Source organism: Pseudodonghicola sp. (assembly GCF_048268305.1).
GTDB lineage: Bacteria > Pseudomonadota > Alphaproteobacteria > Rhodobacterales > Rhodobacteraceae > Pseudodonghicola.
In genome coordinates, this window is record NZ_JBLWVT010000001.1 from 110,751 (window position 1) to 220,450 (window position 109,700).

The window sequence follows — 109,700 nt, forward strand, 5'->3', positions numbered from 1 at the left end:
CAGCAGGTGGGTGCGCCCGCCGCGGCCCTGACGGCCTTCGAAGTTGCGGTTCGAGGTGGCCGCGCAGCGTTCGCCGGGCGACAGCTGGTCGGGGTTCATCGCCAGGCACATCGAGCAGCCGGCGAGCCGCCATTCGAAGCCGGCTTCGAGGAAGATATCAGCCAGGCCTTCTTCCTCGGCCTGGGCCCGAACCAGGCCCGAGCCCGGAACGATCATGGCGCGGATGCCGTCCTTGACCTTCTTGCCCTTCACGATCTCGGCCACGGCGCGCAGATCCTCGATCCGGCCGTTGGTGCAGGAGCCGATGAAGACCGTGTCGATCTTGATGTCGGTCAGCTTCTGGCCGGGTTCCAGCCCCATGTATTCCAGCGAGCGGCGGGCCGCATCGACCTTGCCGCCGGTGAAGTCCTCGGGCGCCGGCACGGTCGCGGTGATCGGCAGCACATCCTCGGGCGAGGTGCCCCAGGTGACGACCGGGACGATTTCCGATGCGTCGATGGTGATCACCTTGTCCCAATGCGCGTCGTCATCGGAATAGAGCGTCTTCCACCAGTTCAGCGCGGCTTCCCATTGCGCGCCCTTCGGCGCATGCGGACGGCCCTTGATATATTCGAAGGTGGTTTCGTCCGGCGCGATCAGACCGGCGCGGGCGCCGCCCTCGATCGCCATGTTGCAGACGGTCATCCGGCCTTCCATCGACAGATTGCGGATCGCCTCGCCGCAATATTCGATGACATAACCGGTGCCGCCGGCGGTGCCGGTCTTGCCGATCACCGTCAGGGTGATGTCCTTGGCGGTGACGCCCGGGTGCAGTGTCCCGGTGATCTCCACCTTCATGTTCTTGGACTTCTGCTGGATCAGCGTCTGCGTCGCCAGCACGTGTTCGACCTCGGAGGTGCCGATGCCGTGGGCCAGCGCGCCAAAGGCGCCATGGGTGGCGGTGTGGCTGTCACCGCAGACCACGGTCATGCCCGGCAGGGTCCAGCCCTGTTCCGGGCCGACGATATGGACGATGCCCTGACGGATATCGTTCACCGGATAATAGTTGATGCCGAAGTCCTTGGCGTTCTTGTCGAGCGCCTCGACCTGGATGCGGCTTTCCTCGTTCTCGATCCCCTTTTCGCGGTCGAGCGTGGTGGGCACGTTGTGGTCCGGAACCGCGATGGTCTTGTCCGGCGCATGCACCTTGCGGTGTGCCATGCGCAGCCCCTCGAAGGCCTGCGGGCTGGTCACCTCGTGCACCAGATGGCGGTCGATATAGAGCAGGCTGGTGCCGTCCTCGTCCTCATGCACGAGGTGGGCATCCCAGATCTTGTCATAGAGTGTTTTGGGGGACATCTGTCCTCTCCCGTTCTTGCTGTCTTGCTACTGGATTGGCGTGCGCGGGCTGGCGGCCGCTTATAGGCGGGCCAGAACGGTGCGGGCAGCCCCAAAGAACCGTTCGCGCAGACGCGCGCGGTCCTGAAGATCGAAATAGGGGGCGGTTTCCGGTGTCATGCCCGATGAGATACTCCCGCGCGGGTCCGCAATCAAGGAGGGAAACCGTTCGGGGCCGGGCAACGGGAGGCTTGCCAAGCGCGCGCCGCCCGGTCCACCCTGCCGGGGAGGAGGGCCGCGATGGACAAGGAAATCCTGCCGCCTGAGGTGGGCTCGATGATCTCGGGCCTGTGGGTCAGACTCGAGGGGCTGGTCCATATGGTCGTGACGCCAGGCTGGCGGCAGAACCAGATCCTGATCATCCTGGGGCTGATGGCGCTGTCCTGGCTGCTGCGACTGCTGACCGCCTCCTGGGTGCAGGACTGGACCCGGGCGCGCGATGGTTGGCCGAAATGGCGGCTGCGGATGATGGTGCAGCTAAGGCGGCGGTTGGCGCTGATCTATTTCACCTTCGGCATCTGGATCACCTATGGGGCGATGCGGCAGCTCACCTGGCCGTCGCGCAGCTATCTGATCGGCATCGTCGCGACGCTGGTGACCGCCTGGTTGGTGATCGCGATGCTGTCGCGGCTGGTGCAGAACCGGACGCTGCGGCGGATCCTGACCTGGACGCTCTGGATTTACGCCACGCTCTACGCGCTGGAGCTTGTGGATGATGTGGAGCGGTTCCTGAGCTCTCTGGCGGTGCAGGTGGGCACGCTGCGGCTGAGTGTGCTGACCGCGATCAAGGCGCTGTTGCTGGTCTCGGCGCTGCTGGTGGCGGCGCGGCTCGGCACCCAGGCGGCCAGCCGCAGCCTGACCGGCAACGACGATATCTCGCCCTCGATGCGGGTGCTGATGATCAAGGCGGTGCAGGTGGTGCTCTATGGGCTGGCGGCGCTGATCGGCATCCGTGCGCTGGGCTTCGATCTGAGCGGGCTGGCGCTTTTGTCCGGCGCTGTCGGGGTCGGTATCGGCTTCGGCCTGCAGAAGGTGGTGTCGAACCTGGTGTCTGGGATCATCATCCTGCTCGACCAGTCGATCAAGCCGGGGGATGTGATCTCGCTGGGCGATACCTTCGGCTGGATCGATTCGCTGGGGGCGCGCTATGTCAGCGTGGTGACCCGTGACGGCAGGGAATATCTGATCCCCAACGAGGATCTGATCACCGGCCAGGTGGTGAACTGGTCGCATACCAACAAGTTCGTCCGGCTCGACCTGAAGTTCGGAACCTCCTATGGCGATGACCCGCACAAGGTGCGGCACGTGGCGGTCGAGGCGGCCAAGAGCGTCGCCCGGGTGCTGACCCATCCGACGCCGCCGGTGTGCCATATCGTGGGGTTCGGCGACTGCAGTGTGGATTATGTGCTGCGGTTCTGGATCACCGACCCCTCTGACGGGCTGACCAATATCCGCGGCAATGTCTTTCTGGCGCTTTGGGATGCTTTCAAGGTAGAGGGGATTTCGATCCCCTTCCCGCAGCGGGAAGTGCGGTTGCTGAACGATCCCGAGCCCCCCAGGGCCGGGCCGGAAGTGCCGTGAAATCGTCGATTGCCGCAGCCGGGCGTGGTTTCATTGAAATCGGGCCTCTGGCTTGCTACCTTAGACCTACCCCGCGCCGGGGGGCTGCCGGCGCATCAAAAGGAGGACACTGTCCTGTCACCCAATGCTGAAGCGGCTGTTTCCGCTGATGACCGGGCCGGAGTTATGACGGCCCGTCCCCTGCTGACCAGCCAGAACTTGCTGGCAGATATCCTTTCCTCGCTCGACGATGACAAGGCAGAAGAGGTTGTGCAGGTCGATCTGCGCGGCCGGTCGTCGATCGGCGATTACATGGTGATCGCCTCCGGGCGGTCGACCCGTCAGGTTGCGGCCATGGCCGAGCATCTGGTGGAGCGGCTGAAGCAAAACTTCGGCATCATCGCCAAGACCGAGGGCAAGGAGATCGGCGACTGGGTGCTGATCGACACCGGCGACATCATCGTGCATCTGTTCCGCCCGGAAGTGCGAGAATTCTACCAGCTCGAGAAGATGTGGATGCCGCAGGCCTCCGCCAAGGGCTGACACGGGGTTGGCCCGCACAACAGCGGGCCACGGATTGGACTTAGCATGCGCATCCGGATTTGCGCCGTCGGTCGTTTGCGCGCCGGGCCAGAGAAATCGCTGATTGATGACTATCTGATGCGCTTCGACCGGACCGGGCGGGCGCTGGGCCTTGGCCCGGCCGAAGTGGTGGAGGTCGAGGATCGCAAGAATGCCGGCATGGCGGCCGAGGCGCAGCTGTTGCGCAAGGTGCTGCCGACGGGCACGGTGATCTGTACGTTGGACGAACGCGGCAAGCTGATCGATTCGCCGGGCTTTGCCGAAAGGCTTGCCGGCTGGCGCGATCAGGGGCGTGGCGATCTGGCCCTGATCATCGGCGGCGCCGACGGTATTGATCCGGCGCTGCGGGCCGAGGCGGATTTCAGCCTGTCCTTCGGCAAGATGGTCTGGCCGCATATGCTGGTGCGAGTGATGCTGGCCGAACAGCTCTATCGCGCCGCCACCATCCTGTCGGGCTCGCCCTATCACCGGGCCTGATCGCAAGCTCCGAGACGCGGGCTTCGCCCGCGTGCCTCCGGCGGGAGTATTTTCGCAGAGAAGAAAGCTCAGGGACGGTTCGCGAGATCCGGCGGCATGCGCAGCAGCACCCCGCGCGAGGCGGAGCCGAATTCGCGCCGGTAGATCATGATCAGCGTCAGCAGCGTCGCGAAGATCAGCGCCTCGGGGCCCATCAGCCAGGTGGCGGCGGCGAGGGCGAAATAGGTGGTGCGAAGGCCGCGGTTGAAGCTGCGCGCGGCGCTGATGCAGAGTTCGGCGGCCTGATCGGCGCGCGGATAGGCCATCGGATCCTGCGCGTCATTGGGCACCGCGCCCATCACCACCGAGCAATAGCCGAACAGCCGGTTGGCCCAGACGAATTTCAGGAAGGCGGCGGTCAGGAACAGAAGTGCCAGTAGCAGCTTGATTTCCCAGACCACATGCGGTGCGGCGGAGATCGTCAGGTCGGTCGCCAGCCCTTCGACCGGCTCGGGATTGCGGATCAGCGCCATGCCGCCGCCCAAGGCGATCATCGTGGCCGAGGCGAAGAAGGCGGTGCTTTGCCGCAGGTTGCCGATCAGGTTGGAATCGAAGATTCGCGGTTGCCGCGTTACCAGTTGCTGCATCCATTCGCGCCGGAAATCCGCCATCAGCTCGGCCACCGAGGGCCGCGTCGGCGACGGGTTTTCGATTCGCCAGCCGATGCCGATCCAGGCAAGCAGCAACAGGCCGAGGGCGGCATAATCCAGCGCGGAGAACAGGGCGAGCGGGGCGATCCAGGTCATGATGCAGACCCTATGGGCAAAGCCGGTGCCTTGTCATCAGCAAGAATTGGTCATATGGATTTACCAAATTGGGAGGAGCCGATCCATGGAGATGCCACAGCCCGATCCCGCGATCCTGGGCCGCAAGGCGCGGCTGGTCGCGCGCCTGTCGCAGGTGCTGCCGGAGGCGGCGCTGATCCAGGATCCGTCCCAGACCCGGGCCTATGAATGCGACGCGCTGACCGCCTATAGATGCGCGCCGCTGCTGGTGGTGCTGCCCACCTCGACCGAGGAGGTCGCGGCGGTGTTGCGCATCTGTCACGAGGAAGCTGTGCCGGTGGTGCCGCGCGGCTCGGGCACCTCGCTGGCCGGCGGCGCGCTGCCGACGGCGGATTCGGTGGTTCTGGGGGTGGCGCGGATGACGGCCGTGCTGGAGACGGATTATGACAACCGCTTCATCCGGGTGCAGACCGGTCGCACCAACCTGAGCGTGACCGGCGCGGTGGAGGAGGAGGGGTTCTTCTATGCCCCCGATCCCTCCAGCCAGCTCGCCTGTGCCATCGCCGGCAATGTCGCGATGAATTCTGGCGGGGCGCATTGCCTGAAGTACGGGGTGACGACGAACAACCTGATGGGCGTCACCATGGTGTTGATGGATGGCTCCGTGGTGGAGATCGGCGGGGCGCATCTGGATGCCGGAGGGCTTGATCTGCTTGGGGTGATCTGCGGATCGGAGGGCCAGCTTGGTGTGGTGACCGAGGCGACCCTGCGCATCCTGCACAAGCCCGAGGGCGCGCGGCCGGTTCTGATGGGCTTCGACAGTTCCGAGGTCGCCGGCGCCTGCGTGTCGGATATCATCAAGGCAGGTGTGTTGCCGGTGGCGATCGAGTTCATGGACCGCCCCTGCATCCGCGCCTGCGAGGCCTTTGCCCATGCCGGATACCCCGATTGCGAGGCGCTGCTGATCGTCGAGGTGGAGGGGTCGGAGGCGGAGATCGCCCATCAGCTCGGCCTGATCGAAGCGATCGCCCGGCGGCATGATCCGGTCGAGTTCCGCGAGGCGCGCGATGCGGAGGAGGCCGGTCGGATCTGGCTTGGCCGCAAGTCGGCCTTTGGTGCCATGGGGCAGATCAACGACTACATGTGTCTCGACGGCACCATCCCGGTATCGGCGCTGCCGATGGTGCTGCGCCGGATCGGCGAGCTGTCCGAGGTCTACGGGCTGGAGGTGGCGAATGTGTTCCATGCCGGCGATGGCAACATGCATCCGTTGATCCTGTTCGATGCCAACACGCCGGGACAACTGGAGCAATGCGAGGCCTTCGGCGCGGCGATCCTGAAGCTGTGCGTCGAGGCGGGCGGCTGTCTGACCGGCGAGCATGGCGTGGGGGTCGAGAAGCGCGATCTGATGCTGCATCAGTATAGTCGCGGCGATCTCGAGGCGCAGCTCGATGTGAAGGACGTGTTCGATCCGCTCTGGCTGCTGAACCCCGCCAAGGTGTTTCCGTTGCAGGTGACGGCGAGCCGGCGGCTCGGGCGGCTGGCGGCGGAATGAGGGGGCGCTGCCCCCGCCGCGCGAGGCGCGACTCCCCCGGGATATTTCCAGCTAGAAAAAGGCAGACAGGGTGGGATGAGGATGAGACCGGAGACTGAGGGGGAGCTGGCGGAGGCGATCCGGGGCGCGACGGGGCCCTTGGCGGTGCGTGGCGGCGGCACCCGGGGGATCGCGGTTGCCGGCGAGGCGTTGAGCCTTGCCGGCCTGTCCGGCATCACGCTTTACGAGCCCGGCGCGCTGACCCTGGTGGCGGGGGCCGGCACGCCGCTGGCCGAGGTCGAGGCGGCGCTGGCGGCGGAAGGTCAGCGGCTGGCTTTCGAGCCGATGGATCATCGCGGGCTGATGGGGACGGCGGGGGAGCCGACTCTGGGAGCGCTTTTTGCCGCCAATATCTCGGGGCCGCGGCGGATTCAGGTCGGGGCGGCGCGGGATTTCCTGCTGGGGGTGCGGTTCGTCGATGGCGCCGGCAGGGTGGTCAAGAACGGCGGTCGGGTGATGAAGAATGTCACCGGTTACGATCTGGTCAAGCTGATGGCCGGCGCCCATGGCACCCTGGGGGTGTTGAGCGAGGTGGCGCTGAAGGTGTTGCCCCGGCCCGAGACCGAGGCGAGCCTGCGGGTTGCCGTGCCGGATGCCGGCGCGGCGGTGCGGCTGATGTCCCAGGCGCTGGGCTCGCCCTTTGACGTGACCGGCGCGGCCTATGATCCCGCAGCGGGGGCTGTGCTGGTGCGGGTCGAGGGCTTCGCGGACGCGGTCGCCTATCGACTGGGGCGGTTGGAGGCGCAATTGGCGGCGGTGGGCGAGAGCGCGCGGCTGGAGGCCGAGGCCTCGGTCGCGGTGTGGCGTGCGATCCGCGATGTCGAGGCGTTTCATGGCGCGGCCGGGGATGTCTGGCGGCTCTCCTGCAAGCCGTCCGAGGCGCCGGAGGTGGCGGCGCGGATCGGGGCTGAGGCGCTGCTCTATGACTGGGGCGGTGGGTTGATCTGGGCGCTTGTCGCGCCGGGCATGGATCTGCGGGCGCGGGCGGGGCGCTATGACGGCCATGCGACGCTGGTGCGGGCGGATGCGGCGACGTTTGAACGGCTGGGGCGGTTTCAACCGCAACCGGCGCCGTTGGTGGCCTTGGCCGCCGGGCTCAGGGCGAAGTTCGATCCGAAGGGGATCCTCAATCCGGGGCTGATGGGCTGATGCAGACGACATTCACCGAAGAGCAGTTGCAGGATCCGGGCACCGCGCGGGCGAATGAGATATTGCGCGCCTGCGTGCATTGCGGCTTCTGCACCGCGACCTGTCCGACCTATCAGGTGCTGGGGGACGAGCTGGACAGCCCGCGTGGCCGCATCTATCTGATCAAGGACATGCTGGAGAACGAGCGGGTGCCCGATGCCAAGACGGTGCAGCATGTGGACCGCTGCCTGTCGTGCCTGTCCTGCATGACCACCTGCCCCTCGGGGGTGCATTACATGCATCTGGTCGATCATGCCCGCGCCTATATCGAACGGAATTACCAACGCCCCCTGGCCGATCGGGCGCTGCGCTGGATGCTGGCGCGGATCCTGCCCTATCCGGCGCGGTTCAGGCTGGCCTTGCGGGCGGCGAAGCTGGGGCGGCCGGTCCGGGCGCTGCTGCCGGATGCGCGGTTGCGGGCGATGCTGGACATGGCGCCGGAGACGATTCCGCCGGTCAGCCCCAATGATGCGCCGCAGGTTTTCGCCCCCGAGGGCGCGCGGCGGATGCGGGTGGCGTTGATGACCGGCTGCGCGCAGCGGGCGCTGAATACCGACATCAACGACGCCACCATTCGCCTGTTGCGTCGGCTGGGCTGCGAGGTGGTGGTCGCCAAAGGGGCGGGCTGTTGCGGCGCGTTGACCCATCACATGGGGCGGGAGGGCGAAAGCCATGCGGCGGCGGCCAGGAATATCCGTGCCTGGAGCGCCGAGATCGCGGGCGAGGGGCTGGACGCCATCGTCATCAATACCTCGGGCTGCGGCACCACGGTGAAGGATTACGGCCATATGTTCCGCGACGACCCGCTGGCCGAGGCGGCGGCGCAGATCTCGGCCCGGGCGATGGATATCACCGAGCTGTTGGCGCAGCTCGATCTGCCCGAAGGGGCGCCGCGCGATTTGACGGTGGCCTATCACGCCGCCTGTTCGCTGCAGCATGGGCAGAGGATTCGGACAGAGCCCAAGACCCTGTTGAAACGGGCCGGGTTTCGGGTGGTGGAGCCGGCAGACAGCCATCTGTGCTGTGGCTCTGCCGGCACCTATAATCTGATGCAGCCGGAGATCTCGGCCGAGCTGAAGGCGCGCAAGGTTCGCACGCTGGAGGCGAAGTCACCGGATGTGATCGCGGCGGGGAATATCGGTTGCATGATGCAGATCGGCTCTGGCACCGGGGTGCCGGTCGTGCATACAGTGGAACTGCTGGACTGGGCGACGGGTGGGCCGGTGCCGCCGGCACTGAAACGGGTCCCGGGATAGAATGAGGACGGGCTGCCTCATCTGCGCCAGATCTGCGCGGGGAATTGCCCGACGGGTGCCCTATTTTCGCCCCACCGCCCCCCTAGCCCTTGGGGGGAAGGTGACGACGGAGGGTAACGTGCGAGCTTGGGTGATCGGAGTGGTCTTGGCGCTGATGCCGCTGGCGGGCATCGCCGGTGATGCGCGGCCGCAGCGGCTTGACAGTCTTGAGGCGGGTCGTGCCTGGCAGGCGGTCGGGCGGCTCGACATCGACGGCAAGGGCTTTTGCACCGGGACGCTGATCGACACCGATCTGGTGCTGACCGCGGCGCATTGCCTGTTCGACCGCAAGACCAAGCAGCGCATTCGCCCCGAAACCATCGAATTCCGCGCCGGCTGGCTCAATGGCCGCGCCTCGGCCTATCGCGGGGTGCGGCGCGCGGTGGTGCATCCAGATTATGTCTATGACGGCTCGGTCACCTCGAAACGGGTGCGCAACGATCTGGCGCTGCTGCAGCTTGAACAACCCATTCGCAACACCACGGTGATGCCGTTCCAGACTGCGGACCATCCCGGGGCCGAGGCCGAGGTCGGCGTCGTCTCCTATGCTCGCGACCGGGCCGAGGCGCCGACCCTGCAGGAGGTCTGCGGCATCATTGCCCGGCAGGACGGCATCCTGGTGATGTCCTGCGATGTCGACTTCGGTTCTTCCGGGGCGCCGATCTTCTCCTTTGCGGGGGGCGTGCCGCGCATCGTGTCGGTGGTCTCGGCCAAGGCAGAGGTGCGGGGCACCCGGGTGGCGCTGGGCACCGAATTGGGCGAGCCGCTGGAGCTTTTGAAAGCGATCATCGAGGCCGGGCGCGGCCTGGCCAGATCGGCGCCGCCGCCGGGTGTCAGCCATGTGGTGGTGGGCGACGCCCGCCGCGAAACCAGTGCGAAGTTCACCCGCCCCGGGGGGTGAATTTCCCGGAAAGTCCCGGCCTCTCAGAGTCTTGAAACCCTCGGGCTGGGTTCCCACATCCGTTGCAGAGCCGGATCGCCTGACTTGGGATTCGGACATTCGACCGCCCGTCCATATTGGAGGGTGCTTTCGTGAATCGCTCGCAACATGAGGATGACGACATGCGCAGTTTTGATTTCGCCCCGCTGAACCGGGCCACCGTTGGTTTTGACCAGATCGCTGATCTGATGGATCGTATCATGGCCAATGATGTCGGCCAGTCCAGCTATCCCCCCTATAACATCGAAAAGACCGCCGCCGATGCCTATCGCATTTCGATCGCGGTGGCCGGTTTCTCCGAAGCCGATCTGTCGGTCGAAATGCGCGATCATGCGCTGATCGTCTCGGCCAAGAAGGCCGAAGAAGATCAGGGCCGCACCTATCTGCATCGAGGCATCGCCACCCGCGCGTTCGAACGCCGCTTTACGCTGGCCGATCATGTGCGCGTGACCGGGGCGACCCATGAGAACGGAATGCTTCATATCGACCTGAAGCGCGAAGTGCCCGAGGCGCTGAAGCCGCGCCGGATCGAGATCACTTCGGCCAAGCCCGCTGACGCTCGGCTTGCCTCGTCTGAAGTGGTCGAGGCGAAAGCCGTCAACTGATAGTCTTTCTGATCAGTCGCCCACTCCCCCAAGGCGGGGTGAGGGCGGAAGGTCGGGATAGGACAATGTGACGAAGGCGCAGGGAAAGCAACCTGCGCCTTTTTTGTATCGGCATGAGCGATTGACTTTTAGACTGGGGCTTGGTCGCCGAACAGATGAGGCGACAATACATTATATACGTTATGACATGTTTACTTCTTGTTACGGCATTTCTTGCAAAGGTTGAATACGAGAGAGGTTTGGCAGCATGGCATTAGAGATGAACGAGAGGGTGCGGAGAACTCTGCCTCAGGTGTTTGAACGGAAGGCTTTGATCGCGGATCAGTTTTTTGAAAAGGTTTTCCAGCGGGCTCCGGAAATGCGCCGGTTCTTCCCCCGCAACTATGGTCGGCGAAAGGAGCTTTTCGTCCGGTTCTTGACCCAGGTGGCGCTTGTTGCGGAGAATTCCAGCTCATTGGAGACCGTGGCGCAGCAGCTTGCAGGCGAACATCGCGCGCTGGGGCTCCGGCCCGAACATTACCAATTGGGCAATCAGGCGCTGGCCGAGGCGTTCGAGACGACCCTTGCGGATCGTCTCGGTGCCGAGGATTTACAGCTTTGGCTCGCTGCGCTTACCCGGTTCAATCAACGTTTGGCCGAGCTTGCAGCTTAAATGTGCATTTAAGAAGTATCTTAAACCGCCATAGGTTAGACCGCCATGCAGATGTATTTCATTTCCAGATAATCCTCGATCCCGTGATGGCTGCCTTCACGGCCGAGACCGGATTGCTTGACCCCGCCGAAGGGCGCGACCTCGGTGGAAATGATGCCTGTATTGACGCCGACGATGCCATATTCCAGCGCCTCGGCCACCTTGTAGACGCGGCTCAGATCCTTGGCGTAGAAATAGGCGGCCAGGCCGAAGATGGTGTCATTTGCCATCTCGATGACCTCATCGACATCCTCGAACTTGAACAGCGGTGCGAGCGGGCCGAACGTCTCTTCCTTGGCGACCTTCATGGCCTGGGTCACGCCGGTGACCACGGTGGGTTCGAAGAAGTTCGCCCCCAGATTCGACCGATGGCCGCCGGTCAGGATGGTGCCGCCCTTGGCGGTGACGTCGCCCAGATGCTCCAGCACCTTGTCGATCGCCTCCTGGTTGATCAGCGGGCCGGTGGTGACGCCGTTCTCCAGCCCGTCACCCAGCACCAGTTTTTCGGCGGCTTCCTTCAGCTTCTTGGCGAAGGCGTCATAGACGCCGGCCTGCACATAGATGCGGTTGGCGCAGACGCAGGTCTGGCCGTTGTTGCGGAACTTGCACATCATCGCGCCTTCGACGGCGGCATCCAGATCGGCGTCGTCGAAGACGATGAAGGGCGCGTTGCCGCCGAGTTCCATCGAGCATTTCATCACCTGATCGGCGGCCTGGCGCAGCAGGATGCGGCCCACCTCGGTCGACCCCGTGAAGGTCAGCTTGCGGACCTTGGGGTTTTCGCAGAACTCCTTGCCGATCTCGCTGGAGCGCGACGACGGCAGCACATTGAAGATGCCGGCGGGAATGCCGGCGCGGTCTGCCAGGACCCCCAGAACCAGCGCCGAAAGCGGGGTCTCGGCGGCGGGGCGGGCGACAAAGGCACAGCCGGCGGCCAGTGCCGGGGCGGCCTTGCGGGTGATCATCGCGTTGGGGAAGTTCCACGGGGTGATCGAGGCGGCAACCCCGATCGGCTGCTTGATGACGGTGATCCGCTTGTCACGCTGGTGGCCGGGGATGGTCTCTCCATAGATACGCTTGGCTTCCTCGCCGAAGAATTCGACGAAAGAGGCGCCATAGACGATCTCGCCCTTGGCCTCGGCAAAGGGTTTGCCCTGCTCTGCGGTCAGGATGGTGGCCAGATCGTCGGCGTTCTCGATCATCAGGTCGAACCATTTGCGCAGCACCGCGGCGCGTTCCTTGCCGGTCCAGGCGGCCCAGTCCTTTTGCGCGGCATAGGCGGCGTCAATGGCACCGGCCACCTGCATGCGGCTCAGGTCGGCGACCTCGGCGATCACATCGCCGCGGGCGGGGTTCAGCACTTCGAACGTGCCTTGATCGCCGGTCACCCATCTACCGCCGATATAGGCCTTGGTGGCCAGCAGGGTGGGATCCTTGAGCAGGGATTTCAGATTGGTCGGCGCGTCGAGCATGGTGTCGTCCTCGTCCTGTCGTGAATGGGGCGGGGTGTTCGGCACCCCGTCAGGGTCTGATGTCCTAGGTAGAGCCTGCAGGCCCCGGATGCAAAGCCTGTGTCGCGGGCGTGTCGCAAACAGGCTTGCGCGGCGAGGCGGGGCGCGGCAAGCTGACCCGGGGTCCGGCGATGGCGTCGCCCTCGTTCTGCGGTCTGATCCGCCGGTGGAACGCGACCTGTGATTTTCAGTCCTGTACGCCGGGGCCTTTCTGTAAGGGAGGGTCTTTGATGACCACACGTCCGGAATATTTTACCTGTCATAATGGCGACAAGGCGCGGCTGCCCTTCGCCGATACCGAATATCAGGCCCGTCTGAACGGGCTGCGCGCCGCGATGGAGGAGCTGGGCGTCTTCGCCTGTGTCCTGACCTCGATGCAGAATGTCGCCTATTACTCGGGGTTTCTCTATTGCTCTTTCGGGCGGCCCTATGCGCTGGTGGTGACCGAGGACAAGGCCGTCACCATCAGTGCCGGCATCGACGCGGGCCAGCCCTGGCGGCGCAGCTTTTGCGACAGTCTCACCTATACCGACTGGGCGCGGGACAATTTCTGGCGCGCCGTGGTCTCGGTCTGCGGTCAGGATCAGGTGGTGGGCTATGAGGGCGATCACCTGACCCTGGCGCAGCGCGACCTGCTTGAGGATTTTCTCGATCCGCTGACGATGGTGGATATCGCCTCGGCGACCATGCGCCAGCGGATGCGCAAATCTCCGGCCGAGATCGCCTTGATCCGCGCCGGGGCCGAGGTTGCCGATGTCGGTGGTTACGCCATCCGCGAGGCAGTGAAGGCGGGCGCGCGCGAGATCGACATCGCCATGGCCGGCCGCGACGCAATGGAGCTGGAGATCGCCCGCCGGTTTCCCGATGCGGAATACCGTGACACCTGGGTCTGGTTCCAGTCCGGGTTGAACACCGACGGGGCGCATAACCCGGTGACCGGTCGGCGGCTGCAGCGGGGCGATATCCTCAGCCTCAATGCCTTTCCCATGATCTCGGGCTATTACACCGCGCTGGAACGCACGATGTTCCTGGGGGAGGTCGATGCCGACAGTCTGGAGATCTGGCAGGCCAATGTCGCCGCGCATGCCTATGGCATGTCGTTGCTGAAGCCGGGGCTGAGCTGTGCCGAGATCACCCGTGCGATCAACGACTTTTTCGCCGAACGCGACCTGCTGCAATATCGCAGCTTCGGCTATGGCCATTCCTTCGGGCTGCTCAGCCACTACTATGGGCGCGAGGCGGGGTTGGAGCTGCGCGAGGATATCGACACCGTGCTGGAACCCGGGATGGTGATCAGCATGGAGCCGATGCTGACCATCCCGCAGGGGCATGCCGGCGCCGGCGGCTATCGGGAGCATGACATTCTGGTGATCACCCAAGAGGGCGCCGAGAATATCACCGGCTATCCCTATGGGCCGGAGTTCAACGTGGTGGGATGAGGGCGAAGGGCCCCGACCGGTCACCGGGCGGGGCCGCGCCGGTCAGCGCCCGAAATTCGCCAGGGCGCGCAGATCCATCGTCTTCAGCACGTCGAGCATCAGCGCCGGATCGCCGCCCGAGGCCTTCACCAGGATGCGGTTGTCGATCAACCCGGTGATCTCGCCATCCTGCACCATCACCTTGTCGCGGCCGATCCGTTCGACCTTGGCGCCCATGGCGGCGGCATTGCCCAGCATGCCGGCCATGGCGCCGACCATCGGATTGTCGGCAAAGAGCGAGACGGTGAAGCTGTCGCCGGCGTCGTTGCTATAGGTCGCCTCGGCCCCGGTGCCGCCGCCCATCAGCATCATGCCGGCGCCCATTTCGGTGTTCATCTCGCGCTTATAGCCGGCGGGCGCCTCGGGCAGGTATTGCGCCAGCGCGTCGACCTGCAGCTCGGTCAGCTTCTGCTTGGCATAGTTCAGTTCTTCCAGCGCATATTTGACGTCACCGTCCTGATAGGCGCTGAGCGCGGAATTGAGCGCATCGGTGATCTCGTCCGCCGCGGCAAAGGGGGCGGTCAGGATCAGGGCAAGGGCAGCGGGCATGATATGATGCCGAAGCATGGAAATTCCTCCGAAAGAAATAGATCAGGTCAAAAACGGGCAGAGAATGCCGCGAGATCGGGGACAAGGCAAGCCGGGTCGAAGGGCAGGGGAGCGCTTCCCCTTTCTGCCGCGTCCCGCTGATCCCTGCCTGCGGTGAAGAAGCGCCGCAGGTTGCCGAAGCCGGTGCCGGCGCGTATCAGTGAGGACAACAGGCGGCCGGCAGAGGGAGAGGGACTGACATGATCGCATTGCTGCGCCTGCTGGTGCCGCTGCTGCTGGTGCTGACGCTGATCTATGTCGGCCTGTCGCTCTATTCCCGCCACCGGCGGCGCCAGAAGCTGATCGCCCGCTGGAACAGCAACCGGTTGACCGGGGATCGAGAGATCTTCATCCGGCGGGGGCTGGCGAAATACGATCACTCGCTGCGGCGCAAGCTGATTCTCGGGGTCTATGTCATTCCCCTGGGGGTGATCGCCATTATCGTCTATTACACGAATTTCACCTGAGGGCGCCGCAATGGTCTATGTCAAATGGGCAATCATCCTGATCTTCTGGGCCGTGGTCGGGGCCTTCCTGCATTACACCCTGCCGCATCGGGATATCGTCCGGATCACCGATACCTATGAAAAGCGGGTCGATCCGGGCGAAAACAGCTGGTTCTGGGCGCAGCACGATGTCGGCAGTGATCCCAATACCACCAACCGCGATGTCTTCTTCATCCAGACGCGCGGCGCCAACGGCAAGATCATGGTCTATCGCAACGAGGATACCAGCTGGTCCTGGCCGCCCTATTTCAAGGTCAACAGTTCGAACCTGCAGGCCGAGGCGGCGGATCTGAAATCCACCGCGGAAAATCCCAAATGGGTGGCGATCCGGCACTATGGCTGGCGCAACGAATTCCTGTCGATCTTTCCCAATGCGGTGCGGATCACCCCGGTGGCGGGGCCCGACGTGCGACTCATCCCCTGGTTCAACATCATCTTCCTGACCGTGCTGGCGGCGATCCTCTATGCGATCTGGGTGCGCTGGCGTCGGTTCCGGCAGCGCCGGATCGACCCGCTGATCGAGGAGCTTGAGGATCGTGTCGATATCGCCGGCGAGGCGATCGCCGAACGCCGCAGCCGGTTTCGCCGCTGGCTTGACAATCGCCGGGGCTGAGCCCGCCCGGGTTCAGTCGGCGAAGAGGTGGTCGGTTCTTGCCAGTGTCTCGGCCTGGTCATGGGGGATGCCGAGAAATTCGGCGATCTTCTCGGCATTCTCTTCCGGCGGGGCGGTTTCGCTGATCCGCCGGTAATGGTCAAAGTCCGCGTCCCGGATGCGGTCGGTCTCATAAACCATGTCATTGCGGATGGTGGGCAGCAGCCGCTCCAGCGTGGCTGGCCCGGTCTGAGCGCCCGCCAGCCCCACCCGGCGGGCGTGGCCGATCAGATAGTCGTCGGAGAACTGGCATTCGATTTCCAGAATCCGCGTTTCCGACCGGTCCGAGGCGAAATCCTGCATCAGGTCGAGATTCGAAGGGTCGATGCAGACGATCAACCGGTCGGTTTCATAATAGTCGAACAGCATCCGCATCAGCGCCCGACGGTGGCGGGTGCGTTTTTCCAGCGTGGTCTGGATGCCACCCAGATCGGGCAGCGGCGTGTCGGCCTCGTTGAACAGGTAATCCACCGAGGGCAGGTTGGTAAGCTGGCGGATATGCGCCAGAAACCGCTTGGCCACATGCCATTTCTTGCAGACCACGATCATCAGTTCGCGTTCGCGGCCCAGGCTGCTTTCGGCCTCCCAGAACCGCATGCCGAATCGCCGACCGATTCGGCCGCGGCCGGTGAGGAACTTGTAGAGGCTGCGGCCCTCGTTCGAGATACGGAATTCCACATCATGGGCCGAATAGAGTTGCCCCAGCCGCAGCTTCAGCTCGGAGGCCTCGGGGCTGATCTTGCGGGCAAAGAGGAAATCCTGGCTCAGCAGCAGGTCGTAGTGATCGTTGTAGAAGGTGACCGGCATGCCGTAGTCCGAGAACATCAGGAAGGTCAGCGTGCGGCTGTCGATCTCGTTCTCGGGGACCAGGTGGCGCACCAGGGTCTGAAAGAAGGTCTCGTCCGGGATCCAGGTGGTGCGGAAGAACCGCATCACGTCACGGCGCTGTCGGGTGAAATCAAGGATCCATTCGATGGTGCGCCGCCGCAGGCACCACCATTGGCTGCCGATCTGGATTTGCAGATCATGGGGAATCGCGCGTTTCAACCCCAGTTTCCGCTGCAGGTTGAGCCCGGCATAGAACAACCACTTGTGTTTCCGTTCGTTCAGGAGATGGCGATAAATCAGCCGGTCTTCCTTGATCCCGGTCTTGATCCAGTCGCTGTCGAAGAAATCGAAGCTTTCGACATAGTCGATGTCATGGTCGTCCAGATAGCGATGCGCATATTCCGCCGTCTTGATCGGCATGCAGTCGCCCGAGAGCATGTAGAAATGGGTGGCGCGCGGAAACGCCTCGACCGCCGCCTCGACCGCGTTCAGCGTGGCTTGCACCAGCGACCATTCCCCCCAGCCGCAGCGGATGCGCGGGCGGGCAAAGGCGACGTTGGGATTGTCCGCCAGAGCCTCGCGAATCTGGCGATAGGCGTCCTGCGGAGCGCGGGCGTCGAAGTGGATCGAGATATAGTCGCCGGCGTCAGTGATCCGCTGCGCCTGCATGACGATGGCGCCAGGATCCTTGTGACACAGCAGGATGTACGCGATTTTCGCCATGGGAAACAGGATATACCGTTAACTGCTCTTTCTCTTACTAGATAATGAGGAACGCAGATTGAATAAACACTGATAATTTGGTTTTTTGACCGCGCCGGCGCCGGCAGGTGATCAAGACCGGAGCGGCAGGTATGGAGGCGAGAGCAGATGGGGTTTCCCGGCACCTGGATGACCGAGAGCGAGAGCATGGTGTATCGGGTGGTCCCGAAATGCGCCTGTTCGACGATCGGGCAGATCATGTTCTATTCCGATCACGGCCGGTTCTTTGACGGTGACATCCACGATGCCACCGAAGGCCTGTACAAATGGGCGCAGGAAGGCAGCCACGAACCGATCACGCGCAATGTGCAGGGGCATCAGTCCTATGCCTTTACCTGCGTGCGCAATCCCTACACGCGGCTCCTCAGTTCCTTCTTCGACAAGATCTGTGGCATCCAGCGCAATGGCAAACGCTATCGCGGCAATCTGGTGCCCAAGCTCGCCTATACCTATGGCGTCGAGGTCGGCGGCGACGACGGCAAGCAGGAGTTCGACCAGATCCAGTCGTTCCGCCGTTTCCTGCTGTTCGCCCGCGACACCATCCGCTGGCGTCGGCCGATGGATCCGGACATCCACTGGTCGGCGATGTCGGGCCATGTGTCGACCTTCATCGTCAACGGCGGGCGCTATGACCACATCTTCTGGACCGAGAAGTTCAACGACGGCATGCAGGTGGTGCTCGACGCGGTGAAGACGCCGCATTCGGTCGATCTGGCGACGATCCCGCGGTTCAACGAAAGCGAAGGCCACGGCCCCAAGCGGGCGCATCCGGTCGAGGATTACTTCGACGACCTGTCGATGCATCTGGTCTATGAGATCTACAAGCGCGATTTCGAGCTGTTCAAGTACGACGCGCAGGATCCCTCGAACAAGATGCCGGTGGGCGAAATCGACCTCGATGAGGTGCACGCCAAGCTGGGGAGCTGATCCCGAAATCGCGGCTTTGCCGCGATGCCTCCGGCGGGGATATTTTGAGCTAGAAAAAGGCAGGGGAGCAGATGTTCCGGAAACCGTCCGGTGGACGGTTTCGCCTGTGAAGGGGCGGGGTGCCGGGAGTACCGGAAGGGCGCGCCCATGCGCCTGCCATCTTGCGAAAGGCGCCGCCGATGCGTAGATCGGTGCGCATGGCCAAGCAGAAGACAGATCCGAACTACAAGATCATCGCCGAGAACCGGCGCGCGCGCTTCGATTACGCGATCGAGGAGGATCTGGAATGCGGCATCATCCTGGAGGGATCCGAGGTGAAGTCGCTGCGCGCCCATGGCGGCAATATCGCCGAAAGCTATGCGGCGGTGGAGAATGGCGAGCTTTGGTTGGTGAACTCCTATATCGCCCCCTATGCGCAGGCCAAGACCTTCGGTCACGAGGAGCGGCGGCGCCGTAAGCTCCTGGTCAGCCGCAAGCAGATGGCTGATCTGTGGAACGCCACCCAGCGCAAGGGCATGACGCTGGTGCCGCTGGTGATGTATTTCAACCATCGCGGCATGGCCAAGCTGAAGATCGGCATCGCCAAGGGCAAGAAGACCCATGACAAGCGCGAGACCAGCGCTCAACGCGACTGGTCGCGGCAGAAACAGCGGCTGTTGAAGGACAATCGCTGAGGCGGGGCTTTGTTCGGCGAGGGGGGGGGGATTTATGGCGGTTTTTCTGATCCTCCTGTTCGTCGCGGCCGGCGCCTTCGGCTATTGGCAATGGTCGCGGCGACGGCGCCGCAAGCAGTTGCTGGTTTCTGCCCTGACGGAGCATCAGCGCGCGGTTGTCGCGGGGCAGGTGCCCTTGAGCCGCAGGCTGCCGCCTGATCTGCGCGGTGCCTTCGAGGGCAAGATCAATGCCTTTCTCGATCAGGTCGATTTCGTCGGTTGCAACGGGCTGGAGGTGACCGAGGAGATGCGGCTTTCGATCGCCGCGCAGGCCTGTCTGCTGGTCGTCAACAGTGATACCTGGTACGATCATCTGACCACCGTTCTGATCTATCCCGGCGCCTTCAAGTCGCGGCAGGCCAGGCACAACGGCTATGTGGTGACCGAACGCGAGACGGTGCGCGTGGGGGAAAGCTGGTCGCGCGGGCCGGTGATCCTGTCCTGGGCGCATACCCAGCAGGGGGCGCTGGACGATCATGACGGCCATAACGTCGTCTTTCATGAATTCGCCCATCAACTCGATGATCTGTCAGGTCATACCGACGGGGTTCCCGATCTGCGCCGGGATCAGAGTTTTGCCGGTTGGGCGCATGCCTTTCTGCCGGCCTACAAGGCGCATGTCAGGGCGGTCGAGGCCGGGCATAAGACGGTGCTGGACCCCTATGGCGCCGAGGGGCCGGAGGAGTTCTTTGCGGTGGCGGTCGAGGCGTTCTTCGAGCGGCCCGAGGTGCTGAAGCAGCACGAACCAGCGATCTACCAGCAGCTGGAGATGTTCTTCCGACTGGATCCCTCGGCCTGGGGCGCCGGCCGGCAGGGCTGACAGCGCGGCGCTGATCCTTCAATGAAAATCCCGGCTGGGGAAGAGTTTCTTCGCCTGTTCGCGCGGGTGGCGGGCGCGGGCGGGCAGGGCGCGCGGGCGCGGCGCATCATCGGCCTCGGGTCGGGTGATCCCCACCACATCGTCCAGCGGATGGCCGAGATCGCTGAGCCGATGCGACAGATCCTCGATTCTCTCGGCGATCAGATGCACCACGATCCCCTCGCGCTCCAGCCGGCCGGTGACGCGCAACAGGCGCCCGCCGATCACCGCACGGCGAAAGCGTTGATACATCTTGGGCCAGACCACGATGTTCGACACGCCGGTCTCATCCTCCAGTGTCAGGAAGATCACGCCCGAGGCGGTGCCGGGTCGTTGCCGGGTGATCACCAGGCCGCAGACGGAGACCCGTTGCGGTGGCACCCGGGGCAGCTCTGCGTGCGGGGTCAGCCCGGCGATCATCGGGCGCAGCAATTCCATCGGATGGGCGCGCAGCGACAGCCGCAGGGCGAGGTAATCCTCCACCACCTCCTCGCCCAGATGCAGGGGCGGCAGGGTGACCTCGGGTTCGCGGATGCCCTCGCCCTCGAAGGGATCGTCGAACAGCGGCAGCGGTGTCGGGCTGCGGATCGCGCGCACCTGCCAGAGCGCGTCGCGGCGCCTGAGGCCGATGCCGGCGAAGGCGTCGGCCTCGGCCAGTCGCTCCAGCGTGGCGGGCATCACGCCGGCGCGCAGCCAGAGGCTTTGCGCATCGGGATAGCCGTTGCCGCGGGCGGCCGCGATCCATTCCGCCTCCTCCCGTGGAAAGCCCTTGATCTGGCGGAACCCCAACCGCAGCGCCAGCCTGCCGTCGGCGCGGCGTTCCAGTCGGTTGTCCCATGTGCTGGCGTTGATGCAGACCGGCCGCACCTCGACCCCGTGGTCGCGCAGGTCGCGGACGATCTGGGCTGGGGCATAGAAGCCCATCGGCTGGGAGTTCAGCAGGGCGCAGCCGAAGATCGCCGGGTGGTGGCATTTCAGCCAGGAGGAGACATAGGTGAGCATGGCGAAGGCCGCCGCGTGGCTTTCGGGAAAGCCGTAATCGGCGAAGCCCTCGATCTGGCCGAAGCATTGTTCGGCGATCTCGCGACTGTAGCCATTGGTCCGCATGCCGTCGATGAAGCGGTTGCGATGGTCGCCGATCGTGCCCATCCGCCGGAAGGAGGCGAGCGAGCGGCGCAGCCGGTCGGCCTCCTCCGCCGTATAGCCGGCGCCGACCACGGCGATCTGCATCGCCTGTTCCTGAAACAGTGGCACGCCGAGGGTGCGGGCGGTCACCGCCTCAAGCGCCGGGCCGAAGGGCTCAGGCGCCTCGCGCCCCTGGCGGCGGCGGATATAGGGCTGGACCATGCCGCCCTGGATCGGGCCGGGGCGGACGATGGCGACCTCGATCACCAGATCATAGAAGGTGCGCGGCCGCATCCGCGGCAGAAAGTTCATCTGCGCCCGGCTTTCGACCTGAAACACCCCCACCGCATCGGCGCGGCAGAGCATGTCATAGGTGGCCCCGTCCTCCTGCGGGACCGAGGCGATGCTGTGGCGGACCCCCTCGTGGTCGCGCAGCAGATCGAAGCTCTTGCGGATGCAGGTCAGCATCCCGAGGCTGAGCACATCGACCTTGAGGATGCCCAGCGTGTCGATGTCGTCCTTGTCCCATTCGATCACCGTGCGATCCGCCATCGCCGCGTTCTCGATCGGGCAAAGTTCGTCCAGTCGGCCCTTGGTGATGACGAAGCCGCCGACATGCTGGCTGAGGTGGCGGGGAAAGCCGATGATCTCGCCGATCAGCCGGACGGTCAGGGCCAGCCGGTGGTCGGTGGGATCGAGCCCCAGGTCGCGCAGCCGCTCCGGCTCTGCGCCGCTGTTCGACTGGCCCCAGATCTGGCCGGTGAGCGCGGCGGTGACATCCTGGGAAAGCCCCATCACCTTGCCGACCTCGCGGATCGCGGCGCGGGTGCGGAAATGGATCACCGTGGCGCAGAGCCCGGCGCGGTGGCGGCCGTATTTCTCATAGATATGTTGGATCACCTCCTCGCGCCGCTCGTGTTCGAAATCGACGTCGATATCGGGCGGCTCACCCCGGTATTTCGACACGAAGCGTTCGAAGACCATGGCGATCTGATCGGGGGCGACATCGGTGATCCCCAGAAGATAGCAGAGCACCGAATTCGCCGCCGATCCGCGCCCCTGGCAGAGGATGCCCTGCGACCGGGCGAAGGCGACGATATCGTGGACGGTGAGGAAATAGGCGGGAAAGTTCAGTTCCGCCACCAGCCGCAGTTCCTTGTCCATCAGGCCCCGCACCCGCTCGGGCGCACCATCGGGATAGCGTCGGGTCAGGCCCGCGCGCGCCAGCCGCGCCAGCCGGTCTTGCGGGCTTTCACCTGCCGCGATCTCGTCGGGGTATTCATAGCTGAGCTCACTCAGATCGAAGCCGCAGCGCGCCGCGATCTCCCGCGTGCGGCGCAGGGCGGCCGGATGGTCGCGGAACATCCGCGCCATGTCGGCGGCACCTTTCAGCCGGCGTTCGCCGTTGGGCAGGGCGCGGGTGCCGATCCGGTCGATGGTGACGCCTTCGCGCAGGCAGGTCAGCACATCGGCCAGTTGCCGGCGTCGGGCGGTATGCATCAGCACGTCGCCCACCGCCACCATCGGCGCGGCGCTGCGATGGGCGGCGCGGGCGCAGGCGGCCAGCCGGGCCTTGTCGCCGCCGTCATAGCGAGGTGCCGCGCCCAGGAAGACATGGTTGGGAAAGGCCCGCAGCGCCCGGGTGATCTGGGCGATGACCTCGGGTCTTTCGGGATCGGCGTGTGGCAGGGCGATCAGGATCATGCCGGCACAGCCCGCCAGCAGATCGGCGAATTCGAGCCGGCATTGCCCCTTTTCGGCCCGCCGCTTGCCCAGGGTCAAAAGCCGCGCCAGCCGGTGATAGGCGGCCCGGTCTGTGGGCAGGGCGATCCAGTCGGCGGCGCTGTCGCTGATCACCAGCCGGGTGCCGGTGATCAGCCGGGGCAGGCGGGCGCCGGCGCTGACGCGGCGATCCGCCCCCATCTGCTGGCGGCTGGAGGGATCGGTCCGCTGGCTGGAGCGGATCGGGACGCCGTCTGAGGGGCGGGCCTCTTCGGCTGGCGCCTCTTCGGCGGCGCGGCGCAATTCCTTCAGGGCGGCATAGGCGCGAACGACGCCGGCCAGCGAATTGCGGTCGGTGATGGCGATGGCCTCCAGCCCCAGCTCTGCGGCGCGGGCGACCAGCTCCTCCGGGTGGGAGGCGCCGGTGAGGAAGGTGAAATTGGAGGTGACGCAGAGTTCGGCATAGCCGGCAGGGATATCCAGCTCTGGCCTCTCGGTCCCGTTCGATGGGAGGGCGTCGTGCCGAGTGTCGTTGCCCCTCATGCGAATTCCCCCTGCACGTACCAGCCCGGGACTTGCGGCGTGTGAAATAGCCAGAGCCGGCGGCCCTGCCGTGTCTCCACCCGCCAGTAATCGCGCAGGCCATTGCGCCAGGCGTCATCCTCCAGCCACCATTCCGGCGCGATGCGCTCGGGGCCGGTGGCGCGGGCCGTGGTCAGCGCCATGCCGCGCCAGCGGAATTGTCGCGGCGGTTGCGCGCCATGGGCGGCGATGGGTTCGGGGGCAAACAGCCGCAAGGGGCGTGGTCGCAGGGTGACCCAGGGGCCTGCGGGATCGGAATAGGCCGCCGGGGCGATCAGGAAGCCGCGTTCGGGGATATGGCTGTCGGCGGGCAGGAAGCGCTGGATATTCTCCAGCCCGATCCGGGTGCCGAGCCGGCTGATCAGATCCTCCAGCCGGTCCCCCCGTTGGGGGCCGAGCGCCACGCTCTGCCGGGCGGGCAAGGGTTCGACCACCCTGGCCTCGAGCCGGAGCTGGTCGATGCCGAAGCCCGCCTCCACCCCGGCGACGCCACGTTCGAACAGCGGCAGGATGCGCGCCGGATCACGCAGCGGCCGGGCCAGCCGCAGCTCCACCTGCCGGCTGTCCTGATCGACCCGCCGCAGCGTCAGGCAGAGCACCCGCGCGCCGGCCTGATGGCTGTCGAGCTGGTCGCAGAGCCGCGCCAGCAGCCGCTGGGTGCCGGCCATCACATCCGTGGTCAGCCCGATCGGTTCGGGCAGGGTCAGGCGCACGGCGTAATGCGGCGGCTCCGCCTCGGGCGAGATCTGTTCCCCCGTCCGCCCCAGTGCCTGATCCAGCCGCAACAGCAGGCCGGCGCCGAAGCGGCGGGCCAGCGGCGCGCGCGGGGTGGCAGACAGATCGCCGATGCTGCGCAGCCCCAGCCGTTCCAGCGTGACGACCTCTGCCGCCTCCAGCCGCAGGGCGGCGACGGGCAGGGGGGCGAGCGTGACCAGCGGATCGCCCGGTGCCGCCACGCCCTCGCCATGATGCGCCAGCGCCCAGGCGGCGCCGCGACTGTCGCCCAGCCCCAGCCGCACCGTCAGCCCGGCCCGCGCCAGCCGCCGGCGCATGTCGGTCAGCATCCCGGCCTCGCCTCCGAACAGATGCGCCGCCCCGCTGATGTCCAGAACCAGCCCATCCAGTCCCTCGACCCCGACCCAGGGGCTATAGCGCGTGGCCCAGCGTCTGAGCGCCGCCAGAAACCGCGCGTCTCCCGCAGGGTCGGCCGGCCGGCACTGCAGCCCGGGGCAATAGGCGCGGGCATCGGCCGCCGTCATGCCAATGGCCAGCCCCAGCCGCTCCGCCTGACTGTTCAGGCAGTAGATCCGTTCCGCATTGCTTTGTGTCAGCGTCAGCGCGACGGGCCCGTCAGCCGGCCGCGTCCGGAGGCTCCGGTCGCTGGCCAGTCGGGGAAACCACATCGAGACGACGCGCCGCGTGATTCCATCGAACATCCCAGGCCTCAAGTGTTCCTGATTTGTTCTTAATAAGCGACCAGCGCATCAGAGTCGAGTCCGCCGCCTCTTCGGGATCGAACAGCGGCGCGGCCTGCCAGCGGGTCTCGGCGGCATTGCTGCCCATGCCCTCGGGGATCAGGCAGAGGCCCCGGGTCTGCCCCGCCTCTGCCGCCAGTTGCAGCCGGCGGCCGGCGGTCAGGCTCAGCGGTTTGCTCAGCTCGATCACCACCAGATCCACCGCGCCGGCGCGCAGTGCCTCTTCGGCCGAGGCGAGCGTATCGGCCTGATCCTTGGCCCGCACCATCAACAGCCGGCGCGGATCGGTGAAGGCGGTGAGGCCTAGAGGGTTCAGCGCCTCGCCCCGCCAGCTTTCGGTGATCCACAGGATCGGCCCGCTCCCCTGCGCACAACAGACCCCGGCAAAGGCCGTGGCGGCGGGGCCGCAGACCTCATGCACACGATTCGCTTTCAGCGGAAAGGCGGGGTTCGGGAAACGGGACATGGGGTGGGATGCTGCCAGAAAACGCGGTCGGACGGAAGCCGCCCGGCGGGGCGGCAGCCATGGGGGCCGATGCTCGGCGGCTTCCCGGTCCGAACACTCTCGCCAAACCATCCGACGCGCCGGGGTGGGCGACCGCTGCGGTCATCTGGCGCCAAAGCCTGCTTGCCTTGCACCCCAAGCCTCTCGATAGTAGGCAGAACATGGTCTAGGCGAACAGGGTGGAGCAATGCAGGACGACCCGAAAACACTGGTTTCAACCGACTGGCTGGCGGCGCATATGAAGGATCCCGATCTGCGGATTCTCGATGCCTCCTGGTATCTGCCGCAGTTGGGACGGGACGCCCGGGCGGAATATGAGGCGGCGCATATTCCCGGCGCCCGCTTCTTCGATATCGACGAGATTTCCGATCACCGCTCCGACCTGCCGCATATGGCGCCGCCGGTCGAGAAATTCATGTCGCGGCTGCGCGCCATGGGTGTGGGCGACGGTCATCAGGTGGTGGTCTATGACGGCGCCGGCATCGGCTCGGCGCCGCGGGTCTGGTGGCTGTTCCGGCTGATGGGGCAGACCAATGTCGCCGTGCTGGACGGGGGCTTGCCGAAATGGCAGGCCGAGGGACGCGAGATCGAGGATCTGCCGCCCATCGTGCGCGATCGCCACATGACCGTGCGGGTGCAGAACCAACTTGTTCGCGACGTCACCCAGGTGTCGGCTGCCGCCAAGCTGGGCGATCACGAGATCATCGACGCGCGCTCGGCCGCCCGCTTCCGCGGCGAGGAGCCGGAGCCGCGCCCGGGGCTGCGCAGTGGCCATATTCCGGGCGCCAAGAACGTGCCCTTCACCACGCTGCTGAACGAGAACGGCACGATGAAGTCGCCGGAAGACTGCCGCGCGATCTTCGAGGCGGCCGGCGTCGACCTGAAGAAGCCTGCAATTACATCATGTGGGTCGGGGGTGACCGCCGCCGTGCTGAGTCTGGCGCTGGAGCGTCTGGGCAAGGACGATCATTCGCTTTACGACGGCTCCTGGGCCGAATGGGGCGCCTTCCCCACATTGCCCGTCGCAACCGGAGACAAGTGATGTTCGAAACTCTTAAACAGCAGCCTGCGGACAAGATTCTGCAGTTGATGCTGATGTATGCCGCCGACCCGCGCGAGCAGAAGATCGACCTCGGTGTGGGGGTCTACAAGAACGCTGACGGCATCACCCCGGTGATGCGTGCGGTGAAGGCCGCGGAAAAGCGCATCTGGGAGGCGGAGACGACCAAGACCTATACCGGTCTCACCGGCGATTCCGCCTTTACCAATGGCATGATCAGCCTGCTGCTGGACGAGTCGGTGGCGCGTGATACCATTGCGGCGGTGGCCACCACCGGCGGCACTGGCGCGGTGCGTCTGGGATTCGAGCTGATCCGGATGATGAATCCCAAGGCTCGGATCTGGGTTTCCGATCCGACCTGGCCCAACCATATCGCGATCCTGAATTATCTGGGGATCGAGATCAAACCCTATCGCTATTTCAACGCCGAGACGCGGGGCGTCGATTTCGACGCGATGATCGCCGATCTGCAAGGCGCGGAACCGGGCGATGCAGTGCTGCTGCATGGGTGCTGCCACAACCCGACCGGGGCCAACCTGAACCTGGTGCAATGGCAGGCGGTGGCCGATCTGCTGAACGATCGCGGTCTCTTGCCGATGATCGACATCGCCTATCAGGGCTTTGGTGACGGGCTGGAGGAAGACGCCGCCGGCACCCGGCTGATCGCCGCTTCGGTGCCTGAATGCCTGATCGCGTCGAGCTGTTCGAAGAACTTCGGCATCTACCGCGAGCGGACCGGTATCCTGATGGCGATCTCTGCCGACAGCGGCCGTCAGGCGCTGGTGCAGGACACCATGGCGACGCTGAACCGCCTGGCCTATTCCTTCCCGCCGGATCACGGCGCCCGGATCGTCAGCACCATTCTGAACGACCCCGATCTGCGCGCCGACTGGATGGCCGAGCTGGAAGAGGTGCGCCTGTCGATGCTGAGCCTGCGTCAGCAGCTTGCCGATGAGCTGCGCCGGCTGACCGGGTCGGACCGTTTCGCCTTCCTGGCCGGTCACCGCGGCATGTTCTCGCGTCTCGGCGTCTCGCCCGAGATCGTCGAGCGGCTGCGCACCGACTATGGCGTCTACATGGTGGGCGACAGCCGGATGAACATCGCCGGGATGAACAGCAAGACGGTGCCGATCCTGGCCCAGGCGATCGTCGACGCCGGCGCCTGATCCCGCCGATCCGCTCTTTTCCTGACGCCCCGGTCCGTTGCGGCCGGGGCGTTTTGCTTTGCGCCGACCGTCCGGGACAGGCGCGCGCCGAGGGCGAAGCCTGCTTGCAAAGAAAAGACCCGGGCGCGAACGCCCGGGTCTGTGATCTCGGTTCCCTCAGGGGAAGACCGATCAGTTCTTCGAGAACTCGGGATAGGCTTCCATGCCCAGTTCGGCCATGTCGAGACCGTTGATCTCGGTTTCCTCGTCGACGCGCAGGCCCATGACGGTTTTCAGCACGAACCAGATCACCAGCGAGGAGACGCAGACGAACAGGCCGACCGTGATCACCGAGTAGAGCTGGGTGACGAAGGAGGCGTCGGGGTTGGTCAGCGGAACCGCCAGGGTGCCCCAGATGCCGCAGACCAGGTGCACCGGGATGGCGCCGACGACGTCGTCGATCTTCAGCTTGTCCAGGAACGGCACGGCGAAGACCACCAGCACACCGCCCACGGCGCCGATCAGCGTGGCCGCGCCCAGCGAGGGCATCAGCGGTTCGGCGGTGATCGACACCAGGCCGGCCAGGGCGCCGTTCAGCACCATGGTGATATCGGGCTTCTTGTAGAGCAGTTGGGTCAGGATCAGCGCGGCGACCGCGCCGCCGGCTGCGGCGGTGTTGGTGTTGGCGAAGATGCGGCTGATGTCGGCGACGTTGGCGGCGGTGTCCATATAGAGCTGCGAACCACCGTTGAAGCCGAACCAGCCCAGCCACAGGATGAACGTCCCCAGGGTGGCCAGCGTCAGGTTCGAACCGGGCATCGGGTGAACCTTGCCATCCTTGTACTTGCCGATCCGCGGCCCCAGCAGCAGCGCGCCCATCAGAGCGGCCCAGCCACCGACCGAGTGCACGATGGTCGAGCCGGCGAAGTCGAGGAAGCCCGCTTCGTCAAGGAAGCCGCCGCCCCATTTCCACGAGGCTTCGATCGGATAGATGAAACCGGCCAGGAGGATGCAGAAGATCAGGAAGGGCCACAGCTTGATGCGCTCGGCCAGGGAGCCCGAGACTATCGAGCAGGTGGTGGCGCAGAACATCAGCTGGAAGAAGAAGTCGGACCCGACGGAGGCATAGGTCAGATCGGTTTCAGTATCGGCCAGGCCGACCGGCTCGAGCACGGTGGGCGAGAAGGCGCCGAGAATGCCGGTGATGCTCCAGCCGTCGCCCGGGTACATCAGGTTGTAGCCGATCAGATAGTACATGATCGCGGCGAAGGCGAAGAGCGCGACGTTCTTCATCAGCTGCATGGTCACGTTCTTCTGACGCACGAGGCCCGCTTCCAGCATCGAGAAGCCGGCGCCCATGAACATCACCAGGAAGCCGGTGACCAGGAACATGAAGGTGGTGAAGATATAGCCGATCTCGCCATTCGGCGGGGTTACGTCCGCCTCTTGCGCCAGGCCCAGCGAGGGCAGCGCAATCAGCGCCGCGGCGGCGGCAAGTGCGTTGAGTCGTTTCATAGCTCCGTTTCCCTTGGTTGCGCGCTTCAGAGCGCGTCTTCGTTGGTTTCGCCGGTGCGCACGCGGATCGCTTGTTCCACGTCCAGAACGAAAATCTTGCCGTCGCCGATCTTGCCGGTCTTGGCGGTATTGGTGATGGTCTCGACCACCTGATCGGCCATGGCCGAGCTGACCACGATCTCCAATTTGATTTTCGGCACGAAGTTCACGGCGTACTCGGCGCCGCGATAAATCTCGGTATGGCCGGACTGCGATCCGAACCCTTTGATTTCAGTCACCATCATGCCGCGGACGCCAGCCTCGGTCAGTGCCTCGCGCACCTCCTCCAGCTTGAACGGCTTGATTGTCGCAATGATCAGTTTCACGATCGTCCCCTTCGTTCGGCAGGTCCCCCTGCGGTCGCCTCGCAAGCAAGGCGCCAAGGGGGATGGAATGGAATATTTTGTGCTGCATAACTGTGATTTCGCGAGGGTTATCTGATTACTTTTTGTGCGAAATTGCATATTTGCACAAAAAGTAATCTGAATTGAGTCGCGCAAAAGCGATCGCGACAGGCTCTCAACAAATCGCTCCGCAGCCTGTATCCTGCGGGCAGAACAAAAGATCGGGCAGGATCGTGCATGGCAAATTCCTCACGGGGCAAACCACCTTTGGTGGCGGACAAACGCTATTCTTCGGGCGGGCGCGCGGCGTCCAAGAGCAGTCCCAAGGCGGCGACGAAATCGACCGCCAAACCCAGGGCAAAAGCTGCGCCGAAGAAATCGGCGCCGCGGCGCAAGGTGGCGTCGGGCGGGCGTGGTGGTAATGGCGGCGGCGGGCCTCTCGGGATGATCCGGAGGCTGATCGGCGGGCTGTTCCGGCTGGTCTGGGGCTTTTCCTGGCGGATCGGCATGGTGGTCGTGCTGCTGATCGCCGCTGGCGTCGGCTATCAATACACCCAGTTGCCCGACATGACCGCCCTGTTGGACGGGCGCGCGCGGGGGTCGGTCACTTTGCTGGATCGCGACGGCAAGGTCTTTGCCTGGCGTGGCGACCAGTTCGGCGGCGTGGTGACGACCGAAACGGTCTCGCCCTATCTCAAGCACGCCATCATCGCCACCGAGGACAAGCGATTCTATCACCACTTCGGCATCAGCCCGCGCGGCGTGCTCAGCGCGGTGGCGATCAACCTGCGCGAGGGGCGCGGACCGCTTTCGGGCCATGGTGGTTCGACCCTCAGCCAGCAGACTGCCAAGCTGCTGTGCCTGGGCGTGCCCTATGATCCGTCCTCAGGCATGTCGGAAAGCGATTACGAGGCCGATTGCCGGCAAAGCACGCTGTGGCGCAAGATCAAGGAAGCGATCTATGCCATGGCGATGGAGGCCAAGTATTCCAAGGACGATATCCTCACGATCTACATGAACCGGGCTTTCCTCGGCGCCGGTGCCCGCGGTTTCGAGGCGGCGAGCCAGCGTTATTTCGGCAAGTCGGCATCCGACGTGAACCCCGCAGAGGCGGCGATGCTGGCCGGGCTTCTGGTGGCGCCGACACGGTTTGCGCCGACCAACAGTCTGACGCGGGCGCAGAACCGCGCCAAGGTGATCGTCGGGCTGATGGAGGAGCAGGGCTATCTGACCACGGCGCAGGCCGAACAGGCCCGCAGCCAGCCCGCCGAGCTGTCCGAGGCGGCAGCGGCGCGTGCGGGTGGCTATTTCGCCGACTGGGTGATGGACGAGACGCCGGAGTTCTTCGGCGACAAGACCACCGAGGACGTGATCCTGAAGACCACGCTCGACCAGCGCATCCAGGCCTCGGCCGAGGAGGCGATGAAGTTCGTCTTCCAGGAAAAGGTCAGCTCCGGCTCCAAGGCGCAGGCCGCCATCGTGGTGATGAGCCCCGACGGCGCGGTACGCGCCATGGTGGGCGGGCGCCTGACACGGGTGTCGGGGGTGTTCAACCGCGCCACCCAGGCGAAGCGGCAGACCGGTTCGGCCTTCAAACCCTTCGTCTATGCCACCGCGCTCGACCTCGGGGCCTCGCCGCTCGACATGGTGGTGGACGAACCCTTCTGCATGACGATCCCCGGTTCAGGCAAATGGTGCCCGCAGAACTATACCCACAAGTTCTATGGCCAGGTGACGCTGCTTGAGGCGCTGAAGAAGTCTCTGAACGTGCCGGCAGTGAAGATTTCCGAGAAATACGGCCGCGACAAGGTGCGGCTGGTGGCCAAGGAATTCGGCCTCGACAGCGACCTGGCGATGGGGCCGGCGCTGGCGCTGGGCGCGTCGGAAAGCACCTTGCTGGACATGACCGGCGCCTATGCGGGGATCCTGAACGGCGGCTCTTCGGTCAAACCCTACGGGCTGACCGAACTCAGGCTGCTGGGCGACGATGCGCCTGTCTTCGGCGCCTCGGGCGGGATCGGCGAGCGGGTGATCCGCCCCGAGGCGGCGGAACAGCTTGTCTGGATGCTGTCCCAGGTGGTGTCCGAGGGCACCGGCGGGCGGGCGCAATTGCCCGGCGGCTGGCAGGTGGCCGGCAAGACCGGCACCTCGCAAGAGGCGCGCGATGCCTGGTTCATCGGCTTCACCGCTGATTACGTCACCGGGGTCTGGATGGGCTATGACGACAACACGCCGCTGAAAGGGGTCACCGGCAGCGGTCTGCCGGCCGAGATCTGGCACGAGACCATGGTGCGGGTGCAGGAGGGGATGACGCCGAGGCCCCTGCCGATGCGCGAGCCGATCCCGCCAGCCCAGCCCAAGGTCGAAGCGCCCGCCAAGGGCGGCGGGGGCGGCCTGGGGCAGGCGGTGGATCAATTGCTGCGCGACATCTTCGGCGGTGGTGGTGGCGGTGCCCCGGCACAGCCTGAGCGGTAAAATGGATCGGGGCCGGGCAGAAAAAAGCCCGGCCCCAGCCATATCAGGCGGGGGCCGGGCGAGTTCACTTTTGAGTGAACGCCTGAATCTTGGTCAGCTTGCGGTCTTCAGATCGGTGATCAGCTTGTCGATACTGCCCTGGCGGGCGTCCAGCATTGAGCCGATCTCGGTCCGTTCGGTCAGCAGCATGTTCACACCCTCGATGTAGATGTTGAAGAACAACTCCTTGCCGGTGCGGTCGGAGACGTGGAAGTTGACCTCGAAGGGCGATTCTCCACGCAGATAGGCGGTGGTGCGCACTTCGAGGAAGTTCTTCACCGGTTGCACCCCCTCGACCTCGAGCCGGCCGCCGATGAATTCGCGGAACCGCTTGCCGTATTTGCGAGAGATATAGCCGGTGAAAGCGTCGGTGAAGGCGCGCTTTTGCGCTGCCGTGGCACGGCGCCCATCCGGCCCCATCGCGTAGGCGGCGATATAGGAGGTGTCGGAATAGGTCTTAAAGATCCGCTCGAACTCGCCATACATGGCGGTTTCGGTCTTGCCGCTGTCGATCACCTTGTTGATCGCGGCGACCACTAGGTCGACCATGGTGCGTGCGTTGTCCGGATTCAGCGCGAAGGCGGCGCGAGGCAAGGCGGATACCGCCATTGCGGCGCCGGCTGCGCCGATCAGGTGTCGTCTGGAAACTGAAACGGTCATCAAAATCCCTCAGTACTGATCGCGTCGGGGGATATGTAGAGATCGGGCGTGTCACCTTCCAGCTTGAAACGGCGATTTTGCAGATAGAGGGTGCGGGCCTGGGCATAACCGTCGGCGCTACCGTAAAGAATCGCGTCGACCATGTCGGAATAGCGGCCGCGTTCACCCAACCGCCGGACGCCATCGGCATAGAGACCGATGTTGTTGACCGGGTTGGTCCGGGCGAAGTCGAGCGGGTTGGTGAACATATTCACCACTACGCCAACCGCGTCGCGGGTGGTCGAGGGGCCATAGATCGGCAGCTCGACATAGGCCCCTTCACCGAATCCCCAGACATGCAAGGTTTCCCCGAAATCGGTGTCCACCTGCGGGACTTTGAACTCGGTCGCCGGGTCGGCGAGGCCGGCGAAGCCCACGGTCGAGTTGATCAGGAAGCGCGCCAGCGCATATCCGGCCTGCTTGAATTTCCCCTGCAAGACGGAGTCGACCATCTGCCCGGGCATCGAGAGGTTTTCAGCGAAATAGTTGAAGCTGTCGACCATCGGGGGCGGGACGACGGCGACGTAACCTTTTGACGCCGGACGGAAAAATACCTTGTCCACGGCAAGGTTGAAACCGTGGACCGTACGGTTGGCACCCTCATAGGGGTCGAAGATCTGTTCTCCTGCCTTTTGTTCCGGTGTTGGGGTGGCACAACCAGCGAGCAGTCCGGTCAGCGCAATCACACTGGCGGCGAGGAGGGGGCGCGGTGAAAGTTCCATGGTCTGAGTCGAATCCGTTATTTACGAGCAGCGAGGCGGTAGCTCTTGAAATGTAGAGACTGACATGGTTGGTCAAAGTCGACACTTCGTCCCTTAATGGATGTGTCACCATAATGAAACAGCCTCTGGGCAGATTGAGCTTCCGAGCGCCTGATTCTCCGGCGCGTCACAATCACTCAAAACCTATTCGGAGAGACATGGCTACTGCTTACCAGAACAGCGCCGACGGAGCCCTTGAGCTCGTCGCGGCGCGCCGACAGAGCCGATCGCTCTATTGGGCCGTTGGCCTGTTCAGCGTGTTCGCCAACATACTGATGCTGACCGGGCCACTTTACATGCTGCAGGTCTATGACCGGGTGTTGGGCAGCCGATCGGTCGAGACCCTGGTGGCCTTGTCGATTCTGGTGGCCTTCCTCTACGGCATCATGGGGCTGCTGGACTTCGCGCGCGGCCGGGTGATGGCGCGGGTCGGCGCAAGATTCCAGGCCGCGCTCGACCGTCGGGTATTCGAGGCGATGCTGCGCCGCTCGGCGGTGGCGCAGGATCCGGTGGCTCAGACCGGGCTGCAGGATCTCGAAGCGATCCAGCGACTGATCGCGGCGCCGGTGCTGATGGTGATCTTCGATCTGCCCTGGACCCCGTTCTTCCTGGTCGGCATCACTCTGTTCCACCCCTATCTGGGCATTCTGGCGGTCTGCGGCGGCACGCTGCTGGTTTTTATCACCGTGCTGAACCAGGTCTATTCGCGCAAGCCGGTGCTGCAGGCCAATGTCTCGTCGCACCGGGCCGGGCTGATGGCCGAGGAAATCCGCAGCGAGGCCGAGACGATCCAGTCGATGGGCATGCGCACCGCTGCCTTCACCCGCTGGAAGAAAACGCGGGACAATTCACTGGTGGAGACCGTGGTGGCGAGCGACGTCGGTGGTACGTTCTCCTCGCTGACCAAGACGCTCAGGATGTTCCTGCAATCGGCGATGCTGGGCCTTGGCGCCTATCTGGTGCTGCAGGGCATGGCGACCGGCGGCGTGATGATCGCCTCGTCGATCCTGCTGAGCCGGGCGCTGGCGCCGATCGAACTGCTGGTCGGCCACTGGCCGCAGGTGCAGCGGGCCCAGAAGGGCTGGCAGCAACTGGGCGAGCTTCTGACGAAAGTGCCGGAGGACAACCGGCGGACGGCCCTGCCCAAGCCCAAGGCGCGGCTTGAGGTCAACGGTCTGACCGTGGTGCCTCCGGGCGACACGCGGGCCAAGCTGAAGACGGTCAGCTTCAAGGTGGAACCGGGCCAGGCGCTGGGGGTGATCGGGCCATCCGGTGCGGGCAAGACGACGCTGGCCCGCGCGCTGACCGGCTTCTGGCGGCCAGCGGGCGGCGTGGTGCGGCTGGATGGTGCGGCGCTCGATCAATATGCGCCGGACGTCCTGGGCCAGCACATCGGCTATCTGCCGCAGCGGGTGCAGCTTTTCGACGGTACCATCGCCGAGAATATCGCGCGGCTCTCGCCGGAACCCGACAGCGCCAAGGTGGTCGAGGCCGCCAAGAAGGCCGCGGCCCATGATCTGATCGTGTCGCTGCCCGAAGGCTATGACACCCGCATCACCGCTGGCGGCGGTCGGCTGTCAGGTGGCCAGATGCAGCGGGTGGCGCTGGCGCGCGCGCTTTACGACGATCCGGTGCTGTTGATCCTGGATGAGCCGAACTCGAACCTCGACAACGAAGGCTCGCTGGCGCTGAACAATGCGATCAAGGGCATGAAGGCGGCCGGCAAGTCGGTGCTGATCATGGCGCACCGGCCGTCGGCGATTCAGGAATGCGATCTGCTGCTGGTGCTTGACGATGGCCATCGCAGCGCCTTCGGTCCGAAGGACCAGGTGCTGCGCGAGATGGTCGCGAACCATCAGCAATTGCTGAAATCCTCTGGGATGGGGGGCATGCGATGAGCATTGTTGAAGCGAACCCTTCGGGCCAGCCGCCGGCGAAACGGCCGGGCAAGAAGCTGCCCGCCAAGCTCGCCGCGAAACCCGCCGGCATCACCGCCGAGAGCGTCCGCGGCTGGTCGGCCGCCAAGCCGCTGTTCGTGGGTTTCCTGGCGCTTTTCCTGCTGGTCGGCGGCTTCGGCACCTGGGCGGTGGTCTCCTCGATCGCGGGCGCCGTGGTGGTCAGCGGCCGGATCGAAGTGGAGAGCAATCGCCAGGTGGTGCAGCACCCCGACGGCGGTGTGGTGTCGGAGGTCCTGGTCGGCGAGGGCGACAGGGTGCAGGCCGGTCAGGTGCTGATCCGGCTGGATGACACCATGCTGAGATCGCAGCTTGCGATCACCGAAGGACAGCTTTTCGAACTCATGGCCCGCCGTGGGCGGCTGGATGCGGAGCGTGACGGGCAGGATACCATCACCTTCGACCCCGAGCTTGAGGAGGTCGCCCGCGATCGCCCCGAGGTGGCCGAGCTGATCGAGGGCCAGCGCCGGTTGTTCCTGGCGCGGCGCGAGTCGGTTGCCCGCGAGACCGAGCAGTTGCAGAAACGCGAATCCCAGATCGGCAACCAGATCGAGGGGATCGAGGCGCAGCGGGCTTCGTTGCGGCTGCAGCTCGAACTGATCCAGCAAGAGTTGAACAACCAGCAGGGGCTGCTGGACCGTGGGCTTGCGCAGGCGGCCACCGTGCTGAACCTGCGCCGCACCGCTGCCGATCTCGAAGGTACGCTGGGCGAGTTGAAGGCCTCGAAGGCACAGGCCGAGGGGCGGATCACCGAGACCGATATCGAAATCCTCAAGCTGGGCACCACCCAGCGCGAGGATGCGATCACCCGGCTGCGTGATCTGGGCTATCGCGAACTGGAACTGGCCGAACAGCGCCGGTCGCTGAAAGAGCAACTTTCGCGGCTCGATATCAAGGCGCCGGTGGCGGGGGTGGTCTATGGGCTCGGGGTGCATACGCTGCGCGCGGTGATCCGGCCGGCCGATCCGCTGATGTACATCGTGCCGCAGGATCAGCCGCTGGTGATCGCGGTGCAGGTCGATCCGATCCATATCGACGAGATTCACGTCGGTCAGGCGGTGATCCTGAGCATGTCGGCACTCGATCAGCGTCATACGCCGCAACTGACCGGCAAGGTGGTGCGGGTATCGGCCGATGCCTTTGACGACAGCAACAGCGGCCGGTCGTTCTATCGCGCCGAAATCGTGCTGGATGAAGGCCAGACCGACCTGTTGCCCGAGGGCAAGGTGCTGATCCCGGGCATGCCGGTGCAGGCTTTCGTGCGCACGGCCGACCGTTCGCCGCTGGCCTATCTGGTCAAGCCCTTCACCGACTACTTCACCAAGGCCTTCCGCGAAAACTGACGTTTCCCCTTTCGGCCTTCGGGCCGAGAGGGTAGCGTCCGCGCCAAACCGATCAGAAGGAGAGCCGAGCGATGAGCATCGAAGGCAGATTGGAAAACATGGGCGTTACCCTGCCCGACGCCCCCGCTCCGGCGGCGAATTACGTGCCCTTCGTGCGGGTCGGCGACATGCTTTACGTCTCGGGCCAGATTTCGTCCGGCGCAGATGGGCTGATCTGCGGCAAGCTGGGCGCCGACATGGATGTCGAGGCCGGCGCCGCCGCGGCGCGGGCCTGCGCGATCAACCTGCTGGCGCAGGTGCGGGTCGCCTGCAACGGCGATCTCGACAAGCTGGTGCGCGTCGTCAAGCTGACCGGCTTCGTCAACTCCACCCAGGAGTTCACCAATCAGCCCGAGGTGATCAACGGTGCATCGGACTTCATGGTCGCGGCACTGGGCGATGCCGGCCGGCATTCGCGTTCCGCCGTTTCCGCCGCCGCGCTGCCGCGGGGCGTCGCGGTGGAGGTCGAGGGGATTTTCCTGCTGCGATGAGACATCTGGCGACCCTGCCCGACGATCTGCTGCGCCTGCCGGTGGCGCATCGGGCCCTGCATGATCTGGCCGACGGCCGACCCGAGAACAGCCGCGCGGCGATCCGCGCGGCGATCGCTGCGGGCTATGCGATCGAGATTGACCTGCAATTGACCGCCGATGGTCAGGCCATGGTCTTTCACGATTACGACCTGAAGCGGCTGACCCACGACGCCGGCCCGCTGCGTCAGCGGACCGCGGCGGAGCTGTCGCAAATCCCGCTTGCCGGCGGCGATGGCGAGGGCATCCCGCGCTTCTCTGAGGTGCTGGAGCTGGTCGCGGGCCGGGTGCCGCTGCTGATCGAGTTCAAGGATCAGGACGGCGCCATGGGCCCCGACGTCGGCCCGCTGGAAGCGGCGGCAGCCGAGGCGCTGAAGGGCTATGGCGGGCCGCTGGCGTTGATGTCCTTCAATCCGCATTCGATGGCGGAAATGGCGCGGCTCGCCCCCGATCTGCGCCGCGGGCTGGTGACCAGCGCCTATGATCCGGCCCATTGGCCGCTCTCGGCCGCGACCTGCGATCATCTGCGCGAGATCCCCGATTTCGACCGGGTCGAGGCCTCGTTCATCAGCCATGAGGCCGCCGATCTGGCCCGCCCCCGGGTGCGGGCGCTGCATGCCGAAGGGGTGCCGGTGCTGTGCTGGACCATCCGGTCGCCCGCAGCCGAGGCAGAGGCGCGCAAGCTTGCCGACAATATCACCTTTGAGGGCTATCTGGCCGATATCCCGGGTTGAACGGGCGGGGTCCGGGCCCAGATAGTGCCCAGGCCCCGGAGGAAATATGGATCAGGCGCAGATCGAAATTCAGGTTGTCGCCTCGCTGGCGGAGATTGATGCCGGCGATTGGGATGCCTGCGCCTGCCCCGAGGCGATGGGGGGCGGGCGCCCCGCCGATCCCTTCACCACCCACCGGTTCCTCAAGGCGCTGGAAGACAGCCGATCGGTCGGGCGTGGCACCGGCTGGCAGCCGCAATATCTGACGGCGCATCTCGACGGGCAGATGATCGCCGCCGCGCCGATGTATGCGAAATCCAACAGCCAGGGCGAATATATCTTCGATCATAGCTGGGCCCATGCCTATGAGCGCGCCGGCGGGCGCTATTATCCCAAGCTGCAGATCGCCGTGCCCTTCACCCCGGCGACCGGGCGGCGGTTTCTGGTGCGCCCAGGCTATGAGGGGATCGGGCAATCGGCGCTGGTGCAGGGGGCGGTGCAACTGGCAGACGCCAATAACCTCTCGTCGCTGCATGTCACCTTCTGCACCGAGACGGAGGCCGCGGCGGGCGAGGCGATGGGGTTGCAGGCCAGGGTCAGCCAGCAGTTTCACTGGGTCAATCGCGGCTATGCCGATTTCGAGGGTTTCCTCGCCGATCTCTCCTCGCGCAAGCGCAAGAGCATCCGCAAGGAGCGGCGTGAGGCGAATGAGTTCGGCGGCTCGATCCAGGCCTTCACCGGCGACGATTTGCGCCCCGAGCATTGGGAGGCCTTCTGGGCCTTCTATCAGGACACCGGCGCGCGCAAATGGGGTTCGCCCTATCTGACGCGGGCCTTCTTCGATCTGGCGCAAGAGCGGCTGCGCGATGACGTCTTGCTGGTGCTTGCCGAACGCAACGGCCGCTGGGTCGCCGGCGCGTTGAACTTCATCGGGCGCGAGACGCTGTTCGGCCGCTACTGGGGGGCGATCGAACATCACCCCTGCCTGCATTTCGAACTCTGCTATTACCGGGCCATCGACTATGCCATTGCCCATGGGCTGGCGCGGGTCGAGGCCGGCGCGCAGGGCGAACACAAGCTGGCGCGCGGCTATCTGCCGGCCCAGACCCATAGCCTGCATTGGATTGCCGATCCCGGTTTCGCCGATGCGGTGGCGCGTTTTCTCGAGGCCGAGCGCGCCGCGGTGGAGGAGGAGATCGACATCCTCACCGATTACGGCCCGTTCAGGAAGATCCAAGTGGAGGAGCAGGAATGAGCGAAATTCTGTCAGACGAGGCGCGTCACCTGCTGTTGGAGCCGTTGTTCAAGACCGGCTGGGCCCTGGCCGAGGGGCGCGATGCGCTGGTCAAGACCTATGAGTTCGAGAATTTCGTCGAGGCGTTCGGCTGGATGACCCGCGCGGCGATGTGGGCCGAGAAATGGGATCATCACCCCGACTGGCACAATGTCTACAAGACCGTCAAGGTCGAGCTCTGGTCGCATGATCTGGGCGGTCTCAGCGCGCGGGACGCCAAGCTGGCGCGCAAGATGGACAGTCTGCTCTGATCGCTGTCGCCGGTGGTCGGCCCCGAAGGGCCGACCTGGGGGCGGGATTTCGGCGATCTCAGATCGCGGCCAACAGGCCTTCGCCGGCCGAGACTTCGCACTGGCCGGAATTCTCTTCGGCGTTCAGCACGCTGACGACGCCGTCCTCGACCAGCATGGCATAGCGTTTCGACCGCGCCATCAGGCCGGCGGGGGGCGCGTCGAAATTCATGCCGATGGCGGTGGTGAAGGCGCTTTGCGCGTCCGACAGCATGCTGATGCCGGCCGCGGTGGCGCCGGTCGCCTCGCCCCAGGCCTTCATCACGAAGGGGTCGTTGACCGAGATGCAGATGATCTCGTCCACGCCCTTGGCATCGAATTGGGCCTTGGTGCGGATGAAGCTCGGCACATGGGCGGAATGGCAGGTGGGGGTGAAGGCGCCGGGAACGGCGAAGATCACCACTTTGCGGCCCTTGGTCAGATCCGAAATCTGCACCGCTTCGGGGCCGTTCGCGCCGAAACGGATCAATGTTGCGTCAGGCAGGCTGTCGCCGGGTTTGATGGTCATGTGTGTCCCTTTCTCAAGCGATTGTGTTTCGCCCGAAGGTGAATGTAGTGTCCCGGCGAAAAAGGAAAACGACCAAATCCAATGGAGAGAGGCATATGAGCCATATCGTTGTGATCGGAGCCGGCCAGGCCGGATCGTCCCTGGTGGCGAAGCTGCGCAAGGATGGCTTTGACGGCCAGATCACCCTGATCGGGGCCGAGACGGTGCCGCCCTATCAACGTCCGCCGCTGTCGAAGGCCTATCTGCTGGGCGACATGGCGCTGGAGCGTCTGTTTTTGCGGCCGGAGAGCTTCTATGCCGATCAGAACATCGCCTTGAAGCTGGGCCAGCCGGTCACCGCCATCGACCCGGCGGCAAAGACCGTGACAGTCGGGGGAGAGGTGATCGTCTATGACGATCTGGTGCTGACCACCGGATCGGACCCGCGGCTGTTGCCGGCCGCGATCGGTGGCGATCTGCAGGGCGTCTTTGCCGTGCGGACCCTGAAGGATGTCGACGCCATGGCGCCCGCCGTGGTCGAGGGCGCCCATGCGCTGATCGTCGGCGGCGGCTATATCGGGCTGGAGGCGGCGGCGGTCTGTGCCAAGCTGGGGGTCAAGGTCACCCTGGTCGAGATGGCCGAGCGCATCCTGCAACGGGTGGCAGCACCCGAGACCAGCGATTATTTCCGCGACCTGCACCGCTCCCATGGGGTGGATATCCGCGAAGGCGTCGGGCTGACCCGGCTGGTGGGCGCTGACGGCAAGGTCACCGGCGCGGTGCTGTCGGATGGCAGCGATCTGGCGGTGGATTTCGTCGTCGTGGGCGTCGGCATTGCGCCCGCCACCGCCCTGGCCGAGGCCGCGGGGCTTGAGATCGACAATGGCATCAAGGTCGACGGGCTCGGCCGCACCTCGGATCCGCATGTCTGGGCGGCGGGAGATTGCGCCTCCTTCCCCTACAGGGGTGGCCGGCTGCGGCTGGAAAGCGTGCCGAACGCCATTGATCAGGCCGAATGCGTCGCCGGCAACTTGCTGGGCGCCGGGGTGGATTACGTGCCGAAACCCTGGTTCTGGTCGGATCAATACGACGTCAAGCTGCAGATCGCCGGGCTGAACGCCGGCTATGACCATATCGTCGCCCGGCGCGGCGAGGGGCTGAGCGCATCGTTCTGGTACTTCAAGGGCGATCAGCTTCTGGCGGTGGACGCGATGAACGATCCGCGCGCCTATATGGTCGGCAAGCGGTTGATCGAGGCGGGCAAGACTGCCGACCCGGCGCTGGTGGGCGATCCCGCCTTCGATCTGAAAGGCTTGATGCGGGCGTGAGGATCATCGCGGGAGAGTTTCGGGGAAGGGCGCTCGCCTCGGTCGGCAAGGGGGACGCGGGGGCGCATCTGCGCCCCACCACCGACCGGGTGCGCGAAAGCCTGTTCTCGGTGCTGACCCATTACGGGGTGATCCCCGGCGCGCGGGTGCTCGATCTCTTCGCTGGCACCGGCGCGCTGGGGCTCGAGGCGCTGTCGCGCGGCGCGGCCGAGGTCACCTTTGTCGAAAACGGCCGGGTGGGGCAGGGGCTGATCGCCAAGAATGTCGAGATTACCCGCAGCAAGGGCGCGACCCGGCTGATCCGCCGCGACGCCACCAAGCTGGGCCCGCACGAGGGCGCCGCTTTCGATCTGATCTTTCTGGATCCGCCCTATGGCATGGGGCTGGGGGCCAAGGCGCTCGACGCCGCCCTGGCCGGCGGCTGGCTCGCTTCCGGCGGCCTGGTGGTCTGGGAAGAGAATGCGCCGATGGAGCCGCCTGAGGGCTTCACCCTGCTGGAACGGCGCAAATATGGTGACACCCATATGACCCTGCTTGAGGTCGCGGCGGCGGGCTAGAAACCGTCCCTGCCGTGGTTCGCCCCGGGCCTTCCGCGAAGTAACAAATTTGTGACGCTGCGGCGCAGCGGTTTTTACCTCGCTGCCTCTCGCATTTTTCGGGCATCATGCCTATTTCCCGCGCAGATGAAAAACAACAAGAACAAGACTGACGAGCGAGAATTATGACTGGATTGCGTGTGTCTCTTCTGGGCGGGATTGCCCTGTCTGCCCTGGTCGCGGGGACGGTGGCGCTTTATGCCGCCGATTGCGAACAACGAATTTCCGAGCGGTATCAATCCGCCCCCCTGCATGTGCAAAAGGCGATGACGCTGAACGCGCAGTAAGGGGCCGTGACGCCGGCGGCATCGCCGGAGGTCCGAAACGACAAAGCTGTCGGATCATTCGTAGGTGGGGTGGAAATTGCCCGCCGGCGATAGGGTGAAGATATCGACACCATTGGCGGTCACCCCCACCGAATGCTCGTATTGCGCCGACAGCGACTTGTCGCGGGTCACCGCCGTCCATTCGTCGGCCAGCGTCTTGGTCTCGGGGCGGCCGAGGTTCACCATCGGCTCGATGGTGAAGAACATGCCTTCCTCGAGCACGGCGCCGGTGCCCGGACGGCCATAATGCAGAACGTTCGGCCGGTCGTGGAACACCTGACCCAGCCCATGGCCGCAGAAGTCGCGCACCACGCTCATCCGCTGGCTTTCGACATAGGACTGGATGGCATGGCCGATGTCGCCGAAGGTATTGCCCGGCTTGACCATCTCGATGCCGATCATCAGCGAGTCATAGGTGACCTGCAGCAGCCGCTCCGCCTTGCGGGAAATCTTGCCGGCCACATACATCCGGCTGGTGTCGCCGAACCAGCCGTCGACGATCACGGTGACGTCGATGTTCAGGATGTCGCCATCCTGCAGCCGCTTGTCGCCGGGGATGCCGTGGCAGACCACATGGTTCACGCTGATGCAGCTTGCGTGTTTGTAGCCCTTGTATCCGATCGTCGCCGAGGTGGCGCCATAGGCGGTCACCTTCTCTTCGATGATACGGTCGATCGCTCCGGTGGTCTGGCCGGGGAAGATGTGTTCGGGCATTTCGTCAAGGATACGGGCGGCGACTTGTCCCGCCTTGTGCATGCCGGCGAAATCGGCCTCTTGGTAAATACGGATACCGTCCCGGTTCAGATGTCCGTTCAATTCGGTTTTCAAGGGTAGGCTCCATCTTTCTGCCTGATTATGCCTGTATCTAATAACTTCGGCAGGAAAGTGCCAGAGCCGCGCCCGGATGGTCGGCAGCCTTGCATCTGGCGCAAGGGCGGGGGGCTAGCCGACGAAGGGCAGGGCGCGGCCCAGGCTGATGTCCTCGGGCGAGATGCGGCAATCGAAACACAGGATTTCGACGCCTGCCGATCGTGCCGCCGCCACCCCGGCCGCATAGGCGGGGTCGATGTCGCCGGCGATGCCGACCCGGTCGCAATCGGTGCGCTGCACCAGATAGAGCATCACCGCCCGATGCCCCGCCGCGACCATGGCGGAGAGCTCGCCCAGATGTTTCAGCCCGCGCGCGGTTCTGGCATCGGGGAATTCGGCAAAGCCGGGCTGACGGCTCAGCGTCACCGATTTCACCTCGACATAGGTATCGGGGCCGGCGCCCGACAGCAGGAAATCCACCCGGCTGTTTTCGCCGTATTTCACTTCCGGCCGCACCACCGGAGCCTCGAGCCCCGGAACCTCGCCCGCCTCCAGCGCCGCCTTCAGGGCACGGTTGGGGACCGAGGTGTCGACGCCGGTGAAATGGCCGTTCTCGTGATCGACCAGCCGCCAGCCGAATTTCAGCTTCTTCTTCGGGTCGTCGTTGGGCTCCAGCCAGATTTTCATTTCAGGCTCCGCCAGGCCCATCATCGACCCGGGGTTGGCGCAATGGGCGGTCACCTCGCGCCCGTCCTCCAGCCGGCAATCGGCCAGAAACCGCTTGTAGCGGCGGATCAGCCGGGCGGGGACGAGAGGGGTTGGAAAGCGCATGAAAGCCGGCCTATACCTGCCGGCGCGGCCCTTCAAGACCGCGCAGCAAGGGAAGGGGAACCATGGGCAATCCAACCGCAGCCATGCTTGTGATCGGGGATGAGATCCTCTCGGGGCGGACCCGCGATTCCAACATGTATTTCCTGGCCGGCGAGCTGACCAAGCGCGGCATCGACCTGAAGGAAGTTCGCGTCGTCGGGGACGAGCGTGATGCCATCGTCGCCGGCGTTCGGGCGCTGTCCTCGGCCTATGATCACGTCTTCACCAGCGGCGGCATCGGGCCGACGCATGACGACATCACCGCCGATAGCATCGCCGCCGCCTTCGATACGCCGATTTCGGTGCGCGACGATGCCCGTGCGCTGCTGGCCGCCCATTACGCCAAGACCGGGGCCGAGCTGAACGAGGCTCGTCTGCGCATGGCGCGGATTCCCGACGGCGCCGCGCTGATCGACAACCCGGTATCGACCGCGCCGGGCTTCACCCTTGGCAATGTCCATGTGATGGCCGGCGTGCCCACGGTGTTCGAGGCGATGGTGGCGAGCGTGCTGCCGAATCTGACCGGCGGCGCGCCGCTTCTGTCGCAAAGCCTGCGCCTGATGCGTGGCGAGGGCGAGATCGCGACGCCGCTGGCGGCGCTCGCGGCCGATTTCCCCGATCTCTCCATCGGCTCCTATCCGTTCCAGAAGGATGGGGTCTATGGCACCAATATCGTCATCCGGGGCACCGAAGGTCCGCGGATCGACGCGGCGATGACCCGCCTGGCGCGCGAGGTCGGTCTGTGACGGCGGCGGCTGATGAGGCCGTGGCGCCCTGGCTGTTTGCCACAGTCGATGGCACCTGGCCGGCGGCGCGCTATATCCACCAAGGCCCCTGGCTGTTGCGGCAGGGGCTGGGCGGCGGCAGCCGGGTTTCGGCGACCTCGGCCATGGGGCCGGTGACCGAGGCCGATATCGCGCTGGCCGAAGAGGGAATGCGCGCGCTGGGTCAGCGCCTGCTGTTCATGATTCGCCCGGGCGACGAGGCGCTTGACCAGATGCTGGCGGCGCGCGGCTATCAGGTGATGGACCCGGTTCAGGCCTATGCCGCGCCGGTCGAGGTGCTGACGGATATCCCGGTGCCCCGGGTCACCGTGCTGCAGGTCTGGGAACCCTTGGAGATCATGCGCGAGATCTGGGCCGAGGGCGGCATCGGTCCGGCGCGGCTGGCGGTGATGGAGCGGGCGCAGGGGCCCAAGACCGGGCTGCTCGCGCGTTTCAACGACAAGCCGGGCGGAACCGCCTTCGTGGCGATCCACGAGGGCGTCGCCATGCTGCACGCACTTGAGATCCTGCCGCATCAGCGCAAGCAGGGGCTGGCCAAGTGGATGATGCGCGGCGCCGCCTTCTGGGCGCAGGCCAATGGCGCCCATACGCTGTCGGTGGTCTGCACCCGGGCGAATATCGGGGCGAACGCCTTGTATTCCTCTCTCGGAATGTCTGTAGTGGGGGCCTACCACTACCGCATCTTGCAAGAGGAGGAGTTTGCAAGTGACTGAAGAGAGAGCCGCCACCGCGCTTGACCTGCCGATGGTCGACCCATTGCCCGAGGCGACGCAGAAATACTTCGATATCTGCCAGGACAAGCTGGGGCTGGTGCCGAACGTGCTGAAGGCGAATGCCTTCGATATCGACAAGCTGAACGTTTTTTCGGCGATGTACAACGATCTGATGCTGGCCCCCAGCGGGCTGAGCAAGCTCGAACGCGAGATGATCGCGGTGGTGGTCTCGTCGATCAACCGGTGTTTCTATTGCCAGGTCGCCCATGGCGCCGCCGTGCGTGAGCTGTCGGGCAATCCGATGCTGGGCGAGATGCTGGTGATGAACTATCGCGTGGCGCCGCTGGATGCGCGGCAACGCGCGATGCTGGAATTCGCCGAGAAGGCGACCCAAGCCAGCTATACCATCGTCGAGGCCGACCGGCAGGCGCTGCGCGAGGCCGGGTTCTCCGATCGCGATATCTGGGATATCGCCAATGTCGCGGGTTTCTTCAACATGACCAACCGGGTGGCCAGCGCCACCGGCATGTGGCCCAACGACGAATATCACGGGATGCACAGGTAACGGATGCTCTTGGGCGGATGGCGGGATATCGGGCTTCGGGCGCTGCTGCTGGCGGCGCCGCTGCTCATGTCCGGAGCCGCCGCCGCCCTCGAGATGCCCGCCGCCGCGCGCCTGCTGTCCGAGCGGATCCTGCCGCTCGACAGCTATGATCTGCCGGTCGGGGTCTTCGACGGCTCGGCCGTGCCCTCGCGGGTGTTCGAGGGGCGGGTCGCGCGGCGCAGCTGGCGGATCGACGGCAGCGCGGCCACCACGCTGCAGCTTTTGCAGCCATTGCGCGATCAGTTGCGGGCGGCTGGCTATGTGGTGATCTTCGACTGCGCCGCGCACGATTGCGGTGGCTTCGATTTCCGCTATGGCACCGATGTCGCCGAGGCGCCGCAGATGCATGTGGATCTGGGCAATTACCGTTTCGTCTCGGCCATTCGCGGCGCCGACGAGGCGCTGAGCCTGTTGATCAGCCGCACCGGCAGCAGCGCCTATATCCAGGAAATCCACGTCAGCCCGCCCTCTCGCGAGGAAGAGGCGACGGCACCGGGCCCTTCGGAAACGCCATCTGAGACAGAGGCGCCCGCCCCCGCCGCCACAGGCGACGCCTTGATCGATCAGCTCGTGGCCGATGGGCATGTGGTGCTGCCCGATCTGGACTTCGGCACCGGCGCCGGTGCGCTTGGCTCCGGCCCTTTCGCCTCATTGGAAAAGCTTGCCGGGTTTCTCCAGGCCAATCCTGACTATCGGATCATGCTGGTCGGTCATACCGACAGCGTCGGCGCGCTCGAGGGCAACCTGACCCTGTCGCGGCAGCGCGCCGAGGCGGTGCGCGACCGGCTGCTCGGGCTCTATGGGCTCGACATGAACCGGGTCAGCGCCGAGGGGGTCGGCTATCTGGCGCCGGTTGCTTCGAATCTCACCGCCGAGGGGCGGAACAAGAACCGCCGGGTCGAGGCGGTGTTGCTGCCCTGACCCTCTCTGGCTGACATGCTCCTGTCTTCTGCCCGGTCGGGTGCGTTCGCCTAGTGCCTTCATTCCGGATTGTATCGTGATCAGTCCGAACATGACTTGGACCTCGATGCGCCGGGGGCGGTATTCACCGAAGACGGCAGCAAGGAGAAGCGGATGGGCAAGATGATTGCCATTGTCATGGCGGCGGTTCTGGGGCTCGCCGGGGCGGCGTCGGCGGACGAGCGTGTGGTCTGCACCCTGGCGCAGGAGATCGGATCGGCCACACCGCTGGTCCGGCAAGGCCAGTGCGATGACAGGATCTCGCCGGCGTCGACATTCAAGGTGGCGATCAGCCTGATGGGGTTCGATGCCGGGATCCTGAGCACTCCAGATGTGCCTGAATTGCCCTTCAGGGAAGGCTATGCGGATTGGAACCCGAAGTGGCGGCAGCCGACCACGCCGACAAGCTGGATGCGCGATTCGGTGGTGTGGTATTCGCAGCGGATAACAGAGCAACTCGGCCCCGATCGCTTCACCGACTATGTCGATGCCTTCGGCTATGGGAATATGGATGTCTCCGGCGATGCGGGAAAGGCGAACGGCCTGACCCATGCCTGGCTGAGTTCGTCGCTGCAGATCTCTCCCGCCGAGCAGGTCGCTTTCCTCACCCGCATGATCGGGGGCAAACTGCCGGTGTCCGCCTTTTCCGTCGATCAGACGAAGGCGCTGATGGACAATGGCGAACAGCCGGGCGGCTGGCATCTCTATGGCAAGACTGGCGCCGGGTTGCCCTTTGGCGACGACGGCGCCCTGCTCAGGGGGCGGCCGTTCGGCTGGTATGTCGGCTGGGCCGAGAAGAGCGATCGCAGGGTGGTCTTCGCGCGTCTTGTCCGGTTCGGTGAACGTCCGACTTCCGGCGCTCCGGGGGCGATTGCCCGCAGCGGTCTGGTCACGGTTCTGTTCGGGCCGGAGGGTGCGCTGAAGTGAGACCGTCTTGACGGGCTGTCATACCCGGATGCCTCCTTGTGCCGGTCAGGGAGTGGCCGGTCGATGAATATCGAGCAGTTGCGGGATTTCCTCTGCGTGGCGGAGACGCTGAACCTGACGCTGGCGTCCGAGCGGCGCAACACCACCCAATCGAATCTGAGCAAGCGTCTGCGATCGCTGGAAGATTATCTTGGTCGGCTTCTGGTCGATCGGCGCAGCCGGCCGATCCGTCTGACAAAGGCGGCGAAGACTTCGTGCCGAAGGCCCAGCAGATCCTGGCCGAGATCGACCTGTTCCGCGGCGCTTCGACGCCCTGGAGCCCGAGCGAGGGCGGCGTGTCCATCGTCATGCCGCACAGTGCGACGGTCACGCTGTTTCCCGAGTTCAAGGAAAGGCTGTCGCGCCACTTGCCGGGGGTCTATTTCGCGCCGCGGATTGCCAATCACGATATGGCGGCGCGGATGTTGGCGCGGTCCGAGGTCGATCTTGCTCTGGTAACCCGCCACCCTCTGGTGCCGATAGATGACGATTTCACCGTGTTCCGCGCGGCAGATATCGGCACGGACAGATTGGTGATCGTAGAGCCGCAGGGCGTGGGGGATGTCGCATTGCCGCTGCATGTGTCGCATCCGCTGACCTATATTGGCCGGATATGGCGGGCCTGCCGCACCGATCTGCCGGTCACGGAGGAGGTCCCGCATGGGATGGCTGCCGATATCCGGGCGCATTGCATCGCCGGGCGCGGCCGTGGCGTTCTGCCCGCCTCTCTGATCGAGGCCGATGTTGCGGCGGGGCGGCTGGCCGTCAGGCCGGCACCCGAGGGGCTGGGCTATACCATCACTCTCGTTTGCGCGCCGCGCGCGTCCCGCCGCGCCAAGCGGATCTGGTCACTTGCCTCCGAAGGCCTCACCCGGCTGGCAACCTAGAGGCAGGCCCGCCCGACGGGTGCGACCCGCGTCCGCGAGGCGGTTTTCGCCACGATCGGAGAAGGCGCCGCCCCGGTCGTCCCAGTACAAAAAAGCCCCCATGCAGAGCACGGGGGCAGGTTATGCCAAGGGCGCAGGCTTCGGCTCAGGCAAATTACCAGTCGGTCGGGCCTTTCTCGGCGAAGGCGTGGACCAGGAAATCAATGAAGGCGCGAACCTTGGGCTGGGTGAAGCGGCCCGGCGGGTAGACCGCATAGATGCCCTGGGTTTCCAGCGGCAGCGAGGGCATCGCATCCTCGACCAGCCCCTCCTTCATCGCATGGGCGTAGAGATAGCTGGGCAGATAGGCGATGCCGAGCCCGGAGATGGCGGCGTTCAGCAGCGATTGACCGTCGTTCACCGACAACCAGCCCGAGGTGCGCACCTGCCGCTTTTCGCCCGAAGGCGCGGTCAGCTTCCAGACGTTGCCGCTGGACTGGTTGGAATAGTGCAGCAGCTTGTGTTCGTTCAGATCATCGATCTTCTGCGGCCGGCCGTATTTCTGGATATACTCGGGGCTCGCGATCAGCCGCTTGGTGGTTTCGGTCAGCTTGCGGGCGCGCAGGGTGCTGTCCTCAAGCTCGCCGATCCGGACCGCCATGTCGAACCCTTCCGAGATCAGTTCGACATAGCGGTTGTTCAGCACCATGTTGACGGTGATGTCGGGAAAATCGGCCAGGAAGTCGGACAGGATCGGCGACAGCAGGTTGACCCCGAAATCGGTGGCGACGGAAATCCTGAGCAGACCCGAGGGCGCCGATTGCATCGAGGTGACCAGCGCGTCGGCCTCTCCGGCGTCGTTCAGCACCCGGCGGGCGCGATCGTAATAGGCCAGGCCGATTTCGGTGGGGCTGACCCGGCGGGTGGTGCGGTTCAGCAGCCGCGCCCCCAGCCGTGCCTCAAGGCTCGACACATGCTTGGACACGGCGGATTTCGAAATCCCCATCTTCTTGGCCGCATCGGTGAAGCCACCTTGATCCACCACATTGGCGAAGGCTTCCATTTCGGTCAGTCGGTCCATGCCGTCATCCTCGGTTTCTTGTCTTTCAACCGCTTATCGGGGTCAATCTGGGCAAGAACGGGGCAGGGATGGGATATTCTCGGGAATTTGGCAGGTATCGTGTATAAGTCGGAAACGACGATTGTGGCTCAGCCCCGGGGCTCGGGGCGGGGGAAGGTCTGCGTGAAGGCCTGGGCAAAGGCCATCTCGCCCTGGCGCGTGAAGATGACCGCGCGACTGTCTTTGGCGCGTCGGGCCCAGCCATTGGCGATGAATTGCGTCAGCAGCGCACGGCCGAGTTGCCCGGCCAGATGCGATTGCCGGGCGCTCCAGTCCAGACATTCACGGCAAAGCGGCGCGCGGCTGCGGGGCAGGGCGGCGAGATCGACACCCAGACCCGCGACAAAGCCTCGCCCCGAGTCGGTCAGCGCCAGTTTCTCGTCCTCTCCGGTCACAAACCCGCGGGCGCGCAGGGCGTGGTACATCTGCACCCCCATCTCGCCGGCAAGGTGGTTGTAACAGACCCGGGCGCGGCGCAGCGCGTCGTCTTTCGGGCCGGTGCGGGTACGCAGGTGGCCATGGCCGGCAGCGAGCCCCATCAGCGCCTCGAGCACCTTGGCGACCTCATCGTCCGAGAGGGTGAAATAGCGGTGGCGGCCTGATTTGCGCTGGGCGATCAGCCCACCCTCTTCAAGCTTGCGCAGGTGCGACGAGGCAGTGGGCAGGCCGACGCCCGCCTCGGCCGCCAGTTCGCTGGCGGTCAGGGCCTTGCCGCTCATCAGCGCGGTGAGGATGTTGGCGCGGGCCGGATCACCGATCAGCGCGGCGACGCGGGCGATGTCTGGACCTTCTTTCATGCTTCGATCATGGGCGAAGCATAAGCGCGGTGCAAGCGGTTAGAAGGGGGCATTCAGACCAAGGAGAAAGCCCATGCTGACCTGCGTGATCCGTTATCAGATCGACCCGACCAAACACGACCAGTTTCGCCAGTACGCCCGCACCTGGGGGCAGGCGATCCCGCGCAATGGCGCCGACCTGATCGGCTATTTCGCGCCGCATGAAGGATCGAGCACGCTGGCCTATGGCATTTACAACATCGAGAGCCTGGCGGCCTATGAGGCCTATCGCGCCCGGCTGGCCGCCGATCCGCTGGGTCGGGAGAATTATCTTTTCGCCCAGAAGGAACGCTTCATCTTGCGCGAGGACCGATGCTTCCTGAAACTCGCCTCGGGAGGACCGGCAACATGATCGCAGTGATTTTCGAGGTGGAACCGATGGAGGGCCGCGCCCCGGCCTATCTGGATATCGCGGCCGAGATGCGGCCTCTGGCCGAGGCGATCGAGGGCTTCATCTCGGTCGAGCGGTTCGAAAGCCTGACCCAGCCCGGCAAGCTTCTGTCGCTGTCCTTCTGGGAAGATGAGGCGGCGGTGGAGCGCTGGCGGGCGCTTGCGGCACATCGCGCGGCGCAGGCGAAGGGACGGGGCGGGTTGTTTCGCGACTATCGGTTGCGGGTCGCCCATGTGCTGCGCGATTACGGCATGACCGAGCGGGCAGAGGCCCCCGCGGACAGCCGCGCGGCGCATGGGGAATAGGGGGCTCTGCCCCCACGGCCTGCGGCCGTTCCCCCGGGATATTTGCAGCTAGAAAAAGGGGGGTGAGCGGCGCCCGGAAAACAGTCCAGTGGACTGTTTTCAGCCGCGAACGGGCGTAGCCCCGGGAAGGCGCAGGGACAAACAGTCCAGTGGACTGTTTTCAGCCGCGAACGGGCGTAGCCCCGGAAGGCGCAGGGACAAACGGTCCACTGGACGGTTCGGCGGGGAAACTCTCCCCCCGGGAGAGTTTCCTGATCCGCCGCACTCAGCCGCGACCGGGCGGAGTCCCGGGGAGGCTCCCAGGCCACGGCGATGGCCAGGGAGGGCCGCGCCTCGACCGGTTTTTGCCTCGCGCGGATCAGAGCGCGGCGGCGAGCCTTGTGCCTTGGTCGATCGCCCGTTTGGCGTCCAGTTCGGCCGCCACATCGGCACCGCCGATCACATGGGCGGCGATGCCCTTTTCCGCCAGCGCCTCGGCGAGGCTGCGCTCCGACACTTGGCCCGCGCAGAGCACCACGGTATCTGCGGCGATCAACGTGGGGTTCTCCCGCGCCTCGCCGAAGGAGACATGCAGACCGTCTGCGTCGATCTTCTCGTAATTCACGCCGCCGACGAAATTGACCCCCTTCATCTTCAGCGTGGCGCGGTGGATCCAGCCGGTGGTCTTGCCGAGCCCCTTGCCATGCGCCTGTTTCTTGCGCTGCAGCAGCGTCACCTGCCGCGCCGGCGCCGCCGGTTGCGGCCCCTCGGGGGCGAGGCCGGAGCGGTGTTTGGCGGGGTCGGTGACCCCCCATTCGGTCATCCAGGCCGGCAGGTCGGTGGCGGGGCTGTGGTCTTCGAACAGGAATTCCGAGACGTCGAAGCCGATGCCGCCGGCGCCGATCACCGCGACCGATCTGCCAACCGGGGCCTTGTCGCGCAGCACCTCGATATAGCTGAGCACATTGGCGCCATCCTCGCCGGGGATCCCCGGATCGCGCGGGGTGACGCCGGTGGCGATCACCACCTCGTCGAAGCCGGTCAGATCCGCCGCCGTGACCTGTCGCCCCAGTTCGACCGTGATGCCGGAGGTCGCGAGCATGGTCTTGTACCAGTCGACCAGCCCCCGGAACTCTTCCTTGCCAGGCACCTGCTTGGCCATGTTGAGCTGGCCGCCGACCTCTTCCGCCTTGTCGAAGAGCGTGACCTCATGGCCCCGCTCCGCCGCTGCCAGCGCGGTGGAGAGCCCGGCGGGGCCGGCGCCGACCACCGCGATGGTCTTGGGCGCTGCGGTCTTCTCCAGCACCAGCTCGGTCTCGTTGCAGGCGCGCGGGTTGACCAGGCAGGAGGTCAGCTTGCCGCCGAAGGTGTGGTCCAGACAGGCCTGATTGCAGGCGATGCAGGGGGCAATGGTCGCCGCGGCGCCCGCCGCCGCCTTGGCGACGAAATGCGAATCGGCCAGCATCGGGCGCGCCATCGACACCATGTCGGCGCAACCCTCGGCCAGAACCTGCTCGGCCACGGCTGGGGTATTGATCCGGTTCGAGGTGATCAGCGGCACCGACACCTTGCCCATCAGCTTCTTGGTCACCCAGGCGAAGGCCGCACGCGGCACCGAGGTGGCGATGGTGGGGATGCGCGCCTCGTGCCAGCCGATGCCGGTGTTGATGAGGGTGGCGCCGGCCTTTTCGATCTCCCGCGCCAGTTGCACCACCTCGTCATGGGTGGAGCCGTCGGGCACCAGGTCGATCATCGACAGTCGATAGATGATGATGAAGTCGGGGCCGACGGCCTCCCGCGTGCGGCGGACGATCTCGATCGGCAGGCGCATGCGGTTCTCATACGAGCCGCCCCAGCGATCCGTGCGCTTGTTGGTATGGGTGACGAGGAACTGGTTGATGAAATAGCCCTCGGATCCCATCACCTCGACCCCGTCATAGCCGGCCTTCTGCGCCAGCACGGCGGCCTGCACGAAATCGGCGATCTGTTTCTCGATCCCCTCCTCGTCCAGCTCGTTCGGCGGGAAGGGGGAGATCGGCGATTTCACCGGGCTGGGCGCCACGCATTTCGGCCCGAAGGCATAGCGACCCGCATGCAGGATCTGCATGGCGATCTTGCCGCCGGCCTGATGCACGCGATCCGTCACGATGGCATGATTGGCGACATCCTTGTCGCTGACCATCATCGCCGCGCCAGGGGCAACCGAGCCCTCGAGGTTCGGGCCGATGCCGCCGGTCACCATCAGCGCCACGCCGCCACGGGCGCGTTCGGCATAGAATTCGGCGACGCGGTTCCAATCACCGGTCTCTTCCAGCCCGGTGTGCATGGAGCCCATCAGCACGCGGTTCTTCAATGTGGTGAAGCCCAGATCCAGCGGCGCCAGAAGATGTGGGTACTCGGTCATATCAGCCCTCCCTTAGCTGGCGGCAGAATTGCCGCATTCGGGATATCTGTCACGCCTGAACCCTGCGTCAGCGGCTTGCGCCCGGCGATGCAGGCGCTAGACAGAGGGGGCCCAGCGAAAGGAACCGCGTCATGACCCCTGAAGAGATCGCCAAGCTGCCCTATCGCCACTGCGTCGGCGTCATGCTGCTGAACGCCGAGGGGAATGTTTTCGTCGGCCAGCGCAATGACCGCAATGAGGATGCCTGGCAGATGCCGCAGGGGGGCGTCGACAAGGGCGAAGCGCCGCGCGATGCTGCCCTGCGCGAGCTTTGGGAAGAGACCGGGGTGACCGCCGATCTGGTGGAGATCGTGGCGGAGACCGCCTCCTGGCTGCCCTATGATCTGCCGCATGATCTGGTGCCGCATATCTGGAAGGGCCGTTATCGCGGGCAGGAGCAGAAATGGTTCCTGATGCGCTTCCTCGGGACTGACGATCAGGTGAATATCGAAACCGAACACCCGGAATTCAGCACCTGGCGCTGGCAGGAGCCGGAGCATCTGGTCGATCGCATCGTGCCGTTCAAGCGCGCGGTCTATGAGCGGGTGGTCGCCGAGTTCGCGCCCTATCTGCGCTGATCGCCCTTTGCGCGCCCCGGGGCTGGCGTTACCTTCGGCGATGACCCAGTCCCGAAGGGAGGCCCCGATGCGTCTCTGCCTTGTCCTGATGATCCCCGCGTTTTGTCTGGCGGCCTGCACCGGCTGCGAGCCGGCGCGGCCGGACGTGACCGTTGGTGTCGGCGTGGGCACCAGCGGGACGCATTCCGATCTGTCTGTCGGTCAAAGCTGCGGCCCGATGCATGTGCGGGTCGGCACCGGTGGCATGGGGCTGGCGCTTTAGGCGGGCGTTGCACGGAGGTCGCGTGCGGGAGCCTCCGGCGGGGATATTTTGAGCTAGAAAAAGACCGGGGGCCGGCCGCCAGCCTGTCGCGGGGCGGCGGCGCCGGGATCAGCCTTCGAAGATCGGTATCCGGGGCGCGGCGTCGCGCGGCAATTCGCCGGTCAGTCGCGGGTCCGGCGTGATCTCGATCTGCTGCCGGGTGGGGGTGAAGCCGCTGCGCAGATAGAAGCTCAGCGCGGCGGGGCTGTCGAGCGTGCAGGTATGGACGTGGAACCGGGCGATCGGTCGGGCCCAGGCGCGGGCGATGGCCTGGTTCATCAGCAGCCGCCCGGCGCCCGAGCCGATCAGCGCGTCGGTCAGGCCGAAGAAGGCCAGTTCGCATTCGCCCTCGTGCCGGAAGTCGAGTTCCAAGAGCCCCTCGGCGCGGCCATCCTTTTCCAGCGCCCAGATCTCGACATCGGGGTCGGTCAGGATGGCAACCAGTTCCGCCGTCTCCATCCGCAGGCGCGAGAACCACAGCCAATCGGCCCCGACCCGGGTGTAGAGGTCGCGGTACCAGTCGACTCCCGGGATTTCGATCCGGCGCAGGATGAGACCCTCGGGCAGGGGGACCGGGCGTTCGGCGGCGGGGGCGCGCATCTCAAGATGCGTCACCACCGTGGTCAGCATGCCCGGGGGCACCTCGTGGAAACCCGCCGCCAGAGCCATCAGAGCAGGCCCGCGTCTTTCAGCAGCGCCGAAACATCGGCCTCGGGCCGCGGCCCGATATGGCTGATCACCTCGCGGGCGCAGATATTGCCGATCCTGGCGCAGGTCTCCAGATCGCGACCGGTCGCCAGGCCATAGAGGAAGCCCGCGGCGAACTGGTCGCCGGCGCCGGTGGCATCCACGGGGGTGATCTTTTCGACCGGGATATCGGTGCGGACCGTGCCCTCCATCACCGTCACCCCGTCGCCGGAGCGGGTGCAGACGACCAGCGGGCAGAGCGCCGCGGTCATCATCAGCGCGTCGTCCAGGTGATCGGTCTGGAACAGCGACTGGATCTCGGCCTCGTTGCCGATCACGAAATCCATCTGATGTTCGATCAGCGACAGGAAATCGCTGCGATGCCGGTCGACGCAGAAGGGATCGGAGATGGCGATGCCGATCTTGCCGCCGCCCTTGTGGCAGTCTTGCGCCGCTTGCAGAAAGGCCTCTTTTCCCTTGTCCTTGTCGAAGAGATAGCCTTCGAGGAACATCAGCTGCGCCTGGCCCGCGACCTCCGCGGGCACGTCGTCCGAGCTGAGTTCCGAGGAAATCCCCAGATAGGTGTTCATCGAGCGTTCGCCATCGGGCGAGACGAAGATCATCGAGCGCGAGGTCGGCAGGTCGCCTTCCGCCACTGGCGGGTTGACGAAATCGACGCCCTGATCGGTCATTGCCTCGGCATAGAACCGGCCCAGCGCATCGTCGCGCACCCGGCCGATGAAGGCGGTCTTCAGCCCCAGCGCACCGGCGCCGGCGATGGTATTGGCGACCGATCCACCGGGCGTCTGCAGCCGGTTGGTCATCGCGCCATAAAGCAGTTCGGCGCGGTCGCGCTCGACCAACTGCATGATGCTCTTCTCGATGCCCATGTGGTCGAGAAAACTGTCGTCGGCCTGGCTGATCACGTCGACGATGGCATTACCGATGCCGACGAGCTGATAGGTGGTCATAGGTTCTTGTCCTCGAATTGGCAGAGATCGCGGATCAGGCAGGTGCCGCAGAGCGGTTTACGCGCCTTGCAGTGATAGCGACCGTGCAGGATCAGCCAGTGGTGGGAATGGAGCTGGAAATCCACCGGCACGTTGTCTTCGATGGCGCGTTCGACCGCCTCGACGGTCTTGCCGGGGCAGATGCCGGTGCGGTTGCCGACGCGGAAGATATGGGTGTCGACCGCCTGCGCCGGATAGTGCCACCACATGTTCAGCACCACATTGGCGGTCTTGCGCCCGACGCCGGGCAGCGATTGCAGCGCGGCGCGGGAATTGGGGACGATGCCGTCATAGTCCTCGACGAGGATCTTCGACAGCTTCATCACGTTCTTGGCCTTGTTGCGGTAAAGCCCGATGGTCTTGATATGCTCGATCAGCCGGTCTTCGCCCAATTCGAGCATCTTCTGCGGCGTGTCGGCGATCGGGAACAGGTGCCGCGTGGCCTTGTTCACCCCGGCATCGGTCGCCTGCGCCGACAGCGCCACGGCGACCAGCAGGGTATAGGCGTTGACATGCTCCAGCTCGCCCCTGGGTTCGGGCTCGCGGTCGTGAAACCGGGTGAAGATCTCGCGGATCGTATGATAATCGAGCTGTTGTGCCATCCGGGACTTAATGCCGTGGGTCGCGGTATCGTGCAACGTGAAAGCGTGGCGGGCGGTTGTCGCTGTGGCGGCGCGATGACACAGTTGCACCTGAAACCGACGATGGAGGCGCCGATGCTGATCGAGATCGGCCAGGGGTTGTTCTATGCCGAGGGCGGAGTTCGGTTCCTCGGCGCGCATCTGATGACCCGGATGAGCGTGGTGGTACTGCCCGATGGTGGGGTGGCGGTGATCTCTCCGCTGTTGCCGTCGCCGCCGCTGATCGGGGCGCTGCGGGCGCTGGGGCCGGTGCGGCATCTGATGTCGCCCAACAAGATCCACAATCAGGGATTGCCGGGCATGGCCGCCGCCTTTCCCGAGGCGCAGATCTGGGCCTCGCCCGGCCTGATCGAGCGACGGCCGGGGTTGACCTATGCCGGCACGCTGGGGGATCGTCCGCGGCCAGACTGGGCGCCGGTGATGGACCAGCACCTGACCCGGGGCAATCTGTTCTTTTCCGAGGTGGTGTTCTTCCATCGCGCCAGCAGGACGCTGATCGTTGCCGATCTGGTGGAGAATATCACCGAGGCCACGATAGGCGGGGGCTTTGCCCGGGCTGCCGCGCGGGCAGGTCATATCCTGGGGCGGCCGCTGCCGTCGCCCGAATTCCGCATGTATACCGATGACGCCGAGGCGGCCGCGGCGAGCCTTGATGCCATCGCCGCCTGGCGGTTCGAGCGGATCCTGATGGCACATGGGGAGATCATCACCGAGACCGCGCAAGAGACCTTTGCCGGGCTCAGGGATTTCCTGGTCGAAGAGGTGCGCCGCCGCCCCGCCTGGCGCCGGTCGCTCTATCGTCATCTCGCCGCGCGGCAATAGCGCAGCGGGTCATCGGGGCGGGGCTGCCAGCTCTCTGGCCAGGGCGATGGCGGCCTCTTCGGCCGGGGCGCTGTCGGGGCCGGCACCGAAGGCCGCCACCGTCACCCCCGGCGCGCCTTCGGGAAAGCTGCCGACGTAATTCGCCGCGAAGGGACCGCCGCCGGCATGTCCGATGGCGGCGCCCAGTCCGGGCGCTTCGCCCAGCATCAAGCCCATGCCATAGCCGATCGCGCTCCATGGCCGGCCGGGGACTGCCGGGGCCTGCATCGCCGGGGTGCGCATCAACGCCCGCATGTCGGGCGAGAGGATTTCTCCCTCAAGCACCGCCTGCATCATCAGCGCCGCCTCGCGCGCCGTGCCGATCAGACAGCCATGATAGACCCAGCCGGGATGATAGCGCCGCGCCGCCGGCCAGGCCAGCGCCGCGAAATCGGCACGGGTTTCCGCCAGCCGGGCGGAGAGGCCGAGCGGTTGGCAGATCTCCTGCTGCAGCAGGGCGGCCAGCGGGGCGTTATGGGTCTGCTCCAGCACCTGCCGCAGCAGCAGGTAGCCGATGTTGGAATAGGCCCAGCGCGTGCCAGGCATATAGCGCAGGGTTCTGGCCCCGGCGCGCCGCATGAGCTCATCGACCGGCCAGGGGTCTTCGTCTGCGGCCACCGCCATCTGATAGGCCGGCAGGCTGCCGTAATCGCCAAGCCCGGCGCGGTGTTGCAGAAGCTGGCGCAGGGTAAAGGGGCGGCCGGGCAGCGGCGCATCCAGATCGACGCGGCCCCGCTCGGCATCGCAGAGCATCAGGGCGGCAATCGCCGTCTTGGTCACGCTCCACCAGGGGAAAAGCACCTCATCCGCAGTATCGTACAGGCTACGCCCCGCGGCATCCACTGCCGCCAGGAAGATCGTCATCGTCATCTGTCCCCTTTGTTCCGACGACCAGCATATCCGATCCTGCGCGGCAATGCGCAACATTCGGGTCGCTTCCTGCCGCGTTCGACCCTACCTTTTTTGAGATTGGACAAGGAGTGGAATGATGGGCATCCAGGCAACGGGCAACCTGACCGGCGAGGCGCGGGAGCAAAGCTATCATTTCAACGTGATGCGGCGGGCGATCGAGCTGATCGACGAGAACCAGCAGGCCGGCGGCGAAGCCTTGTCCCTTGAGGATCTCGCCGCCCGCATGGGCATGAGCCCGGCGCATTTCCAGCGGCTGTTTTCGCGTTGGGTCGGGGTGTCGCCGAAGAAATATCAGCAATATCTGCGGCTCGGTCAGGCCAAGGCGCTGCTGCGCGATCGCTTCACCACGCTGGAGACCGCCCATGCGGTTGGGTTGTCGGGCGGCGGGCGGCTACATGATCTTTTCCTGCGATGGGAGGCGATGAGCCCCGGCGATTTCGCCCGTCACGGCGAGGGGCTGGTGATCCGCTGGGGCTGGTTCGACAGCCCCTTTGGTCCGGCGCTGGCGATGGGCACCGACAAGGGGCTGTGCGGTCTCGGCTTCGCGGCCGAGATCGGGGCCGAGGCGGCGATGGCGGACATGCGCGGCCGCTGGCCGGGGGCGGAGTTCATCGAGGATGCCGCCCGGCTGCGCCCGCTGGTCGAGGCCGCCTTTGCCCAGAAGGGGGAAACCGCGCTGCACATGATCGGCTCGCCCCTGCAGATCAAGGTCTGGGAGGCGCTGCTGCGCATCCCCTCGGGCCATGTCACCACCTATTCCGAAATCGCCCAGTCGATCGGCGCCCCCCGGGCGGTGCGCGCAGTGGGGACGGCGGTGGGGCGCAACCCGGTCAGTTGGCTGATCCCCTGTCACCGGGCCCTGCGCAAATCCGGCGCGCTGGGCGGCTATCACTGGGGGCTGCCGGTCAAACGCGCCATGCTGGCCTATGAGGCCGCGCGGGAGGACGGCTGCGACGAGGGCCGGGTGCAAGCCGCCGGCTGAGCCCGCCACCGCAGCCAGCGCCGCCAACCGGTCGGGGGCGGCGGCAGTTCCGCCGCCCTGCGCGCCTCGTGCAGCTTGCGGATTTCCCGCAGCTCGATCTCATGCGAGCTGGGGCGCCGGTCCTTCTCCCAGCGATCGAGCCCGAGGGTGACCATCACGATCCAATCATAGGAATACATCGGTTTTCTCCTGTTCGAGTGTATGGAGAAAACCCGATCCCTGCTGACAGCCTGTTGTCAGTGGCCCATGCTAGGATGTCAGCAGACTGACACGAGACCGCCCGGGACCCTTTCGCAATGCCGCGCAGTAACCGCCTGTTCGAGATCATCCAGATCCTGCGTGCCGCCCGCGCCCCGGTCCGGGCCGAGGATCTGGCCGACAAGCTCGAAGTCTCCAAGCGCACCGTCTATCGTGACATCGCCGCACTTCAGGCCATGCGCACCCCGGTCGAGGGCGAGGCCGGCGTGGGGTACATGCTGCGCAAGGGATACGATCTGCCGCCGTTGAATTTCGACGAGGAGGAGATCGAGGCGCTGCATGTCGGCCTGGCCATGCTGATCCGCACCGGTGACGGTGCCCTGCAGCAGGCCGCCGCCCGGGTCAGCCGCAAGATTGCCAATGTTCACGACTCGGCCGACTGGCTGCAGGTGGCGCCCTGGGGCGCGCCGCAGGACGATCCTGAGCTGGCGTGCGTGTCGATCGCGCTGTTGCGCCGGGCGGTGCGCTCTGCCCGGAAGCTCGGGCTCAGCTATGTCGACAAGGAGGGCCAGCAGACCACCCGGGTGCTGCGGCCGCTGGGGCTGATCTACCACGTCGATTGCACCCTGCTGGCCGGCTGGTGCGAGCTGCGCGGCGGCTTTCGCCATTTTCGCACCGACCGGATGCTGGGCGCCGAGTTGCTGGATCAGAGCTTTGCCGAAGAGGCGCCGGCGCTGCGCAGGCTCTGGCGCGAGCAGGAGGACTGGAATTACATCTTCAGCCCGTGATCCTCGCGCCCTGATCCCGGTTCGCGCGCTCGCGGATGCGATCACATGGGCGGCATTTCGCCGAAATCAGCCGCTCTGCGCTTGAGGGCGGGGGCCCAAGGTTCGATATTGCCCGCAATATCCCGCCTGGACGGGGTAAGATCACAAGAGGCAAGTTGATGACCTTCCTGAAAACCACCACCGTGGCAACGCTCTGTGCCGCTGTCCTGCTGGGCGCTTGCACCGACACGCAATTGCTCAGATCGAACGATCCCAATGCCAAGACCAAGAACGGGGCGCTGATCGGCGGTCTGCTGGGGGCGGGGGTCGGCGCGGTGTCGAATTCGTCGAACAAGACCGCCGCCGTTCTGGGCGGCGCCGCGGTCGGCACCATTCTGGGGGCCACCATCGGCCAGTCGCTCGACAAGCAGGCGGCCGAGCTGCGCCAGCAGCTTGCCAGCGACGGCATCACCGTCGTCAATACCGGCAGCCAGCTGGTGCTGACCCTGCCCAATGACATCACCTTCGATACCGACAGTTCCACCGTGCGCCCGGCGCTGCGGGCCGACCTGGATACCGTCGCCCTGCACCTGCAGCGCTATCCCGACATGCTGGTGCAGGTAATCGGCCATACCGACAGCGATGGCGATGCCGCCTATAACATCGGCCTGTCGCGTCAGCGCGCCACCGCCGTCTCCGATATCCTGCAGGCCGACGGCGTGCCCTACACCCGGCTCACCACCGTCGGTCGCGGCGAGGAGGAGCCGGTCGCCTCGAACCTGACGGCCGAGGGCAAGGCCCGCAATCGCCGCGTCGAAATCGTGATGATCCCGACCAAGTAAGTTGGCAGAGAAGACCGCCCGCCCGGCGCCATGGTGGCGCCGGGCGGGCGGTGTGGTCTAGGCTGACCCAGATAGGCGGATGTGACAGGAACCGAATCCGATGACAGCACTCACCCTTCTGGGGATCGCCGGCGCGCTGCGCCACGGCTCGACCAATCGCAAGCTGATCCGCGAGGCGGCCAGGGCCTTCGGCCCGGCCGACTTCATCGAGGCCGAGCTGACCCTGCCGCTCTATGACGGCGATCTGGAGGACGGCGCGGGCATCCCCGAGGCGGTGCAGCGGCTCGCCGATCAGATCGCCGCGGCCGACGCGGTGGTGATCTCCACCCCCGAATACAACAAGGGGCCATCGGGCGTGCTGAAGAACGCGCTCGACTGGGTCAGCCGGACCGCGACCAACCCCTGGGTCGACAGGCCGGTGGCGGTGATGTCCTCGGCGGCCGGGCGCGCCGGCGGTGAACGGGCGCAGATGGTGCTGCGCGGCTTTCTCACCCCGTTCCAGCCGCGCCTGCTGACCGGGCCCGAGCTGCATGTCGCCGATTGCCGCAACCAGTTCGATGCCGAGGGCCGGCTGATCAGCGATCGTTACGCCGCGACGCTGGAGACGCTGATGCAGAAGCTGCGCGCCGAAGTCAGGACCTGAGCCCGTGCGCCGGGGGCTTTGCCCCCGGACCCCCAGGATATTTGTGCCAGATCGAAGGGGCGGGCGGGATCAGCCGATCGGCGTCGCGATCTCGATCAGGTTGCCGTCGGGGTCGCGGATATAGAGCGACAGGATCGGCCCGGTGGCGCCGGTGCGGCGGATGGGCCCGTGTTCGATGGCGATCTCCCGGTCGGCGAGATGGGCCTGCCAATCGGAGAGAGGTGTCTCGGTCAGGAAACACAGGTCTGCCGTGCCGGGGCCGGGGTGGGCGGCCTTCGGGTCGAAGGGCGCGGCGGCGGGGTGAAGGTTGATCTTCTGCTGCCCGAAGCGCAGCGCGGTGCGGCGGCTGCCGTCGGCGGGGTGGAAGACCTCGGCGTTCATGCCGAGGGCACCGGTATAGAAGCCGACCGTCGCGTCGATATCCGTGACGGTGAGAACCAGATGGTCGAGCGCGGTGAGGCGGGGGGCGGTCACAGCGAGGCCTCCGGTCGAAAGCCGTCGGGGATGGCGTCGCGCCCCTCCAGCATCAGGTCGGCCATCACCTCGGCCACCTTGGGGGCCATGCCGAAGCCGATCTTGAAGCCGCCGTTGGCGATGAACTGGCCCGGGTGCAGCGGATGCGCCCCGAGCATCGGTGCGCGCGACTTGCTGCGGGGGCGCAGCCCGGCCCAGCGTTCGAGCACCGGCACATCGGCCAGCACCGGCATGGCGGCGACGGCGCGGGCGATCACCGCATCGAGCTGGGCATCGGTCGCGGTCGCATCGTCGAACTCCCGTTCGCTGGTCGAGCCGATCGCCAGGGTGCCATCGGCATGGGGCACGATATGGACCGCATCGGCGAAGAGCTGTGGCGCCTCGGGGCCGGCGTCATAGGCGAGAAGCGCCGCCTGTCCCTTGACCGCATTGCCCACCACCTTGCCGAAATGGGCGGAAAGCTCTGCCAGGCCGGCGGCGCCGGTGGCGTGGAGCACCTGGCCCTCTAGCGAGCCTTCGGCCACGATCTCCGCCCCCTTCGTCTTGAGCGCCGCCACCAGCGCGGCGCAGGCGCGGCGCGGGTGCATGCGCGCGCTGAGGCTGTCGTGGATCAGCAGGCCGGTGGGCGAGGGCGGCGCCCAGGGGCCGAAATCGCCCACCGGGCGCACCGCCCAGGTCGCGCGGCCCTGCCAGAGATCGGCCGCGGTGATCGCGCGGGCACGGGCCAGCTCCAGCGCATGATCGTCGGCGATCGGTTGCAGCCGGCCGGTGCGGCCATAGCCGGCGCTGGTGCCGCCTGCCGCCTCGACGCCCGCCCAGAAGTCTTCGGCCATCAACAGGCTGTCGAGCTGGAAGGCCTTCTTGTCGTTCCAGTTCTCGGGCACATGCGGGGCGAGCGCGCCGACCAGCCCGCCGGAGGCGCCGGCGCCGGGGCCGAAGGGGTCGATCACCCGTACCCTGGCCCCGCGCCGGGCGCAGGCCCAGGCCGTTGCCAGCCCGAAGGCCCCCGCGCCGAAGACCGTCACATCCGCCATTGCCATTGTCGCCGCCTTTCTCCAATGTCGCGCCGTTCTTGAACTGTCTTACGGAAAATCGGAATGGCCGACCAGCGGGCGGAACTCACATGGCGCGATGGCGGCGTGCCGGTCTCGACGCGTTTCGACGACCCCTATTTCTCGCTCGATAACGGGATGGCGGAGACGCGGCATGTCTTCCTGGCCGGCAACGATCTGCCGGCACGGTTTGGCCCCGGGTTCCAAGTTGCCGAGCTGGGCTTCGGCACCGGGCTGAACCTGCTGTCCGCCTGGGCGCTCTGGGAGGAGAGCGGCCAGCAAGGCGCGCTCGGCTTCACCACATTCGAGGCCTTTCCGATGGCGCCCGCGGATATGGCGCAGGCGCTGCGGGCCTTTCCCGATCTCGCCCCCTGGGCGGCACGGTTCCTGGCCGTCTGGCAGGGGACGGGCCGGGTGGACCTGGACACGCTGCGCTTCGAGATGATCGAAGGCGACGCGCGCGCCACCCTGCCCGAGTGGCAGGGCTGCGCGGATGCCTGGTTTCTCGACGGCTTCGCGCCGGCCAAGAACCCCGAGCTTTGGGGCGATGATCTGCTGGCGCAGGTGGCCCGCCATACCGTCCCCGGCGGCACCGCCGCCACCTATACCGCCGCCGGTTTCGTCCGCCGCGGGCTGGAGGCCGCCGGTTTCGCGGTGGAGCGCGCGCCGGGGTTCGGCCGCAAGCGACATATGACCCGCGCGAGGATGCCGGAATGACCGAGCCGCAACGCAATAACGTGCCGCTGGGCATTCTGCTGATGGTCGGCTCGACCATCGTCTTTGCCTTGCAGGACGGGATTTCACGCCATCTGGCGGGGGCCTATAACACCTGGATGGTGGTGATGATCCGCTATTGGTTCTTCGCCGCCTTCGTTATTTTCCTGGCCGCCCGGTCGCGCGGCGGGCTGCGGGCGGCGACGCGGACCGAACAGCCGCTTCTGCAGATCTTTCGCGGTCTGCTGCTGGCCGGCGAGGTCTGTGTCGCGATCTATGGCTTCACCGTTCTGGGGCTGATCCAGAGCCAGGCGGTGTTCATCTGCTATCCGCTGCTGGTGGCGGCGCTGTCCGGCCCGGTGCTGGGCGAAAAGGTCGGCTGGCGGCGCTGGGTGGCGATCGGCATCGGCCTGGTCGGGGTGATGATCATCCTGCAACCGGGGGTCGGCGTCTTCAATCCGGCGGCGATCATTCCGCTGATCTCGGCGCTGATGTTCGCGCTTTACGGGCTTTTGACCCGCTATGTGGCGCGGCGGGATACGGCGGCCACCAGCTTCTTCTGGACCGGGGTGGCCGGGGCGGTGATGATGACCGCGATCGGCATCTGGTTCTGGCAGCCGATGATCGGGACGGACTGGATCTGGATGTCGATCCTCTGCGTTACCGGGGTGCTGGGCCATTGGCTCCTGATCAAATGCTATGAGGTGGCCGAGGCCGGCGCGGTGCAGCCCTTCGCCTATTTCCACCTGATCTGGGCCTCGATCCTGGGCATGACGGTCTTCGGCGAGGTGCTGCGCGACAACATCCTGATCGGCGCGGCACTGATCATCGGGGCCGGGCTTTTCACCCTATGGCGCGAACGCGTGAAGGGTTGAGCCGGCAAGCTCCTGCGAAAACGGGATCGGCAGCGCCGGCAGCCCCAGACGGGCGCGATAGATCGGCAGGCTCTCGGTGACCCGCATGACGTAATTGCGGGTCTCGTCGAAGGGGATGTTCTCGATCCAGTCGACGATATCGGTGCCGGGCGCGCGCGGGTCGCCGAACTGGTCGATCCATTGCGCCGGACGACGCGGTCCGGCGTTATAGCCGGCCGCCATCAGCACCACATTGCCGTTGAAATCGCCGGCGAGCTTGGCCAGGTAAGTCGCCCCGAGCCTGGCGTTATAGGCCCAGTCGCTGGTCAGCCGGTCGGTGCTGTGCCCGCCGAGGAGCCCCAATTGCCCGGCCATCAGCTTGGCGGTGGCGGGCATCACCTGCATCAGCCCGCGGGCGCCGGCGCCGCTGATCACGCCTGGGTCGAATTCGCTTTCCCGCCGGGCGATCGACAGGGTCATCTCCCTTGCCATCGGCAGTTGCAGATCGGCGACCGCATGCAGCGGGTAATAGGCGCCCTCCAGCACGATGCCACGGCTGGCGGCGCGCTTGGCGATCATCACCGCCAGATGCGGCCGGTTCATGTCCAGCGCCATGGCGCCCATCTGGGCCGCCTGGATCGGGTCGAGGCTTTCGACCAGATGGGTGAGAAAGCGTTCGCCCAGGTCGGTTTCATCGGCGTCAAGCAGCATCAGCCCGGCCTTGGCGACGCTGGAAGTGAGAAACGCGGCCTGATGCCAGTCGGGCGGCGGCGCCGGGTCGAGCGGCGCGGCGTCGAAGGGGCGGCCGATCTTTTCGGCGGCCAGCAGCCCATAGAACGACGTCTGTTCGCTGGCGGCCATCGCATAGGCGGCATAGGCGTTGTCGGCATCCCCCAACGCCGCATAGGCGCGCCCCAGCCAATAGCCGGCACGCCCCTTGGAGATCGGCGTGGCGACGGCGGCCTCGAAATTGCGAAAATGCCGGATCGCCGTCTTGGGATCGTTCAGCCGGGTCAGCGCGGCATAGCCGGCGATCCATTCAAGATCGGCGTAATCATAGCCTGCCGCAGGGGTGAGCTGATGGCGCGCCGCGATCTTATAGGCGAGCGCCCCGTCGCCCGCGCGCAGCTTTTCGCGGGCCAGCCAGCGGCGGCGTTGCGCCCAGGCGGCAGGCTCGCCCAGATCGGCGGCGCTGTCGGAATGCTCGACCAGCAGCGCGATGGCCTCGTCGCTGCGCCCCTTGCGGTGACGCCAGACGAAACGGGCATGCGACAGGCCGGGATCGTTCTGCAGCCGCTCGGGCACCTTGGCGATCAGCGCATCGACGTCGGGCGACATCTCGAGCAGCGCCATCCGCGCCTCGGCCAGGGCGCGCTGGTCGGCGGGGACCAGCGGCAGCATCTGCCGGGCGCTGCCCAGGTTGCCGTCCCAGATCATCCGGTCGAGCCGTGCCTGATGGTGCGGCGCCAGCAGCTTGCCATGCCGTTCGAGATAACTCTCCTGCAGGTCGGGGCCCATCGGCAGGGTACGCCAGGCCAGCACCAGGCCGGCCTGGGAATCGCCCATCTGGCCTTTCTCGGCCAGCGCCTCGGCCTGGGCCAGCGCGCCTTCGGCGGTCTGCGGCGGCTGGCCGGCGAAGAAGGCCAGCACCTGATCGACGGGGGCCTCGGCAAAGGCCGCCTCGCTCTTGCGGCGCAGCCAGTCGAGCCCCGGCCAATCCGGCCGCCGGTTCAGAAAGACCAGCACGTCGTCGGCCGTGCCCTTGCCGGCCCTGAGCCAGTTCCAGACGATGATATCGCGCGAGATCGAGCCCGGGGCGCCCGAGATCGCCAGCGCCTGATCCCAGTCGCCGGCGCGCATCGCCTTGAGGCCCTCGGCCAAGGCATCCGGGCCGGCGGCGCGCGTCGGCGTCGCGGTGATCAGAAACACCAGCGCCAGAACCGCGAAGAGCCCCCGAAGCGGGGCAGGGCAGAGCCGCCCCATGCGCAACATCCCTTGCATTTCTCATATAACCGTGGCTAGAGCCTTTGACGATAATCCGCGCAGAGCGGGGATCAACTCACAATCGTGCAACGCGCCCCGGTTCGGCGGGACGCAAGGCACAGGATAGCAGATTTCATGGCGGGTGGAGCCCCGCCCGACCACGCTTTAAGGAGCACTTCCATGTTCAAAGGCTCAATGCCGGCCCTCGTCACCCCGTTCCGCAACGGCGAGCTGGACCTGGATGCACTCAAACGTCTGGTCGAATGGCAGATTGCCGAAGGCTCCACCGGCCTCGTGCCGGTCGGCACCACCGGCGAAAGCCCGACGCTTAGCCACGACGAACATGAGACGGTGATCGCCGAGGTGGTCAAGGCCGCCGCCGGCCGCGTGCCGGTGATCGCGGGCGCCGGGTCGAACAACACGGCCGAGGCGATTCGCTTCGTGCAATTCGCCGCCTTCGCCGGTGCCGATGCGGCGCTGGTGGTGACGCCCTATTACAACAAGCCGACACAGCGCGGCATGATCGCCCATTTCACCGCGCTGCACGAATGCGCCGAGATCCCGATCATCATCTACAACATCCCCGGCCGTTCGGTCGTCGACATGGCGCCTGCGACCATGGGCCAGCTGGCAAAGCTGCCGCGCATCGTCGGCGTCAAGGACGCCACCGGCAAGATCGAGCGGGTCAGCCAGCAGCGTGCCACCTGCGGCGCCGATTTCATCCAGCTCTCGGGCGAGGATGCCACCGCGCTGGGCTTCAATGCCCATGGCGGCGTCGGCTGCATCTCGGTCACCGCCAACGTCGCGCCGAAGCTTTGCGCCGAATTCCAGGCGGCGACGCTCGCGGGGGACTACAAGCTGGCGCTGGACTATCAAGACAAGCTGATGCCGCTGCACGAGGCGATCTTTATCGAGCCGGGGCTGGTCGGCGCCAAATACGCCCTGTCGAAACTGGGCCTGTGCAGCGAAGAGGTCCGCTCGCCGCTGACCACGCTGGAAGACAGCACCAAGGCCGCGATCGACGCCGCGATGAAGCACGCGGGTATTCTCTGATCCAGGGCCTGCGCATCCGGGGCTGTCCCGGGGGCGCGTGTCATTGCTTAGAGCACGAGAGCGCAGGATGCCGGCGGGCTGTCCTGCGCTTTTCATTTGGCGACGGCCCTGCCGGGATGTTCTCCTCCCGGTGATCCCGAGACGGTTGCCCCAATGGTCCGCGATGCGGGGTCAGAGCAGGGCGCGTTCCGCCTCGGCAATCCGGGCGATGCCGCCGGGAATGCGCGCGGTGGGGATCGAGGAATAGCCCAGCCGGTAAAAGCGCCCCGGCCGGTCGGGGCCGGCGAAGAAGGGGGTGCCCGGTTCGATGAAGACGCTGTCGCCCTGCAGCCGGGCGGCCAGCTGGGTGCTGTCCACCCCCTCGGGCGCCTGCATCCACAGCGACGAGCCACCATAGACCCCGCGCCCGGCGATGGTCAGCCCCTGGTCGGCGATCGCGGCCTCCATCGCGCGGCGGCGGTCGTGCAGCGCCTGGCTCATCCGCCGGATCTGGCTGTCGTAATGGCCGAGCGACAGGAAATAGGCGGCGGTGCGCTGGATATGGCCGGGCGGGTGGCGCAGCATGGCGGCGCGCAGGGCGCGGGCCTCGCGGATCAGGGGTTCCGAGCCGACCATGTAGCCCAGCCGCAGCCCGGGGAAGAGCGATTTCGAGAAGCTGCCGACATAGATCACCCGTCCGTCCTCATCGAGCGACTTCAGCGCCGGCGAGGGGGCGGCGAGAAAGGCCATCTCGAATTCATAATCATCCTCGACCACCAGCGCGTCGAGCGCGCGGGCGCGCGCGAGCAGCGCCTGCCGGCGGCGCAGCGGCATGGTGGCAGTGGTCGGGCATTGGTGGCTGGGGGTGGTAAAGATCACGTCGGTCCCCTCGGGGATCGCCTCGGGCGGCAGCCCGTCGGCATCGACCGCAACCGGGATCAGCCGACAGCCGGAATGGGTCAGCAGATCGCGCTGGGCGGGGTAGGAGGGATCCTCGATCACCGCCTGGCGATGCCGGTTCAGCAACATGCGCGAGGTCAGCCAGAGGGCGTTCTGGGCGCCGAGCGTGATCAGAATCTCCTCTGGCCGGGCCGAGATGCCACGTCGCGGCAGGCTGTGGCGGGCGATGTATTCGACCAGCAGCGGATCGTCGCGGTCGTTGTAATCGTCGGTCAGGGCGGCGAAATCCTTTTGTCCCAGCGCCCGCAGCGCGCATTGCCGCCAGTTGGCGTGATCGAACAGCGTGGGATCGGCCTGACCGTAGATGAAGGGATAGCGGAAGCCGCGCCAATTGTCGGGCTTGCGCGGGGTGTCGCCGCCGGTGAACCGCTGGACCAGGGCGCGCGACCAGTCGACGCTATCGGTGCCGCGCGGGCGGGGTGAATAGGTCGGCGGCACCGGGGCGCTGTCGGAGACGTAATAGCCCGACCGACCGCGCGCGGTGAGATAGTCGTTCGCCACCAGTTCGGTATAGGCGAGTGTCACGGTGATCCGGCTGACCCCCAGATGTGTCGCCAGCCGGCGCGAGGAGGGCAGCTTTTCTCCGGCGTGGAAACGGCCGGAGAGGATGCCTTCGGCGATCATCTGTTGAACCTGCGCCTGCAGGGTGCCCGGGGCGCCGGGGGTGAGGAAGAAGGTTTCGATGGCGATGGACATTGGGGGGCGGGATCTGTTGGACCTAAATGCCCTATAAACTGGACTTAAGGGCGGCGCCAGCGTCGCGTGCGGGCGGGGGGCTCTGCCCCCCACGGCCTGCGGCCTCCCCCCGGGATATTTCAGGCTAGAAAAAGGGGGGGTGAGCGGCGCCAGGAAAACAGTCCAGTGGACTGTTTTCAGCCGCGAGCGGGCGTAGCCCCGGGAGGCGCAGGGACAAACAGTCCGGTGACCGTTCCGCGGCGAGGTCGCGGGAAATGCGGGAATGCCCATCTGCCCCTCCCCGGCGGGGAAGGGGCAGATGGATGGTCTGCCCTGGTCAGGTGAGGGTCAATCGACCGTCCAGAGTGATGCCGGTCTGATCCGAGATGGTGCCGATCTCGCGCAGTGCCGCGATCAACTCGTTGCGATAGACAAGGCCGGTGTGGTTCCAGGGCAGGGCACGCACGTCGAAGCTGGGGATATCACCCGCCACGCCGCCGCCGATCGGCTTGCCGTTCCAGGTCTCGCCAAAGGCGCCGAGCGAGATGTAGCTGTTGAAGGCCATGGTGAAGGGGGTCTCCAGCACCTCTTCCACCGGCTGGCCGTTCAGGGTGATCCCGACCGCCTGCGCCTCGGCTGCAGACCCGCCGAGCGCGATCCGGTAGCGGATGCCGGAGGAGAAATGCAGGAACCCGCGCGAGACGAATTCCGAGAGATCGGTGCCCGCGACCTCCTCCGGGCGCAGGATGCGCTTGGCGTTCGAGGTCAGCATGTCGCGGATCTGGGCACCGGTCAGGGTGGCGACGTCGATCACATCGGCATAGGGCATCACGTCGAACCATTCGCGGAAGGTCAGCGGTCCCTTGTGAATGCCTTTCGCCAGACCGGTGGCATTGAACAGCGAGAAATCGACCGCCCCACCGGGGAAGCTGGCCGAGCGTTTGACCAGCGTGTCGTTCATCAGGTTGCCGATGGCGACCTCGCCGACATAGCGGTCGGCGAGGGTGCGGGGGGTGGAGACCAGGGTGTCGGCGGCAACCTCGGCGATCACCTCGGACAGTTTGGCATCGAGCGCCGCGATCATCGGCGCCATCACCTGTGCTTCGAACTCGGCGTCGTAATCACCATCCTGTTCGGCGGCGGCGAATTTTTCATCCTCCGGTTTCAGCCGGTCGTCGCGGCGCTTGATCGGGTGCAGCGAGACGTTGGAGAACCATTGATCACGGCCCTGACCCGGGGCCACCGACATCACGATATCGCCGAGGAACTGGCCATTCGCCTTGGCCTGGGTCAGCAGCAGCCCCGCCACCATATTGTCGGCGTCGATGCCGTCGGTGTTGAGCTCGGTATGCGAATGGCCGCCGATCAGCACCACGGGTTTGCTGGCCATCGGGCCGATGGCGTCGGCGATGTCGAAGTCGCCCTCGCCGATCAGCCGGGCGGTGCCGGCCTTGCCGGATTGGTGCATGCCACGGCCGTAACCGCAGTGCGACAGGATCACCACCACGTCCGACACCGCCTCGACCGCCTTGTAGAGGTTGGCGGCGCTTTCCACCGGGCTGGCGACGGCCAGGGTCGGATCGCTTTCCATGCCGACCCGGGTGTCGATGGCGGTGGTCAGGCCGATGAAGCCGATCCGGAGGCCCTTTACCTCGGCCACGGCGGCGGGGGTGTAATCGACGTCCCGCGCGATATGGGCCGAAGCGTTGACATTGGCCGAGAGCACCGGGAAGGCGGCGTCGCGGTCGAGCCCGATCTTGAGCTGCGCCGCGCCACGGTCGAATTCATGGTTGCCCAGCACGGCGAGATCGACGCCGGCGGCGGAGGCGGCGCGATAGCCGGCGTCGGCGACGAAGTCGTCCGGGGTCCAGCCCATCAGCTCGTCAAAGACCGAACCGGTGTGATCGTCGCCGCCGGAGAGGAGCAGCACGATTTCATCGTCGCCGGCCTGGGCCTTGGCCTGTTTCACCAGTTGCACCATCTGCGCCATGCGGTGGGTATCGCCACGCTTGCCGTCGAGATCGGTCATATGGTTGTGCATGTCGTTGAAATGCATCAGCCGCAGCACCCGGCGGCTGCCCTCGGGCAGGCTGCGGGCGGGCTCAACGGCGCCATCCTCGGCCAGGATGGTGGTGATCGGGCCCGACAGCGGATCGCCCTTCAGCAGATAGAGCTTTTCGAAGCTGCCCCTGGGGTTCGGCTGGACCGCGACCATCGCCAGTTCGCCGGCGCCGGGGCTGGCATTGGCACGGGTGACGATGACGGGAGAGACGGCGGCGGCCGCGGCGAGCGCGGTGCTGCGCGCCAGAAAGGCGCGGCGGGTGAAGCGGGGCATGGAAACCTCAATGAAACGGAATGTTTGGCGAGGCTCTGCTGTCTTTGGGTAACGTCTGGGTGATGGTGGGATGACGGTCGGGTGAAACCTGGGCGACTGCGGCAATCGCGCTCAGGTCGCGCGCAATTCGTCATAGGGGATCATCACATGGTCGCGAAAGGCGGGGCGGTCGGTCAGCCGGTGATAATAGGCCCTGAGTGCCGGCAGATCGGCGCGGGGGATGTCGATATCGTAATAGCGATAGAGCACATGACCGAACTGGATATCGGCGAGGGTGAAGGCGGGGCCGGCCAGGTAAGCATCTGTTTTCAGGTGGTCTTCGGCGATGCGCAGCCTGTCTTCTAAGGCAGTGAGCGCGTGGGTGATGGCAGTCGCATCCCGCCGGGCGGGTGGGGTGCGCACCACCCGCCAGAAGATCGGGCCGGTGAACCCCAGCGCGATATTGATCTTAGCCCATTCCGCCCAGCGGTCGACCTCGGTTCGGGCCAGAAGATCGGCGGGCCAGAAGCTGTCTGATCCGTATCGGCTGGCGAGATAGCGCAGGATGGCGCCGGTTTCCCACAGCGCCGGGCCGTCGCCGTCGCGCTGCACCGGCACGGTGCGGTTGGGGTTCATCGCCACGAATTCGGGCGTATCGGTGCCGCCGAAGCGGTGGCCGATGTCGTGGCGGATGTGGTCGAGCCCCAGTTCGCCCACCGCCCACATCAGCGCCTGAACGTTGGAGGAAGTCTTGCGGCCCCAGATTTCCAGCATGCGAGTCTGTCCCTGCGTGATGGTCCGAGACTGGCGGTTGCGGCGCGATTTGGCCAGAGGCCGAAGGTCAGACCGCGATCAGCCGGCAATCGGCGGCGGTGCAGGCGTCGCGGGTGGCGTCGGGCAGGCTGCCGGCATGGACCACCAGGTCATAATCCCACAGATGCCCATGCTTCAGGGGCGCGGGGCGGCCGATCTTGGTGCTGTCGAGGATCAGCACCGTCCGCGCGCCACAGGCGGCGATGGCGCGGCGGGCGCGGATTTCCTCGGGGGTGAAATCCATCACCTCGCCCTGGGGCGAGAGCGCGCCGCAACTGAAGATGGCGACATCCAGCCGGAACTGGCCGAAGAACTCCTGGCTTTCGGCGCCGATGATATCGAGATCGCGCAGCCGCACCTTGCCGCCGGCCAGATGCACGGTGACGCCCGGCGCCGCCCGCAGGGCGAGCACGGCGTGGATGTTGTTGGTCGCCACCAGCAGGTTTTCCCGCCCGACCAGGGCGCGGGCGACCTCCTCGACCGTGGTGCCGGTGCCGAGCGCGACCCGCGCGGCGTCGGGGACCAGCCCGGCCACCGCCTGACCGATCCGCCCCTTTTCGTCCCGCGCGATGGCGAGCCGCGGCTGATAACCGATGTTCTCTGTCCCCCGGTTCAGGCTCGCCTCGCCATGACGGCGGCGAATCACGCCCTGTTCGTCCAGCTCGCGCAGATCGGTGCGGATGGTCTGCACCGAGACCGCCAGCCGCCCGGCCAGATCGGCGGCCGACAGGCTGCCGTGGATCGACAGGAGGTTGACGATTCTGTCACGGCGGCGGGCCAGGTCCGGGGCGGACATGCTGTTTTCCTTCGAAAGCAAGATTTCCCTCCCCCTTTGCCTAGCTTGGCCCTGCCATCCTGCAAAGAAATTTATTTTTCCCGATTTTTGCTGAGTGTCACGAAGCTGTCACGCGGCAGCTATAGCCGGGGGCCATTCGCCGGAGGTCGACGATCGACTTTCGAACGAAAGGCAGATTGGACCATAGGAGCCCCTGATGAAACTGCGCTTTGCCGCCCTTCTCGCCCTGGCCGTGCCCTTCGGCGCCCAGGCTGAAACCCTTACCCTCTATACCTCGCAACCCAATGCCGATGCCCAGCAGACGGTCGATGCCTTCGAGGCCGCCAATCCGGGCATCAAGGTCGAATGGGTGCGTGACGGCACCACCAAGCTGATGGCCCGTCTGACCGCCGAGATCGAGGCCGGCGCCGCCCAGCCCGACGTGCTGCTGATCGCCGATTCCGTGACCATGGAAGGCATGGCGCAGCAGGGCCAGCTTCTGGCCTACAAGTCGCCCGAGGCCGCAGCCTATGATCCCGCGCTCTACAGCGCCGACGGCTATTACTATTCGACCAAGGTGATCACCACCGGCATCGTCTATAACACCGGGGCCGCCAAGGCGCCGCTGGCCTGGGCCGATCTGGCGGGCGAGGGGATGGACGACATGATCGTGATGCCCTCGCCGCTTTATTCCGGCGCGGCGCTGATCCATCTGGCGACCCTGACCGGCAACCCCGATCTGGGCTGGGGTTTCTATGAAAAGCTGGCGGCTGAACATGCCCGCGCCGAAGGCGGCAATGGCGGCACCTTCAAGGCCGTCGCCTCGGGCGAGAAGCCCTATGGCATGGTCGTCGACTATATGGCGATCCGCAACATGGCCAAGGGCTCGCCGGTCAAATTCGTCTTCCCGGCCGAGGGTGTTTCCTATGTGACCGAGCCGGTGGCGATCATGTCGACCGCCAAGAACGTGCCGGCGGCCGAGAAATTCGTCGACTTCGTGCTGAGCGAGAAGGGCCAGAAGCTGGTTGTCGACATGGGCTATATCCCCGCCCGTCCCGGCATGGGCATGCCCGAAGGCTTTCCGACGCGGGAAGAGATCAAGCTGATGGCCTTCGACCCGGCCGCCGCGCTGAAGAATGCCGAAGCCAACAAGGCCCGGTTTTCTGAGCTTTTCGGTGTGAAATGAGCCAGCCTCTGGCACGCAACATGGGGGGCAGCCGGTCGGGAGACTGGCTGCTTTCCGCCTTGATGGGGCTGGCCATCCTGCTGACGCTGGCGCCCGTCGTCCGCCTGCTGGTCGAAGGTGTCTCTGGCCCCGCGGGCTTCAGCCTGGTGCCGGTGGCCGAGGTTCTGGCGCGCCCGACCACGCTGTCGGCACTGTGGCATTCGATCTTTACCGCCGGGGTGGGCACGGTGATCTCGGTGATCCTGGGCGGTGCCTTCGCCTTTCTGGTGGCGTTGACCGATATCCGCGCCAAGGGGGCGCTGGTCTTCTGCCTGATGATCCCGATGATGATCCCGCCGCAGATCACCGCCTTGGCCTGGACCCAGGTGATGGGGCCGTCTTCGGTGCTGTTGAAGACCATCGGCCTGGCGCCGCCGCTCGGATCCCCGCAGCCGCTGCATTCGCCGATGGGGATCGCGGTCTTGCTGGGCATCCAGCATACATCCATCGTTTTCCTGACCCTGCGCGCCGGTCTGCGCTCCATCCCGCCCGAGGCGGTCGAGGCGGCGCGGATTTCGGGTGCGCGCGGGCTCAGGCTCTGGTGGCAGGTGGTGCTGCCCCTGAGCGTGCCGAGCCTCGCCGCCGGCACCGCCATGGCCTTTGTCACCGCGCTGGGCAATTTCGGTATCCCGGCGATGTTGGGGATTCCGGCCGGCTATTCGACCCTGCCGACGCTGATCTATCAGCGGCTGGCAGGCATGGGCACCTCGGTGCTGACCGAGGTGGCGGTTCTGGCGCTGCTGATCGGCGCCGTGGCGCTGGCGGGTGTCATCCTGAACCGCCTCTTCCTGCGGCGTCGCGGCTTTGGGCTGATCGGCCTCGCCAACCGGCCGCTCGAGGTCAATCTGAAACATCTGCGGCTGCCGGTGGAACTGGCGCTCTGGCTGGTGATCTTCTCGATTCTGGTGCTGCCGCTCTTGGCACTGGGCGCCACCTCTCTGGTGCCGGCCTATGGCGTGCCGCTGAACTGGCAGACGCTGAGCCTTGCTGGCTGGTACGAGGCGCTGTTTCGCCAGCCGGTGACGGCGCGGGCCTTTGGCAATTCCTTCCTGCTGGCGACCGGCGCGGCGGTGGTGCTGATGGCGATCTGCCTGCCCTTGGCCTGGGTGATGCTGCGCCGCCCCAACCGGCTGAGCCGGGCCTTCGACCTGCTGGTCGATCTGCCCTATGCGCTGCCCGGTGTGGTGCTGGCGATCGCCTGCATCCTGCTGTTCATCAAGCTGCCCTTCACCGATCTGACGCTTTACGGCACCATCTGGATCATCTTCATCGCCTATCTCGCGCGGTTCTTCACCGTGATGCTGCGCCCGGTGCAATCGGCGCTGGCGCAGCTCGATCCCGCGATGGAGGAGGCGGCGCAATCGGCCGGCGCCAGCCTGGGCCGCCGGCTGCGGACGATCATCCTGCCCCTGACCGCGCCGGCGGCGGCGGCCGGGGCGATCCTGGTCTTTCTGACCGCCTTCAACGAATTGACCGTCTCCGCGCTTCTCTGGTCCTCGGGGACCGAGACGCTGGGGGTGGTGATCTTCAACCTGGAAGACAGTGGCGAGACGGTGATGGCCTCGGCTGTTTCCGTCGCGGTGGTGGGGGTGGTGATCGTGCTGATGGGCGCGATCCAGCTCGCCTCCCGCCGCCTGCCCAAGGGAGTTGTGCCATGGCAGAACTGACATTGACCGCGCTCGGCAAGCGCTTTGACAGCCATGTGGCGCTGACCGATGTGTCCGCCACCTTTCACGACGGCGAATTCGTCGCGCTTCTCGGTCCCTCGGGGTGCGGCAAGACCACGCTGCTGCGGCTGCTGGCGGGTTTCGAGGCGCCGACCGAAGGGGAGATCGCGGTCGACGGGACACTCGTCGCCTCCGCCCGGACCGGGAAACTGCTGCCGCCGGAGGAGCGGAACATGGGCATCGTGTTCCAGTCCTATGCGCTCTGGCCGCATATGAGCGTGGCGAGGAACGTCGCCTATCCGCTGGAGGTGCGCGGCATTCCCAAGGCGGAGCGGCGCGCCCGCGTCGCCGCCGCGCTGGAGATGACCGGGCTGACGGATTATGCCGATCGGATGCCGGCGGCGCTGTCGGGCGGGCAACGGCAGCGGGTGGCGCTGGCGCGCAGCCTGGTCGCCGATCCCTCTGCCGTGCTGCTGGACGAGCCGCTCGCCAACCTCGACCTGTCGTTGCGCGCGACGATGCAGGAGGCTTTCGCGGCCTTTCACGAGCGGACCGGCGCCACCATGGTCTATGTCACCCATGACCAGACCGAGGCGATGGCGATGGCCGACCGGGTGGCGGTGATGGATGGCGGCCGCATTCGGCAATTCGCCACGCCCGAGGTGCTTTACAGCGAGCCGACAGATGCCTTTGTCGCGGGCTTTGTCGGCGACGGGGCGGTGGTGCCGGTGGTGCCCTGCGGCCCTTCGGGCGCTGGCGACGTCACCGTGCGGCTGCTGGGGCGGGAGGTCTCGGCCCGCGCCCGGGTGGCGGGGCCCGACCGGCTGTGCATCCGGCCGGAGGATATCACGCTGGGCGACGAGGGCGCGCTGCGCGCCGAGGTGCGGCAATGCACCTATCTGGGCGGGCGGTTCCGGTTGCGGCTGATCGCCGAGGGCGGGCTTGATCTGGTGGCCTTCAGCACCGCGCGGGTGCGCCAGGGCGCCTCGCTCGGCCTGACCATCGGGCGACCCTGGGGTTTTGCCGCGGAGGTGGCCCATGGCTGAGATCGAGGTTCTTTCGGGCGTCGGCGACAAGGGGCCGGCCTGTCTGCGGCTGACCCATCAGGGTCGCGTCTGGCTGTTGGATTGCGGCCATGGGCCCGAGGCCAGCTCGCCCTTCGATCCGGCTTGGCTGGAGGGGGCGGATGCGGTTTTCATCACCCATGACCACGTCGATCATATCGGTGGTGCCGCCCATGCGATTGGTGCGGGCCTGCCGATCTATACAACCGCAATCACCGCGCGGTCGCTGCCGCCGGGGGCAGAGGTGCGCGAAATCCCGGTGGGCGGGCAGATCGAGATCGAGGGCGTGCGCCTGACGACGGGCCGCAACGGCCATGCCCTGGGCGGGGTCTGGTTCCATTTCGATCTGAGCGGTGGCCTCTTCTATTCCGGCGACTGGTCGGAGGAATCCCATTGGTTCGGCTTTGACGAGCCGCCGGCGGCGGAAACCGCGCTGATCGACGCCTCCTATCACCTCGACGACGTGACCCAGGACCGGCGCAAGGCCGATCTGAACGCGCTGCTGCGCTGGCTGCCGGGCACCGTGCTGTTGCCGGTGCCGCCCTCGGGCCGGGCCGGAGAGCTGGCGCTGCACCTGATGGATCAGGGCGACGTGCGGCTGGACGACACCTGCCGCGATTTCGTCGCCCAGGCGCTGGCGGCGGGGCCTGCGGCGGGCATCGCCGACAGCGCCGGCGCGATCCGGCCGCTGTTGGACAAGCCCTTCGATCCGGCGGCGCGGTTCCTGATCTGCGACAATCCCAACGCCGATGGCGGCATGGCCTGGACGCTGGTCAAGGCCGCCCGCGACGCCGGGAGGCTGGGCCAGGATTTCCATGTGGTCTTCACCGGCCATATGACGGCACACGCCCGTGCCATCTGTGCCCATCCGGGTGGCCATTTCACCCGCTGGAACGTCCACCCGCCGTTGCGCGATCAGCTCGGGCTGGTGCGGCGGCTGGGGGCGAAACGCTATGCGCCGCTGTTCTGTACCCTGCCCGAGGAATATCTGGTGGTCGATCGCCCCGGCGCCGATGTCTTCTTTCATGAAAAGATCACCCTATGACACCGTTGCCCGATCGTGCCTTCATCCTCATCCGTCATGGCGAGACCGACGCCAACCGCGCCGGTGTGATCGCCGGCCGGATCGAGGCGCAACTGACTGACAAGGGCCGGGCCGAGGCGGCGGCGCTGGCGCGGCTGGACTGGCCGGCTGAGCCGCTGATCTTCGTCAGCCCGCAGGACCGGGCGCGCGAGACCGCCGCCTTGGGTTTCCCGGGGCGGGTGCCGCAGGTCGTTGACAGTCTGCGCGAACGCAATTGGGGTGTGTTGGAGGGGCGCCCCTTCGATGAAATGATCCCGCGCGAGGATACGCCCAAGGAGGGCGAGGCCTGGGCCGACATGCTGGCCCGGGTGCATGCGGCGCTGGTTGGCGCGCTGAGTGACCCGCGCGACGGGCTGCCGGTGCTGGTGGCCCATTCCGGCACCATCCGCGCCGTGCGTCGGCTCACCGGCGGCAGCGAACACGGGGCGCGCGCGGCTAATGCGACGCCCATCCTCTTTACCCCCGCCACAGGCATCTGGGTGGATCGCGTCTGGCAGGTTGCCGGCGTGGAAGACTGACGAAAGGAAAGACAATGGAATGCGTGGTTTTCGATATTGATGGCACCCTGGCGCGATTTGATGCCGACCGGCTGGGCCATCTGGTCCATGGCGAGGACAAGCATTGGGACGCGTTTCACGACGCCATGCACGACACGGCGGTGATCGAACCGGTGGCGCGTCTGCTGAACAGGCTGCGGCAGTCGGGCGAGGGGATCGTCCTGTGCTCGGGGCGCCCGGCGGGCTGGCAGCACCGGACCGAGGATTGGCTGGCGCGCGCCGGTCTTGCCTATGACGGCATCTATCTGCGTCCCGAAGGGGCGGACACCTGGTCGGATCCGGACGTGAAATCGCATCTGCTCGACAAGATGCGCGCCGATGGTTTCGCCCCCTGGCTGGTGGTCGACGACCGCAGCGCGGTGGTGGAGTTCTGGCGCAGCGCCGGCCTGGTCTGCCTGCAATGCGCGCCGGGCGATTTCTGAGGCTCAGAGCACCGAACAAATCCGCTCGGTCAGTGAGGCGACGTGCTGCGCCGCCTCCGACAGCGGCACATGGCGGCGGGTGATCAGACCCATCTGGATCGGCGGCGGCAGCTCCTGATCGGCGCGCAGGATCACCCGGCGCAACCCGCCCGGTTCCAGATTCTGGGTCAGCATCGGCTCGGGTGCCAGCATGATCAGATCGGAATGCCCGCCCAGCACCGTCAGCAGATAGGGCGAGCGGCAGAGCGTCGGCGGATGGTGGGGCCGGATGCCGCGCCGTGCCAGCCAGTCCATCACCCGCTGATCGACACTGTTGACGCCGGGATGCAGCGCCCAGAACCGTTCAGCCAGGTCTTCCCAGGTGACAGACTCGGTCACCTGGGCGCCGGCCCCCACCGTGGGCACCATGCGGATCGCGGTGAAGGGGCGGAACACCATGTCCGATGTCAGCATGTCCGGATAGCCGAAGGTCACCGCGAAATCGAGCCGCCCTTCGAGGATCAGCGGTAGCGCGTGGTCGACCATGCCGAGATCGACGTCGAGCTGCCCGTCTGGATAGCGGCGATGGAAATCCTGCACGATGCGGTGCAGCCCCAGCGTGGCGACCAGCGGGGTGAGGGCGAAGCACACCCGCGCCTGTCCCTGACCGTTCAGGCGGCGCACCTCGTCGCGGGCGCGGTCCAGCGTCGCCATCACCAGCCGGGCGTGGGACAGCAGGCTCTGGCCCGAGGGGGTGAAGCGGGTGCCGTCGACCCGCCGTTCGAACAGCTTGGCGCCGACGTCCTCCTCAAGCTCGCGCAGGGCGCGGGTCACCGCGCTCTGGCTCAGGTTCAGCTCGCGCGCGGCGCCGCGGATCGACCCGGTGGAGGAGAGCGCCAGCAGCGCCTTGAACTGTCCCAATCGCATGAAATCACCCTGACCACGAATGGTTGTCACCAGACCTGATTTACTGTCTGGGAGAGGGGAGGGAAACCAATAAGCTCCTATCCATGGATAGATTGACCTCACAAGAACAGCCCAACGCGGATGCGATGACGGAATGGCGGCAATATCTGCATGCCCATGCCGAAGTCGGTCACGATCTTTTTGAAACCAGCGCCTATGTGGCCGACCGGCTTGAGGAAATGGGGCTCGACGTCACCCGCAACGTGGGTGGAACCGGCGTCGTGGCCCGGATCGAGCTGGGCAATCCCGGCAAGGGGCCGCAGCTTGGCCTGCGCGCCGACATGGATGCCCTGCCGATGCAGGAGCTGACCGGCCTGCCGCATGCCTCGAAGAACCCGGGCGCCATGCATGCCTGCGGTCATGACGGGCACAGCGCCATGCTGTTGGGGGCGGCGGATCTGATCCAGCGCCGCATCCGGTCGGGCCAGATCACCGGCGACGGCGCCATCACTTTCATCTTCCAGCCCGCCGAAGAGGTTGGCGGCGACGACAGCGGCGCTCAGCGGATGATCCGCGACGGTCTGTTCGACCGCTTCCCGATGACCGAGGTTTACGGGCTGCACAACGCGCCGCTCGACGAGGCGGGCGTGATGTACTTCCGCCACGGGCCGCTCCTGTGTTCCTCGGAACGGGTGGAGATCACCATCCACGGCAAGCAGAGCCATGGCGCCACCCTGCATCTGGCCAAGGACGCGACGCTGGCCATGGCCTCGATGATCGTGTCGTTGAACACGCTGGTGACCCAGGATGTGCCGCCGCTGGAGACCGGTATCTTCAATATCGGCGAGGCGCATTCCGGCACCACCTATAACGTGATCTCGGCCGAGGCGAAGATCGACGGCTGCCTGCGGGTCTATCTGCCCGAAGTGGCCGAGACCCTGCGCCAGCGCATCCGCGAGATCGTGGAGTTCAGCGCCAAGACCTTCGGCTGCACTGCCGAGGTTCAGATCGGCCCGGGCTATCCGGCGGTGATCAACGACGACCGGCTGTTGGACTATGCCATCGACAGTGCCACCCGCCTGTTCGGTGCCGATCGGGTCACCACTGAATCCTCCCGCATCACCGCGGGCGAGGATTTCTCCTTCTACCAGCAGCACGCGCCGGGGGCTTTCGCCACCATCGGCAATGGGGACAACGGCTGGAAGGACGGCAAGCACATCGGCCCCTGCGCCGTGCACAGCCCCTATTTCGACTTCAACGATGCTGTGCTTCCGACGGGGGCCTCCTATTGGGCGGCGCTGGTCGAGGATCGGCTGAAAGCCGGCGTCTGATACTCCCCCCTGCCGCCCGTGTCCTTGCATCCAAGGCACGGGCGGGTTTTGTTTCGATCCCGAAACCACGTGAGAGGAACATTCGGATGGCTTCGGATTTCCCTGCCGATTGTCTGCGCCTGCTGCCCTGTTGGGAGGCCTATGTCGATATCGCCCCGACCCGGGTCCATGGGCCGGGGCCCTTTGGCGTGCGCAACGTGGTGCCGATCACCGGCGGCCGGTTCAAGGGCCAGTTGGCACCCGAGACGGCGGCGCCGCAACCCTTCGAAGGGGTGGTTCTGCCCGGTGGCTTCGATCTCCAGCGCGAACGCCCCGACGGGCTGAAGGAGCTTGAGGCGATCTATCACATGCAGGCGAGTGACGGCTCGCTGATCGAGATCCGCAATTATGCGCTGCTGTCCTATGCGCCGGGCGGCGGGCTGGAGTATTCCCGGTCCCGCATCTTCGTCGAGGCGCCGGACGGCCCCTGCGCCTGGCTGAACACCCGGGTCTTCGTCGGGTCGGTCGAGGTGGTGCGTCCGCAGGATCAGGTGCTGATCCGGTCCTTCGTCGTGGTCTGAACGACCGGGCGACAGGCTCGGTCAGAGGGTGCCCTGAGCGCAAAAGAAATGCGCCCACCGGAAGGTGGGCGCATCCGGGGCGAGGGCCCATGTTGCAAGATCAGCCGCGCGGGTCGATCGGCAGGGTCGCCCCGATGGCGCGTTCCAGCACCGCGCCGGCCTCGAGCAGACGGCGATCGCCATAGCGGTCCGAGATCAGCTGAACCCCCATCGGCACGCCAGGCACGGTGCCCACCGGCACCGACAGGCCGGGCAGCCCCAGCGTCGGCGTGCCCATCATCGGCCCATGGGCGCGGAAGAACCAGTCGGAGTCGGTTCCGTCGATCACATCCAGATCGTCCAGATAGGGTTTGATCCAGGTCATCGCCGTCAGCACGATGGGATAATCGACGAAGAACATCTGCCACTGCCTGAGCAGGGTGGAGCGTTTGGCGAAGGCCTGCAGGAATTCCTCCCGCCCCTCGATCACCGGCACGCCTTCGAGCATCAGCTCCATGGATTTCTTCAGCTTCTCGTCGCCGTTCTTCAGCATCAGCTGATAAAGTCCGCCGCGCATCTCGTTGCCGAGGATCAGCCGCCAGAACATCATCGCCTCGTGGAACGAGGGCGTCTGAACCTCTTCGACCTGATAGCCGGCCTCGGCCAGGATCGCGCCGGCCTGGCGGATCGCGGCGGTGACCTCGGGGTCGACCTGGCTGTCGTCGGTCTCGGCCAGCATGGCGACCTTGCAGGGGCGATGGGTCAGCGGCGCGTCGAACATGGTGCTGAGCGGCACCTGCCAGATGTCGCGCGGATCGGGCTGGGCCAGCGCCTGCATGGTGATCCGGATATCTTCGATCGAGCGCGCCAGCGGCCCCTGGACCGAGGCCATCTGCGACACGATCGGCCGTTCGGCCAATTGGCTGGGGTTATAGGCCGGGGTGATGCCGGCGGTCGGGCGCAGCCCGTAGATGCCGCAGCAATAGGCCGGATAGCGCACCGATCCGCCGATGTCGTTGCCATGCCCCATGGCGCCGATCCCCGCTGCGGTGGCCGATCCGGCACCGCCGGAGGATCCGCCGGGGGTCAGCGTCTTGTCATGCGGGTTATAGGTATGGCCGTGCAGGTCGTTGTTGGTGCAGCCGCGCATCGAATAGCAGGGCGTATTGGTCCGCCCGATGATCACCGCGCCCGAGGCCTTGAGGTTCCTGACCACCGAGCCGTCCTCGGGGGCGATCAGATCCTTGTAGGCGACCACCCCGTTGGTGGTGGCGCGGCCCTTGTAGTCGACGTTGATCTTCACCGTGATCGGCACACCGTGCAGCGGCCCGCGTGGGCCCGAGGTCTTCAGCTCGGCATCGGCGGCGCGGGCGGCCTCCATCGCCTGCTCCGGCAACGGGTCGACCACCGCGTTGATCGGGCCGTTCACCGCCTCCATCCGTGCCAGCGCGCTTTCGGTCGCCTCGACACTGCTGATCCGGCCGGCGCTGATCGCGTCAGCCAGTTCGCTGGCGGTCCAGGCCCAAAGTTCCGTGCTCATGTGTTTTCCTTTTCCCTGTTGTCTGTCTTCTATCTCGTGGCGGCGGCCTGCTGACGCGCGAAGAACTCCCGCCCCGGGACCGAGGCGAGCAGCCGCCGGGTATAGGGATCCTTCGGATCGTCGAAGAGAGCCTCTGCTGTATTGGCCTCGACGATGCGGCCGGTCTGCATGACGATGATCCTGTCCGCGATCTCGCGCGCGACGCGCAGGTCGTGGGTGATGAAGAGCATCGACAGGCCCATTTCTGCCTTGAGATCGCTGAGCAGGTCCAGCACCTGGCTTTGTACCGAGACGTCGAGCGCCGAGACCGCCTCATCGGCGATCACCAGATCGGGTTTCATGATCAGGGCGCGGGCAATGCAGATGCGTTGCCGCTGGCCGCCGGAGAATTCATGCGGATAGCGGTCGAAGGCGGCAGGCGTCAGCCCGACCCGGTCGAGCCATTGGCGCGCCTCGGCCTCGGCCTCCTCTCGGGGCGTGCCGAAGATCATCGGGCCGCGGGCGATGCTGTCGCCCACCTTGATGCGCGGATCGAGGCTGGCATAGGGGTCCTGGAACACGATCTGGGCGCGCCGGCGGTATTGCCGCAGCGCCTCGCGCCCCATGCCGCGGACGTTGTGCCCCTGCCAGAGGATGGCGCCCTCATCGGCCTCGATCAGCCTCAGCACCATCCGTGCCAGCGTCGACTTGCCCGAGCCGCTTTCGCCGACCACCGCCAGGGTTTCGCCCTCGCGCAGGGTCAGATCCAGCGTTTCCGCCGCCCGCACCCGGCGGGGCGGCGCGAAGAGGCCCTGGCGGGTGACGAATTCCTTCTCCAGCGCCTTCACCTCAAGCAGCGGTTTCGCATGGCTCAGCGTGGCGCGCGCGGCACCCCGGCCGGGTACCGCATCCATCAGCATCCGGGTATAGGCTTGCGTCGGCGCATGCAGCACCTCGGCCGCCGGGCCCTGTTCCATAACCTCGCCCTGTTTCAGCACAACGACCTTGTCGGCGATATCGGCGACCACGCCGATGTCATGGGTGATGAACAAAACCCCCATGCCGCGGCTTTCCTGCAGCGACTTGATCAGATCGAGGATCTGCCGCTGGGTGGTGACGTCGAGCGCGGTGGTGGGCTCATCCGCGATCAGCAGCTTCGGGTTGTTCGACAGCGCCATGGCGATCATCACCCGCTGCCGCTGGCCGCCCGAAAGCTGGAAGGGATAGGCTTTCCTGAGCCGCGCCGGATCGGGCAGGCCGACCTGGGTGAACAGCTCCTCCACCCGGGCGGTCATCGCCTGCGCCGGGGTGGCGGGCGCATGAACGCGGATCGCCTCGGCCACCTGATCGCCGACCTTCTTCAAGGGATTGAGCGCGGTCAGCGGCTCCTGGAAGATCATCGCGATGTCACCGCCGCGCAGCGCCATCATCTCGGGCTTGGTCAATTGCAGCAAGTCGTGGCCGCCAAAGCCCAGCCGGCCGCCGTCGGGGCGCACCTTGGGCGGCAGCAGGCCCAGGATCGCATGGGCGATCATCGACTTGCCCGAGCCGCTCTCGCCCACCAGACAGACGATTTCATTCGGGTTGATGTCGAAGCTGACCTTCGACACCGCGTGTTTGCGATCGGCCCCCGCGGGCAGCGCGATCGACAGGTTTTCGACTGAGAGCAGGCTCATGCGCGGGCAATCCTCGGGTTCAGGGCGTCGTTCAGCGCCTCGCCCACCAGGTTGATGGCGACGACGGTGGTCAGGATGGCGAGGCCGGGAAAGACGCTCATCCACCAGGCCTGGCGGATCACAGTGCGGCCGGCACCGACCATATAGCCCCAGCTCATGAAGTTGGGGTCACCGAGGCCCATGAAGCTCAAGGCCGCCTCGATCAGGATGGCGGTCGCCACCGTCATCGAGGCGGTGACGATGATCGGAGAGATGGCGTTCGGCAGCACGTGGCGCAGCAGCACCGACAGCCCCGATTGCCCCTGGCAGCGCGCCGCCTGGACGAATTCGCGCTGCGCTACCGATTTCACCTGCGCCCGGGTCAGACGGGCCAGCGGCGGCCAGCTGACGATGCCGATGGCCAGGATCACCGTCCAGATCGACGGCGTCATGATCGCCACCAAGAGGATGGCGAGAACGAAGTTGGGGATGGTCTGGAACACCTCGGTGGCGCGCACGATCAGCGTGTCGACGACCGGTCCGGAGAAACCGGCGAGCGCGCCGAGGGTCACCCCGATCAGCACCGCGGCGAGCGTCGAGGCGACGCCGATCAGCAGCGACACCCGCGCCCCGTGCATCACGCCCGAGGCGATATCGCGGCCCAAAGTGTCCGATCCCAGCAGCATGCCGCCTTCGCCCGGATGGGCGAAGGGCATGCCAGCCATGTCCCAGGGCGAGCCGGGGTAGATCACCGGGGCCAGCGCCGCCATCAGGCAGACCAGCGCCAGCAGCGTCAGCCCGACGACGCCCGCCGGGCGCCGCAGGAAGGTTTTCAAGGTCTGGTTCATCAGGTCTTTCTCCGGGCTCAGCGCAGCGCCAGCCGCGGGTCCACCAGCCGGTGGATCAGGTCGGTCAGAAGGTTCACGGCGATCACCAGCACGGACATCACCAGGAAGAGCCCCAGCAGCACCGGGTAATCGCGCGCGGTCACCGCGTCGAAGGTCAGCCGACCGAGACCGGGCCAGGAGAACACCGTCTCGACCACCACCGAGCCGCCGACCAGGGCGCCGATCTGCAGCCCGGCAAAGGTGATCACCGGCAACGAGGCGTTCCTGAGCATATGGCCGCGCAGGATGGCGCCCTCGGACAATCCCTTGGCACGGGCGGTCTTGACGTGATCTTCCGCCGCCACCTCGATCAGCGCCGAACGCATCAGCCGGGTATAGGCGGCCATGTAGATCGCCCCGAGCGTCAGCGCCGGCAGGATCAGGTGCTTGATCACGTCCCAGGCATAGGCGAGCGGCCCGAAGCTTGACGCGCGCATATCGGCATAGCCGAAGGCCGGCAGCCAGTTCAGTTGGATCGAGAACAGCAGGACCAGCATCAGCCCCAGCCAGAACACCGGCGTGGCATAAAGCAGGAGCGCGGTGAGCGAGATGGCGAGATCGGAGAGTTTCCCGTGCCTGAGCCCGGCCAGCGCCCCGAAGGTCACCCCGCCGATCAGCGACAGGAAGAAGGCGGTGAGCGTCAGCAACAGCGTCGGCCCCAGCCGTTCGAGGATCAGGTCCGACACCGCCCGTCGCTGACGGAAGGAATAGCCGAGGTCCAGCGTCACCACCTTCTTCAGATAGGTGCCGAGCTGCACCACATAGGGCTGGTCCAGCCCGTATTCCGCCCGCACCGAGGCCAGGAACGCCTCATCCGTCGCCCCCGACTGCCCGGCGATCACCGCCGCCGGATCGCCGGGCGCCGCGCGGACCAGAACGAAATTGATCGTCGCGATGACGAGGATCGCGAACACGATCCCCGCCAATCGCGTCAGCACTTGCTTTGCGATACGCATCAGCCCCAATGCGCCTTTCCGAAGGTGCCGTTGACGCCGGTGGCGCCGACGATCAGGTCCTGCAGCCGGGCATCGTAGATCGTCGGATATTGCGATTCCGAAATCCAGAGCACCGGCAGCTCATCGACGATGATCTTCTGCGCCTCACTGTAATAGGCCTGCCGGTCCGCGTCCGAGGTGGCGATCGCCGCCTTGGCGAAAAGCTCGTCCACCTTGGGGTTGGCATAGCCTTCGGTGTTCGAGAACAACACGCCCTTGCGGATGTTCGAGCTGACATAGGTCCGCGCCACGCCCATCGCCGGATCGCCGTATTGATAGAGCAGGTTCGAGGTGATGTCGTAATCCCAGCCCGACACCGCCTGCGCCCAGCCCGCCATGTCGGTCGCGATCAGCTTGATCTCGATGCCGGCGGCGGCCATGGCCTGACGGAAATATTCGCTGGTTCGGGTCATCATCTCGCCATAGGGCGGGATGGTGAAGCTGAGGCTGACGCGGGTGCCGTTGGCGTCGGGTTTCAGACCCATCTCGTCCAGCAGCGCCTTGGCCTTGTCGACGTTCTTTTCATAGAGGATCACGTCGGGTTCATAGAACCGCGTGGTCGAGGCGACCGGGCCGGTGGCGACCTTGCCCAGGCCGAAGAGGATGCGGTCGACGATGAACTGGCGATCCAGCAGATACATCATCGCCTTGCGGAAGCGTTTGTCGTTCAACGGTTCGCGGCGCAGGTTCAGCTCGTACCACATCAGCGGCGAGAAGAATTCGTACCCCTTGGTGGTCATCTCCATGCCCGGCGTCGCGGCCAGGCGTTGGACGTCGAAGGGTTCGATGTCGTTCCACTGCGACAGGTTCGCCTCGCCGGTCTCGATGGCGACCGACCGCGAGGCGGCATCGGGGACGACCTTGTAATAGATCTCGGTCAGCCCGGGCTGGCCTTCGATGTAATAGTCGTCGAAGGCGGTCAGGTGGATATAGGCGCCGCGCGCCCATTCGGTCAGCTTGAACGGGCCGGTGCCGATCGGCGTGTCATTGGCCGGGTTGTTGCGGTAATCGGTGCCGCCATAGATGTGCTTCGGCGCGATCGGGGCAGAGGAGGCCTCGAAGGCCAGCAGGAAGGGGGCGAAGGGCTCCTTCAGCGTGAAGACGACGGTATAGTCGTCCGGCGCGGTGATGCTGTCGCAGCGGTCGAAGTTGGCGCGGGCGCGGGGGTGAACCTCTTTCAGCATCACATCGCAGGAAAACACCACATCGGCGGCGGTGAAGGCCGTTCCGTCGTGCCATTTGGCGGTCTCGACCAGATGGAAGGTATAGGTCAGCCCGTCCTCGGACACCTCCCAGCTTTTTGCCAGTTGCGGCTGCGGCGTCAGGTCGAAATCAAAGGTCAGAAGGCTTTCGTAAATCTTGCCGGCGACGGTGCCGGTCGGGGTCTGCTGGTTCAGCGGCAGCACCAGGATCGGCGGCTCCGGCTGGATCAGGGTGACCAGCCCGCCATCGGGCGTGGCGGCCGTGGCGGCACCGTTGAGCAGGCCGTCAAGGAAAGGCAGCGCTGCGCCGGAACCCAGCATCAGCTTGTGGAAATCGCGTCGTTTCATGGAGTCTCCTGTCAGTTGACCCGTTTCATTTTGCGGCGTCGCGATTTCGGTTGGGGTCGCCGAAAGCCCGTCCTGCGTGTCGGCCCGGCGGGGAGAGGCCGGGTGAAGGTGCGCAGCGGGCGGTCCGGTCGGCCTTCGCAGGGGCCGGCGGACTCGCTCTGCCTGTTGTCATGGGAAAATCTTGGAGAGTTTTCCGCAGTCCGCACAGACAGCAGAACCAATGGGGTGACGATGAAAGGTTGTCACCCGCTCTAATGCGTGCATGGGGTGGACATGAAAAAGGACCAGGCGTTGCCGCCTGGCCCCTGTTCATCCGCATGCGGCGCCCGAAGGAGCCGCAGACCGCTGTCAGCCGAAGACCTTGCTCAGCGCGCGGTCGACGGTGTCGGTGATCTGGTCGATATCGTCCGCGGTGGCGATCAGCGCCGGCGAGAAGCACAGAACGTTGTTCAGCCCGGGGATCGACCGGTTGGTGGCACCGATCAGCACGCCCTGGGCGCCGCATTCGGCGACCACCTGACCGACCAGCTTTTCGTCAACGGCTTCCTTGGTGGCGCGATCGGCGACCAGTTCGGCGCCCAGGAAGAGGCCCTTGCCGCGGACATCGCCGACGACCTTGTGCTTTTCCATCAGCGCCTCAAGGTTGCCCATCATGCGCTCGCCCATGGCGTTGCAGTTGTCCAAGAGGTTCTCGTCCTCGATGATGCGCATGTTCTCCAGCGCCGCCGCCGGGCCGGCCGCGCAGCCGCCGAAGGTCGAGATGTCGCGGAAATAGTTCATCGGATCCGCGGCATTGTCCTTGAACATGTCAAAGACTTCCTCGGTGGTCACCATGCAGGCGATTGCCGCATAGCCCGAGGCGACGCCCTTGGCCATGGTCACGAAGTCCGGCTTGATGCCGTATTGCTGATAGCCGAACCAGGTGCCGGTGCGGCCGATACCGCAGACGACTTCGTCGATATGCAGCAGCACGTCGTATTTCTTGCAGATCTCCTGCACCCGTTCCCAATAGCCCGGGGGCGGGGTGATGACGCCACCGCCGGCGGTCACCGGCTCAAGGCAGATGGCGCCGACGGTATCGGGGCCCTCGGCCAGGATCACCTCTTCGATGGCATCCGCCGCGCGCTGGCCATAGGCCTCGCCGGTCAGATCCCACTGGGCGCGGTATTCCATGCAATGGGGCACGCGCACGAAACCGGGGGCGAGGGGGCCGTATTGTGCCACGCGCTCTTCCTGACCGCCGGCCGACATGGTGGCCAGGGTGCCGCCGTGATAGTCACGGTCGCGGAACAGGATCTTGTGCTTCTTGCCGCCGTATTTCTTGTGCGCGATCTGGCGCACCATCTTGAACACCTTCTCGTTCGCTTCCGAGCCGGAGTTGCAATAGTAGACGCGGCTCATCCCGGGCATCTTCGAGATCAGCTTTTCCGAGAACAGCGCGCCGGGGATCGAGCCGGCCGATTGCGCGAAATAGCACAGCTTGATGAGCTGGTCATAAACCGCCTTGGCGATGGACTCGCGGCCATAGCCGACGTTGACGGTCCAGACGCCGCCGGACACGGCGTCGAGGTATTCCTTGCCCTTCTGGTCCCAGACGCGCATGCCCTTGCCTTCGAGGATGATACGGGGATCGCCCGTCTCGAAAGCCTTGTGCTGGGTCAGGTGGTGCCAGACGTGGGCCTTGTCGGCATCCACGATGTGGCTCAGGTCGTTCTCATTGAATACGCCGTCCATGGCAGATCCTCTCGAAATTCGGAATGCACCGACGCGCCAACCCCCGGAGACTCCGGGGTGGCGCGGCTGGATCCCACAAACGCCAAAATTGCGGCATCCCGTAGGGCCAGTTTGATCGTGACGATGATGCCAGTTTGTCTCAAGGCGGAAACCGTCTCATCCGTGCCTGAGGGATAGGCGCCGGGGAACCCCTGTGAAATCCAGATTAACAAAAGCCGAATCCAGATTTCAAGAACCGCAAGATATCAGAAAGCCTTAGAAAAATAGTTTGATCGTCTTGGGGAATCGGGCTCGAATTCCGGGTGTCGAGGCGGCCGGATGGTTACGAACTGGCGCCGGCACGGATGTGTGGCGGGACTCTGACCTGCCGCCTGAAAAGCATGCAGATCGTCCGCAAGGGGCGGCGACCAATACGGGGAGACATGAATGTTCGCAGCAAGGACCAAGCTGAAAGGCGCCGTGGCCGGTCTGGCGCTCTTGGCGGGGGCCGGCATGGCCAGCGCCGAGGGGATCACCGTCGGCTATTTCCTGGAATGGCCGATGCCCTTCGAATACGCCAAGGAAATGGGCCTTTACGACAAGGAGATGGGTGTCACCGTCAACTGGGTCAGCTTCGACACCGGCACCGCGATGTCGGCGGCGATGGCCAGCGGCGACGTGCAGCTTTCGGTCAGCCAGGGCGTGCCGCCCTTCGTGGTGGCGGTCAGCGCCGGGCAGGATCTGCAGATCCTCGATGTGGCGGTCAGCTATGCCGACAACGACAATTGCGTCGTTCGGTCCGATCTCGAGATCGACAAGAATTCCGCCAAGGAGCTTGAGGGCAAGAAGGTCGCGGTGCCGCTGGGGACTGCGGCGCATTACGGCTTTCTCAAGCAGATGACACATTTCGGCGTCGATCTCGGGACGTTGACCATCGTCGACATGGCGCCGCCCGACGGCGCCGCCGCCATCGCCCAGGGAGCGGTCGACATGGCCTGCGGCTGGGGCGGATCGCTGCGCCGGATGAAGGAGCACGGCAACGTGCTGTTGACCGGGGCCGAGAAGGAGGACCTAGGCATTCTGGTCTTCGACGTGACATCCGGCCCGGCCGCCTGGGTGGCCGAGAATTCGGATCTGGTGGCCAAGTTCCTCAAGGTGACGGCAGAGGCCAACGCGATGTGGAATTCCGGCGATCACAAGGCCGAGATGCTGCCGGTCATCGCCAAGGACGCCGGCATGGACCTTGAGGCCACCGATCAGACGATCTCGACCTTCGTCTTTCCCTCGGTCGCCGATCAGCTCGGACCGAAATGGCTGGGCGGCGGCGCACAGGAGTTCATGAAGGGTGTCGCCGATGTCTTCGTCGCGGCGGGCAGCATCAGCGCCGCGCTCGACAGCTATGACAATGCGGTGAACATCGGTCCGCTCAAGGCCGCGTCCGAGATGTAAGTCGGGGGCCGGGCTCTGTGCCCGGCCGCCCGAAGGGGCGCAAGCGATCGGCAGGCTTTCGGCCTGCCGGTCGGCCTGATACATCCGCGGGCCGGAGGGAAAGCCATGTCCGGACTGACAATCGACAATATCTCAATGCGCTTCGATCTGCCTGGCGGCACCTCGGTCCAGGCGTTGAAGAACGTCTCGCTGCACCTGAAGGAAGGGGAGCTGCTGAGCGTGCTTGGCCCCTCGGGCTGCGGCAAGACCACGCTTTTGAACATCGTCGCGGGGTTCCTGGCGCCGACCGAGGGGCAGATCGTGATGAACGGTCATCGTGTCACCGGCCCGGCCGCCGAACGTGGCATGGTGTTCCAGCAAGGTGCGCTCTTCGAATGGATGAGCGTGCGCGACAACGTGTCCTTCGGCCCCCGGATGAAGGGCATGGCCAAGCGCGACATGGCAGAGATCGTCGATCACCTGCTGGAGGTCGTCGGCCTGCGGGATTTCAAGGACAAGGCGGTTTACGAGCTTTCGGGAGGGATGCAGCAGCGTGTCGCCCTGGCGCGTTGTCTGGCCAATGACCCCGACGTGATCCTGATGGACGAACCGCTTGGCGCGCTCGACGCGCTGACGCGGGAGAAGATGCAAAGTCTGGTGCTCAGGCTCTGGAAGGAGACCGGCAAGACCATCATCCTGATCACCCATTCGGTCGAGGAGGCGCTGCTGTTGGGCGAAAGGCTTTTGGTGATGGCGCCGCGCCCGGGGCGCATCCACACCGAATACCGGCTGCCCTTCGCCGACATGGGCGTGACCACCGATCTGCGCGCGGTCAAGAAACACCCCGATTACGCGCCGATGCGCGAGGAAATCCTGAACATGATCTGGAACATGGAAGAAGAGATCATGGGCCGGGCGGAGGCGGGCGCATGATCCCGCTGCTGATCTATGTCGTGATCTTCATCGGCTCCTATCTGCTGGTGACTCGGGCGTTTCGTCGCCGCAAGGCGCATGATCTCACCTCGCTCAAGACGGTGACCTTCGGTGATGAAAGCGCGGTGGTGCCGAACCGCTGGGCCAGCGTGATCTCGATCGCCACCATCTTCCTGCTCTGGGGGATGTTCACCGGATCGGCGCTGTTGCCGAAGGCCCTGCATGTGCCGGGTCCGTTCGAGGGGACGGCGCATTTCAATTATACCACCGAGGCGCCCGACGGGCGGACCGATACCGCCACCGTCACCGTTCTGGTCCATCCCATCGACCAGAAGGTCGAGCCGCCCAAGGTCGATCCGGGCGAGGGGTGGGCCAAGAACGACAGCGCCACCGTCGGGGTCTGGCGCAGCGGGCTGATCCGGGTCGACGGCAATGACGAGGTGACGCGCGATCAGGGCGCCCGGGTGATCGCCGTCGATGGCAAGCCCATCGCGCCCGGGGGCAGCGTGAAGACCGGATTCGGCCGCGTCGGCATGTCGTCCAAGGGCACGCTGAACTTCGAGCCCGCCAGGGGTTGGCAGATGGAGCCGATCTGGCTGCCGCCGCCCGAGGCCGTGGTCTCCCGCCTGATCGAGATCGCGCGGGAAGGGTTTCGCGGCGCCACCCTGTGGCAGCATATGGGCTATTCCCTGTTCCGGGTGATCGCGGGTTTCGTGCTGGGGGCGCTGGTCGGCATCCCGCTGGGCTATGCGATGGGCCTGTCGAACTGGTTTCGCGGCTGGTTCGATCCGATCGTCGAATTCATGCGCCCGGTCCCGCCGCTGGCGCTGATCCCCCTGGTGATCATCTGGGCCGGCATCGGCGAGGCGGGCAAGATCATCCTGCTGTTCCTCGCGGCGCTCTGGATCATGGCGATCGCGGCGCGCGCTGGCGTTTCCGGCGTGCGGATCTCCAAGGTTCACGCCGCCTATTCGCTGGGGGCGAGCAAATGGCAGATCCTGCGCCATGTGATTATCCCCAATTCGCTGCCCGAGATCTTCACCGGCGCCCGGGTGGCGATGGGGGTCTGCTGGGGCACGGTGGTGGCCGCCGAGCTGGTCGCGGCGGAAATGGGGGCGGGGATGATGATCATGGTCGCCTCGAAATTCCAGAACACCGACATCGTGATCATGGGTATCATCCTGATCGGCGTCATCGGCTTCGGCATCGACATGCTGATGCGCTGGGCCGAACGGCTTCTGGTGCCCTGGAAGGGCAAGGGCTGATCTTGTCCCGATTACTCCCGAGGTTGCGCCCGCTGCCCGCTCTGTCCTACTTCTGAGCCGACGCAGGAGGATCGCGCATGGTCGCCACCGAGCCCCGGATCACCTTTCCGGCCATTCGCCCCGTCGGGCTGACGGGGATGCTGGTCACTTTCGCCGACCACCTGGACGAGGCCGCGAACCGGGCCGCCCTGGCCTTTCGTGCCGCCGTTCAGGATGCCGGCTGGGACGGGATCGAGGAAACCTCGACTTCGCTCGCCTCGGCCTTCCTGCGCTTCGATCCGCTGCGTCTGGCGCCCGAGGGGCTGCGCGCCCGGCTGGCCGATCTGCTGGCCTCTCGCGACTGGTCGCAGGCGCCCCTGCCGACCGGCCGGCGCCTGTTCCGGGTACCCACCGTCTATGGTACCGATCTCGCGCCGCAGCTCGAGGAGGCGGCGGCAGCGGCCGGGCTCGACCCCGAGGCGGCGATCGCCGATCTCTCGACCGCCCGCGTCCGGGTGCTGACCATCGGCTTTGCCCCCGGGCAACCCTATCTCGGCCGGCTGGGCGCGCGCTGGGATCTGCCGCGCCAAAGCACGCTGACCGCGCAGGTGCCGGTGGGCGCGCTGGTGCTGGCGGTGCGGCAGTTCACGCTGTTCTCCGCCGCCGCTCCCACCGGTTGGCGCCACGTCGGCCAGACCAATTTCCGCGGCTTCCGCCCCGAGGCGCCGGCGCCCTTCGCGCTGGCCCCGGGGGATGAGATGATCTTTCCCGCGATTGCGAAGGCCGATTTTCTGCGCCTGCGCGCGGCCGGCGAGGATGGCGCCAGCATCGAGGAGATCGTCGGATGAGCCGGCTGCACGTGCTGCGCGCGGGCCCCGCCTGTACCGTGCAGGACATGGGCCGGCCCGGATATCTTGATCGCGGCCTGTCGCGCGGCGGCGCGGCCGATCGTCTGGCGCTGGCCGAGGGGGCGGCGCTGCTGGGCCAGTCCGCCGATCTGGCGACGCTGGAGCTTGCCGGTCTGGGCGGGGAGTTCCGCGCCGAGGGCGACCTGAGGATTGCGCTGACCGGCGCACCGATGGCGGCCGAGATCGACGGCAGCCCGCTGGCCTGGAACGCCAGCCATCTGTTGCGCGACGGGGAGGTCCTGACCCTCGGCGCGGTGCGGCGCGGCAGCTATGGCTATCTGCATCTGGGGGGCGGCATCGACACGCCGGTGGTCCTTGGGGCCCGGGCCACCCATCTCGCCGCCGGTCTGGGGCGGGCGCTGGCGGCGGGGGATGTGCTGCCGGTGGGGGGCGATCCGGGCCGGCGCAGCGGTCTGCGGCTCGAGGTCGAGGATCGCTTCGGGGGCGGCACCATCCGGCTGATCGCCGGCTTTCAGACCCCGCTTTTCGCCGCCGCGACGATCGCCCGTTTCGAGGCGATCACCTTTGTCCGCAGCCCGCGCGCCAGCCGCATGGGCATGGCGCTCGACAGCGAGGGAGAGGGCTTTGTCGCCGAGGGGCAGCGCAGCATCCTCTCCGAGGTGATCCTGCCCGGCGATGTCCAGATGACCGGCGATGGCCGGCCCTTCGTGCTGCTGCCGGAATGCCAGACCACCGGCGGCTACCCGCGGATCGGCACGGTGATCCCCTGCGACTTGCCGAAGGTGGCCCAGACCCCGCCCGGCGCGCCGCTGCGCTTTGTCTTCGTCAGCCGCGAGGAGGCGCTGGCGGCCGAGATGCGCCAGGCGGCGCATCTGGCGGCCCTGCCCGGGACAGTGGCGCCGCTGGTCCGCGATCCGCGCGACATTCCCGATCTGCTCGGCTATCAACTGATCGGCGGGGTGATCTCCGCCCTGGGAGAGGAAGACTGAGATGGACCGATCCGTCGATCTGAACGCCGACATGGGCGAAAGTTTCGGTGCCTGGAGCCTGGGCGACGATGCGGCGCTGCTGCGGGTGGTCAGCTCTGCCAATATCGCCTGCGGCTTTCACGCCGGCGATCCGGATGTGATGGCGCGGACCATGGCGCAGGCGGCGGCCAATGGGGTGGGCATCGGCGCGCATCCGGGCTTTGCCGATCTGCAGGGCTTCGGCCGCCACCGGATGCAGCTGCCGCATGACAGCCTCGCCAATGCGGTGCGCTATCAGCTCGGCGCCGCGCAGGCGATGGCGCGCGCCGCCGGCGCTGAGGTGCGCCATCTCAAGCTGCACGGCGCGCTGGCCAATATGGCCTCGGAGGACGAGACGCTGGCGCGCGCCTGCTACGGTGCCGCCCTCTCGGTCGATCCCGAGATCATCCTTTTGGTGCTGGCCTGCACCGCGCAGGAACGCGCCGCCCGCGCGCTTGGCGCCCGCTGGGCGGGGGAGATCTTCGCCGACCGCGCCTATAACGACGATGGCACGCTGGTTGACCGCCGCCTGCCCGGCGCGGTGATCCACGATCCGGCGTTCGCCGGGCCGCGCATCCGGCAGATGGTGGAAGAGGGGGCGATCATCACCGAAAGCGGCCTGCGCCTGCCGGCGGCGATCGACAGCATTTGCCTGCATGGCGATACCGCCGCCGCCGTCGACCTGGCCCGCGCCGTGCGGGCCGAACTGCAGGCCGCGGGCATCGCCATCCGCGCCTTCGAGGGGCGGCGCTGACGGGGGATCCTGTCCTGGCCCTTTTTCTAGCTGAAAATATCCTCGGGGGGATGAGCAGGCCTTGCCTGCGAAGGGGGGCAGACAGCCCCCCTTGTCGCCGCCAGGGGCGGTCTAGTCCTGCGAGGGGGGCGCCTTCGGGTCGGGCACCGGATCATAGCCAGAGCTGCCCAAGGGATGGCAGCGGCCGATCCGTCGCAATGCCAGCCAGCTTCCCTTGATCGCCCCATGCTTCTCCAGCGCTTCCAGCGCATAGGCGCTGCAGGTCGGTTGATAGCGGCAATTATGTCCGACCCAGGGGCTGAAGATCAGCCGATAGGCGCGAACGGGCAGGGCGGCGATATGGGCGAGCGGCGTCATGCGCGGGGCTTGGAGCGATCTGCGTGAAGCTTCTTCATCGCATATTTCAGATCATTCCGCAGCGCGTCATAGGGCCGCGCGATGGTATCCTCGCGCCGGCCGATCAGCACATAGTCCCAGCCGGCAAGACCGAGTGTCGGCATCAGTTCGCGCGCCACCGCGCGCAGCCGCCGCTTGGCGCGATTGCGCGCCACGGCGTTGCCGATTTTCTTAGAACAGGTGAACCCCACCCGGATGCCTTCTGCCGGATGGCCTTCGGGACGGCGGCGCGCCTGCACCAGAACGCCCTGCGTCGCCTGCCGGCGGGCGCGGGCGGCGGCGAGGAAATCGGCGCGCTTCTTCAGCGTCTGCAGCCGGGATGATCCAGCGTCAGGACATGACGAAACCGCCGGGGGCGTGATCCCCGCGCTGACGTCGGGGGCCTCCGGCGGTGTCATGCGTCCTTGCCTAAGCCTTGGGGCTTATGCGCAGAGCGACTTGCGGCCGCGGGCGCGACGCGCATTCAGGACCTTGCGGCCGGCCTTGGTGGCCATGCGGGCGCGGAAACCGTGGCGGCGCTTGCGAACCAGGTTCGAAGGTTGATAGGTGCGTTTCATCGCTCCGTCTCCAATCTAGCGGTCGGGTACGGCGCGGAATCGCCTCCCGTCTGTTATTCGAGGCCCGTCCTTTACGGCGGGATTCTCTCCAAGTCAAACCCTGAGCGGCGGGATTCGGATGAAAACCGCGGGGAAACTGCAACAATTCTTCCGTCCCGGCCCGGCCGAGGGCGGCAAATCCCGGGGTCGGGGGCGGAACCGGGGGCTTTTCGTCACGAATGGCGTCATCGTCTTCACCCTGGCGTGAGGGGGCTGTCGTTTTCGGCGCAACCTGCGCATCTTGTCGGGATGAGCCTTTCGAATGATCCCTTCCCCCTGCGCCGCAAGCCCCGTGCGGCCCTGCGCCTGATCCCGCTGGCGGCGCTGCTGGCGGCGGCTGTCTTCGGCATGTCGACACTGGGCGAGACGCTGAGCTTCGAGACCCTGCGCGACAATCGCGCCGATCTGCTGGCCTTCCGCGATGCCCATCTGGGGCTGATGGCCCTGGGGTTCGTCGCGCTCTATGTGCTGGTGGTCGCCTTGTCGCTGCCCGGTGCGGCGGTGCTGTCGGTGACCGGTGGGTTCCTGTTCGGCTTCCTGCCCGGGGTGGGGCTGAACGTTCTGGCCGCCACGCTCGGCGCCTCTGCCATCTTCCTGATCGCCCGCTGGGGCGCGGGCGCGGCGCTGGCGGCGCGGATGGCGGTGTCCGAGGGGCGGCTCGCCCGGCTGCGGGCAGCGCTGAGGGATCACGAGATCAATGTTCTGCTGCTGTTGCGGCTGGTGCCGGCGATGCCCTTCTTCCTGGCCAATCTGTTGCCGGCGCTGGCGGGGGTGCGATTCGGTCGGTTCGTCTGGACGACGGCGGTGGGCATTATTCCCGGTGCGCTGGTCTTCACCTGGATCGGCGTCGGGCTTGGGGCGGTCTTCGCCCGTGGCGAGAGCGCCGATCTGTCGCTGATCTGGCAGCCCTATGTCTTGGGGCCGATCCTGGCGCTTTGCGCGCTGGCGGCGCTGCCGATCGCGCTGAAAGCCCTGCGCCGCCGGGTGCCGGGCTGAGGATGGCGGCGGTCCTGACCCCTGATCTTCTGGTGATCGGCGCCGGTGCCGGCGGGCTGTCGGTCGCGGCCGGGGCGGCGCAGATGGGCGCGCGGGTGGTGCTGCTGGAAGGCGGCCGGATGGGCGGCGATTGCCTGAACCACGGCTGCGTGCCCTCAAAGGCGCTGCTGGCGGCGGCGCGGCAGGCTCTGCCCTATGCCGGGGCGATGGATCAGGTCGCCCGGGCCATCGCCGCCATCGCGCCACATGACAGTCAGGAGCGGTTCGAGGGGCTGGGGGTGCGGGTGATCCGCGCCTTCGGTCGTTTCACCTCGACGCGGGAGGTCGAGGCCGGCGGCCAGGTGATCCGGGCCCGGCGGGTGGTGATCGCCACCGGCTCCACCCCGCTGGTGCCGCCGATTTCGGGGCTGGCGCATATGCCCTATCTGACCAGCGACACGCTCTTCGATCTGCGCGACTGCCCGGCGCATTTGCTGATCGCCGGCGCTGGTCCCGTGGGGGTCGAGATGGCGCAGGCCCACGTTCGCCTTGGCGCCCGGGTGACGTTGATCGAGGCGGGTCGCGCGCTGGGGCGCGAGGATCCGGAGCTGGCCGCCCCGGTGCTGGACCGCCTGCGCGCCGAGGGGGTGGAGATCATCGAGAACGCGGCCCTGGCCCGGGTTGACGGGGCCGAGGGCGCGATTCGGCTGTGGCTTGATGGCGGGCGGCAGATCGAGGGCAGTCATCTGCTGCTGGCGCTGGGGCGGCGAGCCGATCTGGCGCGGTTGAACCTCGAAGCCGCCGGGATCGCGGTGACCGGGGCGGGCATCCGTACCGATGCGCGGCTCAGAACGACGAACCGGCGGGTTTTCGCTGTCGGCGACGCGGCGGGGCAGGGGCAGTTCACCCATCTTGCCGGCTATCACGCCGGGATCGTGCTGCGATCGGCGCTGTTCGCCCTGCCGGCGCGGGCGCGGACCGATCATATCCCCCGCGTCACCTATAGCGATCCCGAATTGGCCCAGATCGGGCTGACCGAGACCGAGGCGCGTGCCCGTTTCGGCCCCCGTCTGAAGGTCTTTCGCGCCGATTACGCCGGCAACGACCGTGCCGTGACCGAGGCGCGGACCGAAGGCTTCGCCAAGCTGATGGTGGTCGGCGGCCGGCCCGTGGGTGTGTCGATCGTCGGCGAGGCCGCGGGCGAATTGATCGGCCCCTGGGCGCTGGTGATGGCCAATCGTCTGAAGTTAACCGCGATTGCGGGCACTGTCCTGCCCTATCCGACGTTGGGTGAACTTAACAAACGGCTGGCGGGGGCCTATTTCTCGGAGAGGCTGTTTGATAGTCAGGCGGTCAAACGAATGGTCCGGGTGGTGCAACGCGTCCTGCCCTGATCGGGATAGGGCATATGCTGAATACGCTTTCGGGGCGATTTCTGATCCTGACCACGGTCTTCGTGATGCTGGCCGAGGTGTTGATCTTTGTCCCGTCGATCGCGCGCTACAGGATCGACTATCTGCACGACCGGTTGGAGCGGGCGCAGATCGCCTCGATGGCGCTGCTGGCCGATGACATGCTGGACAGCGACCTTGAAAAGGAGCTGTTGCGCAACGCGCAGGTGTTCAACGTGGTCCTGCGCCGGGACGAGATGCGCCAGCTCATGCTGTCCTCACCGATCCCCGAGCCGATCTCGAATACCTATGATCTGCGCGACGCCGGCGCGGCCATCCTGATCCGCGATGCGGTCAAGCGGCTGTTCACCCCGGAGAATCAGATCGTCCGGGTGATCGGGGCGCCGACCCAGGATGCGGGGCTGCTGATCGAGGTCACGATGGAGACCGCGCCGCTGCGCACGGCGATGATCGACTATGGGCTGCGAATCCTGCTGCTGTCGGCGGTGATCTCGATCGTCACGGCGCTGTTGTTGTTCGTCGCGGTGCGGGTGTTCCTGGTGCGGCCGATCAAGGGCGTGGTCGGCTATATGAAACGCTATGCCGCCGCGCCGGAAGATGCGCGCGGGATCATCCAGCCCTCGGCCGGGGTGTTCGAGCTGCGCGAGGCCGAAGAGGCGCTGCAACAGTTGCAGACCGAACTGACCCAGCTTCTGAAACAGCGCGAGCGCATGGCGCAGCTTGGTGGCGCGGTCGCCAAGGTCAGCCACGATCTGCGCAACATCCTGACCAGCGCGCAACTGATCACCGACCGAATCGAGGCCAGCGAGGATCCGAGCGTTCGCCGGCTGGCGCCGAAGCTGGTGAACTCGATCTCGCGGGCGGTGTCGCTGTGCGAAAGCACGCTGGCCTTCGGCCGGGCGGAGGAGCCGCCGCCGGCGCTGAGGATGGTACCGCTGGCGACCATCGCCGAGGATGTGATCGACAGCGAACGCCTGGCCCTGAGCGGCGAGGGGGTGACGCTGGAGAATCACGTGCCCGAGGGGCTGGAACTCAGGGCCGATCCCGAACAGCTGTTCCGGGTGATGATGAATCTGGTGCGCAATGCCCGCCAGGCGCTGGAGACCAGTCATCGCACTGGCAGCGTCGTCATCACCGCGCGCGAGGATCACGACAATTGGTGGATCGAGGTCGCGGATACCGGCCCCGGCCTGCCCGCCAAGGCGCGGGAGAATCTGTTCACCCCGTTTCGCGGCGGCGCGCGCGCTGGCGGATCGGGGCTGGGGCTGGCGATTTCCTCTGAGCTGGTGCGCGGCCACGGCGGTTCGCTGGAGCTGGCCGAAAGCGGGCCGGACGGCACCGTTTTCGTCATTCGCCTGCCGCGGTCGATGACCGCGCTCGAGGTCACGGCGGCCTGATCCCCGGGGCCGCCGGAGCTATTTTCATTTTCTGTGACGGCTTCGTGAAAAAACCTCAGAATGGGTGTTGCAAACCCCCGTTGGGGAAGATACATGCTCCCCCACAGTGGACCGATAGCTCAGCTGGATAGAGTACTTGACTACGAATCAAGGGGTCGGGGGTTCGAATCCTCCTCGGTCCGCCACTGCCACCAAACGACGTTAATCATATACGTCATTTCTGGTTTCCCCAATATCTATCCAGCTGCCGAAGAACTTCATTCCGAAGATGGAACGCGGGCCCGTGCGGCTTTGCCGTGCATCGGAGCGCTTGCGCTATTCCGGTCCCGGCCTTGATCTCACTACAGTTTACGCAGGGTGCCCTGCCGGGTTAGCCCGCCTGTTCGGCCTCGAAGACAAGCTCGACACCGAACAGGGGCCAGCAGCCGCGGCTCAGTTCGATGATCCGGCCGGAGAGATCGGTATTGGTCGAGCGGGCGCGCAGAATCGGCACCGCCGGGCTCAGTTGCAGCAGGTCCGCCTCGGTGGCGCTGGCCATGTCGCCGATGATCCGGGTCTCCGTCCTGCGGTAATTCTCCACCCCGCCAGCCGCATAGGCGCCGAGGATGCTGCCGGTCTCGGCATAGTCGGATTCGAAATCGGGAAAGACGGAGATCGGGAATTCCTTGATCGTGAAATAGATCGGCATATTGCCCAGCAGCATGCGCAGGCGCAGTTCGATCACCTCGTCGCCGGGGCATAGACCGAAGGTTTCGGCCGCTTCGGCACTGGCGGGGATGCGGCCGATCGACAGGGTTTCCTCGACGATGCTTTCGCTGTTGATCGGGTCGTTGAAGGCGCGGTTCTGATGCACGATGTAGCGCACCGACAGCGAGCGGACGAAGATGCCCACCCCCTTGCGCGCGACCAGGTGGCCTTCCTGCTGATGCCGTCGCAGGGCCCGGCGCAGGGTGGCGCGGCTGACGCCGAACAGCACCGCCATATCGTCTTCGCCCGGCAGGCGGGTGCCCTCTGGCAGCAGCCCGGTGGTCACCGCCGCCCCGATGCGGTCATAGATCTGCAGCCAGATCGGACGTTCGGCCCGATCCGCATAGGGGGTCGAGGCAAGTTCCCGCAGTGTCTCCAAGGCGATCAAGGGCAATCTCCCGTTGCGCGGATCCCGTCGTCGGCACATAGCCCCGCGCGCTGTGGCGGGACAAGCCTCGGTCTCGCTTTGGCCCGCCCGCCCGGGCTGCACGTTACAAAACTGGCGTGGGCCTGTCACACCCGCGTCAAGTCCCGGTCTTAGGAGAGGGGCGCGCCTGCTGTCTAGACAGGATGCCCCCATCGCCCTCAGGTTCTCACCAGAACGGATACCCGATCAGATGAAAAGCTCCCGCTACTCCCGTCGTGATTTCGGGCGGATCGCTGCCGCGCTCGGCACCGCCGCCATCCTGCCCAACCGGCTGCTTGCCGGCGACGACGCGCTTGTGACCATTTCCAGCCCCTGGGGCGAGGACAAGCCGTTCCAGAAGGTCGTCGACGCCTACAACGCCCGCAAGACCGGGGTCACCGTGGTCAACCGCTTCGATGGCGATTACCAGGCGATGGCGACCAAGGCGCTGTCGTCGATCGCCGCCGGCCGCGCGCCCGAGCTGATGGTGACCGGCTGGAAGTTCGGCTATTTCGCCCGCCGCACGCTCGGCGCCCGCGACTTCCGCGAGATCGACGCGGCCAAGGCGGAGGCGCTGATGGCGCAGTTCCGCCCGTCGCTGGCGCCGCTGGTCACCATTGACGACGCGCTGATCGGCATGCCCTGGTCGCTGTCGACCCCGGTCACCTGGATCAACATGGATCTGTGGCGCGCCGCCGGGCTTGACCCTGAATTTCCGATCGACATCAGCCATGGCTGGCTGATGGAGCAGGCGGGCAGGCTGGACAAGGCGCTGGCCGGCAAGCATCCGACCTATCGCTCGGCCATCGACCTGTCGAACAACGAATGGACCTCGCAGGCCTATATCCAGAATGCCGGCGGCTTCATCCTGCAAGGCGACCAGATCGCCTGTGACAGCCCGGAGGCGATCCGCGGCATCACCGCCTTCGCCGAACCGGCTCGCAAGGGGCTGTGGACCAACATGGATTACCGCGCCCAGACCAATGCGCTGCTGGGCGGCAATATTGCGGTGGTCACCACCTCGTCCTCGTTGGCCGGGGTCGCCAGCAAGGCGGATGCCGAGATTCGCGACGTGATGTTCCCCAGCCTCGACGGGCATCGCAACATGAACTCGGGCGGAAACTTCCTGGCGATCTATGCCCGCAACGACGAACAGGCGCTGGCCGCGATGGATTTCCTGGCCTTCTGCGCCAGTGCCGAGGGCATGTCGATTTGGTCGGAGATGGGGTATCTGAACCCTTCGATCCACGATCTGGGGCCGAAGCCGCTGCAAGAGGCCGCCAATGCGCAGCTTGAGGCCGGTCTCACCGCCGAGACGATCTGGCCGGGCCAGCGTGGGCTGGAGGGCCAGAAGGTCTGGCGCGACTGGGTGGCCCGGGTGGTGCAGGGCGCGGCCGAGCCGGCCCAGGCCATGGCCCAGGCCAAGGCCGAACTGGCGCCGCTGCTTGCCGCCTGAGGCCCGCGCGCGCATGTTCTTGCGACGTATGACAACCCTGCTGGCCCCCTATCTGTTCGTGGGGCCGGCGGTGCTGTTCGTGGCGGCGGTGCTCTATGCGCCGGTGCTGTTTTCGGTCGGCCTGTCGCTGAGCGACTGGAACTTCATCACGCCCGAGGCGCATTTCGTCGGGCTTGACAACTATCGCGCCATCCTGGCCGATCCGGGGTTCCGCACCGCCGCGGGCAATACGCTGCTTTATTGCCTGTTGCTGATCCCGGCGCAGATCCTGGTGCCGCTGGCGCTGGCCGCCCTGCTGATCCGGGTGCGTCGCCCGGGGCTGTCGCAGTTCTACAAGGCGGCGCTGTTCCTGCCGACGATCCTGGCCTATTCCACCGCCGGCATCGCCTGGTCCTGGCTGTTCGATCTGCAGAACGGCTTTCTCAACACGCTGCTGGGCTGGTTCGGCCTGCCGCCGAGCGGCTGGCACAGCGACCCTGGGCTGGCGCTCTATTGCGTCGCGCTGGTGACCTTCTGGAAGAACTTCGGGCTGAACATGCTGCTGTTGCTGGCGGCGCTGGTGGCGGTGCCGCGTTCGGTGCTGGAGGCGGCGGCGATCGACAATGCCGGGCCCTGGCGGCGGTTCTGGAGCATCGAGCTGCCGATGATCTCTCCCACCTTCTTCTTCGTCGCGGTCACCACCACGATGAACGTGCTCGACGACATCGTCGGGGTGATCGACGTGCTGACCGAAGGCGGCCCCTTCAACCGGTCGACCAATATCCTCTATTACATGTATCAGAGCGGGCTGAATTTCTTCCAGTTCGGCAAGGCCAGCGCCGCCGCGGTGATGATCATCCTGCTGGTCTTCGCGGTGACCTGGGCGCAATTCCGCATGTTCGAAAGGCGGGTCCATTATGAAAGCTGAACCCCTGCAACGAACGCCCTGGGTCGTCCACGGCCTGCTGATGCTGGCCGCGGTGGTGACGATCTTTCCGCTGTTCTGGGTGGCGACCACCGCCTTCACCCCGAACGATCTGGTGTTGCAGAAGGCCTTCCGCTTCTGGCCGGACCAGCCGTCGTTCGAGAATTTCCGCGCTGCCTTCGCCGGCTATCCGGTGCTGGCCTGGACGCTGAATTCGCTGCTGGTCGCCGGGCTGGTGACGCTGGGCAAGATGCTGATCGCGGTGCCGGCGGGCTTTGCCTTTGCGCAGATGCGCTTTCGTGGGCGCGAGACGCTGTTCTGGATCATCGTGGTGACCATGACCTTTCCCACCGTGATCGGAATCGTGCCGCTCTACATCGGGATTTCGATGATCGGCTGGTACGACAGCCGCGCCGCCATCATCGTGCCGTCGATTGCCTATATCGGCTTTTACGTCTTCTTCATGCGTCAGACCTTTCGTGGCCTGCCGCGCGAGATGTTCGAGGCAGCCCGGCTTGACCGCGCCGGCCCGTTTCGCGAGCTGGTGCAGATCGCCCTGCCGAATGTGCTGCCCGCCATCGCCTCGCTCAGCGTGATCAGCTTTCTCGGGGCCTGGAACATCTATCTCTGGACCCTGCTGATCGTCGATTCCGACAGCAAGCGGACCCTCGCGGTCGGCATCAAGGTATTTACCGCGGTGGATGATTACGAGCCGCTCTGGGGGCCGATGATGGCGGTCGCGCTGATCTCGATGCTGCCTGTCTTGATCCTGTTCCTTTTCGCGCAGCGCTTCGTCATGGCCGCCTTCACCGGGCGGATCGACGAATGAGCCGGGTCGCGGTGATCGGGAATGTCTCGCTCGACATTCTGTTCGAGGTGCCGCGGCTGCCGCGGGATCACGAGAAGCTGGTGGCCGACGACATGCGGATCGCCGGCGGCGGGGCGCCGGCCAATGTCGCCCACTGGCTGGCGCGGCTGGGGCATCAGGTCGATGTCTATTCCGTCACCGGCACCGATCCGCTGTCAGAGGCGGCGGTGCAGAGCCTGCGGCAGAGCGGCATCGACACCGGTGGGATAAACCGGGTCGCGGGGGTGTCGCCCGCGATCTCGGTGATCCTGACCGGCGGCAGGCTGAAGTCGATGATCTCGAGCCGGCGGTTGCGCGATCCGGCGCTCTGGGCGGCGCTGGTCGAGGGCTGCGATCTGTCGGGCTATGATCACGTCCATATGCTGGCCGCGCTCTTTCCGACGCTCTTCGCCGGCGGGCGTCGCGCCGATCTGGCTGGTTGCACCGTCTCGACGGATCTGAACGGCAGCTATGATCCGGCGCTGGTGGCGGCGTTGGATCATGTTTTCAGCAATGCCGATGAGCTGGCCGCCTGTACCGGGCGGCAGGATATCGACGCCCTCGTCGCCGCCGAGATCGCCGGGCGGCCGCACCATTTCGTGGTTACCCAGGCCGGCGCGCGGGTGAGCTGTTATCGCGACGGCCGTCGTTGCGACGTGGTGCCGGGTCCGGTCGCGGTGGTGGATCGCACCGGTGGCGGCGATGCCTTCGGTGCGGGATATCTGCATGCCATCTGGGCCGGCGCGACCGAGGAGCAGGCGCTGCGGGCGGGGCTTCGCCTTGCCGGGGCCGTGATCGGCGCCTTGGGAGCGCGTCCCGAAGGGGCGGCGATCGACGACGCCCTGGCCGAATTGCGCGAGCGCTGGCCGGCCTGAGCCGGGGCAGGGGGCGAAAGGCAGATGCCGCGGGGATAATCGCCCGCGGCATCGGTGTTCGTGGCCTCTGATGATCTGGAAGAATGGGTGGTGGCGGCCCTCGAAATCGATAGCCGCCCCCGCCTGATCAGAGAAAGTCGATGTCGTTCAACAGCAAGGTCCGGTCGGCGACGCCTTCGACGATCAGCTTGGTGCCATCGCCGAAGTCGAAGACGACGTTGCCGTCGATCTCGGTGGCATAGGTATTGACCATCTCTTCCACCGACAGCACCCCATCCGTGGCCCAGAGCTGTTCATCGAGCCACAGGGTATCGGCGTCGTCGGTGAAATCGGTGATGGTGTCGGTGCCATATTCCACCATGAAGACAAAGGTATCCTTGCCCACGCCGCCTTCCAGCAGGTCGTCTCCGGCGCCACCGTCCAGCAGGTCGTTGCCGCCGCCGCCAAGCAGGGTGTCCTGGCCGTCGCCGCCATTCAGAACGTCCTTTCCCCGGTCGCCGGCAAGGATGTCGTTACCCTCGCCTCCCGCCAGGCTGTCGCCGCCGCGCCCGCCAAGGAGCGTGTCGTTCCCCGCGCCGCCCTGCAGGTCGTCCTGACCCTTGCCGCCGCTCAGCGTGTCGTTGCCGGCGCCACCGATCAGGGTGTCGCGACCGGCCCCGCCGAACAGCGTATCGTTCCCGTCGCCGCCGTCGATCTGGTCAGCGCCCATCTTGCCGCGGATGAAGTCGTCGCCGCCGAAGCCGGACAGCAGATCATCGCCCGTCGTCGCCGCGATCACGTCATTGGCGTCGGTGGCGCCGAAGGCATCGGCCTCGACATCAAGGGTGACATTGGCCGTCGCAGTGCCGCCGTTGCCGTCGGAGAGGGTATAGGTGAAGCTCGCCTCACCCTCGAAACCGGGGGCGGGAGTAAAGATCACCTTGCCGTCTTCGCTCAGCGTGACGGTGCCGTTCACCGCGTCCTGCACCGAGACGATGCTAAGCTGGTCGGTGTCGGCATCGCTGTCGTTGGCCAGCAGATCCTCAGCCGCGATCACCAGGGCCACCCCGGCCGTCGCCTCCAGGCCGCTGTCGTCCATGGCGATGGGATCGGCATTCACCACCGGGGCAGGTTTTGCCAGGGACACCACGGTGACCTCCTCGAAAGAGGTGCCGGCGCTTTTCCAGGTGTAAAGCCCGAAGGTGCCGGTTGCGATCTGATGATCCTCGGTCGGATCGGCAAAGATCATCTCGCCATCGAGATAGGCCGAGATCACCCCGTCCTTGATGTCGAGCCGCAGTTCGACCGTGCTGCCGGGGGTGTATTTTGCCGGAACCCGGTCCAGCACCTCTTCGATGCCGTCCTTGACGTAGACCAGGTTCCACAGGCCGCCTTTGCTGTCGAGCTCGAGCTTATAGTAATTCGCCTCGTCCTGATAATGGAACACCAGGCCCAGCCCGTTGGCGGCATCGCCTTCCGGGGTCGCGATGGTGGTCTGCACCGAATAGTCGGCCCAATCGGCCGCCTCTTCCGCGTCATAAAGCGCGATGGTGCCCTTGCGCAGGACGTTGACGCCATCGCCCAGCGGGCTCCAGCGCTGTTCCCAGACACCATTGCCGCCGCCGGTCAGCTGGTCGCTGTAGATGTCCGACATCTGGCTCAGCGCGCCATCGGCAAGCTGCCAGTCCGAGCTGCCGATCGAGCCGTCCTGGTCGATGATCCGCCAGGTGCCATCGGTCAGGCTGTCGGTGTCGAAGCTGTCGTGCACCAGGATATCCTTGGCCTCGACGATATCGACCGCGACGAAATCGCTGGCGGTGCGGCCGCTGGCATCGGTGACCACCAGGGTCAGCCCTTCGGTTCCGACCGGCAGGTCCAGGGTGACCCGGGCGCCGGTGGCGATTTCTGTGCCGTCGAGCTGCCAGCTATAGCTGACGATCTCGTCAAGCCCATAGGAATCCGCGCCGTTCAGCGTGACCGAAGCGGTGCCGTCGCCATCCATGTCGAGAGCGCGGAACGACCCTTCCGCATGGGCGGTGAGCGAGACCTGCTGTACCAGCACGTTGTCGAAGCTGGTGCCGTCCTGATAGTTCGAGAATACCCCGACGGTGCCGCCGGACAGCGGATCCGCGTCGATCACCGGGCCAAAGACGCTCTGGCCGTTCATGAAGACTTCGATCTGATCGCCTGCGACCACCACCTTCACGTCGATGTCGTCGTCGAAGACATAGCCCTTGTCGACCTCGGCCAGCACCGTTTCGACGCCGTTGTCGACCTTGATCAGCCGGCGATAGTTGCCGGCGTCATAGGTCTGGAAGCGGTAATAGGTGCCCTCGTCCTGATAGTAGAAATAGACGCCGAATTCGTCGTCATCGGTGGAAT

At 66.0% G+C, this 109,700-nt stretch carries 108 protein-coding genes, 1 tRNA gene and 1 pseudogene (2 of these 110 cut by a window edge); 68 read left to right on the top strand and 42 right to left on the bottom strand.

The window, feature by feature from the left end:
- Window positions 1–1,338, bottom strand: the 5' portion of a protein-coding gene (leuC, locus tag ACN0V4_RS00570) for a 3-isopropylmalate dehydratase large subunit (RefSeq protein ID WP_417672561.1). 66 nt of this gene lie to the left of the window's left edge; only the first 1,338 of its 1,404 coding nucleotides appear in the window; its start codon is at window positions 1,336–1,338; its stop codon lies beyond the left edge, outside the window.
- Between the two features lie 279 nt (window positions 1,339–1,617).
- On the opposite strand from leuC, the gene ACN0V4_RS00575 reads away from it, so the two are divergent.
- From ACN0V4_RS00575 to rlmH, 3 genes are all read left to right on the top strand, one after another.
- Window positions 1,618–2,958, top strand: coding sequence for a mechanosensitive ion channel family protein (locus ACN0V4_RS00575; RefSeq protein WP_417672562.1), 1,341 nt, complete (start codon window positions 1,618–1,620; stop codon window positions 2,956–2,958).
- A gap of 165 nt (window positions 2,959–3,123) precedes the next feature.
- Window positions 3,124–3,480, top strand: coding sequence for a ribosome silencing factor (gene rsfS, locus ACN0V4_RS00580; protein WP_417672563.1), 357 nt, complete (start codon window positions 3,124–3,126; stop codon window positions 3,478–3,480).
- A gap of 45 nt (window positions 3,481–3,525) precedes the next feature.
- A complete protein-coding gene (gene rlmH / locus ACN0V4_RS00585; protein WP_417672564.1) occupies window positions 3,526–3,996 on the top strand; it encodes a 23S rRNA (pseudouridine(1915)-N(3))-methyltransferase RlmH in 471 nt (156 codons plus the stop codon).
- A gap of 68 nt (window positions 3,997–4,064) precedes the next feature.
- Here rlmH and ACN0V4_RS00590 read toward each other — a convergent pair whose 3' ends face one another.
- Window positions 4,065–4,781, bottom strand: coding sequence for a DUF599 domain-containing protein (locus ACN0V4_RS00590; RefSeq protein WP_417672565.1), 717 nt, complete (start codon window positions 4,779–4,781; stop codon window positions 4,065–4,067).
- Between the two features lie 85 nt (window positions 4,782–4,866).
- Between ACN0V4_RS00590 and ACN0V4_RS00595 the strand changes: the two genes are divergently transcribed.
- The 6 genes from ACN0V4_RS00595 to ACN0V4_RS00620 all read left to right on the top strand — a co-directional run bounded on the left by ACN0V4_RS00595 (window position 4,867) and on the right by ACN0V4_RS00620 (window position 11,034).
- Window positions 4,867–6,315 (top strand): FAD-linked oxidase C-terminal domain-containing protein, encoded by a 1,449-nt coding sequence (locus ACN0V4_RS00595; protein ID WP_417672566.1) that lies wholly within the window; start codon window positions 4,867–4,869, stop codon window positions 6,313–6,315.
- Between the two features lie 81 nt (window positions 6,316–6,396).
- A complete protein-coding gene (locus tag ACN0V4_RS00600; RefSeq protein WP_417672567.1) occupies window positions 6,397–7,503 on the top strand; it encodes an FAD-binding protein in 1,107 nt (368 codons plus the stop codon).
- The gene (glcF, locus tag ACN0V4_RS00605; RefSeq protein WP_417672568.1) at window positions 7,503–8,798 is read left to right on the top strand and encodes a glycolate oxidase subunit GlcF; all 1,296 of its coding nucleotides are present in this window, start codon (window positions 7,503–7,505) and stop codon (window positions 8,796–8,798) included. Before ACN0V4_RS00600 ends, glcF begins: the two co-directional genes overlap by 1 nt.
- A gap of 118 nt (window positions 8,799–8,916) precedes the next feature.
- Window positions 8,917–9,738: a trypsin-like serine peptidase gene (locus ACN0V4_RS00610; protein ID WP_417672569.1), complete on the top strand. Its 822-nt coding sequence runs from the start codon at window positions 8,917–8,919 to the stop codon at window positions 9,736–9,738.
- 161 nt (window positions 9,739–9,899) lie between these two features.
- Window positions 9,900–10,382, top strand: a complete 483-nt coding sequence (locus ACN0V4_RS00615; RefSeq protein ID WP_417672570.1) for an Hsp20 family protein — start codon at window positions 9,900–9,902, stop codon at window positions 10,380–10,382.
- 247 nt (window positions 10,383–10,629) lie between these two features.
- The gene (locus tag ACN0V4_RS00620) at window positions 10,630–11,034 is read left to right on the top strand and encodes a globin domain-containing protein (RefSeq protein WP_417672571.1); all 405 of its coding nucleotides are present in this window, start codon (window positions 10,630–10,632) and stop codon (window positions 11,032–11,034) included.
- Between the two features lie 35 nt (window positions 11,035–11,069).
- On the opposite strand, the gene ACN0V4_RS00625 is transcribed toward ACN0V4_RS00620, so the two are convergent.
- On the bottom strand, window positions 11,070–12,545 hold the full coding sequence (locus ACN0V4_RS00625; RefSeq protein WP_417672572.1) for an NAD-dependent succinate-semialdehyde dehydrogenase: 1,476 nt from the start codon (window positions 12,543–12,545) through the stop codon (window positions 11,070–11,072).
- A gap of 269 nt (window positions 12,546–12,814) precedes the next feature.
- On the opposite strand from ACN0V4_RS00625, the gene ACN0V4_RS00630 reads away from it, so the two are divergent.
- Entirely contained in the window at window positions 12,815–14,023 is a 1,209-nt protein-coding gene (locus ACN0V4_RS00630) for an aminopeptidase P family protein (RefSeq protein WP_417672573.1), read from the top strand.
- Between the two features lie 42 nt (window positions 14,024–14,065).
- On the opposite strand, the gene ACN0V4_RS00635 is transcribed toward ACN0V4_RS00630, so the two are convergent.
- Window positions 14,066–14,629, bottom strand: a complete 564-nt coding sequence (locus ACN0V4_RS00635; RefSeq protein WP_417672574.1) for a hypothetical protein — start codon at window positions 14,627–14,629, stop codon at window positions 14,066–14,068.
- 221 nt (window positions 14,630–14,850) lie between these two features.
- On the opposite strand from ACN0V4_RS00635, the gene ACN0V4_RS00640 reads away from it, so the two are divergent.
- Window positions 14,851–15,117 (top strand): hypothetical protein, encoded by a 267-nt coding sequence (locus ACN0V4_RS00640; protein WP_417672575.1) that lies wholly within the window; start codon window positions 14,851–14,853, stop codon window positions 15,115–15,117.
- A gap of 10 nt (window positions 15,118–15,127) precedes the next feature.
- Window positions 15,128–15,769, top strand: a complete 642-nt coding sequence (locus ACN0V4_RS00645; protein WP_417672576.1) for a DUF1523 family protein — start codon at window positions 15,128–15,130, stop codon at window positions 15,767–15,769.
- A gap of 12 nt (window positions 15,770–15,781) precedes the next feature.
- On the opposite strand, the gene ACN0V4_RS00650 is transcribed toward ACN0V4_RS00645, so the two are convergent.
- Window positions 15,782–17,359: a DUF5928 domain-containing protein gene (locus ACN0V4_RS00650; protein ID WP_417672577.1), complete on the bottom strand. Its 1,578-nt coding sequence runs from the start codon at window positions 17,357–17,359 to the stop codon at window positions 15,782–15,784.
- A 147-nt stretch (window positions 17,360–17,506) separates the two neighbouring features.
- Between ACN0V4_RS00650 and ACN0V4_RS00655 the strand changes: the two genes are divergently transcribed.
- The 3 genes from ACN0V4_RS00655 (at window position 17,507) to ACN0V4_RS00665 (ending at window position 19,858) form a co-directional block, all read left to right on the top strand.
- Entirely contained in the window at window positions 17,507–18,325 is an 819-nt protein-coding gene (locus tag ACN0V4_RS00655) for a sulfotransferase family protein (RefSeq protein ID WP_417672578.1), read from the top strand.
- Window positions 18,326–18,522: 197 nt separating this feature from the next.
- Complete coding sequence (smpB, locus tag ACN0V4_RS00660) at window positions 18,523–18,999, top strand: SsrA-binding protein SmpB (RefSeq protein WP_417673058.1); 477 nt, start codon at window positions 18,523–18,525, stop codon at window positions 18,997–18,999.
- Window positions 19,000–19,033: 34 nt separating this feature from the next.
- On the top strand, window positions 19,034–19,858 hold the full coding sequence (locus ACN0V4_RS00665) for a zinc-dependent peptidase (protein ID WP_417672579.1): 825 nt from the start codon (window positions 19,034–19,036) through the stop codon (window positions 19,856–19,858).
- Between the two features lie 18 nt (window positions 19,859–19,876).
- On the opposite strand, the gene ACN0V4_RS00670 is transcribed toward ACN0V4_RS00665, so the two are convergent.
- Genes ACN0V4_RS00670 through ACN0V4_RS00680 form a run of 3 tightly spaced genes read right to left on the bottom strand, consistent with a single transcriptional unit; the run spans window position 19,877 to window position 25,267 of the window.
- Window positions 19,877–23,287, bottom strand: a complete 3,411-nt coding sequence (locus tag ACN0V4_RS00670) for an error-prone DNA polymerase (protein ID WP_417672580.1) — start codon at window positions 23,285–23,287, stop codon at window positions 19,877–19,879.
- Window positions 23,284–24,762 (bottom strand): Y-family DNA polymerase, encoded by a 1,479-nt coding sequence (locus ACN0V4_RS00675; protein WP_417672581.1) that lies wholly within the window; start codon window positions 24,760–24,762, stop codon window positions 23,284–23,286. The genes ACN0V4_RS00670 and ACN0V4_RS00675 overlap by 4 nt, the downstream gene beginning before the upstream one ends.
- Window positions 24,677–25,267 carry an ImuA family protein gene (locus tag ACN0V4_RS00680; RefSeq protein ID WP_417672582.1) on the bottom strand — a complete coding sequence of 197 codons (591 nt, stop codon included), beginning with the start codon at window positions 25,265–25,267 and terminating at the stop codon, window positions 24,677–24,679. The genes ACN0V4_RS00675 and ACN0V4_RS00680 overlap by 86 nt, the downstream gene beginning before the upstream one ends.
- A 226-nt stretch (window positions 25,268–25,493) precedes the next feature.
- Here ACN0V4_RS00680 and sseA point away from each other — a divergent pair, with 226 nt between their 5' ends.
- Together sseA and ACN0V4_RS00690 are read left to right on the top strand one after the other, a co-directional pair.
- Window positions 25,494–26,348 carry a 3-mercaptopyruvate sulfurtransferase gene (sseA, locus tag ACN0V4_RS00685; RefSeq protein ID WP_417672583.1) on the top strand — a complete coding sequence of 285 codons (855 nt, stop codon included), beginning with the start codon at window positions 25,494–25,496 and terminating at the stop codon, window positions 26,346–26,348.
- Window positions 26,348–27,532 (top strand): aromatic amino acid transaminase, encoded by a 1,185-nt coding sequence (locus tag ACN0V4_RS00690; protein WP_417672584.1) that lies wholly within the window; start codon window positions 26,348–26,350, stop codon window positions 27,530–27,532. The genes sseA and ACN0V4_RS00690 overlap by 1 nt, the downstream gene beginning before the upstream one ends.
- Window positions 27,533–27,703: 171 nt before the next feature.
- On the opposite strand, the gene ACN0V4_RS00695 is transcribed toward ACN0V4_RS00690, so the two are convergent.
- Together ACN0V4_RS00695 and ACN0V4_RS00700 are read right to left on the bottom strand one after the other, a co-directional pair.
- Window positions 27,704–29,026, bottom strand: coding sequence for an ammonium transporter (locus ACN0V4_RS00695; RefSeq protein ID WP_417672585.1), 1,323 nt, complete (start codon window positions 29,024–29,026; stop codon window positions 27,704–27,706).
- A gap of 26 nt (window positions 29,027–29,052) precedes the next feature.
- The gene (locus ACN0V4_RS00700) at window positions 29,053–29,391 is read right to left on the bottom strand and encodes a P-II family nitrogen regulator (protein ID WP_417672586.1); all 339 of its coding nucleotides are present in this window, start codon (window positions 29,389–29,391) and stop codon (window positions 29,053–29,055) included.
- 255 nt (window positions 29,392–29,646) lie between these two features.
- Here ACN0V4_RS00700 and ACN0V4_RS00705 point away from each other — a divergent pair, with 255 nt between their 5' ends.
- A complete protein-coding gene (locus ACN0V4_RS00705; protein ID WP_417672587.1) occupies window positions 29,647–31,884 on the top strand; it encodes a transglycosylase domain-containing protein in 2,238 nt (745 codons plus the stop codon).
- Window positions 31,885–31,977: 93 nt separating this feature from the next.
- On the opposite strand, the gene ACN0V4_RS00710 is transcribed toward ACN0V4_RS00705, so the two are convergent.
- Both ACN0V4_RS00710 and ACN0V4_RS00715 read right to left on the bottom strand, forming a co-directional pair.
- Window positions 31,978–32,583 carry an MlaC/ttg2D family ABC transporter substrate-binding protein gene (locus ACN0V4_RS00710; RefSeq protein ID WP_417672588.1) on the bottom strand — a complete coding sequence of 202 codons (606 nt, stop codon included), beginning with the start codon at window positions 32,581–32,583 and terminating at the stop codon, window positions 31,978–31,980.
- Window positions 32,583–33,344: a VacJ family lipoprotein gene (locus tag ACN0V4_RS00715; RefSeq protein WP_417672589.1), complete on the bottom strand. Its 762-nt coding sequence runs from the start codon at window positions 33,342–33,344 to the stop codon at window positions 32,583–32,585. Before ACN0V4_RS00715 ends, ACN0V4_RS00710 begins: the two co-directional genes overlap by 1 nt.
- A gap of 197 nt (window positions 33,345–33,541) precedes the next feature.
- Between ACN0V4_RS00715 and ACN0V4_RS00720 the strand changes: the two genes are divergently transcribed.
- From ACN0V4_RS00720 to ACN0V4_RS00745, 6 genes are all read left to right on the top strand, one after another.
- Complete coding sequence (locus tag ACN0V4_RS00720) at window positions 33,542–35,281, top strand: type I secretion system permease/ATPase (protein ID WP_417672590.1); 1,740 nt, start codon at window positions 33,542–33,544, stop codon at window positions 35,279–35,281.
- Complete coding sequence (locus tag ACN0V4_RS00725; protein WP_417672591.1) at window positions 35,278–36,681, top strand: HlyD family type I secretion periplasmic adaptor subunit; 1,404 nt, start codon at window positions 35,278–35,280, stop codon at window positions 36,679–36,681. The genes ACN0V4_RS00720 and ACN0V4_RS00725 overlap by 4 nt, the downstream gene beginning before the upstream one ends.
- 71 nt (window positions 36,682–36,752) lie before the next feature.
- Window positions 36,753–37,211, top strand: a complete 459-nt coding sequence (locus ACN0V4_RS00730) for a RidA family protein (protein ID WP_417672592.1) — start codon at window positions 36,753–36,755, stop codon at window positions 37,209–37,211.
- Window positions 37,208–37,984, top strand: coding sequence for a glycerophosphodiester phosphodiesterase family protein (locus ACN0V4_RS00735; protein ID WP_417672593.1), 777 nt, complete (start codon window positions 37,208–37,210; stop codon window positions 37,982–37,984). Before ACN0V4_RS00730 ends, ACN0V4_RS00735 begins: the two co-directional genes overlap by 4 nt.
- 46 nt (window positions 37,985–38,030) lie before the next feature.
- Complete coding sequence (locus tag ACN0V4_RS00740) at window positions 38,031–39,218, top strand: GNAT family N-acetyltransferase (RefSeq protein ID WP_417672594.1); 1,188 nt, start codon at window positions 38,031–38,033, stop codon at window positions 39,216–39,218.
- Entirely contained in the window at window positions 39,215–39,508 is a 294-nt protein-coding gene (locus ACN0V4_RS00745) for a 4a-hydroxytetrahydrobiopterin dehydratase (RefSeq protein WP_417672595.1), read from the top strand. Before ACN0V4_RS00740 ends, ACN0V4_RS00745 begins: the two co-directional genes overlap by 4 nt.
- 58 nt (window positions 39,509–39,566) lie before the next feature.
- On the opposite strand, the gene ACN0V4_RS00750 is transcribed toward ACN0V4_RS00745, so the two are convergent.
- Window positions 39,567–40,055 carry a peroxiredoxin gene (locus ACN0V4_RS00750; protein WP_417672596.1) on the bottom strand — a complete coding sequence of 163 codons (489 nt, stop codon included), beginning with the start codon at window positions 40,053–40,055 and terminating at the stop codon, window positions 39,567–39,569.
- Between the two features lie 95 nt (window positions 40,056–40,150).
- On the opposite strand from ACN0V4_RS00750, the gene ACN0V4_RS00755 reads away from it, so the two are divergent.
- The 3 genes from ACN0V4_RS00755 to ACN0V4_RS00765 all read left to right on the top strand — a co-directional run bounded on the left by ACN0V4_RS00755 (window position 40,151) and on the right by ACN0V4_RS00765 (window position 42,245).
- Window positions 40,151–41,362 carry an NAD(P)/FAD-dependent oxidoreductase gene (locus ACN0V4_RS00755; RefSeq protein WP_417672597.1) on the top strand — a complete coding sequence of 404 codons (1,212 nt, stop codon included), beginning with the start codon at window positions 40,151–40,153 and terminating at the stop codon, window positions 41,360–41,362.
- Window positions 41,359–41,919: a 16S rRNA (guanine(966)-N(2))-methyltransferase RsmD gene (gene rsmD, locus ACN0V4_RS00760; RefSeq protein WP_417672598.1), complete on the top strand. Its 561-nt coding sequence runs from the start codon at window positions 41,359–41,361 to the stop codon at window positions 41,917–41,919. The genes ACN0V4_RS00755 and rsmD overlap by 4 nt, the downstream gene beginning before the upstream one ends.
- Window positions 41,920–42,083: 164 nt before the next feature.
- Window positions 42,084–42,245, top strand: a complete 162-nt coding sequence (locus ACN0V4_RS00765) for a hypothetical protein (RefSeq protein ID WP_417672599.1) — start codon at window positions 42,084–42,086, stop codon at window positions 42,243–42,245.
- Between the two features lie 54 nt (window positions 42,246–42,299).
- Here ACN0V4_RS00765 and map read toward each other — a convergent pair whose 3' ends face one another.
- Both map and sfsA read right to left on the bottom strand, forming a co-directional pair.
- Window positions 42,300–43,112: a type I methionyl aminopeptidase gene (gene map / locus ACN0V4_RS00770; protein WP_417672600.1), complete on the bottom strand. Its 813-nt coding sequence runs from the start codon at window positions 43,110–43,112 to the stop codon at window positions 42,300–42,302.
- 114 nt (window positions 43,113–43,226) lie between these two features.
- Window positions 43,227–43,925, bottom strand: a complete 699-nt coding sequence (sfsA, locus tag ACN0V4_RS00775; RefSeq protein WP_417672601.1) for a DNA/RNA nuclease SfsA — start codon at window positions 43,923–43,925, stop codon at window positions 43,227–43,229.
- Window positions 43,926–43,987: 62 nt separating this feature from the next.
- Between sfsA and ACN0V4_RS00780 the strand changes: the two genes are divergently transcribed.
- The 7 genes and pseudogenes from ACN0V4_RS00780 to ACN0V4_RS00810 all read left to right on the top strand — a co-directional run bounded on the left by ACN0V4_RS00780 (window position 43,988) and on the right by ACN0V4_RS00810 (window position 48,879).
- Complete coding sequence (locus ACN0V4_RS00780; protein WP_417672602.1) at window positions 43,988–44,710, top strand: competence/damage-inducible protein A; 723 nt, start codon at window positions 43,988–43,990, stop codon at window positions 44,708–44,710.
- A gap of 20 nt (window positions 44,711–44,730) precedes the next feature.
- Entirely contained in the window at window positions 44,731–45,462 is a 732-nt protein-coding gene (locus tag ACN0V4_RS00785) for a GNAT family N-acetyltransferase (RefSeq protein ID WP_417672603.1), read from the top strand.
- A complete protein-coding gene (locus tag ACN0V4_RS00790; RefSeq protein WP_417672604.1) occupies window positions 45,455–46,027 on the top strand; it encodes a peroxidase-related enzyme in 573 nt (190 codons plus the stop codon). Before ACN0V4_RS00785 ends, ACN0V4_RS00790 begins: the two co-directional genes overlap by 8 nt.
- A gap of 9 nt (window positions 46,028–46,036) precedes the next feature.
- A complete protein-coding gene (locus ACN0V4_RS00795; RefSeq protein ID WP_417672605.1) occupies window positions 46,037–46,987 on the top strand; it encodes an OmpA family protein in 951 nt (316 codons plus the stop codon).
- Between the two features lie 153 nt (window positions 46,988–47,140).
- Complete coding sequence (gene blaOXA, locus ACN0V4_RS00800; protein WP_417672606.1) at window positions 47,141–47,953, top strand: class D beta-lactamase; 813 nt, start codon at window positions 47,141–47,143, stop codon at window positions 47,951–47,953.
- A 63-nt stretch (window positions 47,954–48,016) separates the two neighbouring features.
- Window positions 48,017–48,187 (top strand): annotated as a pseudogene (locus tag ACN0V4_RS00805) (LysR family transcriptional regulator); the annotation flags it as partial.
- Between the two features lie 20 nt (window positions 48,188–48,207).
- On the top strand, window positions 48,208–48,879 hold the full coding sequence (locus ACN0V4_RS00810) for a LysR substrate-binding domain-containing protein (protein WP_417672607.1): 672 nt from the start codon (window positions 48,208–48,210) through the stop codon (window positions 48,877–48,879).
- A gap of 154 nt (window positions 48,880–49,033) precedes the next feature.
- Here ACN0V4_RS00810 and ACN0V4_RS00815 read toward each other — a convergent pair whose 3' ends face one another.
- Entirely contained in the window at window positions 49,034–49,939 is a 906-nt protein-coding gene (locus ACN0V4_RS00815; RefSeq protein ID WP_417672608.1) for a LysR family transcriptional regulator, read from the bottom strand.
- Window positions 49,940–50,067: 128 nt separating this feature from the next.
- Window positions 50,068–50,775 carry an ArsR/SmtB family transcription factor gene (locus tag ACN0V4_RS00820; protein ID WP_417672609.1) on the bottom strand — a complete coding sequence of 236 codons (708 nt, stop codon included), beginning with the start codon at window positions 50,773–50,775 and terminating at the stop codon, window positions 50,068–50,070.
- A 73-nt stretch (window positions 50,776–50,848) separates the two neighbouring features.
- On the opposite strand from ACN0V4_RS00820, the gene ACN0V4_RS00825 reads away from it, so the two are divergent.
- Both ACN0V4_RS00825 and ACN0V4_RS00830 read left to right on the top strand, forming a co-directional pair.
- Window positions 50,849–51,166 carry an NIPSNAP family protein gene (locus ACN0V4_RS00825; RefSeq protein ID WP_417672610.1) on the top strand — a complete coding sequence of 106 codons (318 nt, stop codon included), beginning with the start codon at window positions 50,849–50,851 and terminating at the stop codon, window positions 51,164–51,166.
- Window positions 51,163–51,510: an antibiotic biosynthesis monooxygenase family protein gene (locus ACN0V4_RS00830; protein WP_417672611.1), complete on the top strand. Its 348-nt coding sequence runs from the start codon at window positions 51,163–51,165 to the stop codon at window positions 51,508–51,510. Before ACN0V4_RS00825 ends, ACN0V4_RS00830 begins: the two co-directional genes overlap by 4 nt.
- 358 nt (window positions 51,511–51,868) lie before the next feature.
- Here ACN0V4_RS00830 and ACN0V4_RS00835 read toward each other — a convergent pair whose 3' ends face one another.
- A complete protein-coding gene (locus ACN0V4_RS00835; RefSeq protein ID WP_417672612.1) occupies window positions 51,869–53,893 on the bottom strand; it encodes an FAD-dependent oxidoreductase in 2,025 nt (674 codons plus the stop codon).
- A 131-nt stretch (window positions 53,894–54,024) separates the two neighbouring features.
- On the opposite strand from ACN0V4_RS00835, the gene ACN0V4_RS00840 reads away from it, so the two are divergent.
- On the top strand, window positions 54,025–54,510 hold the full coding sequence (locus ACN0V4_RS00840; protein WP_417672613.1) for an RNA pyrophosphohydrolase: 486 nt from the start codon (window positions 54,025–54,027) through the stop codon (window positions 54,508–54,510).
- A gap of 67 nt (window positions 54,511–54,577) precedes the next feature.
- A complete protein-coding gene (locus tag ACN0V4_RS00845; protein WP_417672614.1) occupies window positions 54,578–54,772 on the top strand; it encodes a hypothetical protein in 195 nt (64 codons plus the stop codon).
- 108 nt (window positions 54,773–54,880) lie between these two features.
- Here the strand turns inward: ACN0V4_RS00845 and ACN0V4_RS00850 are convergent, their stop codons facing one another.
- The 3 genes from ACN0V4_RS00850 to nth are packed head-to-tail and all read right to left on the bottom strand — an operon-like array spanning window position 54,881 to window position 57,110.
- Entirely contained in the window at window positions 54,881–55,480 is a 600-nt protein-coding gene (locus ACN0V4_RS00850) for a GNAT family N-acetyltransferase (protein ID WP_417672615.1), read from the bottom strand.
- Window positions 55,480–56,469, bottom strand: a complete 990-nt coding sequence (locus ACN0V4_RS00855; RefSeq protein ID WP_417672616.1) for an adenosine kinase — start codon at window positions 56,467–56,469, stop codon at window positions 55,480–55,482. The genes ACN0V4_RS00850 and ACN0V4_RS00855 overlap by 1 nt, the downstream gene beginning before the upstream one ends.
- Window positions 56,466–57,110 (bottom strand): endonuclease III, encoded by a 645-nt coding sequence (nth, locus tag ACN0V4_RS00860; RefSeq protein WP_417672617.1) that lies wholly within the window; start codon window positions 57,108–57,110, stop codon window positions 56,466–56,468. Before nth ends, ACN0V4_RS00855 begins: the two co-directional genes overlap by 4 nt.
- Before the next feature lie 75 nt (window positions 57,111–57,185).
- Between nth and ACN0V4_RS00865 the strand changes: the two genes are divergently transcribed.
- Window positions 57,186–57,971: a hypothetical protein gene (locus ACN0V4_RS00865; protein WP_417672618.1), complete on the top strand. Its 786-nt coding sequence runs from the start codon at window positions 57,186–57,188 to the stop codon at window positions 57,969–57,971.
- A gap of 9 nt (window positions 57,972–57,980) precedes the next feature.
- Here the strand turns inward: ACN0V4_RS00865 and ACN0V4_RS00870 are convergent, their stop codons facing one another.
- Window positions 57,981–58,880 (bottom strand): serine hydrolase domain-containing protein, encoded by a 900-nt coding sequence (locus ACN0V4_RS00870; RefSeq protein WP_417672619.1) that lies wholly within the window; start codon window positions 58,878–58,880, stop codon window positions 57,981–57,983.
- 118 nt (window positions 58,881–58,998) lie between these two features.
- Here ACN0V4_RS00870 and ACN0V4_RS00875 point away from each other — a divergent pair, with 118 nt between their 5' ends.
- On the top strand, window positions 58,999–59,904 hold the full coding sequence (locus ACN0V4_RS00875) for a methylated-DNA--[protein]-cysteine S-methyltransferase (protein WP_417672620.1): 906 nt from the start codon (window positions 58,999–59,001) through the stop codon (window positions 59,902–59,904).
- On the opposite strand, the gene ACN0V4_RS00880 is transcribed toward ACN0V4_RS00875, so the two are convergent.
- Window positions 59,847–60,083, bottom strand: coding sequence for a hypothetical protein (locus tag ACN0V4_RS00880; protein ID WP_417672621.1), 237 nt, complete (start codon window positions 60,081–60,083; stop codon window positions 59,847–59,849). The two genes, ACN0V4_RS00875 and ACN0V4_RS00880, sit on opposite strands and share 58 nt — an antisense overlap.
- A gap of 117 nt (window positions 60,084–60,200) precedes the next feature.
- Between ACN0V4_RS00880 and ACN0V4_RS00885 the strand changes: the two genes are divergently transcribed.
- The 3 genes from ACN0V4_RS00885 (at window position 60,201) to ACN0V4_RS00895 (ending at window position 62,354) form a co-directional block, all read left to right on the top strand.
- Window positions 60,201–60,890 (top strand): helix-turn-helix transcriptional regulator, encoded by a 690-nt coding sequence (locus ACN0V4_RS00885; protein ID WP_417672622.1) that lies wholly within the window; start codon window positions 60,201–60,203, stop codon window positions 60,888–60,890.
- 158 nt (window positions 60,891–61,048) lie between these two features.
- Entirely contained in the window at window positions 61,049–61,711 is a 663-nt protein-coding gene (locus tag ACN0V4_RS00890) for an OmpA family protein (RefSeq protein ID WP_417672623.1), read from the top strand.
- A gap of 100 nt (window positions 61,712–61,811) precedes the next feature.
- Window positions 61,812–62,354: an NADPH-dependent FMN reductase gene (locus ACN0V4_RS00895; RefSeq protein ID WP_417672624.1), complete on the top strand. Its 543-nt coding sequence runs from the start codon at window positions 61,812–61,814 to the stop codon at window positions 62,352–62,354.
- Window positions 62,355–62,423: 69 nt separating this feature from the next.
- On the opposite strand, the gene ACN0V4_RS00900 is transcribed toward ACN0V4_RS00895, so the two are convergent.
- Entirely contained in the window at window positions 62,424–62,828 is a 405-nt protein-coding gene (locus ACN0V4_RS00900) for a VOC family protein (RefSeq protein WP_417672625.1), read from the bottom strand.
- A complete protein-coding gene (locus ACN0V4_RS00905; RefSeq protein WP_417673059.1) occupies window positions 62,825–63,862 on the bottom strand; it encodes an NAD(P)/FAD-dependent oxidoreductase in 1,038 nt (345 codons plus the stop codon). The genes ACN0V4_RS00900 and ACN0V4_RS00905 overlap by 4 nt, the downstream gene beginning before the upstream one ends.
- A 63-nt stretch (window positions 63,863–63,925) precedes the next feature.
- On the opposite strand from ACN0V4_RS00905, the gene mnmD reads away from it, so the two are divergent.
- Both mnmD and ACN0V4_RS00915 read left to right on the top strand, forming a co-directional pair.
- Entirely contained in the window at window positions 63,926–64,597 is a 672-nt protein-coding gene (gene mnmD, locus ACN0V4_RS00910; RefSeq protein ID WP_417672626.1) for a tRNA (5-methylaminomethyl-2-thiouridine)(34)-methyltransferase MnmD, read from the top strand.
- Window positions 64,594–65,469, top strand: coding sequence for a DMT family transporter (locus ACN0V4_RS00915; protein WP_417672627.1), 876 nt, complete (start codon window positions 64,594–64,596; stop codon window positions 65,467–65,469). Before mnmD ends, ACN0V4_RS00915 begins: the two co-directional genes overlap by 4 nt.
- Here the strand turns inward: ACN0V4_RS00915 and ACN0V4_RS00920 are convergent.
- Window positions 65,443–67,431, bottom strand: coding sequence for a transglycosylase SLT domain-containing protein (locus ACN0V4_RS00920; RefSeq protein ID WP_417672628.1), 1,989 nt, complete (start codon window positions 67,429–67,431; stop codon window positions 65,443–65,445). The genes ACN0V4_RS00915 and ACN0V4_RS00920 overlap by 27 nt on opposite strands.
- A 180-nt stretch (window positions 67,432–67,611) precedes the next feature.
- Between ACN0V4_RS00920 and dapA the strand changes: the two genes are divergently transcribed.
- Window positions 67,612–68,484, top strand: a complete 873-nt coding sequence (dapA, locus tag ACN0V4_RS00925; protein ID WP_417672629.1) for a 4-hydroxy-tetrahydrodipicolinate synthase — start codon at window positions 67,612–67,614, stop codon at window positions 68,482–68,484.
- Window positions 68,485–68,655: 171 nt separating this feature from the next.
- On the opposite strand, the gene ACN0V4_RS00930 is transcribed toward dapA, so the two are convergent.
- The 4 genes from ACN0V4_RS00930 to ACN0V4_RS00945 all read right to left on the bottom strand — a co-directional run bounded on the left by ACN0V4_RS00930 (window position 68,656) and on the right by ACN0V4_RS00945 (window position 74,021).
- Window positions 68,656–70,119, bottom strand: coding sequence for a PLP-dependent aminotransferase family protein (locus tag ACN0V4_RS00930; protein WP_417672630.1), 1,464 nt, complete (start codon window positions 70,117–70,119; stop codon window positions 68,656–68,658).
- 316 nt (window positions 70,120–70,435) lie between these two features.
- Window positions 70,436–72,433: a bifunctional metallophosphatase/5'-nucleotidase gene (locus tag ACN0V4_RS00935; RefSeq protein ID WP_417672631.1), complete on the bottom strand. Its 1,998-nt coding sequence runs from the start codon at window positions 72,431–72,433 to the stop codon at window positions 70,436–70,438.
- Window positions 72,434–72,544: 111 nt separating this feature from the next.
- Window positions 72,545–73,186: a glutathione S-transferase family protein gene (locus ACN0V4_RS00940; protein WP_417672632.1), complete on the bottom strand. Its 642-nt coding sequence runs from the start codon at window positions 73,184–73,186 to the stop codon at window positions 72,545–72,547.
- 67 nt (window positions 73,187–73,253) lie between these two features.
- Window positions 73,254–74,021: a DeoR/GlpR family DNA-binding transcription regulator gene (locus tag ACN0V4_RS00945; protein ID WP_417672633.1), complete on the bottom strand. Its 768-nt coding sequence runs from the start codon at window positions 74,019–74,021 to the stop codon at window positions 73,254–73,256.
- 196 nt (window positions 74,022–74,217) lie between these two features.
- Between ACN0V4_RS00945 and ACN0V4_RS00950 the strand changes: the two genes are divergently transcribed.
- From ACN0V4_RS00950 to ACN0V4_RS00975, 6 genes are read left to right on the top strand one after another with little or no spacing between them, the layout of a single operon-like run.
- A complete protein-coding gene (locus tag ACN0V4_RS00950; protein WP_417672634.1) occupies window positions 74,218–75,186 on the top strand; it encodes an ABC transporter substrate-binding protein in 969 nt (322 codons plus the stop codon).
- Window positions 75,183–76,892, top strand: coding sequence for an ABC transporter permease (locus tag ACN0V4_RS00955; RefSeq protein ID WP_417672635.1), 1,710 nt, complete (start codon window positions 75,183–75,185; stop codon window positions 76,890–76,892). The genes ACN0V4_RS00950 and ACN0V4_RS00955 overlap by 4 nt, the downstream gene beginning before the upstream one ends.
- Window positions 76,880–77,938 (top strand): ABC transporter ATP-binding protein, encoded by a 1,059-nt coding sequence (locus ACN0V4_RS00960; protein WP_417672636.1) that lies wholly within the window; start codon window positions 76,880–76,882, stop codon window positions 77,936–77,938. The genes ACN0V4_RS00955 and ACN0V4_RS00960 overlap by 13 nt, the downstream gene beginning before the upstream one ends.
- Entirely contained in the window at window positions 77,931–79,001 is a 1,071-nt protein-coding gene (locus tag ACN0V4_RS00965; protein ID WP_417672637.1) for an MBL fold metallo-hydrolase, read from the top strand. The genes ACN0V4_RS00960 and ACN0V4_RS00965 overlap by 8 nt, the downstream gene beginning before the upstream one ends.
- Entirely contained in the window at window positions 78,998–79,558 is a 561-nt protein-coding gene (locus ACN0V4_RS00970; RefSeq protein WP_417672638.1) for a histidine phosphatase family protein, read from the top strand. The genes ACN0V4_RS00965 and ACN0V4_RS00970 overlap by 4 nt, the downstream gene beginning before the upstream one ends.
- Before the next feature lie 14 nt (window positions 79,559–79,572).
- Entirely contained in the window at window positions 79,573–80,019 is a 447-nt protein-coding gene (locus tag ACN0V4_RS00975) for an HAD family acid phosphatase (RefSeq protein WP_417672639.1), read from the top strand.
- Between the two features lie 3 nt (window positions 80,020–80,022).
- Here ACN0V4_RS00975 and ACN0V4_RS00980 read toward each other — a convergent pair whose 3' ends face one another.
- A complete protein-coding gene (locus ACN0V4_RS00980) occupies window positions 80,023–80,955 on the bottom strand; it encodes a LysR family transcriptional regulator (RefSeq protein WP_417672640.1) in 933 nt (310 codons plus the stop codon).
- Window positions 80,956–81,008: 53 nt separating this feature from the next.
- On the opposite strand from ACN0V4_RS00980, the gene ACN0V4_RS00985 reads away from it, so the two are divergent.
- Both ACN0V4_RS00985 and ACN0V4_RS00990 read left to right on the top strand, forming a co-directional pair.
- Window positions 81,009–82,235 (top strand): amidohydrolase, encoded by a 1,227-nt coding sequence (locus ACN0V4_RS00985; RefSeq protein WP_417672641.1) that lies wholly within the window; start codon window positions 81,009–81,011, stop codon window positions 82,233–82,235.
- Window positions 82,236–82,321: 86 nt separating this feature from the next.
- Window positions 82,322–82,795 carry a DUF3237 domain-containing protein gene (locus tag ACN0V4_RS00990; protein ID WP_417672642.1) on the top strand — a complete coding sequence of 158 codons (474 nt, stop codon included), beginning with the start codon at window positions 82,322–82,324 and terminating at the stop codon, window positions 82,793–82,795.
- A 100-nt stretch (window positions 82,796–82,895) separates the two neighbouring features.
- On the opposite strand, the gene ACN0V4_RS00995 is transcribed toward ACN0V4_RS00990, so the two are convergent.
- The 6 genes from ACN0V4_RS00995 to ACN0V4_RS01020 all read right to left on the bottom strand — a co-directional run bounded on the left by ACN0V4_RS00995 (window position 82,896) and on the right by ACN0V4_RS01020 (window position 91,114).
- Window positions 82,896–84,314, bottom strand: a complete 1,419-nt coding sequence (locus ACN0V4_RS00995; protein ID WP_417672643.1) for an amidase — start codon at window positions 84,312–84,314, stop codon at window positions 82,896–82,898.
- Window positions 84,315–84,343: 29 nt separating this feature from the next.
- Complete coding sequence (locus tag ACN0V4_RS01000) at window positions 84,344–85,969, bottom strand: ABC transporter ATP-binding protein (RefSeq protein ID WP_417672644.1); 1,626 nt, start codon at window positions 85,967–85,969, stop codon at window positions 84,344–84,346.
- Window positions 85,966–86,796 carry an ABC transporter permease gene (locus ACN0V4_RS01005; RefSeq protein WP_417672645.1) on the bottom strand — a complete coding sequence of 277 codons (831 nt, stop codon included), beginning with the start codon at window positions 86,794–86,796 and terminating at the stop codon, window positions 85,966–85,968. The genes ACN0V4_RS01000 and ACN0V4_RS01005 overlap by 4 nt, the downstream gene beginning before the upstream one ends.
- Before the next feature lie 17 nt (window positions 86,797–86,813).
- A complete protein-coding gene (locus ACN0V4_RS01010; RefSeq protein ID WP_417672646.1) occupies window positions 86,814–87,791 on the bottom strand; it encodes an ABC transporter permease in 978 nt (325 codons plus the stop codon).
- Complete coding sequence (locus ACN0V4_RS01015; RefSeq protein WP_417672647.1) at window positions 87,791–89,380, bottom strand: ABC transporter substrate-binding protein; 1,590 nt, start codon at window positions 89,378–89,380, stop codon at window positions 87,791–87,793. Before ACN0V4_RS01015 ends, ACN0V4_RS01010 begins: the two co-directional genes overlap by 1 nt.
- Before the next feature lie 348 nt (window positions 89,381–89,728).
- Window positions 89,729–91,114 carry an aspartate aminotransferase family protein gene (locus ACN0V4_RS01020; protein WP_417672648.1) on the bottom strand — a complete coding sequence of 462 codons (1,386 nt, stop codon included), beginning with the start codon at window positions 91,112–91,114 and terminating at the stop codon, window positions 89,729–89,731.
- A gap of 426 nt (window positions 91,115–91,540) precedes the next feature.
- On the opposite strand from ACN0V4_RS01020, the gene ACN0V4_RS01025 reads away from it, so the two are divergent.
- The 6 genes from ACN0V4_RS01025 (at window position 91,541) to ACN0V4_RS01050 (ending at window position 97,328) form a co-directional block, all read left to right on the top strand.
- Window positions 91,541–92,542 (top strand): ABC transporter substrate-binding protein, encoded by a 1,002-nt coding sequence (locus tag ACN0V4_RS01025; protein WP_417672649.1) that lies wholly within the window; start codon window positions 91,541–91,543, stop codon window positions 92,540–92,542.
- Window positions 92,543–92,647: 105 nt separating this feature from the next.
- Window positions 92,648–93,454, top strand: a complete 807-nt coding sequence (locus ACN0V4_RS01030; protein WP_417672650.1) for an ABC transporter ATP-binding protein — start codon at window positions 92,648–92,650, stop codon at window positions 93,452–93,454.
- Entirely contained in the window at window positions 93,451–94,719 is a 1,269-nt protein-coding gene (locus tag ACN0V4_RS01035) for an ABC transporter permease (protein WP_417672651.1), read from the top strand. The genes ACN0V4_RS01030 and ACN0V4_RS01035 overlap by 4 nt, the downstream gene beginning before the upstream one ends.
- Before the next feature lie 77 nt (window positions 94,720–94,796).
- A complete protein-coding gene (locus tag ACN0V4_RS01040) occupies window positions 94,797–95,546 on the top strand; it encodes a 5-oxoprolinase subunit B family protein (protein ID WP_417672652.1) in 750 nt (249 codons plus the stop codon).
- Window positions 95,543–96,556, top strand: coding sequence for a biotin-dependent carboxyltransferase family protein (locus ACN0V4_RS01045; RefSeq protein WP_417672653.1), 1,014 nt, complete (start codon window positions 95,543–95,545; stop codon window positions 96,554–96,556). The genes ACN0V4_RS01040 and ACN0V4_RS01045 overlap by 4 nt, the downstream gene beginning before the upstream one ends.
- A gap of 1 nt (window position 96,557) precedes the next feature.
- On the top strand, window positions 96,558–97,328 hold the full coding sequence (locus tag ACN0V4_RS01050; RefSeq protein ID WP_417672654.1) for a LamB/YcsF family protein: 771 nt from the start codon (window positions 96,558–96,560) through the stop codon (window positions 97,326–97,328).
- Between the two features lie 111 nt (window positions 97,329–97,439).
- Here the strand turns inward: ACN0V4_RS01050 and yidD are convergent, their stop codons facing one another.
- From yidD to rpmH, 3 genes are read right to left on the bottom strand one after another with little or no spacing between them, the layout of a single operon-like run.
- Window positions 97,440–97,685: a membrane protein insertion efficiency factor YidD gene (gene yidD, locus ACN0V4_RS01055; RefSeq protein WP_417672655.1), complete on the bottom strand. Its 246-nt coding sequence runs from the start codon at window positions 97,683–97,685 to the stop codon at window positions 97,440–97,442.
- Window positions 97,682–98,122 carry a ribonuclease P protein component gene (gene rnpA / locus ACN0V4_RS01060; protein WP_417672656.1) on the bottom strand — a complete coding sequence of 147 codons (441 nt, stop codon included), beginning with the start codon at window positions 98,120–98,122 and terminating at the stop codon, window positions 97,682–97,684. The genes yidD and rnpA overlap by 4 nt, the downstream gene beginning before the upstream one ends.
- A gap of 24 nt (window positions 98,123–98,146) precedes the next feature.
- Window positions 98,147–98,281 carry a 50S ribosomal protein L34 gene (gene rpmH / locus ACN0V4_RS01065; protein WP_189681726.1) on the bottom strand — a complete coding sequence of 45 codons (135 nt, stop codon included), beginning with the start codon at window positions 98,279–98,281 and terminating at the stop codon, window positions 98,147–98,149.
- Window positions 98,282–98,569: 288 nt separating this feature from the next.
- Between rpmH and ACN0V4_RS01070 the strand changes: the two genes are divergently transcribed.
- The 4 genes from ACN0V4_RS01070 (at window position 98,570) to ACN0V4_RS01085 (ending at window position 102,289) form a co-directional block, all read left to right on the top strand.
- The gene (locus tag ACN0V4_RS01070; RefSeq protein ID WP_417672657.1) at window positions 98,570–99,316 is read left to right on the top strand and encodes a TVP38/TMEM64 family protein; all 747 of its coding nucleotides are present in this window, start codon (window positions 98,570–98,572) and stop codon (window positions 99,314–99,316) included.
- Window positions 99,317–99,318: 2 nt separating this feature from the next.
- A complete protein-coding gene (locus ACN0V4_RS01075) occupies window positions 99,319–100,689 on the top strand; it encodes a dihydrolipoyl dehydrogenase family protein (RefSeq protein ID WP_417672658.1) in 1,371 nt (456 codons plus the stop codon).
- A gap of 14 nt (window positions 100,690–100,703) precedes the next feature.
- On the top strand, window positions 100,704–102,104 hold the full coding sequence (locus ACN0V4_RS01080) for a sensor histidine kinase (RefSeq protein ID WP_417672659.1): 1,401 nt from the start codon (window positions 100,704–100,706) through the stop codon (window positions 102,102–102,104).
- Between the two features lie 108 nt (window positions 102,105–102,212).
- Window positions 102,213–102,289, top strand: a tRNA-Arg gene (locus tag ACN0V4_RS01085).
- Between the two features lie 185 nt (window positions 102,290–102,474).
- Here the strand turns inward: ACN0V4_RS01085 and ACN0V4_RS01090 are convergent.
- A complete protein-coding gene (locus ACN0V4_RS01090) occupies window positions 102,475–103,239 on the bottom strand; it encodes a GntR family transcriptional regulator (protein WP_417672660.1) in 765 nt (254 codons plus the stop codon).
- A 229-nt stretch (window positions 103,240–103,468) separates the two neighbouring features.
- Between ACN0V4_RS01090 and ACN0V4_RS01095 the strand changes: the two genes are divergently transcribed.
- The 4 genes from ACN0V4_RS01095 to ACN0V4_RS01110 are packed head-to-tail and all read left to right on the top strand — an operon-like array spanning window position 103,469 to window position 107,339.
- Window positions 103,469–104,713 (top strand): extracellular solute-binding protein, encoded by a 1,245-nt coding sequence (locus ACN0V4_RS01095; RefSeq protein ID WP_417672661.1) that lies wholly within the window; start codon window positions 103,469–103,471, stop codon window positions 104,711–104,713.
- Between the two features lie 13 nt (window positions 104,714–104,726).
- Window positions 104,727–105,620, top strand: coding sequence for a carbohydrate ABC transporter permease (locus tag ACN0V4_RS01100; RefSeq protein WP_417672662.1), 894 nt, complete (start codon window positions 104,727–104,729; stop codon window positions 105,618–105,620).
- Window positions 105,610–106,446: a carbohydrate ABC transporter permease gene (locus ACN0V4_RS01105; protein WP_417672663.1), complete on the top strand. Its 837-nt coding sequence runs from the start codon at window positions 105,610–105,612 to the stop codon at window positions 106,444–106,446. Before ACN0V4_RS01100 ends, ACN0V4_RS01105 begins: the two co-directional genes overlap by 11 nt.
- Window positions 106,443–107,339 carry a carbohydrate kinase family protein gene (locus tag ACN0V4_RS01110; RefSeq protein WP_417672664.1) on the top strand — a complete coding sequence of 299 codons (897 nt, stop codon included), beginning with the start codon at window positions 106,443–106,445 and terminating at the stop codon, window positions 107,337–107,339. Before ACN0V4_RS01105 ends, ACN0V4_RS01110 begins: the two co-directional genes overlap by 4 nt.
- Window positions 107,340–107,466: 127 nt before the next feature.
- Here ACN0V4_RS01110 and ACN0V4_RS01115 read toward each other — a convergent pair whose 3' ends face one another.
- A protein-coding gene (locus ACN0V4_RS01115; RefSeq protein WP_417672665.1) for a cadherin-like domain-containing protein crosses the window boundary here: on the bottom strand, window positions 107,467–109,700 show its 3' portion. The gene runs 2,575 nt beyond the window's last position; 2,234 of the gene's 4,809 nt are visible here — the last part of the coding sequence; the start codon falls outside the window, past its right edge; the stop codon is at window positions 107,467–107,469.

Coding starts and splice junctions, on each gene's coding strand:
- ACN0V4_RS00940 (WP_417672632.1), bottom strand. CDS start 73,186: ATGCTGGAAATCTGGGGCCGCAAGACTTCCTCCAACGTTCAGGCGCTG.
- ACN0V4_RS00830 (WP_417672611.1), top strand. CDS start 51,163: ATGATCGCAGTGATTTTCGAGGTGGAACCGATGGAGGGCCGCGCCCCG.
- ACN0V4_RS00680 (WP_417672582.1), bottom strand. CDS start 25,267: ATGTCCCGTTTCCCGAACCCCGCCTTTCCGCTGAAAGCGAATCGTGTG.
- ACN0V4_RS01095 (WP_417672661.1), top strand. CDS start 103,469: ATGAAAAGCTCCCGCTACTCCCGTCGTGATTTCGGGCGGATCGCTGCC.
- ACN0V4_RS00970 (WP_417672638.1), top strand. CDS start 78,998: ATGACACCGTTGCCCGATCGTGCCTTCATCCTCATCCGTCATGGCGAG.
- ACN0V4_RS00905 (WP_417673059.1), bottom strand. CDS start 63,862: ATGGCGGATGTGACGGTCTTCGGCGCGGGGGCCTTCGGGCTGGCAACG.
- dapA (WP_417672629.1), top strand. CDS start 67,612: ATGTTCAAAGGCTCAATGCCGGCCCTCGTCACCCCGTTCCGCAACGGC.
- rlmH (WP_417672564.1), top strand. CDS start 3,526: ATGCGCATCCGGATTTGCGCCGTCGGTCGTTTGCGCGCCGGGCCAGAG.
- ACN0V4_RS00850 (WP_417672615.1), bottom strand. CDS start 55,480: ATGGCTCTGGCGGCGGGTTTCCACGAGGTGCCCCCGGGCATGCTGACC.
- ACN0V4_RS01015 (WP_417672647.1), bottom strand. CDS start 89,380: ATGAAACGACGCGATTTCCACAAGCTGATGCTGGGTTCCGGCGCAGCG.
- ACN0V4_RS00950 (WP_417672634.1), top strand. CDS start 74,218: ATGAAACTGCGCTTTGCCGCCCTTCTCGCCCTGGCCGTGCCCTTCGGC.
- ACN0V4_RS00845 (WP_417672614.1), top strand. CDS start 54,578: ATGCGTCTCTGCCTTGTCCTGATGATCCCCGCGTTTTGTCTGGCGGCC.
- ACN0V4_RS00630 (WP_417672573.1), top strand. CDS start 12,815: ATGACCACACGTCCGGAATATTTTACCTGTCATAATGGCGACAAGGCG.
- ACN0V4_RS00650 (WP_417672577.1), bottom strand. CDS start 17,359: ATGGCGAAAATCGCGTACATCCTGCTGTGTCACAAGGATCCTGGCGCC.
- ACN0V4_RS00815 (WP_417672608.1), bottom strand. CDS start 49,939: ATGGACCGACTGACCGAAATGGAAGCCTTCGCCAATGTGGTGGATCAA.
- ACN0V4_RS01045 (WP_417672653.1), top strand. CDS start 95,543: ATGAGCCGGCTGCACGTGCTGCGCGCGGGCCCCGCCTGTACCGTGCAG.
- ACN0V4_RS00735 (WP_417672593.1), top strand. CDS start 37,208: ATGAGACATCTGGCGACCCTGCCCGACGATCTGCTGCGCCTGCCGGTG.
- ACN0V4_RS00750 (WP_417672596.1), bottom strand. CDS start 40,055: ATGACCATCAAACCCGGCGACAGCCTGCCTGACGCAACATTGATCCGT.
- ACN0V4_RS00640 (WP_417672575.1), top strand. CDS start 14,851: ATGATCGCATTGCTGCGCCTGCTGGTGCCGCTGCTGCTGGTGCTGACG.
- ACN0V4_RS01020 (WP_417672648.1), bottom strand. CDS start 91,114: ATGGACGGCGTATTCAATGAGAACGACCTGAGCCACATCGTGGATGCC.
- ACN0V4_RS00575 (WP_417672562.1), top strand. CDS start 1,618: ATGGACAAGGAAATCCTGCCGCCTGAGGTGGGCTCGATGATCTCGGGC.
- ACN0V4_RS00755 (WP_417672597.1), top strand. CDS start 40,151: ATGAGCCATATCGTTGTGATCGGAGCCGGCCAGGCCGGATCGTCCCTG.
- glcF (WP_417672568.1), top strand. CDS start 7,503: ATGCAGACGACATTCACCGAAGAGCAGTTGCAGGATCCGGGCACCGCG.
- ACN0V4_RS00720 (WP_417672590.1), top strand. CDS start 33,542: ATGGCTACTGCTTACCAGAACAGCGCCGACGGAGCCCTTGAGCTCGTC.
- sfsA (WP_417672601.1), bottom strand. CDS start 43,925: ATGCGCTTTCCAACCCCTCTCGTCCCCGCCCGGCTGATCCGCCGCTAC.
- ACN0V4_RS00765 (WP_417672599.1), top strand. CDS start 42,084: ATGACTGGATTGCGTGTGTCTCTTCTGGGCGGGATTGCCCTGTCTGCC.
- ACN0V4_RS01050 (WP_417672654.1), top strand. CDS start 96,558: ATGGACCGATCCGTCGATCTGAACGCCGACATGGGCGAAAGTTTCGGT.
- ACN0V4_RS00645 (WP_417672576.1), top strand. CDS start 15,128: ATGGTCTATGTCAAATGGGCAATCATCCTGATCTTCTGGGCCGTGGTC.
- ACN0V4_RS00695 (WP_417672585.1), bottom strand. CDS start 29,026: ATGAAACGACTCAACGCACTTGCCGCCGCCGCGGCGCTGATTGCGCTG.
- ACN0V4_RS00930 (WP_417672630.1), bottom strand. CDS start 70,119: ATGTCCATCGCCATCGAAACCTTCTTCCTCACCCCCGGCGCCCCGGGC.
- ACN0V4_RS00730 (WP_417672592.1), top strand. CDS start 36,753: ATGAGCATCGAAGGCAGATTGGAAAACATGGGCGTTACCCTGCCCGAC.
- ACN0V4_RS00665 (WP_417672579.1), top strand. CDS start 19,034: ATGGCGGTTTTTCTGATCCTCCTGTTCGTCGCGGCCGGCGCCTTCGGC.
- ACN0V4_RS00965 (WP_417672637.1), top strand. CDS start 77,931: ATGGCTGAGATCGAGGTTCTTTCGGGCGTCGGCGACAAGGGGCCGGCC.
- ACN0V4_RS00590 (WP_417672565.1), bottom strand. CDS start 4,781: ATGACCTGGATCGCCCCGCTCGCCCTGTTCTCCGCGCTGGATTATGCC.
- ACN0V4_RS00820 (WP_417672609.1), bottom strand. CDS start 50,775: ATGAAAGAAGGTCCAGACATCGCCCGCGTCGCCGCGCTGATCGGTGAT.
- ACN0V4_RS00935 (WP_417672631.1), bottom strand. CDS start 72,433: ATGCCCCGCTTCACCCGCCGCGCCTTTCTGGCGCGCAGCACCGCGCTC.
- ACN0V4_RS00705 (WP_417672587.1), top strand. CDS start 29,647: ATGGCAAATTCCTCACGGGGCAAACCACCTTTGGTGGCGGACAAACGC.
- ACN0V4_RS00890 (WP_417672623.1), top strand. CDS start 61,049: ATGACCTTCCTGAAAACCACCACCGTGGCAACGCTCTGTGCCGCTGTC.
- ACN0V4_RS00625 (WP_417672572.1), bottom strand. CDS start 12,545: ATGCTCGACGCGCCGACCAATCTGAAATCCCTGCTCAAGGATCCCACC.
- ACN0V4_RS00885 (WP_417672622.1), top strand. CDS start 60,201: ATGCCGCGCAGTAACCGCCTGTTCGAGATCATCCAGATCCTGCGTGCC.
- ACN0V4_RS00715 (WP_417672589.1), bottom strand. CDS start 33,344: ATGGAACTTTCACCGCGCCCCCTCCTCGCCGCCAGTGTGATTGCGCTG.
- ACN0V4_RS00895 (WP_417672624.1), top strand. CDS start 61,812: ATGACAGCACTCACCCTTCTGGGGATCGCCGGCGCGCTGCGCCACGGC.
- ACN0V4_RS00920 (WP_417672628.1), bottom strand. CDS start 67,431: ATGGGGCGGCTCTGCCCTGCCCCGCTTCGGGGGCTCTTCGCGGTTCTG.
- ACN0V4_RS01075 (WP_417672658.1), top strand. CDS start 99,319: ATGGCGGCGGTCCTGACCCCTGATCTTCTGGTGATCGGCGCCGGTGCC.
- ACN0V4_RS00870 (WP_417672619.1), bottom strand. CDS start 58,880: ATGACGATGACGATCTTCCTGGCGGCAGTGGATGCCGCGGGGCGTAGC.
- ACN0V4_RS01030 (WP_417672650.1), top strand. CDS start 92,648: ATGTCCGGACTGACAATCGACAATATCTCAATGCGCTTCGATCTGCCT.
- ACN0V4_RS00875 (WP_417672620.1), top strand. CDS start 58,999: ATGGGCATCCAGGCAACGGGCAACCTGACCGGCGAGGCGCGGGAGCAA.
- rnpA (WP_417672656.1), bottom strand. CDS start 98,122: ATGACACCGCCGGAGGCCCCCGACGTCAGCGCGGGGATCACGCCCCCG.
- ACN0V4_RS01035 (WP_417672651.1), top strand. CDS start 93,451: ATGATCCCGCTGCTGATCTATGTCGTGATCTTCATCGGCTCCTATCTG.
- yidD (WP_417672655.1), bottom strand. CDS start 97,685: ATGACGCCGCTCGCCCATATCGCCGCCCTGCCCGTTCGCGCCTATCGG.
- ACN0V4_RS00960 (WP_417672636.1), top strand. CDS start 76,880: ATGGCAGAACTGACATTGACCGCGCTCGGCAAGCGCTTTGACAGCCAT.
- ACN0V4_RS01100 (WP_417672662.1), top strand. CDS start 104,727: ATGTTCTTGCGACGTATGACAACCCTGCTGGCCCCCTATCTGTTCGTG.
- ACN0V4_RS01010 (WP_417672646.1), bottom strand. CDS start 87,791: ATGCGTATCGCAAAGCAAGTGCTGACGCGATTGGCGGGGATCGTGTTC.
- ACN0V4_RS01105 (WP_417672663.1), top strand. CDS start 105,610: ATGAAAGCTGAACCCCTGCAACGAACGCCCTGGGTCGTCCACGGCCTG.
- ACN0V4_RS00915 (WP_417672627.1), top strand. CDS start 64,594: ATGACCGAGCCGCAACGCAATAACGTGCCGCTGGGCATTCTGCTGATG.
- ACN0V4_RS01000 (WP_417672644.1), bottom strand. CDS start 85,969: ATGAGCCTGCTCTCAGTCGAAAACCTGTCGATCGCGCTGCCCGCGGGG.
- ACN0V4_RS00995 (WP_417672643.1), bottom strand. CDS start 84,314: ATGAGCACGGAACTTTGGGCCTGGACCGCCAGCGAACTGGCTGACGCG.
- ACN0V4_RS00985 (WP_417672641.1), top strand. CDS start 81,009: ATGGATAGATTGACCTCACAAGAACAGCCCAACGCGGATGCGATGACG.
- ACN0V4_RS00865 (WP_417672618.1), top strand. CDS start 57,186: ATGACACAGTTGCACCTGAAACCGACGATGGAGGCGCCGATGCTGATC.
- ACN0V4_RS00615 (WP_417672570.1), top strand. CDS start 9,900: ATGCGCAGTTTTGATTTCGCCCCGCTGAACCGGGCCACCGTTGGTTTT.
- ACN0V4_RS00990 (WP_417672642.1), top strand. CDS start 82,322: ATGGCTTCGGATTTCCCTGCCGATTGTCTGCGCCTGCTGCCCTGTTGG.
- smpB (WP_417673058.1), top strand. CDS start 18,523: ATGGCCAAGCAGAAGACAGATCCGAACTACAAGATCATCGCCGAGAAC.
- ACN0V4_RS00670 (WP_417672580.1), bottom strand. CDS start 23,287: ATGAGGGGCAACGACACTCGGCACGACGCCCTCCCATCGAACGGGACC.
- ACN0V4_RS01040 (WP_417672652.1), top strand. CDS start 94,797: ATGGTCGCCACCGAGCCCCGGATCACCTTTCCGGCCATTCGCCCCGTC.
- ACN0V4_RS00855 (WP_417672616.1), bottom strand. CDS start 56,469: ATGACCACCTATCAGCTCGTCGGCATCGGTAATGCCATCGTCGACGTG.
- ACN0V4_RS00945 (WP_417672633.1), bottom strand. CDS start 74,021: ATGTCCGCCCCGGACCTGGCCCGCCGCCGTGACAGAATCGTCAACCTC.
- ACN0V4_RS00740 (WP_417672594.1), top strand. CDS start 38,031: ATGGATCAGGCGCAGATCGAAATTCAGGTTGTCGCCTCGCTGGCGGAG.
- ACN0V4_RS00840 (WP_417672613.1), top strand. CDS start 54,025: ATGACCCCTGAAGAGATCGCCAAGCTGCCCTATCGCCACTGCGTCGGC.
- ACN0V4_RS01080 (WP_417672659.1), top strand. CDS start 100,704: ATGCTGAATACGCTTTCGGGGCGATTTCTGATCCTGACCACGGTCTTC.
- ACN0V4_RS00880 (WP_417672621.1), bottom strand. CDS start 60,083: ATGTATTCCTATGATTGGATCGTGATGGTCACCCTCGGGCTCGATCGC.
- ACN0V4_RS00710 (WP_417672588.1), bottom strand. CDS start 32,583: ATGACCGTTTCAGTTTCCAGACGACACCTGATCGGCGCAGCCGGCGCC.
- ACN0V4_RS00690 (WP_417672584.1), top strand. CDS start 26,348: ATGTTCGAAACTCTTAAACAGCAGCCTGCGGACAAGATTCTGCAGTTG.
- ACN0V4_RS00600 (WP_417672567.1), top strand. CDS start 6,397: ATGAGACCGGAGACTGAGGGGGAGCTGGCGGAGGCGATCCGGGGCGCG.
- ACN0V4_RS00825 (WP_417672610.1), top strand. CDS start 50,849: ATGCTGACCTGCGTGATCCGTTATCAGATCGACCCGACCAAACACGAC.
- ACN0V4_RS00780 (WP_417672602.1), top strand. CDS start 43,988: ATGGGCAATCCAACCGCAGCCATGCTTGTGATCGGGGATGAGATCCTC.
- ACN0V4_RS01005 (WP_417672645.1), bottom strand. CDS start 86,796: ATGAACCAGACCTTGAAAACCTTCCTGCGGCGCCCGGCGGGCGTCGTC.
- ACN0V4_RS00635 (WP_417672574.1), bottom strand. CDS start 14,629: ATGCTTCGGCATCATATCATGCCCGCTGCCCTTGCCCTGATCCTGACC.
- ACN0V4_RS00725 (WP_417672591.1), top strand. CDS start 35,278: ATGAGCATTGTTGAAGCGAACCCTTCGGGCCAGCCGCCGGCGAAACGG.
- ACN0V4_RS00675 (WP_417672581.1), bottom strand. CDS start 24,762: ATGTTCGATGGAATCACGCGGCGCGTCGTCTCGATGTGGTTTCCCCGA.
- rpmH (WP_189681726.1), bottom strand. CDS start 98,281: ATGAAACGCACCTATCAACCTTCGAACCTGGTTCGCAAGCGCCGCCAC.
- blaOXA (WP_417672606.1), top strand. CDS start 47,141: ATGGGCAAGATGATTGCCATTGTCATGGCGGCGGTTCTGGGGCTCGCC.
- ACN0V4_RS00595 (WP_417672566.1), top strand. CDS start 4,867: ATGGAGATGCCACAGCCCGATCCCGCGATCCTGGGCCGCAAGGCGCGG.
- ACN0V4_RS00975 (WP_417672639.1), top strand. CDS start 79,573: ATGGAATGCGTGGTTTTCGATATTGATGGCACCCTGGCGCGATTTGAT.
- mnmD (WP_417672626.1), top strand. CDS start 63,926: ATGGCCGACCAGCGGGCGGAACTCACATGGCGCGATGGCGGCGTGCCG.
- ACN0V4_RS01070 (WP_417672657.1), top strand. CDS start 98,570: ATGAGCCTTTCGAATGATCCCTTCCCCCTGCGCCGCAAGCCCCGTGCG.
- ACN0V4_RS00955 (WP_417672635.1), top strand. CDS start 75,183: ATGAGCCAGCCTCTGGCACGCAACATGGGGGGCAGCCGGTCGGGAGAC.
- rsfS (WP_417672563.1), top strand. CDS start 3,124: ATGACGGCCCGTCCCCTGCTGACCAGCCAGAACTTGCTGGCAGATATC.
- ACN0V4_RS00745 (WP_417672595.1), top strand. CDS start 39,215: ATGAGCGAAATTCTGTCAGACGAGGCGCGTCACCTGCTGTTGGAGCCG.
- sseA (WP_417672583.1), top strand. CDS start 25,494: ATGCAGGACGACCCGAAAACACTGGTTTCAACCGACTGGCTGGCGGCG.
- ACN0V4_RS01110 (WP_417672664.1), top strand. CDS start 106,443: ATGAGCCGGGTCGCGGTGATCGGGAATGTCTCGCTCGACATTCTGTTC.
- ACN0V4_RS00655 (WP_417672578.1), top strand. CDS start 17,507: ATGGGGTTTCCCGGCACCTGGATGACCGAGAGCGAGAGCATGGTGTAT.
- ACN0V4_RS00620 (WP_417672571.1), top strand. CDS start 10,630: ATGGCATTAGAGATGAACGAGAGGGTGCGGAGAACTCTGCCTCAGGTG.
- nth (WP_417672617.1), bottom strand. CDS start 57,110: ATGGCACAACAGCTCGATTATCATACGATCCGCGAGATCTTCACCCGG.
- ACN0V4_RS01025 (WP_417672649.1), top strand. CDS start 91,541: ATGTTCGCAGCAAGGACCAAGCTGAAAGGCGCCGTGGCCGGTCTGGCG.
- ACN0V4_RS00835 (WP_417672612.1), bottom strand. CDS start 53,893: ATGACCGAGTACCCACATCTTCTGGCGCCGCTGGATCTGGGCTTCACC.